We start from the raw sequence: 102,329 nt of genomic DNA on the forward strand, positions 1-102,329 counted from the left end.
CTTTTATCACGGAGTGTTTGGCCAATTTCTTTTAACTCTTCTTCGTTCCAATTGTAATGGCCGCTTTCAAGCATATGCCCATATCCTTGAATCGTTGAAAGAGGTGTGCGCAAATCATGTGATATTCCCGTCATCCATTCTTCGCGAGTAGTTTCTAGCTGCTTTCGTTCTTTTTCAGCTAAGCTAAGCTGCTCCGCCATCTCATAAAAAGCTGTGATTACTTCTGAATACAAACGATATTGTAAGCGTACTTTTCCATTCTTCCGAAAGACGCGCTTCCGCTCTTTTTCTGTTAGCACTTCTGAATAGTTTCCGCTTCCCATGCGCCCGAGCCAGCTGGTGAAGAGAAGTAAGGGGCCACCGTAACGAAAAGCGTTCCAGATGGAGAAAGTGATAGTGGCTATAAGAACAGAAACAGCCACGATAATGGAGATCATCCAGGCTGTTCGAATAATAGATTCATCGGTTATACTGTGGTAATTATTAGGAGTGTAAAAAATCCATGAAATTTTCTTCTTCGAGTCATGGAATACAGTAGCTGTTGAATCATATTTATCTTGTTCAATTTTTCGGGAAATAATTTCTAAAGGATCGTAATGTTTTTTTTCTTTAGGCATTCTAATGGAAGCTAAGATATCACCGTTATCATTTAAAATTTGAAGCGAAGCATTTTTTTCTTTTAACGCCTTTTTGATAAGAGGGATATCGCTTTTTGGAGGCACACCTTCTTTATTATAGTTAGCATACATAGCATATAGCTGGTCTTTTAAATCACTTTTATAGCCCAAAATATAATAAGTAGGTGTAGTCAAAAAGGTATCAAGTTCTGTTACTACACTATAGCCTCTAAATTTCTTGGTTTTATCCATTTCTAATAATTCGGAAAGACCGTATTGGTGGGGCAAGTCTTTTGGTGAGTTAATTTCTCCAATTACTTTTCCTTGTTTGTTCAGCACTTGATACCATAGTCCTTCCTGTTTAAGCTGTTTTGCTAAATCTTCTGAAACGTTCGCTTTCCCGTTTTTAACCGTTGTGTCCGTAGTTAATACGCTAAGTGACCCAGAGGGCAAGTCTCTTTTGATATCTTGCTTTGTAAGGTAATAGCCTAGAAATATTAAAGCGCAAAAAAGAATGCAGCAAACACATACAATAATCGCAATAAACTGAAATGAAAAATGAAAGGTCAACCTTCTTTTAATTGATTTCATAGCGCTTTTCCGTTCACTAATTTATATCCAAGTCCGCGCACCGTAACTAAGTGTTGTGGATTGCTAGGATTACCTTCAATTCGTTCTCGAATTCTTCGAATATGCACGGTTACTGTATTGTCGTCTACAAACTGATTATATCCCCAGACAGCTTCAAGAAGCTGTGATTTAGAAAGAACAATATTCATATTTTTACAAAAGTGAAGAAGCAATAAAAACACTTGTGCGGGGCAAGAAACCGTTTGACCGTCCACAATGAGTTCTCCTGCCGATTCATCTACAGTAAAACGATCAAACTCATAGCGATTTGACGATTGTGGTTCCGTTCTTATAGAAGTTCCTTCAGTCAGCGCTTGCTTTCTGCGCAGTCGTGCTTTAATTCGTGCTGCAATTTCTAAAGGATTAAACGGCTTGGTTACGTAGTCGTCTCCTCCCATGGCGAAACCCGTTAGCACATCCAAGTCGGATACTTTGGCTGTTATGAATAAAATATACGCGTTTGAGAGCTCACGAATTTTAGGACAGATATCAAATCCGCTTTGATCGGGAAGCATTACGTCCAACAAAATAATATCAATTGTTTGATTATGTAAAACATCCAGCGCTTCTTGAGCGGCGTGAGCTTTATAAATTTGGTTGAATCCTTCTTTTTTTAATACTGTCTCCAGCATTTTGACGATGGCAATTTCATCATCAACTAGCAATATAGACGCATCTTCCAACGTAAATCACCTCTGTTTCATTTCATACGTATTCGATTTTAGCATAAGAACATTACGAAAAGATTAACAAAATTGGAAAATGTTAAGGAAAAGATAATCTCCCGGTTATTTTCTTGAAAACTTCATTTCATATACTAAATGCACAGACACATAGTAAAGGAGTTAAAAGGATGAGTAATGATTTTAGGCGGGTTAAAGTAATTGATAGTATGAGAGGGTTCAGCTTGTTTGGTATTTTACTAGCGAATATGCTGATTTTTCAATATGGCATTTACGGAAAGGATATGATTCATCTCTTCTCGCTATCACCAAGTGATTCAGCAGCCTATGTCTTTTTAAAAGTAGCGGTAGAAGAAAGCTTTATGCCTATTTTCACTTTTTTATTTGGCTATTCAATGGTGAAGATGAAAGAAAGCTTAGAAAGAAGAAAGCTAGGCGTGAAAAGGCATTTCTTTCGCCGCTTTCTTCTGCTTCTAGGGTTTGGCCTACTGCATGGTGTGTTTTTATGGGAAGGAGATATTCTTACGTTTTATGGAATGATGGGGGTATTTTTGTTACTTTTCTTTTTAAACCGTAAAGCTAAAACACTTTTGGTGTGGGCATCGATTTTGCTGGTCCTTACAGGAGCAGCCGGATACGGTTCATTAAACGATAATATGTATCTTCTTAGCGATAAACAAACGCTTACGACATATGTAAAAGATACGATTCATGTGTATGGAAGTGGAACTTATGAACAAATTAAAGACCACCGCAACAATGTTGATCCGATGAATATGGCAGGATATAAATTTGCTTTTGCCTTCTTGTTTACGCCATTTATAATGGGCGCTTTGTTTTTATTTGGTATGTACGCAGGGAAGAAAAAGTGGTTTTACGACGTTTCAGCTAATCAAAAACAGTATGGCCACTGGGCGACCGTGTTGGTTCCGCTTAGCTTGCTGTTAAAAGGAACTATGTACCTGTGGCCGGATGCTAATTGGGCTGGCTCTACACATATGTTAGGGGGAAGTCTTCTATCTCTTGGTTATATTGCAGGCTTTGCTTGGCTATATGCGAAATGTGAAAAGTCATTTTTGATGAAGGCTTTTGAAAGCGTAGGAAGAATATCACTTAGCAATTATTTAATGCAAACGGTTATATGCACGACGATTTTTTATGGCTATGGCTTAGGCTATTTCGGAAAGCTCGGCATGATTGCAGGAATTTTCGTCTGCATCGGTATTTACGGAATTCAGCTTATCGGTAGTTATATGTACGTGCAAAAATTTAAAACTGGACCGGTGGAAAAGCTGCTGCGCATATGGACAAATTTTTCTTGGAGTGGAAAGCCAAAAGAGAAAAAAGCTTTACCGACAGAAGTAAATCATCCTTTTGTTGGATGATAGGGGTCAAACTTATGTGAAAAGGAGATTTTAAAAATGTGGGCCATTAGTATAAAAGAGTTTCAAAGCTTATTTAAAAGTATTAAATCAATTATCGTTATTTTAATCGTATGCGGTGCTTCCTATGGAATAGCTTATGTAGTTAGCCAATTTGGAGGCCAATTGACAAGTGCCCAAATTCAAGATGGAGCTAACGGTGGAATTTTGCTAATGCTTCTCGGGTTCGGACCTTTATTTGTCTCAAGTCTTTCTCATAATGTTATTAATCAAGAAATTAAAACAAGAACAGCTAGATTTTTAGTTACCAAAACATCAAGAGAACGTATTGTGCTAGGAAAATTCTTAGGTATTTGTTGTTTCTGGCTTGTTTGTATCTCTATTTCTTTTCTACTGATTGCGTTTATTTCGCATCATTTTTCTTTTTTTACATTTTTAGAGTGCCTACTATTTACTATGTGTATGATTTCATTTGTATTAATGCTTTCAGCTTTGGTGCCAAATCCAACTCATACCATGTTTTTATCGATTATTTTATCGCTTGTTTTACCGGTACTGAGTGAATGGAGCATGTTTTCCTCAAAAGAATATATTGCATGGTTTAAGTATGTAACACCTTACTACTATTTAGAGCTGGAGAAAGGCTATCTAACAGTTCTTTTTATTTTCGCAGCGTTCTGTTTATGTACGGCACTTTGGAGTTTTAAAAGGAGAGAAGTATAATATGTATGCCATTGAAACAAGTAAATTAACTAAAAAATATGGATCTAAAACAGTTGTTAACGGTATTAATTTACAGGTACCACAAGGAGAAATTTACGGGTTTTTAGGAAGAAACGGAGCAGGGAAGTCTACATTTATTAATATGCTTACCGGCGTTTCATTTCCTTCAGCAGGAGAATTTACGCTGCTGGGACAGAGTGATGTTGATTTAGAGCTTCAGAAGAAAATAGGCGTTCTTCCTGACTATGCCAACTTTTACGATGAGATGACAGCGCTCAATCACTTGCGCTATTTTTTAAAGATAAATGGCCATCGCTTTTCCAAAGAACACTGTAGTGATGTACTGAAGAAAGTAGGTTTAGAAGGACATGAGCATCAGAAAGTTGGAAAATTTTCATTTGGGATGAAAAAGAAGTTAGGAATCGCTCAAGCAATTGTAACAGACCCAGATCTTATCTTTTTAGATGAACCAACTTCTGGAGTAGATGTTGAATCTGCTCTTCACATTCATGAACTAATAAGAGAACTCCAAAATCAAGGCAAAACGATTTTTATGACGTCTCATAATTTAAATGAAGTCGAGAAGATTTGTACACGTGTAGCAATTATGAAAAATGGGGTCATTTTAATAGAAGGTACAATGGAAGAGCTGCGCTTTCAATATCAAGCGAAAAAAACGGTGATGATCAAACATGATCCTTATCCAAGCAGTCACAAAGAATATATTCAACAGTTTTTCCGTACGTTGAGTCCCGAAGTTGAATACCATCACATGTACACAAAAGTGATGCTTCAAAAAGAAAGAAATATTCCTCTTATTATTCGCGAATTGATTCAATGCGGCATCGACATTTATCAAGTTCACGTCGAAGAACCTTCTTTAGAGGAAATCTTTTTGCAAAAAAATATTGTGGATCACTCACAGGTGAGTTAATGAGCGAAAGTCCGTTGGTTTACTACTCAGCCTGAATACATTATTTATAAATATCAGTTAGGAAGCTTCTGACAAAAACATGTTTATTTTCTCAAGAAACTGATAAGATAGCTAATGACATTTAAAAATAAGAAAGGATTTCGATTATGTTATCAGCTATTAATTCAGTAGATTATACCATTTTCCACGCGGTGAATCAGTATGCCTCACACGTAAAGCCTCTAGATTCGCTGATGGTATTCTTTGCAGATTATGCCCAGTATGTACTTATCGTTTTACTCGGCTTGTTTTTACTTATTAATAAAAACGGCAGCCGTGTTGTAGCATTTCAAGCTTTATGTGCTTGTGCCACAGGAGTCATTATCAATAAAGTGATTAGTTTATTTGCTTATCGAGATCGTCCGTTTATCTCTCACCACGTGAATCAGCTTATTGATCACGCCGCAAATTCTTCATTTCCAAGCGATCATGCTACATCTGCATTAGTTATCACTTTTACCATTTGGCTGCATTTCAAACGTTCAGGGCGCATGTGGGTTGTCATGGGTGCACTCATTGCATTTTCACGCGTATGGGTTGGCGTTCACTACCCATTCGATGTGTTAACAGGAGCCATTTTAGGCTGCGTGCTGGCGCTGTTTATTCATTATGTTATTTTTAATACGAAACTGATGAGGGCTATTACCAACCTGTCTATTTTTCGAAAATCAGCTTATGACGAACAGTCTCAATATTATTAAGAAAAAGCCGCAAATACGCGGCTTTTTTATTGGGAAATTTTTAATGTATTTAATACTTGTTTCTTAAAATTAAATTGTGTACAATTAAATTACAGGAACGATAAATGAAAAATTTTTAATAAAATTAACGAAAAAGAGGAGAGATTTATACATGAAAGCTTTATATGAAACAACAGTTGTTAACACAGGTGGAAGAACAGGAGAAGTTCACTCTTTAGATAACATCTTTAACTTAGATGTTGCAACACCTCCAGCGCTTGGCGGAGAAGCAACAACAGCAACAAACCCAGAGCAGCTATTTGCAGCTGGATACAGTGCTTGTTTCAACAGCGCGTTAGAATTTATGCTGAAAAAACATAACGTAGAAATCAAAAGCAGTGAAGTAAAAGCTACTGTTCAGCTGCTTCCTGATAAAGCTGATCAAGGAGTGAAAATTGGAGTAGCGCTTGAAGCTCATATCGAAGGCTTAGATTTAGAAACAGCTAAAAAATATGTAGACCTAGCTCATTCATACTGCCCGTATTCAAAAGCAATCAGCGGCAACGTAGACGTAACGGTAGAAGTAGTTTAATTGCTTTAAAAAGCCCTGCTAAGCATGTAAAGCTTAGCAGGGCTTTTTTATTTGAATTTTCTCTATTCATTTGTAAGCAGTACTAGTATAATGAGGAGGAAAATGGAATCATTCGCACAGTTTAGGTGCTCTTACATAGCGTAAGAGGTAACAGGGAATCGAGTGCAAGTCTCGAGCGGTCCAGCCACTGTAAGCAGGGAGTTTTCTATCATATCGTCACTCAAAATGGGGAAGGCGGTAGAAAATGATGATCTCAAGCCAGGAGACCTACCTATTCTGTACACTTGACTCTTCTAGGAAAGAGGCGGTGTATCAAGGTACGCAGTGAGCAATTGCTGTTTATTTTCATATGCCGACACATCCTCAATTTCTATAGAATTGAGGCTTTTTTACATTTTATTTTAAAAAAAGGAGTGTAGGAAATGGAAGGTTTATCAGTTTTTTTACTTGTCTTTTTATTAGGAATCAGGCACGGATTGGATGCAGATCACTTAGCTTTTATTGATGGCCAGACCCGATATAATTGGCGAATGGGGAGCCGTTTTGCCCCGTGGATCGGAACGCTGTTTTCACTAGGTCACGGAGGAATGGTGGCCGTCACGGCTGGGGTGCTGGGCGTGGTGATGAAGAATTTTACGTTTCCATCATATTTCGATAATTTTGCGTCTTGGGTATCCATTATCTCTCTCTTTCTGATTGGGACATTAAACACATATCATTTGCTTCGAACTAAAAATAAAGAAGAAGATTTTCAGCTGAGCGGATTAAAAGGGAAGTTTATCCCGAAAATCGCAAAAGGAACAACTAATCCTTTTTTAATTATTCTTGTAGGGGCGCTGTTTGCTTTAGCAGCTGAAACGGTCAGTCAAACGGCCGTGTGGTCTCTAGCTGTAGGAAACGCAGGAAAGTATACGCCGCTTTTATTAGGACTAGTGTTTATGTTTGGCATGATGCTCACAGATACAATCGATTCAATGATTGTACATAAAATGGTGAATGAATCGAGTAAATTTGGACAATCTGCTTCCCGCTTGATGGGCTGGGTTATTGTTGTCCTCGCGTATGGTGTGTCATTCTATTTAGCATTCACTTTCTTTAACCCATGGGCCGAAGTAAACTTTGAAATGGTTGGCGTTATTCTGTTTATTTTTTTAGTGTCTATGTTTGTTTTTGTGAGTGCGAAGTCAAAAGGGAAAAATATTAAAATAAATGTCAATTAGTCAAACGAAAGCTTTAATCTGTTGAAGATTGAAGCTTTTTTGTATGAATTTGTTGAAGTTTATGGCTATTTTCGGTCGGTTACGAATAAGTTAAAGTATTATCTGTATTTAAAGGATGGAAAATTGTCTGAAAACCATTATAATTAAGGATAATTTAAGGTCATTATGTGAAACGTAGAACATAGTTATACGTACGATAAATAAAAGCATTTAATGCAAGCAGCAGGGGTTGTTTGGAGGAGGAATTGATTTGAGTCAGGTAATGGTAGAACAAAGTGTATTTAGTTATTTAAAAGAACATGAACAAGAGATGCTTGAAGATTTAGTTGGATTTGTGAAAAAAGAATCACCGTCCTACAGTAAAGAGTTAGTAGATCAGTGTGGAATGTATTTAACGCAGCTGTTTCAAAAGCGTTTAGGGGTAGGGTACGAAATCATAGAAGAAAAAGAAGTAGGAAACCACTTGAAATTTACGATTGGAGAAGGAGAAAAGCAGCTTTTAATCATCGGTCACTTTGACACGGTATGGGAAAAGGGAAGGCTGAGTCTAAGAACAGAGGGAAACAAGCTGTACGGTCCGGGAATTTTAGATATGAAAGGCGGCATTGTACAATCTATATGGGCGATTAAAGCGATTCAAGAGCTTGGCTTAGCTTTGGATAAAAAGATTGTATTTTTCTGCAATTCAGATGAAGAGATTGGGTCAATTTCTTCTAAAAAATATATAGAAGAAGAAGCACAAAGAAGTGAAGCAGTGCTAGTGGCAGAACCTGCTGTGGCGGGTTCAGGCGCGTTAAAAACGTCGCGCAAAGGAGCCGGAATTTTCACCATAAAAGTGTGGGGACGAGCAGCACACGCAGGGAATCACCACAAAGAAGGAATCAATGCTATTGAAGAGCTGGCGCGCCAAGTGATTTTCTTGCAGGGCTTAACAGATTATGAAAAAGGTACAACGGTGAACGTTGGGACGTTTACGGGAGGCAGCGGTACAAATGTAGTGCCGGAATATGCAGAAGCGCACGTGGATTTACGTGTTTCTACAGAAGAAGAAGCGAAACGCATGACGGATATTATTTTGAATTTAACACCCATTTTAAAAGGGATTAAGCTAGAAGTAACGGGAGGCATGAACCGACCTCCGATGGTCAAGTCTAAACAAACGGAAGAGCTATTTGAATGCGCTCAGTCAATCGCGGCCAAACTGGGAATGAAACTAGAGGAAGCAGCTGTTGGCGGCGGAAGCGATGGCAATTTTACAGCGGCCATTGGCGTTCCCACGTTGGATGGGTTAGGAGCATGCGGAAAAGGAATACATGCGGAATATGAACATATCCAAATTGATACGTTGTCCGAGCGTTCTTCTTTATTTGCGAATTTGCTGCTGCAAATATAAAAAAAGCCCGCCTCAAACGGCGGGGCGGGGACTAACCTGAAAGCTTATATTGGGAGAGTATAAGCTTTCTTTTTTTATTTACTGCTTTCTTCTTGAAGAGAAAAGGCAGTTTCTTTCTTTTTGAATACCACTCCATCAAGAGCAAGGAACTGGCTTCCTGCAAGGAACAAGTGAGCAGACATGGCAATTAAGGCGATATCAAACTCAAATCCACCTACAAATCCGCTTTTAAGCTTGGCTGTAAAAATAGCCCCAAGCATAACGGCCACAAATAAAGCAGCTACGACTCTTGTTGCTAGACCAAGAATAATAAGAACCCCACCTACAAGTTCAATCGTTGCAACAATATATGCCATAAAACCAGGGATTCCTAAGCTATCAAAGAACCCTACTGTATTTTCAATCCCGCCTTGCCATTTTTGAAAGCCGTGTACTAAAAATGTAAAACCTAATACTAAACGAATAATAAGTGAACCAATTTCGACGTTTTTATTCACTTTACTTCCTCCTTTAAGTGTATTTGAAAAACACTACGTTATGTAGTGTAAAAGCCCGAAAAAAGAAATATAGCAATTAAATCAGAAAGCCTTTCTTGTTTGGATAATTTTACAACATTATGGACATCACACTACACATTGTAGTGTGATGTTTGTCCCCAGTCAAGTAAAAATATGAAATTAGACCATTTGGCATACAAAAGTTTTCTGAAGGACACTTGAAAAATCCTTTAATTATGTACAAGTTAGTCCCTTATTTTCAATCTTATTCTCCAGCATGCTATACTGGTGGCGGAGGTGTTACGATGCGCTTAGAAAATAAAAGAGTTATTGCGCTTGTTAGTGCAGACTTTGAAGATCTAGAACTATGGTATCCAGTGATGCGTCTTCGAGAAGAAGGAGCAGAAGTACATTTAGTTGGAGAAAAAGCAAACGAAACGTACATGGGGAAATACGGTGTTCCAGCCGTATCGGACTATGCGTTTAAAGATGTTGATCCAGCTGAATATGACGCTATTTTAGTACCTGGAGGCTGGGCGCCGGATAAACTGCGCCGCTACCCTGAAGTAATTGAAATGGTTCGTCATATGGATGAACAGCAAAAGCCAATCGGCCAAATCTGCCATGCAGGATGGGTATTAATCTCTGCAAAAATCTTAGATGGCCGAAACGTAACAAGTACGCCAGGAATCAAAGATGATATGGAAAATGCGGGAGCTATTTGGCATGATGAAGCAGTCGTAATCGACGGCCACATCATCTCAAGCCGCCGTCCGCCAGACCTTCCTCCTTATGCAAAAGCATTTGCTGATGTACTAGCAGAGCAATAAGAAAAAAGCCGAAACCACATTGGTTTCGGCTTTTTTCGGAAGGTCCGCTAAAAAAAGAAATGATAAAGCAAATAAAAAATTATCATTAAAAAAGCGAGCAGATGCATCTGCTCGCTTTTGTTCGTGTTTCTTATCAGTAACTTGCTTTTTGCAAGTGTAAAAACAAAATGATTACTTTCTTTATAAAATCCATGATTACGGTTTTTGTATGTTTCGTTGTTGTTAGGGCACAATTAGCATTGATTGTGCTTGCATGGATTTCATCCATTGCCGCGGTTTGTTTTTCCACATGATCGATTAACCTAAACGACGCAAGCCCTACCTCTCTTGCATCCTTACGGCTCCGAAGCCGATCCAGTGTGAATAAGTTTTGTTCAAAGACATGTGTCGAATGCCAGTATTTTTACCTTGCATTGTACGATACATCCTTTCAAGTTACTTTCACTATGTCCAGCTCTTAAAGAAAAGCCAGAAATCTAAATATAACACCTCAGTTGATCTATGTCAAATAGAAAATATGATTTTTTTCACGTGAAACAATTGTAGCTAAAACATGGTTAAGTAAAGGGATATCCTTTTTATATAGAACAGTTTTTTGATACGATAAGCTAGAGGAATCCTAGAGGGGGATTAAATATGAATAAAAATGAACAGTTTCGAAATGACGTATTGAGCAGTGTGGAATCATTATCATATGAACAATTAAATCAACAGCCAGCATCTAATACATGGAGCGTTATGCAAGTATTAAAACATTTATATTTGATGGAGCGCATGATTGTTTCACGTGTAAAAGATCAATTAGAAAACGGTGTAGATCAGCCGACTGAAGATAAGCCGTTTCATTTAGCAGTAGATCGTTCACGAAAAGTAGATGCACCAGCACAGGTCACACCTTCTAATGAAAAGCAGACATTAGAAGAAATGAAGAGTAAGCTGGCAGAATCAAGAGCGGCTTTAGTGGAATTAGAAGAGGCAGCCAGTGAAGATAAGCTAAAGAAAAAATCGTTTCCGCACCCTGTGTTTGGGTTAATGGATTTAAAGCAGTGGATTGATTTTATTGGCTATCATGAAAAGCGTCATCAAGAACAAATAGAAGAACTCAAAACAGCAATTGGTGCATAAAAAAACAGGCAGTCCGCCTGTTTTTTTATTTTTGGACCAAAATAGGATAGTCCGACATCATCCAAATACCAACACTGTATGTTTGGGGATTATGGTTTCCAACAGTAGAACCTGTTTGAATCGTAAACGAGAGTTGCAGAGGGTCTTGATCGTAATAAATCGTTTGCTTGGTGGAAGGGGAATAGATCCGCTTCGGAGGGATTTTAGGAACCGTATCCGTCGTGTTAACAAAACAGCGGCTATTTGAAACAAGATTTGTGTATGTTTGAACGAATTGAGGATTGCCTACTCTAGGAGCTCCGTAGTTGTACATTGTAACTTCCGGAAGAGATGCGTTTGTGGCTACGTCTAAGGCGTGAAGAGTAGCAAGTGCGCCACCTAGGCTATGCCCTGTTATATAAATGGGCTTGGTGGGAAGCGATTTATATGCTTCAAAAATTTCATCGCGGCATGATTCGTAAACGGCTAAAAAACCTTCATGAACGAGCCCGGCTTGTTGATTGTATGGATAAGGGCGCTGTCTAATGCGAGCATCAGTAATCCAGTCTGCCTCGGATTGAGTTCCTCGAAAGGCAATCACAATGGCTTCATCGGATTCTAAAATAAAACCAAACCACTCTTGCACCCCTACGGCAGAAGCTTTAAACGATTTAATAAGCCTGTAGTCTTCAGGTACATCAAATGTGCCTCCCTGTGCATATTGCTTATAAGCTAAGACGCACGCATAAAGAAGGTTTAAAGCTAAGGGTCGATCAAATAAAGGCTCTATTCTCATCATTGTTTTTCACACCTTCTAATAGAAAATAACTCCTATAGCCTATGTATTCCTGAGAAGAAAGGTGCAGATATCTCTTTTTTGAACACGATAATTATGGAATGTAATCGGTTTATCGTTGGATGTTTTTGAAGGTTTTGTAACCGTTTTTGTGTATTTTAACTAAAAAATAAGTTTAACAAAGAGTTTTATTGTTAAATTTTACAAAATAACTTATAATTTAAAATAGTCTGAATGAAAAAACAAGGGGGTTATCGTTTGGAGCAATTTGTATCGAGTTTGAATAATGTACTATGGAGCACACCTGTTATTTATGGGTGTCTTGCGATTGGCCTGTTTTTCTCAATTTTAACGAGGTTTTTGCAGGTGAGGCACTTAAAAGACATGGTCATGCTGATGTTTCAAGGTAAAAGCTCAGAAGCAGGAGTTTCTTCCTTCCAAGCATTGTCTTTAGCACTATCGGGACGAGTTGGAACAGGAAACATCGCTGGAGTTGCGACAGCTATCGCTTTTGGAGGTCCAGGGGCTGTATTTTGGATGTGGGCAGTTGCCTTTATTGGTGCTTCTAGTGCATTCATCGAATCAACACTTGCTCAAATTTATAAAGTTAAGCAAGATGGTCAATATCGAGGTGGTCCAGCGTACTACATTGAAAAAGGAACAGGTATGAAATGGTATGGCATTTTATTTGCTCTTGCAGCACTGGTTGCGATGAGTATTTTAATGCCCGGTGTTCAATCTAACTCCATTGCGCTTGGCATCGACAATGCATTTGGCGTTAGTCCAACGGTTACAGCAGTAGGATTAGTTATTATTCTTGCTTTTATTATTTTTGGAGGCGTTAAGCGTATTGCAGGTGTGGCTCAATTCGTTGTCCCTTTTATGGCACTTGGGTATATTATTTTAGCTCTTATCATTATTGCCATGAATATTTCAGAGTTGCCGGGAGTTATCGCTCTTATTTTTAAAAGTGCTTTTGCATTAGATTCTGCTTTTGGAGGAATTGTTGGTTTAGCTGTTTCTTGGGGAGTTAAGCGCGGTATTTATTCAAACGAAGCAGGACAAGGAACAGGTGCGCACGCAGCAGCTGCAGCAGAAGTTTCACATCCAGTGAAACAAGGCCTTGTACAAGCTTTTTCGGTTTATATCGATACATTGTTCGTTTGTTCAGCGACAGCGTTTATGATTTTATTTACAGGCATGTACAATACGGAAGGACCAGGCGGTTCATTTATTATTTCAAATTTACCGGGTGTAGAAGCAGGACCTGGATTTACACAAGCTGCTATTGAAACAGTGTTGCCAGGGTTCGGAGCTGGCTTCGTGGCAGTTGCGCTCTTCTTCTTCGCATTTACAACGATTATGGCTTATTATTACATAGCCGAAACAAATATTGCTTATCTAACTCGCGGAAAGAACGGAAAGTGGGCTATGTTTGCATTAAAGCTTGTCCTTCTCGGAGCTACGTTCTACGGGTCAGTTAAACAAGCATCACTAGCTTGGGCGCTAGGTGATGTGGGGCTTGGTATAATGGTATGGCTAAATTTAATTGCTATCTTAATTTTAGCTAAGCCTGCATTAGTCGCATTAAAAGACTATGAAGCTCAGAAAAAACAAGGAGTAGATCCTGTATTTGATCCTGTTAAACTGGGAATTAAAAATGCAGACTACTGGGAGAAAGAATATAAGAAAGATGAGTCACAGGTTTCGTAAACAAGAAAATCCTCACATATGTGAGGATTTTCTTATGAAGAAAGCGAGACAGGCGAATTGTTTAAGTTATAGCGCTCCTTCAAATGATGAATACGTTGTAGCTCTTCAAGCAGATGGTGAATTGCAAGCAGTTCGTACAGCATTGTCGTCTCTGTTGAAAAAGGCTGATCCACTTTGTTTTCTTCGTACTTATGTGACCAAAACCTTTGTTTTAAAGCTAAAATAAGCGTTTGATGCTGAAAAGAGCTTTTATATTGTTCACTTTGTAAGGCGTTATGAAAGGAAGTGAATGTATCCCAGATTACTTGATGCTTTGCACTTTGGAGCTGATGAGCAGGCAAATAAATCAAATTACCAATATGGTAGACAAGCTGCCTCATAAGAGAAAGTTTCTTATATTCATAGTGGAATTTTCTCATAGCTGTACGCGTGAAATGATGAAACTTCCATTCTTTTCGCTGATACTCACAAAGCTTCAATTTCAGCGGAAAGCTGCTGAAATTGAAGCTTTGTTTGTTTATGACAAGCATGTACTTGGGAAAGTTCGCTTCCTCTTTGCTGTAAAACGCTGCTCATTTGTTTTGAGAGATTTTGAATTTTCCTCGTAATAATCGGTGTATAATTAGGAGGAAGAACGATGATGTTCACAAGTGAAGAAGTAAGCAGTCCAATACTCGTGGTCGCTAGGCGAATTAAAAACGATATGAAATAATGGTCGTGCACAATCGTCAGCATAGCCACTCCTGTTAGCGTGGCAACGAGTGTTCCTGCATGTAAACGCAGTTTATAACAGGATATAATGGTAGAAACAGCAACAAGCATATAGGTAAGCGGCGTTACGCCTAAAAGAAATGTGTAAAGCATAGCAAAAGCAGCTCCGATTGCTGAAGCAGGAAAGCGGATGAACGCTTTTTTGATAGAATCGGCAGCGGTTGGTTCAATCGTAACAATAGCTGTAATAACAGCGAGCATATACGGCCAGCCAATAGAATGGCAAATGAGTGCAGTCAAAAAAACGGCAATGCCTGTTTTAATAATACGACCGCCTAAAAAATTAAATTTTTTTATGTAAATCATTATGCATACCTTCTTTAAAACAGTTAGTAGTTTAATTATAAGGCATATTAAGGTGATAGGAAAACACGTCTTAAAAACTAGCTTTTAAAAAAACGAATAAATATACTATAATTTGTTTAAATATTTAAAAGGGGAGTACAACTAATGAAACAATTAATAAATGAAACAATTAATAAATTACAGGATACATTTTATGATGTAAGCAAATATATTGGACAAAACCCTGAGCTTGGTCACGAAGAATTCAAAGCGTGCAAAGCATTAACGGATGTTTTAAAAGAACAAGGGTTCACGGTTGAAATTGGTACATGCAACTTGCCAACGGCTTTTACCGCTGTTTACGACAGTCAAAAGCCAGGTCCATCGATTGGATTTATGGCTGAGTACGATGCTCTGCCGGATCTCGGACATGCATGCGGACATAACTTAATTGGCACCATGTCGATCGCAGCTGGTATTGGTCTTAGTAAAGCAGTCGCAGAAACAGGCGGTAAAATATACGTATACGGCACGCCTGCAGAGGAAACACGAGGCGGCAAAGTAACGATGGCTGAACAAGGCATTTTTAATGATTTAGACGTAGCTATGATGGTACATCCTTATTACTGTCACCAAAAAAGCGGGCGTTCTCTTGCGATGGATGCCATTCAGTTTGAGTTCTTCGGAAAATCCGCGCACGCAGCCGCTGCCCCTCATGAAGGAATCAATGCGTTAGACGGCGTATTACAAACTTTCAACAGCATTAATGCGCTTCGTCAGCATGTGAAGCCGGATGTCCGCATTCATGGAGTGATTACAGAGGGAGGCAAGGCGGCCAACGTTGTGCCTGATTATGCAGTAGCACAATTTTATGTCCGCGCTTCAACTCGTGCATATGTAGATGAAGTGACAGATAAGGTGAAGGCATGTGCAAACGGCGCTGCTCTAGCAACTGGAGCAAAATTAAAAATCTCAAACTATGAATTTTCTTATGATGATATGCAAACGAATCAAACATTATCCGACGTCTATACAAAAAATCTAATCTCATTAGGAGTGAGCGAGCAAAGCATTACAGAAGACCAAGGCGATCATGGATCTCTAGATATGGGGAATGTAAGCCAGGTTGTCCCGGCTATTCATCCGTATATTCAAATTTGTGATGATTATTTTGTTTGTCATACGCACGAATTTAGAGAAGCAGCTTTAAGTGAGCAAGGAAGAGAAGCAATGATACTCGGGGCACAAACAATGGCATTAACAGGGTATGACGTATTAACAAATCAAACGTTGCTCCAAAAAATCAAAGAAGAATTTAATGCTACAAAGTAAGAGATAATGATAAAACCATACTAAATAATACGCTTGCAGTCGCAAGCGTATTATTTAGTATGGGGAGTGAGACTGAATGGTTCGAAAAATTTGACCGTGGCGCTGTTCATCGCTCGCAGCTCGAACAATGCGGCTTTGAATCCGAGCATTTGTGATTCTTCTAGCGATTGATTGATAAAATGGAACGGTTTCTACTTCATCTTTAATGGATTCAGAGACCCCTTCTTGAAAAGTATTTGGCAGTTTTATGTTTAATGAAATTTGTGGGTAGCTGCCTGATAAATCATAATAGGCTTTAGAAAACCAGTCAAAGTGTTTAATTTCATCCTGCCGAATACCTAATATAGCTTGTTGAAATTGATTATTAGGAGCCAGCTCTGCTAGGCGTGTATAGTAGTGAATAGCGGAAAACTCATCGTTTACGGCTTTGTTTATATCTCTTAGAACCTGTTCGTCTAGTCTTGTATCATCTTCCCAATATTCTTCATGCCGGGAGTAAAATTCATACATATGGATATACCTCCTCACCGTTTTGTTCTCTTGTCATCACCATCATCGTATGTATAAACAAGAAAAGGCGTACATTAAAAGAAAAAAGTTTAACAAAATAGTAAAAAGGGTATGTGCAGAGAATAGTATCAAAAAAGACAGAGGTTATCTTATGATTAAAATTGTAGCTAAAACCAAAGAAGGAGCTATTAAAGAAATAGAAATGAATGAGATTCGTTCAAGCCATGACTTTCAATGGTATTGGGTTGATTTTTACAATCCCACCGAGGAAGAAAAAAAGCAGCTTGAACAATTCAATTTTCATCCCTTAGCAGTTGAGGACTGTTTAAATCAAGGTCAGCGGGCTAAATTTGAGTTGTATGATGAGCATTATTTTTTAGTCTATTATGCACTTCATAAAGAAGAGCTTGAGCACTTAGAAGTATCTGCGTTTGTAGGGGATAACTTTTTAGTCACTTACCATATGGATAAGCTAACGAGCGTGGCTAGGGTGTGGGAGCTTATCAAAAAAGACCCTGAGGCTACCGAAGATGGAACATGGGATATCATGTATGAACTCTTAGATCATACCGTTGATGAATATTTCCCTGTGCTTTATAAATTTGAAGATCACATAGACGACATTGAAGACAATGCAAAAGACGAACCTATGGATGAATTAATGAGGCAGCTTTATGATATCCGAAGTGATTTGTCACGAATGCGCCGCATTTTAAACCCCATGAGAGATTTAATGTATCGTATTATGTCAACTAATGCGTTAAAAGCAAAAGAGCAGGTTCGCTATTTTAATGATATTTATGACCATTTATTAAATATGATTGAAATTATGCAAGCAAGCAGGGATTTGTCAAATGACATCCGAGAAAGTTTTATGTCCATTAACTCGGATCGTATGAATTCAATTATGTTTACGCTAACGCTTATGTCAGCTATTTTCTTACCGTTGACGTTTATTGCTGGCCTCTATGGCATGAACTTTTCATATATGCCGGAACTGACGGGGAAATATAATTATTTTATTGTACTGGGCATTATGATTGGGCTTGTAGGCGTAATGGTCTTTGCCTTTTATAAAATGGGATGGTTCAAATACCGAAAAGGACCTAAACTATAAAGTAGATTGTTAACCTTCCTGTATAAATGTTAATCAACTCAGTAAAAATGAAATTAAATAAGCGAAGATCTTATCTGGCTCTAGATAAGATCTTTTTCTTGTGCTATAAACAAGAAAAGCAGGGAAGCGAGGGAAGAATGTGAAACACGGAAGAATGGGGCTGCGAAGCATCACGGTGCTGCTTGTATGCATGGTGGTGATTCTATCACTATTGTTAACTGATTTATTAGTTAGCAGTTCAATTGGAAAAAATATTCGAGATCAACAGGCTGAAAAAGCTCGGACTATTGCTACGATTATTTCAGAATCAACGAACGTGAAAGAAGGACTAGAGACAAAAACACCTCAGTCAATTCAAGAATTTACTAAACGAATTCGTGAAAAATCAAGCGTCTTGTTTATCGTTGTTATGGATATGAATGGAATTCGCCAATCTCATCCAGATCCTAAAAAGATAGGAAAGAGGTTTGCCGGAGGCGATGAGCAAAAATCATTGCACGGGAAATCTTATGTATCTGTATCAAAAGGAACGCTTGATAAATCTCTGCGCGCTTTTGCACCTATTTATAATGAAAAAAATCAACAAATTGGCGCAGTAGCTGTGGGGATTTCTTTGAATAATGTAAATGAAGCAATTAGAGATGGGCATCGTCGAATTGTTTTAGGTTCATTAATTGGTTTACTTGTAGGCGTTCTTGGTGCTATTTTATTAGCGAATTACATAAAGAAAATTTTATTTGGCTTGGAACCTTCTGAAATTGCTAAAATTCTAGAAGAGAGAAGCACCATGCTGCAGTCGGTTCGTGAAGGAGTGATAGCTGTTGATAAAGAAGGTAATATTACACTTGCTAATCGCTCTGCACGTCGATTATTTGTTAAAGCAGGATTAGCACCAGAGCCAATCGGTTTGTCTATTCGAGAATATATGCCCACCTCCAGGTTGGACGACGTTTTGTCTACGGGGGAATCTCATTATGATGAAGAGCAAGTCATAAATGGAGTAGCCATTGTGGTTAATAGGGTTCCGCTAGTAGTAAACGAAGAGATTGTAGGGGCACTTTCTACGTTTCGGGATAAAACAGAAGTTAATATCTTAGCAGAACAGCTAACAGGTGTTAAAATGTATGTGGAAGCGCTTCGAGCACAATCGCATGAATTTATGAATAAACTTCATGTGATTTTAGGAATGGTGCAGATGAATTATTATGATGAGCTAAAAACGTATATTCATCAGCTTGTTAATCACCGTGTCGATGAATCTAGTTCAGTGACTAAATCTATTAAAGATCATGCGTTGGCAGGGTTTCTCATGGGTAAAATGAGTTATGCTAGAGAGGAAAGCGTAGAACTGACGTTTTCCGCTGATGAAGTTATTCCAGAACCTTCAGATCCACACGTTACTCATCATCTCATTACCATTATTGGAAATTTAATTGATAATGCAATTGATTCAGTTTGTCATCAAGCCGCTAAAAAAGTGTCTGTTATGCTTGTGTATAAAAACAATAAACTTACGATTCAAGTCACGGATACAGGCTGCGGCATTCCTTCCGATACAATGAATCAGATTTTCAAGAAAGGCTTTTCTACAAAAGGAACGAGCAGAGGGTTTGGGCTGCATTTAGTGAAGCAAACGATTGATGAACTAGGTGGCCAAATCGTCATTGACTCATTTATAAATAGCGGTACCACATTCTATATTGATATTCCGTACGAAACAAGGAGAGATCAAGTTGATTAAAGTATTAATTGTTGAAGATGACCCAATGGTTGCTCAGTTTAATCAAAAGTACATTGAAGAGATAGAGGGGTTTACAGTGGTCGCTGTTGCTCATTCGGGTCATGAAGCCTTGGTGAAGGTAAATGAATATCAAGTTGATTTAGTGCTGCTTGATATCTTTATGCCTGGGCAAAATGGTTTGAGAGTTTTACAAGAGATTCGAACAAAACAAGAGGAAATAGATGTCATTTTTATCACCGCTGCTTCGGATGCCCAAACAATTCAGCAAGCTTTACGCTACGGAGCGATTGATTATTTGATTAAGCCTTTTACATTTGAACGCTTTTATCAAGCACTTTCAGCTTATAAACAAACATTTCGTACGTTAAAACAGCAACCTCAGCTTAATCAACAGGAATTAGACGGGCTGCTGTCTAATAAAAAAATAAAAGAAGCTCCGATAGAGCCGTTGCCTAAGGGTTTAACGACAGGAACATTAGAAGTTATCGTAGAAGCCATTGAGCATCTTAAAGATCACCCTTTTTCGACCGATGATGTCGCTGAAAAAACGGGAATTTCAAGAGTGTCTATTCGAAAATATTTAAAATTTCTAACAGATATAGGTCTTCTTGGGGAAAGAATGACTTACGGCACAATAGGACGTCCTGTGTATGCGTACTTATACAATGAACAAAACCGTCACTTGCTGCATCACTACCTCGTTGACTTTGAAAAATAAAGAGATTGACCTGTCAGAGACGTCCGGTGCTATTTTGTCGGTGTGAGAATATTTTACTGTAGAGTGCCGGTGAGTTAAGTGGTATGGTTGATAATAACAAAGGAAAAAAACAAGTCATTTGACTGAAAAAGAGGTGGTTTCTTGATTGAAAGCATAGAACGCTTGACTGAATTACTGTTATCAGGGAATCAAGATGAAGCTTGGAATATTGTGTGGGAAAAAAGACAGCAGGGTTTCGATACATTTTATATTTTTCAGCAATTCATTTCAGTGTCAATGGCTCAAATCGGTATGATGTGGGAAGAAGATGAAATCTCAGTGGCTGATGAACATTTAGCTACTACTACCTGTGACTATGTTTTGTCACGCTATCAATTGTGTATAAAACAAGAAGTTATTAAAAATGAAAAAAAAGGTCTGTTTTTGTGTATAGAAAATGAACAGCATTTTTTAGGTTTAAAAATGATTTCCATTCTCTTTGAAGAGCACGGATGGCAGACGAAACTTTTAGGAGCAGATTCTCCGCTTTTACATGCAACGCACGCTGTTGAACAATGGAAACCTGATTTAGTAGGAATCTCGTTCAGTTTAACTCATCATATAGAAAAAGCAAACGAATATATAGAAGGATTACAAAAGACAAAACATCAGCCGCTTATTTTAGTTGGAGGCCGAGTAGTTTCAAACTATAAGTTTCCTCTTGTTCAAACAAATCAAGTTCGATTTATTGCACAGTTAGAGGAGTTGAAAGAGTTTCTTCATTATCAATCAATTAGGGGGATTAAGGTTGTCGACTATTAAATATGCTCCGCTTCCTGTTTTTATTATGGATGAGGAAATGAATATTCTAGCGCAATCTGATGAAGCAGCCGCTTTATTCGGAGAGGTTCAACATTTTTTAGAAATTGTTGACGAAGATAGTCAGAACAAAGCTAGAAAACGATTAGGGCAGAAGAAAAAAATAAAAACAGAATTAGTCATGCATTCGCGCAAAGCTAAGATGTCTCTTTATACCGTGAATTGCAAATGGGAGCAAGATAAGGCGCATGTAATATGTGTAGAGGAAGATTCTCAAATTAGAATTCTTTCAGAAAAAATCGAACAACATACAGCGCGTTTATCTGAAACAGACTTAGAACTGCTGCTGCAAAAAGAACGATTAGAAAAAGCAATGAACCGAGTTATAGAACTGTCGGGACCGTTTATTCATTTATCGAACAACATGGTGCTTATACCTCTGTTTGGTGATTTATTTGAGGAAGTCATCATGAAAAATGAACATCGGCTGCTCAGACAAATAGATGAGGAAACGGTTGATCGAGTTATCATTGACTTTAATGGAATAGGTCAAATTGATGAACGAGGTGTTGCAGCCCTAGAACATTTAATATGGGAATTTCAGCTAATGGGTGTACAGATTTATTTAACAGGTGTGACACCCGATCATAGTCAATGGCTTCACCAGTATCATTTTCAAGCAAATGTAAAATCTATTAGTAACTTAGGTCAGGCCATTCATCAATTTTTTACAACGGCATGAAATGGCTACAAAAAGTGAACACTTCATATAAAGACAATAAGACAGGGGATCAATACTGATAAACAGGTGATTAAAATTTGGTGAAACACGCGCGTAAAGTAGCTTTAAGAATTTCAATTATATATATCATTATTGGCGCTGTATGGATCTTGATATCTGATAATATATCTAGAACATTAGCGCAAGGTCGTTTTGAAGTATATATTTTTTTTCAACAATACAAAGGTTGGTTTTTTATTTTAGCTACGGGGATTATTTTGTATGGGTTAGTATATAGGAGAGCTTATAAACTAGTGGAGTCCCAGCAAGAGCTCGTAGTGAAAGAACACGAACTTCAAACGAGCAATCAGCACTATCAATCTTTATTCAAACATAATCCCGATGGCGTTTTTGAAATAAGTAAAACGGGTGAAGTTCTTCTTGCTAATCCAGAAGGTGAAGCAATCGTTGGATACTCCAGTGAAGAATTGCAAAAGATGAAACCTTCAGCTCTTATCGCAGCTGAAGAGTTTGATATGTGTAAAGAGTATTTTAAAGAAGTGCTGAATGGAAAAGGTGCTAAGTTCGAAATGAATGTGATCAATAGAAAGCGAGAAAGACGGGTGCTTAGGTGTTCTTTGCTTCCCATCATCGTTCATAAGCAGGTAGTAGGCGTATTTATGATTGCACGCGATATTACTACATACCGTCAAGATGAAGAGCTTATGATAACCTCGGAAAAAATGTCGGTTATTGGACAAATGGCAGGTGCCGTAGCACATGAAATTAGAAACCCGCTTACTTCTTTAAAAGGTTTTGTACAGGTTATGCAAGCCTCTAAGGAAACAAATGACACATATTTAGATATTATGATGTCTGAAATCGACCGCATCAACTTAATCTCCAGTGAAATGCTCATTCTTGGAAAAAAGCAGCATGTATCTTTTGAAAAGACCAATTTATGCGAGATTTTAAAACAAGTTATTACCCTAATGGAAGCGCAGGCCAATTTAAATAATGTTTCTATTTTATTGAAAGAAACAGCCAAAAGGCCTATTTATGTTTCAGCTGATGCAAATCAGTTGAAACAAGTGTTCATCAATGTGATTAAAAATGGTGTAGAAGCTATTATGGAGAAAGGTCATATTACAATAACAGTTGAAGAAAAAGATACACGAGCATTGATTCACTTTGAAGACAATGGAATCGGAATGAGTCAAGAGAGGATTGAACAAGTAGGAACGCCGTTTTATTCTACAAAAGAAGCTGGCACTGGCTTAGGGCTGGCCGTGTGTTACAAAATCATGGAGCGTCATCAAGGTACCATGCATTTTAAAAGCGGTAAAGGAAAAGGGACAACGGTTACTATTGATATGCCAATTATAGAACGAAACAGCCGCCTCTCGTAGTTCAGAGAGGCGGCTGTTTTCTTGAAAAAGAGGCAGTAAGCAGATGAGCCCTTTGCGTCTGGATCCATATAGGACATAAAACCTCCTTCTTATACAAGTTTTCGTTCATAATAAAGAGGATCATATTGTTTTCTATAGAAGCAATAGTGTATCATAGTTGAAGCTATGTTTATTGATGTAGAAAAGTTAAGGCAACAACCGATTTTTCTACTGAAGGATTGACAGGGTCCCTTGGGATAAGGAAGGTTTATTTATAAATAGAAATTAAGGTCAGTATTAACGCACATCACATGGCGACTGATACATTCGTTTAATTGAAATGAAAAAAATCGTTTATAATATCGAGAAAAGCATGGAAAAGGAGATAGATATGAGTCAGTTTATAGAGACTTTACAGCCTTTTTTACAAGAGGCGTGGAAAAAAGCAGGGTTCAATGAGCCTACTGCTATTCAAACGAAAGCTATTTCAGAGATTTTAGCTAATAAAGATGTAATAGGAGAATCCCCAACGGGAACAGGAAAGACGCTGGCATATTTGTTGCCTGTCTTACATCGCATTCAGCCGGGACCATCTCATATTCAAGCAGTTATTTTAGCATCTTCCCATGAATTAGTTATGCAAATTCACGGTGAAATTCAAACTTGGTCGCAGGGAAGCGGTATTTCAAGTGCTGCGTTTATTGGCGGAGCAAATATGAAACGACAATTAGAAAAACTCAAAAAACGTCCTAATATCATTGTTGGTACCCCAGGACGTTTGAACGAGCTAATTAAAATGAAGAAATTAAAAATGCACGAAGTCAAAACAATTGTGATTGATGAGGCGGATCAATTGTTTGTACCTGAGCATTTTCAAACGGTTCAACAGATTGTAAAAATGGCGTTAAGTGATCGTCAAATCCTAGTCTTCTCAGCTACTGTATCAGAACGTACTAAATCGCTAGCGAAAGATATGATGAACCATCCTCTTGAAATAGAGGTAGGAAGAGACGAACTTCCAGCTTCGAAGGTAGGGCATGTATACATCAAAAGTGAAGCTAGAGATAAAGTGGACGTGCTTAGAAAACTAGTTCGTCAAGAACAAATGAAAGCTTTAGCCTTTTTTAAAGGGATTGATACTCTCATCGAGTTTGAAGAGAAATTAACATTTAAGCGTGTAGAAGCAGGCTCTTTACACAGTGAAACGAAAAAAGAAGATCGTGCTACGACGATTAAAGGGTTTCGAAAAGGAGATTTCCCTGTCTTATTAGCAACGGATGTCGCAGCTAGAGGATTAGATATTAAGGGATTGACGCATGTAATTCACATCGATGTTCCTCAAGATGCAGATCAATACGTACATCGCTCAGGTAGAACAGGCAGATCGGGAGCAGAAGGTACAGTCATTTCTCTTGTGACTGAACGTGAAGAACGAAATTTAAAACAAATCGCACGTGAACTTCAACTTTCATTAGTGAAAAAAGAACTTTATATGGGTGAAATCGTGGATGACGGAACAAAAGAGCAGTCCCGTACAGCTAAAAAACCTTCAAAAAAGCCATTTAACAAGAAAAAGAAACAAAAAGGTCGAATGTAAACTAGGTATTATTCCTTTTTATAACAGCAGTGTCACAACCTAAAAAGCAACGTCTACTGCTTTATTACAGCAGCCTGGCGTTGTTTATTTTCTCTATTTTACCTGTATAAATAAGTAAAAAAAGAGAAATGTAGATATTTTTTCCTAGGTATGAAAATAGTTTGAATGATGGATTTTGTTTTTTGTAACCTTATTTTAACATTACTTTAAGAGACTTCTAATAAAAGAGGAAGAAGGACGTGGGGACATTTTATGGATGCAATTGATGATCTCTTTGACGACATAGAGCGAAGAAGAAAAAGTAAAGAATATAGTCGAGATGCAGATCAATTAGAATCATATTTACATGAAGTTCAACGTATCATGGAATTTCTTGAAGAGGGTATCTATCTGTTTCAAAATTCGCACCAACAATATGCGTCAGATTGGTCAGGGCGTTCTAAGAGCTCATATGAGGATATTTATAATGATATTACGCAATCTACTTTTCATCTGTACGACGTAAGGGATGAATTGTTTCAAACTTTACGCTTAGAAATTTCACGATTAAGAGAGTTAGCATCGGCGTAATAAATAACATTATCGACTCACTCCTTTAGAAAGTGAGTCTTTCCGTATAGGCTTAAAAAATGTTTGGATGATGACTGAAGGCTTACAAGAGATAGGGGGACGGACATACATGGAGATAAAAGTAAATCCAGAGGTGCTGCAGACATTTGCAGAGCGAATTCAGCAGTCTCATTCACAGACGGCTGATGCACTTCAAAAACTAAGCTGGGAAGCTACAAATCTACATTTCTTGTCTGTTGCAGATATTGATAAAGTGCTGGACTTGCAGGAAGAGTTACAGCATATGATTCGCAAACTTGATTCGCTAACGGAAAACGCACATTTATTAGTAAAAGACACTGCAGAACAAATGAGAAAAGCAGATGGAGAGCTAGAAGGCTCTTCAGGCTGGACGGAGTTTTGGTCGAGCGTGTGGAGCGATGGGAGCACCCATTCACAAGATACGTGGAATGACATAAAGAACTTAAAAGAATGGAATACGTATGACAATATGCATAGAACGATTGAAAAACCTTTAGGTACTCTTAATGTTATGTGGAATTCGCTTTCTATGTCTTGGGAAGAAAAAGTAGTGAATGGTTCTACATGCAGTCGAACGGAATTTTTTACTTATGGCGTTATTCAAATGGGGTTGGGCATTTTAAGTCAGGAAATGAATCCTTCAAACATTATGTTTAGTGACAGCACAGAGGAAGTGAAGAGAGAATGAATGAAGTATATGATGGCGCTGGAAGTGAAATGGTACAGTTCCTTACAGGGTTGTCTCGGCAATGAAATATACATTTAACTTATTAGAAAAATCATTAATTGAAGCAATGAAAGATAATAAGAAAATTGCTCAATTTTATAAAACTTTAATGAATAGCAATTTATGGCTAGTTGTTAGTTCAGAGCATGGAGCATCAGATATATTAATTGCAGAGCACTACGTTCAGACGATGAAAAGCGCAGCGTACCGATATTTACCTGTTTTTTCGTCAAAATATCCGATTGAACAGATGCTGAAAGATGAAAAGACCGTATGCGTATCATTTAAGGATATGCTGCCTGTATTAAATGAAGAAATAGCGATATTACTTAACCCTGACACGCCTCTCTCAAAATTATTCATCCCCGAAGAAATAAGGATGTTAAAAGAAGATCAAAATTATTTTAAGCAGTAGCCAAAAAATAAAAAGCGCATGTGCTTTTTCAAAACATGTCTGAATCTTAAATAAATAGAAGATATATAAAGAGGCAGGGCCTTAAATAGGCTGCTGCTTTTTTATTACTAGTAAATAGTTCTATAGATAATGAACAAAAATGTAATTTAATAGTCTTATAGTTTTTATTTTCCTTTAAATAGGTACCTATAGATCAGATGGAAAAGGTTTAAATGAGAACAAAATCTTGGTTATTTAGGTTTTATTTGCATTTTTTAGGGGTATTTGTAGATACATATTCTCATTTTTGGAGGCTTTTGCAAGTAACCTTTGACCTTAACACTAGAGTTTCTTACAATAATAGTAAATATATAAACCGAAGGAGAGATATGTATGTCAGGGATTATTCGCGTAACACCAGCAGAGCTTCGCGACATGGCAGGTCGTTATACTAACGAAAGCGGTCAAGTTCAAGAATTAGTAAGCCGTCTTGATACAATGAAAAATCAACTTCAAGACATGTGGGAAGGTGCTTCAAGCGAAGCGTTTGCTGCTCAATACGAAGAATTAAAGCCTTCTTTCGTTGAAATGTCTAACCTACTTACAAAGATTGCTAAGCAATTAGATGACTCTGCAAATGTTCTTGAAGATACAGATAACCAAATCGCTAGCCAAATCCGCGGTTAACTTCATCTAATAATCTAAGTGAAGTAATAAAAGGAGCGCCCTATTCTCAAAAGATGAAGGCGCTTTTTCTATGTTTTGAGGTGATGAAACCCTATGTATATAGAAGTAACAGTAGACTTAAAGCACTATACAGGTGATCGGTTCGATTTGCGACTATCAAACTATCATTCACTCAAAAAAGTAGTCGAGATCGTTTGGCAAGCTAAAAAGATTACTCAGTCACCAAAGGACGGTGCGTGGATACGTGTTTCAAATAAAAATCTTATTTTCTCGGGAAATGAGACGATGATTAACTGCGGAATTACCACAGGTGATTGTATCGAAATTCTCTAAAGGAGTCTATTAGAATGTCAGAGAAGAAACCGACTTACTTAGAAGAACAGCTCGAAGCTGTAATGACACGTCATAATAATGAATATACATTTATTTTTCAAAAAGAAAAAATTCGACTTAATCGTTCTGTTGAGATTGAAATGTTAAAGGATGTAAACACGGCTTTTCAAAAAGAAATCATGATGAGCGATGATGAACTTAAAATAACAATTAAGCCTACTTCTGAATTTCAACCTTTTACAGCATTAAGAGGAAAAGAAGAACAGCAAAAATGGCTGTTTGCAGATCAGCTTATCAAACAGGTAAAGCAGCATTCTTTTTCAAGGCTGCATTTGTTGATTTGTCCAGAAAATATCATTTTTGATAAAAGTTTAAGTCCGGCTTTTTTACATTATGGAGTCAAAGAAAGTTTACCTCCTTATGAGTCTAACGAGGAACAAAGCTTTCAAGAGTTAAAGGCTACGATAGCAGCGGCCGTTGACTCATCGCATACATTTGAACAGTATTTTAAGTTATATGAGACCTTGCAATTAAAAGAAGACGCTAAAAAAATAATGCATATCAGCAATGAGGAAGAGTTGAGTCAATTTGTTCAGCATAAGCTAACCCAAATTGAAAAGCATCAAAAGACACTCGTTCAACTTCCTCAAAAACGCTGGACTATTTTTAAGTTTTCATCTGTGGGTATACTTGTCTTATTAATTCCAGCTCTTATTTATACTTTTTACTCTTACTTTTTTGCTCAGCCGAAACAAGAAGCATTTGTAGAAAGCAACGAATACTTTCTTGAAAAAAACTACAGCAAAGTAGTCGACACACTTGAAGATTATGACATTGAAAGCATGCCTAAAATTGTGCAATACGAAATAGCAACTTCCTATCTTGTTAATGAAAAGTTAGGGGAGGAGCAAAAAGCAAATGCTTTAAAGACTATTACGCTTCAGTCAGATCCTCAGTATTTTGCCTATTGGTTTTACATTGGCCGAGGAGACAACAAAAAAGCGCTAGAAGTCAGCAGGTTGTTAGAAGAACGTTCATTAATTATCTATGCACTAATGAAATACGAAGGTCAGCTAAAGACAGACAACGATTTAGCGGCTGATAAAAAGCAAGAGGAGCTTGATAAAGTAGCGAACGAACTTGAAGAATTTAAGAAAGAAAATGATCAGCAAGAAGCGGAAGCAGCCAAGCAGCAAGAAGAGAAACAAGCTGAGGAGGCACAGGCGGCCAAGCAGCAGGAAGAAGATCAGAAAGCTGCAGAAGCCGAGAAAAAGAAACAAGAAGAGCAGAAAAAACAGCAGGAAGACCAATCGAAGTAGGGAGGTAGTTGTATGAATATGCTTTGGGTAGTTAGTGGGCAAACGTATCAGCAGCTGCCTGTAGATTTTAAAACCTTTCGCCAAGCAACGGTTGGAAACACTCAGCATCAAACTTTTACGTTTTCCTATCCGTTTGAGAAAGGGCAAATGACGCTGTCATCTGAAAAGAACGGCCGGCTCTTAATTTCCTACGGAGAAGAAAGGATAGCAGAGCTATCTGTTTCTGAGTCGTTTGTATGGCGAGAACAAGGACATGCTTTAACCTTTGTCCTTACAGAGACGGCTGTTAAAGAAGCTGTCTATTATATTGATTACGGATCAGAAGTTTCGTTTTCCACAAGTGATGAAGCAGCTGATGTGTATCAGCAGAAACAAAAGTGTGTAGTAGAGCCAAAAGAAGGATTTTACTTATCAAAGATAAACGGGAAGTGGAAGGTCTTTTATAACCAAGAACCGCTTTATCTTAACGGACACCGACTAGAAGAGAATACGAACCTTCAGCCCGGAGATCTTATTTTATGGTCTTCTATGACGATTCAATTGATCGAAAAAGATTTGCTGAAGATTCAAAGCTACTACGATTATGCATCTAAGCTTCCAGCTACGGCACAGCCTATTTCTGAAATGAAAAAGAAGTACCCGGTTTATAGACGGACACCGCGCATGATATATGATTTGCCTAATGATAAGGTAAGCTTGTCCTTTCCGTCTCAGGACAATGATGAAAATAACCGAAGCTTATGGCTTACTATTTTACCGCCATTAGTCATGCTTTTAGTCATGGGTACGGTCTCGATTATTCAGCCTAGGGGAATTTTTATTATTATATCTGTCATGATGTTTACGACTACGCTGATTGTATCTACCGTTCAATACTTCAAAGATAAAAAACAGCGCAAGAAGCGGCAGGAGCGTCGTCGTCGAATTTATACAAAGTATTTAGAAAACAAGCGCGAGGAATTACAAGAACTAGTATCAGTTCAACGAGATGTATTATCTTATCATTTTCCGACGTTTGAACGAATGAAATATTTAACAGAACAGATTTCTGATCGAATTTGGGAACGAACTGTAGAAAGCAGTGATTTTTTACAGGTGCGCCTTGGAACAGGAACAGTTCCGGGAAGCTACCAAATTTCTTTGAATAGCGGAGATATGGCTAATCGAGAAATTGATGATTTGCTTGAGCAGTCTCAGCACATGGAAAAGGTCTATCGAGAAGTGAAAAATGCCCCTGTTACCGCTCATTTAGGTTTAGGCTCTATCGGTCTGGTAGGAAAGATGAAAACGGTGAAGAATGAACTGCATCAGCTTGTAGGACAGCTGGCATTTTCCCACAGTTATCATGACCTAAGATTCGTATTCATTTTTGATGAAGAAGAATATAAAGAGTGGGAATGGATGAAATGGCTTCCTCATTTTCAGCTTCCGCATTCTTTTGCGAAAGGTTTCATCTATAATGAACAAACGAGAGATCAGCTTTTATCTTCTATTTATGAAATGCTGAGAGAACGCGATTTAGATGAAGCAAAAGGAGAAGGGGTTTTCTTGCCTCACTTTGTTTTTATTATTACGAATCAGCAGTTAATTGCAGATCACGTTATCTTAGAGTATTTAGAAGGATATCACCCTCACCTTGGGTTCTCTGCGATATTTGCGGCAGAGACAAAGGAAAGCTTAACGGAGCATGTTCATACACTCGTCCGTTATATTAACGAATCCGAGGGGGATATATTAATTCAAAAGCAAAAAGCTGTGAATATTCTATTTCAGCTTGATAAACACACGCTTGATTATAATGAAAGATTTGCAAGGATGCTGCGAACATTGGATCACCAAGTCGGCATGACCAACTCAATTCCAAATAGCGTTTCATTCTTAGAATTATTTAAAGCAAGAGAAATTGGTGAGTTGGATATCGTGCAAAGGTGGCAAAGCAATGAATCAGCTAAGTCGCTAGCAGTTCCCATTGGTTTAAAAGGAAAAGAAGATATTGTTGAACTAAATCTTCATGAAAAAGCTCACGGCCCTCATGGATTACTTGCAGGTACGACGGGGTCAGGAAAAAGTGAATTCTTACAAACGTACATTCTTTCTCTAGCGGTGAATTTCCACCCCCATGAAGTTGCGTTTTTATTGATTGACTATAAGGGCGGAGGAATGGCTCAGCCGTTTAAAAACATGCCTCATCTGCTTGGAACCATTACAAACATTGAAGGAAGTAAGAATTTTAGTACAAGAGCCCTAGCTTCTATTAAAAGTGAATTAAAACGGCGCCAGCGCTTGTTTGATAGATATGAAGTCAATCACATTAATGATTATACAGATTTATATAAGCAAGGTATGGCAGAAGAACCTCTGCCTCATTTATTCTTAATCTCGGATGAATTTGCCGAGTTAAAAAGTGAAGAACCAGAGTTCATTCGGGAATTAGTCAGCGCGGCGCGCATTGGACGTAGTCTGGGCGTTCATTTAATTTTAGCGACGCAAAAGCCAGGCGGTGTTATTGACGATCAAATTTGGAGTAACGCGCGCTTTAAAGTAGCTTTAAAAGTCCAAGATGCCGCTGACAGTAAAGAAATTTTAAAAAATGCGGACGCTGCTTCTATTACGGTGACGGGTCGAGGCTATCTGCAGGTTGGAAATAATGAAGTGTATGAACTGTTTCAGTCAGCTTGGAGCGGCGCGCCGTACATGGAAGATACGTATGGGGCTGAAGATGAAGTCGCCATTGTCACAGATCTCGGGTTGATTCCTTTATCTGATGTATCTACTCAGCAGACGTCATCTAAACAAGCGGAAGCAGAAATTGATGTTGTGGTGCAAAAAATTGAAAAAACGCAGCAGGAACTAGCTATCAAAAAATTAAATAGTCCATGGCTGCCGCCTCTTAAAGAAAGATTGCTTCGCAGTGAGTACAAAGAGAAGCGAGACGGCGTATTCCCAATTGGCTTGATTGATGAACCGGAAAAGCAAAGCCAAACGGTATATAACTATCAGCTGATGGACGATGGAAACATTGGTATATTTGGTTCGTCAGGATACGGTAAATCGTTTACAGTCATGATGTTGCTTCTTAGTCTAGCTGAAAGACAGAGCCCGGAGCAGCTTCATTATTACATTTTTGACTTTGGAAACGGCACGCTGCTGCCGCTTCGTCAGCTGCCTCATACGGCGGATTATTTCTTAATGGATCAAATGCGTAAAATTGAAAAATTCATGACGATTATCAAACAAGAAATCGCAAGGCGAAAGCAGTTATTTCAACAGCGGGAAGTTAGCAATATCAAAATGTATAATGCTCTAAGTTCAGAAGAGCTTCCTCTAATTTTTATCACGATTGATAATTTTGATCTTGTCAAAGAAGAAATGCAAGATCTAGAAATGCAGTTCACACAGCTCGTGCGTGACGGTCAGTCTTTAGGAATTTATATGATCTTTACCGCGACGCGCGTGAATTCTATTCGTCAGTCGCTTATGAATAACTTGAAAACAAAAGTTGTTCATTATTTAATGGATCATTCAGAAGCGTATTCTATTTTAGGACGTACGCCGTATGCGCTAGAGTCTATTCCAGGCCGGGCTATTATCAAAACGGATCAACCTTATTTTGCGCAGCTGTTTTTACCTGCGGAAGGAAAAGATGATTTTGAAATCTTTGATGCAGTTAAGCTGCACATTCAACGATTAAAGAATCAATATGCTGATGCTACTGTTCCGGAGCCTGTACCAATGCTGTCATCGAAACTTGTACTTGCCGAGTTTATGACGGACAGAAGGGTTATTCGGGAAAAAGGAGTCATTCCTCTTGGATTAGATGAAGAGTTTGTTCGACCGGTGCATATGAACTTTACGAAAAATAAGCATTGCATCGTCATGGGGCAGACGCAAAAAGGAAAGACAAATGTAGTGAAGGTCATACTGCAAACAGCGCTTGAACAAGGCGTGAAGCAAATCGGACTATTTGATTCGGTTGACCGCGGTTTATCAAGCTATGCAGCTGAAGAGCAAGTTGTTTACATGGAAACAAAAGAACAGATTATCGACTGGCTTGATTTAACTGAAGAACGATTGCAGCGACGTGAAAATAAGTATTTGGAAGCAGTGCAGGAAGGAACGGTACACAGTCTTTCATTTGCCCCGATCATGCTTGTAGTAGACGGATTTGTACGATTCCAGCAAAACTTAGACAGCGTCCTGCAGGATCGTATTACAAAATTGATGAAAAATTATAGTCACCTGGGCTTTAACTTGATTGTTGCAGGGAACAACAATGAGTTTTCAAAAGGATTTGACGCGTTAACAACAGAAGTGAAGCAAATTAGCCAAGCCGTGTTGCTGATGAAGAAAACAGAGCAAAGCTTATTTACACTTCCTTATGACCGAAAAGAAGCCGATGTTAACCCTGGCTTCGGTTATTATATTAAAAGTGGAAAAGAAACAAGAATTCAAATCCCGCTATGTGTAAGTGAAAGGAAGATCTTAACATGACCGAACAGCGTAAGTATACACTTAAAGTCATATTAGCTGTTGTTTTAATTTTGGCTCTTCCTTCTTTCTTTTTCCAGTATATTGGAGACAACCCGCTGCAAGTCACAGAAAACTCAACAAGAACGATTGCGGTTGTTAACGAAGATAATGGAGTAAAAGAAAATAGTGAAAAAGCGATAGAATTTGGAGAAAAAGTGACTCCTCTTTTACAGGAGGGGTCGGATTATCAATGGACCGTGCTTGGACGAAGCGCAGCTACAAGCGGTTTACAGAATGGGAAATATGATGCGGTTATCTATATTCCCTCGACCTTCTCACAAAATATTTTATCGTATCAGGAAAAAAAGCCAGAAAAAGCTACTTTGGAATACAAAGTTCAAAGTCAGCTTAACGCAGTTAATAAGGAAAAAGTAGTAGGGGAATTAGAAGATGCTACTACAAAGGTTAATAATGAAATGTCCTCTTTGTACTGGAGTTATGTATCACAGGAAGTGGATAAGGTACGTGGACAGTTCGATAAAATTCTAAATAAAGAAATCGCCTTTCAAAAAACAATGGTCGCTTTTTATAAACCGAATTCAAAAGATTTAGCGGGTGAATTAAATGATCAAAAGAAAATTCTTCAGCAAATCCAAGATAATGTAAATAAAGCAGAAAAAGGTTCTAGTGACAGACAAGGCGACGTAGAACAGGTTGAAAAGAATTTAAACAGCTTCATTGAATATGTGAATCAATATCAAACATATCAAGAAACACAGAAGCAAATGCTTGAAAAAACGCAGGCTCAAAGCGTCGCTGCGATTCAAGAAGGGTTGTCTTCTCTTGAATCTAATCAGCCAAGATCCAAGCAAAATTTTAATGAGCAGGCCAATCAAGTATTCAGCGGATTGTCTTCCATTCAACAGCAGCTGGATGAAAATCAAAAAGCCGTTGGAGAACTTGGAGATCAACAAGCGGATAACGTCAGTGAACAAGAAAAAGCTCTGCAAGACTTGAATGGCCAAATAGTCAATTCATACAAACAGCAGTCTGAGCAAACAACGCTAAATCAAATTGAAAATAAGCTAAAGCCGCTTCGTGCGCAGCTAGAGACAGCTTCATCAAGTGATGGTGGCGGAGGCTCAACGGATCCAGGAGAAGACGACGGAACTCAGCCAGATCCAAATCAAGGCGGAGAGACGCCAGCGGATCCAGGGGAAGATAACGGAACTCAGCCAGATCCAAATCAAGGCGGAGAAACGCCCACGGATCCTGGAGAAAATGATGGAACTCAGCCAGATTCCGGTCAAGGCGAAGGAACGTCAGAACCAATTAAAGTGGATTTATCTCAGCAAACAGCAAAGCTTGATGATATATCAAAAGGGCTTGAAGACTTAGAACAGCAGCTCCAAGGAATGGTGAACGAAACACCTGAAGCGCCTGAAGCACCTGAGACATCTGAGGGAACGGAAACGCCTGAAACACCGGACACATCGGATGCATCAGGTACATCCAATGCTGTGAAAAGTGCGCTTGAAAAAGTGGCTAATCTGAAAACACAGGTACAAGCAGTCAAAGATGAGCTGCAAAATGTAACCGTTCAGCCGGAAGCTTCAGGAGAAAATACGGATGCGCTGAAGCAGAAAATTGCAAGTTTGGAAGCAGACGTTAAGTCTTTGACAGCACAGAAAAACAAAGCAGAGAAAGACTTAGAAGAAGCAACCAAGTCGTCGAGCAGTCAAATTGCTAAGCTTCAAGAAGAAAATGAACGATTAAAAAAAGAGAATGAAAAGTTGAAAGAAGACGGCAAAAAGCCTTCTAAAGGTAGTGTGAATGTAGACAATCTCATTACGATGATTAAAAACAAAGAAGATAAAATCTTATCTTCTCCAAACCTTTCAGCTTCTCGCAAGGAAAAGCTGAGCAATACATTCTCAGGTAAGATTAAAAGCAGCAGTGCAGAAGATATGCTAAAGTACTACGGTGATTTATCGCAGTATGATTTGACTTTAGCTCAAGTAGGAAATACAGACATACAGAACAGCGTCCTTAACAATGACTCTATTAAAGGAAGTTTGCAGCAGGCGTTAGCTGGCACCGTCTCTTCTCAAGACGCGCGTAAGCAAATCCAACAAAACCTGTCTCTAACAAAAGAAGAGTTAGCACAGTTCCAAAGTTCAGTGCAAGATTTTGCGGATCAATATGGACAAACAGTTGATGCTGAACAAGCATCTATTATGGAAGAGCTATCAGCTATTCAAGAAAAAGCAAATGCAATGAATCAAGAGCTTCAATCTAGCGCAGGTGAAGATCAAGCATTAGAAAAGAAAGAAGCTCCGGACGTAACGGGCTTAATGACGCTACAGCAAAGCATGGGTCAAGAGTTGAAGGGAATGAACGAACTCATTTCATCTTTAGGTGAAAGACAAGCTAATGTTGTCACATACACAGATGAATTGCAGAAGCGTGTAAATGAAGTCCAGGATAAAGCTGACACGCTTAACAGCAAGTGGGCCCAAAACGTGGATTCAACGAAGTTGGTTCGCGGCCAGGTATACCGTTTGTTAAATAATACATTAGTAGATGGACAGAATAATGATTACGTTTATCATTATTTAGCGAATCCTCTTCAAGTAAGCGGTGAAGTGCCGGCTGAAAAAGTAAAAGAGGTTCCACCGGTTGTCATTCTGGTTATTATCTTAATCAGCAGCTTACTAATTGGCTATTTCAGTCAATACTACCGACATGCACCTATGCTTGTAAAAGGTACGCTGTTTGGGTTATTGAATTTGATTGTAGGGTTAATGGTAAGTATCTTTAGCCTTAATATTTATTCGTTATCGGGAGACCGGGCAATGGAATGGTCAATCTTTACGATCGTCTTATTGCTTGCTTCATCTACACTCGTACGTATTGCTTTCTTATTAGGAAGCTTCGCTGGATGGGTGACGACAGTAGGGTTGATTTTATTTTATATTACCCCGCTTCTTAACTTATCTATGCCAAACTTTAATTACGAAGATCCAGTATCTAAAGTATATATGTCAATTCAATATGATATGCAGTCTCTGTTTGGACAGGCGCTTATTGTATTACTGGGAATGACTGCTGTTTTAAGTGTTCTGCCATCTATTATTCGTGCTTTAAAGACGACTAAAGAGGTTGAAAATGATGAAACCTATAGTGCTTAATAAGAAGATTGGAAGTATTGTTCTTATTTTTTCACTTCTTTGTTTCCCTATAGCAGCAGCGGCTGAAGCTGATGACGGAAACGTTGAAGAGATTAAACCAAATGTATATAAGGATGATCCGATTAACTTGGACCCCGAATCTTTGCTAGAAAATAAAAAAGAAGTAGGAAATATTCCGGAGGAAATAAAGGATCTTACATTTGAAAAAGAGGAAGATGCAGAGAAAGAGAGCTTAAAAGAAAGTCTTTTTGCGAACGCATCAGCTGAAGATAATACGATTTCTGCGAAAGCAAAAGAATATAACTTGTTTTCTTCTAAAAACACTTCCTACAAGAAAGATCGAACAGAACAAACTGCTTCTGAAAAGTCATCAGACCTACAATGGTTTTATTTATTATTGATTGGTGTGGGGGTTGTTGTATTATTTGCGGTTTTAATACCGCGCATTAGCCCTCAGTCTTCTGTAAAAAAATGAAAAAACCTCGCTGTTAATCAACAGCGAGGTTTTTTCGTATAGACGCAAGCTTATAGGCGGCGGAAGCCTTCTTCAAACAAATAATCTTCTGCTTCTTCGTAAGATAGAAATGCTGCCTCTAAATTCAAGCCAGAATAAATATTCCACAGGTCATCTTCATGAACAAGTAAAAGCGTTGCATTGTCTGGGCCGTTCCAGCGCTGTTCATTTCCATTCCCTACAATAGCTTCTTCTCTAGCTGTATCAGGAAGGGTAGACAAAGATTCAATAGAAGCTTCAATAATTGAGCGAAGCTCTTCTTCAGTATAATCACGGATATTCACAAGACCTTTGTCATTTGTTTCATATCCTTTTAAAAACCCTGCATATACAAATCCATTTCCGTTAGGATGCAGATGATGCACAACAACCGTTTTATCGTACACGCTTTCTTCATAATGAAAATTCACGCGTCCTAAAGATACATCTTTTCGATGCAGCTCTGGAAACGATGAAATAATAGCTAATTTTTCGTCAAAACTAAGCATAGACAATCCTCATTTCTATTTAAATCATTTCATTTTCTGAAATGGTATAAGCTCTTTTACGATTCGGTTGATTATACCATATATAAAGAAAGACACATAATGCTTTTTCCAATGTAGACTTTTAAAAATATAACCCTTCGCATAAAGTGGCCGTCACTGTAAAGAAGAATACAGCTTTTTCACTATAAAACTTAACAAAAAAGAGGCAGGGAATTCACAGTGAAAAAATAATATAAAGAGGTGGAAGAAAACTAGTTTTCAAACTTATCATAAGGAGGAATAAAAAAGTGAAATTATACGCTCTGTGTAAAAAAACATGGGCAATGTCCCTGCTTGTTTTTGCTCTTTTAGTGAGCTTAACTCCTGTTAGTCAAGCAGCCGCATTTTTATCTGTTGCACAAGCTCTTGAGAATCAAAACAACAGTGTACAAACGGTTAAAGGATATGTAGTAGGTCAACCTACAGGCACATCTACAGTTATTACGAGCAATTACCCAAACGATTATGCATTTGCTCTTGCTGACAGTTCAAATGAAACCAATACAGACAAGATGGTGTACGTTCAAATTCCTTCAAATTTGCGAAGTACATTTGGACTTCAAAGTCACTCGGAGTTAAAAGGGAAAAGTCTTACTGTTACGGGCACACTCACTCCTTATTTTTCACACCCAGGAATAAAATCAGTTACTTCTATCAGTAAAGAAACAGGAGGAACTGATCCGACTCCAGATCCCACAGAGCCAACCGTTCCAGTAGAAGACTATTATCGTACCGCAGCTGGAAAAACAGGAAACAGCTTAAAGGCAGAGCTTCATAACATTATTGATCATCACACAGAAGTGTCGTATTCAGCCGTATGGGAAGCTTTAAAGAAAATGGATGAAGATCCAGCTAACGCAAATAACGTTATTTTGCTCTACACGGGGCGTTCACAGGCTAAGAGTACAAATGGAGGCGGAGTGGACGATTGGAATCGTGAGCACGTTTGGGCAAAGTCTCACGGGGATTTTGGAACAGCTATGGGACCTGGAACAGATCTTCATCACTTACGTCCAACCGATGTGTCTGTAAACAGTACGAGAGGAAACTTAGATTTTGATAACGGAGGGACGGAACATAGCGAAGCACTCGGAAATTATTTTGACAGTGATTCATGGGAACCTCGAGATGAAGTAAAAGGCGACGTGGCTCGTATGTTGTTTTATATGGCCGTGCGCTATGAAGGCGATGTAAGTGATGAGCCTGACTTAGAACTTAATAACACAGTGAATAATGGCACTGCTCCTTATCACGGGAAATTATCTGTGCTTCTTCAATGGAACGCCAAAGACCCAGTAGATGATCGAGAACGACGTAGAAATGACATTATTTATTCAGACTATCAGCATAACCGCAATCCGTTTATTGACCATCCTGAATGGGTGAATGAGATTTGGAACTAATGAAGAAGGCGTCCTTGCAGGGCGTCTTTTTTTTATAAAAGAAAAAGGAAAAAACCAAAATCCGCCGAATACCTATAGGTGATTTTGAAAAAATGGAGGGAAGATATGAAACAGCTATGTAAAAAAGGATTGGCTTTCGTTTTGATGTTCATTTTTGTTAACGTTTTCATTTTGAATCCAATTAACGGAGCGGCTGCCGTAGATGGAAAATCAATGAATTCAGGTTACAAAACCTATTTAATGGCGCCTTTAAAAAAGGTAACAGACTATACAACATGGGAAGCATTTGAGAACGATCTACGCAAAGCGAAACAAAATGGATTTTATGCAGTGACAGTAGACTTCTGGTGGGGAGATATGGAGAAAAACGGCGATCAGCAGTTCGATTTTTCCTATGCGCAGCGCTTTGCTCAAGCTGCTCGTAATGCAGGTATAAAGATCGTTCCTATTATTTCTACTCATCAGTGCGGAGGCAATGTAGGAGATGATTGTAACGTTCCGCTTCCATCTTGGGTATGGAACTTAAAAAGTGATGACAGCCTTTACTTTAAATCTGAAACGGGAACGATAAATAAAGAAACGCTAAGCCCGCTTGCAACAGACGTTATTTCTAAGCAATACGGTGAGCTCTACACGGCATTTGCGCAAGCGTTAGCACCTTATAAAGACGTGGTTGCTAAAATCTATTTATCAGGAGGCCCTGCAGGTGAAATTCGTTATCCGTCCTATACAGCAGCAGACGGAACCGGCTATCCGTCTAGAGGGAAATTTCAAGTGTATACGAACTTCGCCAAAAGCAAGTTTCAATCATATGCTTTGACTAAATACGGTTCACTCGCCGGCGTTAATCAAGCGTGGGGAACCAATTTAACGTCTGCATCGCAAATTTTACCGCCATCAGATGGCTATCAGTTCTTAAAAGATGGTTATTCAACAGCTTATGGAAAAGATTTCTTAGCATGGTATCAAGGAGCTTTGGAAGATCACACAAAACGTATTGGACAGTTAGCTCATCAGGCTTTTGCTTCCACCTTTAACGTACCAATCGGTGCAAAAGTGGCGGGAATCCACTGGCAGTACAATAATCCGACTATTCCTCATGCTGCAGAAAAACCAGCTGGATACAATGATTACAATGCGCTTTTGGATGCATTTAAAACAGCTAAATTAGATATCACCTTTACATGCTTAGAAATGACGGACAGCGGAAATTATCCGGAATATTCTATGCCAAAGATGCTTGTACGCCAAGTAGCAGGTATTGCGAATACAAAAGGAGTTGTTTTAAATGGGGAAAATGCTTTAACTATAGGCAGTGAAGATCAATATAAAAAAGCAGCTGAAATGGCCTTTAACTATAATTTTGCAGGATTTACTTTGCTTCGTTTCTACGATGTTATTAACAATGATACGCTTATGGGGCAATTTAAAAATACGTTGGGCGTTACACCACTTGTGCAAACGGTTGTAGTAAAAAATGCGCCAACTGCATTAGGAGAAACGGTTTATATTGTTGGAGACAGAGCTGAGCTAGGTCAGTGGGATACGTCCATTTATCCAATTAAATTAACATATAATTCATCTACAGCTGATTGGAGAGGCACCGTCTATTTTCCTGCGAGTCAAAATGTTCAATTTAAAGCAATTGTGAAGAGAGCTGATGGATCGTTAAAAGCATGGCAGCCTGCGCAGCAATATTGGAGCGTGCCGTCAACAACAACGACTTATACAGATAATTGGTAAAATAAAGCCGCATAGCAAACGCTATGCGGCTTTATTTTGAACACAAGAATTATTTCCAGTTCGCTTGAATAAATTCATCTCGACCAGACTTAGCGCGGTCTTCTTTATAATGCTTTGGATTTTTCTTGTGAAAATCTTGGTGATACTCTTCGGCTTCATAAAACGTAGAGGCAGGAAGAATGCTTGTCACGATTGGTTTTTTAAAACGTCCACTTTCTGCGACCTCTATCTTCGTCTCTTCAGCTGCTTGTTTTTGGTTGTTGTTATGGTAAAAAATTGCTGTTCGATATTGCGAGCCGCGATCTTGGAATTGACCTCCGTCATCTGTTGGATCAATTTGTGGCCAATAAAGATCTAATAAACGTTTATAGGGAAACACTTCAGGGTCAAATGTGATTTGAACCACTTCGTAGTAACCGCTTGTTCCAGATTTTACTTGCTCATAAGTAGGGTTATCCACAGTTCCCCCCATATATCCTGATACAATGCCGTGAATACCTTCTAGCTCTTCAAAAGGTGTAACCATACACCAGAAACATCCACCTGCAAATGTAGCTTTTTCCATACGTAATCCCTCACTTAATCCGTTGTTATGAAGGGTATTATAACAAATTTATATTGAAACAGCTAGAAAAGGGTTTGTAGTCTGTGTAAAAGCTGTGGATATTTATCTTTATCCACAGCTTTTACACAATAAACTCGACTGTTTTGAAGATTGAAAAATGAAGGAGAGAATAAAGAAAAAATGATAGAATAGATAAGATGTATATATCGATTTAGAAGAAATTGCACAACAGAAGTACAATCTACGGACTGGACTTTGGGGTGCTGATGGTATCTAGATAGATAAAGTTAGTACGTTAGTAACAAGAGTTAAGAAACAGCATATTCGCGCTGTTAAATAAATATACAAAGATAATAGGAGAGTTGAATATGTTACAAGATAATCTCATCCTAGAGCACTATGGATTAAACGAGTTAAATTTTGATACGATCAAAAGCTACCGGGATCGGTTTGCTGAAGTAAAACCAGCTCATCCTTGGAATGCGCTTGAAACAAAGGAGTTTTTATACAAAGTAGGAGCTTGGGGAAAGGTTAGAGATACCCATAAAGAAGGAGTCACACTCGCAGGCCTGCTTTTATTCAGTGAAGAACGGATTATCACAGAAGTTTTACCACAATACTTTTTAGAATACCGGGAAAGTAAAGGAAATGAAGAATGGACAGAGCGCTTTACCTCTCAAGACGGGACGTGGTCAGGAAATATTTTTGATTTTTATTTCCATATCCATGAAATTGTTCGTAATAGCGAACCCCAGCCGTCAATCGCTTCCTCTTTAACAGAAGTTTTGATTAATATGCTTATTCATGCAGATTATAATGGCGAGGGCGGCGTTATTTTAGAAAAGCAACCTTCTCATTACGTTTTTTCTAATCCAGGTCTTTTGTTAGTACCTACAGATTCAGTTTTTAGCAATACCGTTAGTCAGCTTCGAAACCCAAATATCGTTAAGCTATTCAGTTTACTAGGGCTATGTGAACGTTCGGGCTCTGGTTTGAAAAAAGTAAAGCAAAATTGGAGCTTGCATCATTATAAAACGCCGGCTATTGATCAAGATGTTTCTATGCATCGTACAGTGGTCATGTTATCTCTGTCCACTCAAGAAAGACAGGTAAGTTCTTCTGAAAAAGACACTTACAATACGTCCATAACCGGTTTGGGAAATAATTTTAAAGATGTCGAAAAATATCAAAATACACCTGAAAACGATGTCGAAATTGACTCCTATAATAAAAAAAGAAACTCCTATAATAAATATTCAATAGAGGAGTTAAAGTCATACAATAACGATGTTAACTCCTATAATAAGGAAGATAACTACTGTAATAGCGAGATTAACTTATATAATAACGATGTTAACTCCTATAATAATAATTATAACTCCTATAATAAGGAACAAGAAGAGGATTCTTCTAATTCGGTGAATGTGGAGGATATTGATACGAAGCTATGGGATATTGCAGCGCTGGCTCGTGAAAAAAAACGGCTTTCGCCTAATCAGATGGAACATATTATTCTTGAGTTATGCAAAGAAAAACCGCTCATGCTTAAAGAGTTTGCTTATTTACTAGAAAGAACGCCGGATGGAGTACGTAATAATTATTTAACAAAGCTATTACGAAAAGGACAATTACAGTTGAAATATCCAAATCAGCCAAACCATCCAAAACAGGCATATTTATTTAATAAGAAAGATATAGAGAAATAAATCAAGCAACCGATAGAACATATAGAGATTAAGCTGCAAAAAATTGATAAGGAGGAGTTTGCTAAAAGCTACAGATTTAAGGGGGAAATTCACCATAAAGTTGTGCCAAGCTGTCAGACTCTCTTTATATGAGTTCTGGCTCGTATAAAGGAGGAAAAAGAGTGTGAAAAGCAAGTGCGTTCTTATTTTTCTGGTGGTTGTATGGCTGTTTAATATCGGGAAAGGAATAGGATGTGGATCAAAGGTGAATGCAGAGATGAATATACCGCTGTCTACGTGGGTGTGGGATACAAAAAAATGGATGTTGAATCAAGAAGCTATCCTCGAAAAGCTTCAAGAAAAAAAGGTGACAAAGGTTTATTTACAAATTGATACTCACCTTTCATTCTCCGTATATAAGCATTTTATTGAACAAGCGCAAGTCCAGGGGATAAGTGTTTACGCACTTGACGGCGCTCCTTATTGGATAGGCACTTCCGGTGTAGAAAAACAAGACGCATTTTTTAATTGGATAACAGCTTACCAAGCAGAAGCGGAAGAACAACAGCAATTTTCAGGGGTTCATTTGGATGTAGAGCCTTATTTGTATAAAAGTTGGGAAAATAATCGAGCGAAAAGTATTCTGCAGTATCAATATGTCATTTCTCAAGCCGCTGTACAGTCTCATCAGTTACACTTGCCGCTTGCTGTAGATATACCGTTTTGGTTTGACGAAGTTCCATTCAAAAATAGCAACGGTTCTGGTTCGCTGGGGCGGTGGGTTATTCAATACGCTGATGAAGTCACAATTATGGCGTACCGAAACCACGCAGATAAAGAAAACGGCATTGCTGAAATAACAGAAAATGAACGCAAGTGGGGACGTGTGCTATCCACTCCGATTGAAATAGGGGTAGAAACGATGGCCTCAGATGAAGGAGAATACATTTCTTTTTCTGCTAAAGGAGAAGAAAAGATGATGCAAGAGCTGGGTATGTTGCTTACGAAGTGTCAAGCTGAAAATCCTCCAAGCAGTATAGCTGTTCATCATTTTGATAGCTGGCTACAGATGAAGCCATGACAACGAAAAGACCGCTGCATCGCTGTAGCGGCCTTTTTGGGTTTAGGGAGTATAGATACAATATAGCCATTTTATTAAAGGACTATATATAAAAAAAGTAACCATTTAAAAAATGGCTACTCACACAAAGGGGGGGAACTTAATCTTATCATTCCCACTTTTTCTAAAAGATATGCCTCTTTTAACCTGTTTTTTTAAAATAATTTAGTCGTCCAAGATTCGCAGTTCCACACGTCTGTGACAACATCTTGATAAAATTCAGGTTCGTGACAGATAATTAAGATACTTCCTTTGTATTCTTTTAAAGCTCGTTTTAATTCATCTTTCGCATCTACATCTAAGTGGTTTGTAGGCTCATCGAGTACAAGAATGTTGGTTTCATTGTTAATCAGCTTACATAGACGAACTTTTGCTTTTTCTCCACCGCTTAGAACTTCTACTTTACTTTCAATGTGTTTTGTTGTTAAGCCGCATTTAGCTAGAGCTGCACGAATCTCATATTGGGTAAAGTGAGGAAACTCATTCCATACTTCTTCAATACACGTATTGTAATTAGCCGTTTTGATTTCTTGTTCAAAATAGCCAATATGCTGGTAATCTCCTTTTTCTACAGAGCCTGAAATCGGTTTGATTTCTCCTAAAATACTTTTTAAAAGAGTTGTTTTCCCGATTCCATTTGCTCCTACAAGGGCAATCTTTTGACCTCGCTCCATTTTTAAATTCAGTGGCTTAGAAAGTGGCTCTTCGTATCCAATGACTAAATCAGATGTTTCAAAAATTAATTTGCTTGAAGTACGAGCACTCTTAAAGTTAAACTCTGGTTTTGGACGCTCTTGAGCTAGTTCAATTACTTCCATTTTATCGAGCTTTTTTTGACGGGACATGGCCATATTTCGTGTCGACACACGGGCTTTGTTTCTCGCTACGAAATCTTTTAAATCTGCCATTTCTTGCTGTTGTTTTTTATAAGCTGCTTCAAGCTGCTGTTTTTTCATCTCATATACTTTCATAAAATCGTCGTAGTCTCCTACATAGCGATTTAACTCTTGGTTTTCCATATGATAAATTAAATTGATCACGCTATTTAAAAATGGAAGATCGTGAGAAATTAAAATAAAGGCATTTTCATATTCTTGCAAGTAGCGTCGTAGCCACTCAATATGCTGTTCATCCAAGTAGTTTGTAGGCTCATCAAGTAGGAGAATTTCTGGTTTTTCAAGCAGCAGTTTGGCTAATAATACTTTCGTACGCTGTCCGCCGCTTAAATCCTGTACATCGCGATCTAAGCCGATATCTTCTAATCCTAATCCGCGTGCAATTTCTTCGACTTTTGCATCGATAACGTAAAAGTCATTGTTTGTTAAGAGGTCTTGAAGCGTACCGACTTCTTCTAATAGTTTTTCGAGTTCTTCTGGTGATACATCCGCCATTTTCTCATAGAGGCCATTCATTTGAGCTTCTAAATCAAATAGGTATTGAAAAGCACTTTTTAGTACATCACGAATAGAAAGACCGCGCTCTAACGCCGTGTGCTGATCTAAATAGCCGACGCGCACTTTTTTAGACCATTCTACTTTTCCAGCATCCGGTTCTAGCTTGCCTGTAATGATGTTCATAAATGTTGATTTACCTTCGCCGTTTGCTCCAATTAAGCCGACGTGTTCACCTTTTAACAATCGAAATGATACATCGTTAAAAATCGCACGGTCACCAAAACCATGGCTTAGATTTTTTACGTTTAATACACTCATGCTGACACACCTTTTCTTTTAAAATATCTATCGTATATTTCGTTATAAACAAATTGATTCATAACGATTATAGCGAACTTATATACATAAATCCATATGAGTTTTCCAGCCTTGAAAGTCATATAAAATTCACTCGCGTCTTTCTTTCACTTCATTCATACTATATATATCAATGTAGAAAATCCGGCATGACGAAGGAACGGCCATACCGAATTATTCAAATAGAGTATATTGAAAAAGAATAAAAAGACAGGGGGAGAAGAAATGAACATTCATACGATACTAGTGGCAGGAAGAATGCATAAAGAGCTGCAGGAGATAATCAACCAAAAGCAGCTGTCTCAGACGTTTCGATTTATGGAAGAGCAAGACGTTACAATTGAAGATTTAAACTGGGCTGACGCGCTTTTATCCTTCGGTCCAACGAATTGCTTTGAAGATCATAGCTTTAAATGGATTCATTCTCTCGGCGCAGGAGTCGATCGGTTCTTTGAAAGTGGTAATTGGAAAAAGAGTGTGATGTTAACACGTACGGTTTGTTCATTCGGTCAGCGAATCAGTGAATATTGTCTTAGCTATATGCTAGCTGAACTTCAGCACCACGCACAGTTTCAGCATCAGCAAAAACAAAAGCAGTGGAAAGTGGTAGAGCCTAAGCAGCTTTCTACTCAAACGGTCATAATTTATGGAACAGGTGAAATCGGCGGTCGTCTTGCAGCCGTTTTAAAATCTTTTGGTGTACGAGTACTTGGTGTATCTAAAAGTGGAAATGAAAAGCCGTTATTTGATCAAGTGGTCTCGATTTCGAAGGAAAAAGAATTGCTAAAAGAAGCCGATTGGATTATTAGTACAATGCCGCTAACACATGAAACAAAAAGCTACTTTGATCAAAAATGGATGAATTTAGTTGAAAATGCATACTTTATAAATGTTGGACGAGGAGCAACTGTAAATGAAGATGCGTTAGTAGGAGCCATTCAACAAAAGCGTATTCGAAAAGCATACATAGACGTGTTTGAACATGAACCGTTAACGAAAGAATCTTTTTGGTGGAATCATTCACATATCATCATAACACCTCATATTTCAGCGTTGACTACGCCTGAAGAAGCCGTCGAGTGCTTTGTTGAAACGCTGCAAAAAGTTGAGCAAGGCGAATTGCCTTCTAACTTGGTTAATATTGAAAGAGGCTATTAAAGCATTATGATGCGCGTTTCCGCTATGAGAATGGTATACTGAAACTTGCTTTTCTTGAACGAAAAGAATGAAATCTGTTCTTCTAGGGGGGAACAAACGTTGAAGCAAGAAGAATTATTTGAACAAGCACGTGTATTTATAGAAACATGTTACGCTGAACTTGAAAAAAGCGAAGCGGACAAAAACAAGCGGTTAAAAGAAATTCATCAGCAAATTATGTCACTCGGACATTATGATCATACATTTGAAGAGTTAGAGCACGGAGCTCGTATGGCTTGGAGAAACAGCAATAAATGTATCGGACGGCTATTTTGGCACTCGCTCAATGTATTTGATAAGCGAGGGGTAAGCACAGTTGAAGAGGTAAGAGACGCCCTTTTCCACCATATTGAATATGCAACAAATGACGGGAAAATCCGGCCTACTATTACGGTGTTTAAACCGAAAATGAAAGCAAAAGAGCCGGTTAGAATATGGAATCATCAGCTAATCCGCTATGCTGGATATGAGACGGAATATGGTATGGTAGGAGATCCTGATTCTGTTGCGTTCACGGAAGTTTGCCGAAATTTGGGGTGGGAAGGTAAGAAAACGCATTTTGATATCCTTCCTCTTGTCCTGCAAGTTAATGAAGAGTCGCCTCGATATTTTGAGATTCCAAAACATTTAGTGAAAGAAGTAGCTATTACGCATCCAGAACTTCCTGAATTTGAAGACTTACAGTTAAAATGGTACGCTGTCCCGATGATTTCAGATATGAAGCTAGAAATTGGAGGGATTGATTACGTCGCAGCACCGTTTAATGGATGGTACATGGGGACTGAGATTGGGGCGCGAAATTTAGCGGATGCGTATCGCTATAATCAACTTCCAAAAATAGCTTCTATGATGGGATTGAACATGGATTACAACGCGACGCTTTGGAAGGACAAAGCTCTTGTTGAATTAAACGTTGCAGTGCTTTCTTCTTTTAAACGAGAAGGCGTTAGCATCGTAGACCATCACACCGCTGCTCAGCAATTTCACTTGTTTGAAGAAAGAGAGCAAAAAAATGGCCGGGAAGTGACTGGGAACTGGACGTGGTTGATTCCACCGGTTTCGCCAGCGACCACGCATATTTTTCATAAGCCTTATAAAAATAAAGTATTATCACCAAATTATTTTTATCAAGACGCTGCTTATTAAAGAACAAAAAAGAGAGTACGCATTTGTACTCTCTTATTACATGTTATTAATTTTTGTGTTTATCAAGCAAGTTAGCAAGTACATATGTTTTGTACTTTTCCACTTTGCGGCCTTCGTGGTTGCGAACTCCTCGTTTTTTAAGTTCCTCAACATACCAGCCTTTGCTTCCTACGTGCATACTCAAACACCCTTTCGTCATTTTTTTAGGATGAACAGAATGAGGTTCATTGTCTGCTCGAATGGAGACATCTTGTCTTTCCAATACGTGCCTCATTGTAACATCTTTTATTTTATGATGAAAGGGAAAAGGGTGAAAAAACGAAAATGATTTCAGGTGAAATTTAGTTTCTTCATTCCTCGTTTTTTTGAGATAGAAGGAGGAGGTTTAATTCATCTTTATTTTGGATTAAATCTTCCAATGTATATTGATCTAACACCTTAATAAAAGCTTGCATAGCTTCATGCAAAACACTTTTTAACTTACAGACGGGGCTAATAATGCAGAAGTTTCCTTCACGGTCAAAACATTCAACGATATGAAAATCTTCTTCTGTTTGACGTACCACTTTGCCAATATTAATGTCTTTTGGCAGCTGAGCTAAACGAATACCGCCGTTTCGTCCTCGTATCGTTTCGATTAAGCCAAGTTTTCCAAGCTCGTGAATGATTTTCATAAGATGGTTTTTAGAAATATTATACGCTTCAGCAATTTCTTTTATATTGCTTAGTTTATTATTATCGCGAACGCCTAAATATAATAAAACTCGCAGTGAGTAATCTGTATATTGTGTGAGCCTCATCTCTTTACCTCTTCTCTTACCAGCAGCTTATATATCTATAATAGCATGTCTATATCTAAGAAATACAGAAAGAATGCTTTCATTTTTGAAGTAGCGAATTTGTGAACATTTCTTTAAATATGTATATAAAATATATCTTTTTAAGTCGGATATGAGTATTATAAAGATGTATTAAAAATATATCTTTTAAAAATGAATCTTTCGGAGGCGAAAGTTATGAAACAAACAACTATTTCTATTGTAAAAAGTACAGTTCCTGTTTTAGAAAAGCATGGTCAAGCAATCACAACTCGTTTTTATGAAATGCTTTTTGAACAGTATCCTTCTTTAAAAAATGTATTCAACCAAACAAATCAAAAAACAGGACGTCAGCAAATGGCGTTAGCTAATACAGTTTATGCCGCTGCACAGTACATCGATCAGCTTGAAACGCTGCTTCCAGTTGTGAAGCAAATCGCCCATAAACATCGCAGTATCGGCGTGAAAGCAGAGCACTATCCAATTGTCGGCGAGTTCTTATTAAAGGCAATTAAAGATGTTTTAAAAGAAGCTGCGACAGATGAGATTATGGAAGCTTGGAAAGAAGCTTACGGTGCCATTGCGGACGTATTCATAAGTGTTGAGCAAAAATTATATGAAGAAGCCGAAGAAAAAGGATGGAAAGATTATAAAAAACTAATGGTTCATAAAAAAGTAAAAGAAGCAGAAGACGTGTACTCGTTTTATTTAGTATCACCTGATCAAAAAGCGCTGCCTGCTTTTCTGCCAGGTCAGTATGTGAGTGTACGAATTCCTGGTGACGAGTATTTATCCATTCGTCAGTACAGCTTATCTGGCTATCCAAGTCAACCATACTATAAAATTACGGTGAAAAAAGAAAAGCAAATGGAAGACGGGGTCGTGTCAACTTATTTACATGACCAATTGAAAGAAGGAGACTTGCTTGAAGTCAGCGTTCCAGCAGGAGATTTTGTCTTAAAAGAAAATAGTAAATCAGTATTTATCAGCGGAGGTGTAGGAATTACTCCAATGATGTCAATGCTTCATCAAGCATTGGAAAACAATCAAGAAGTAACATTTATTCACAGTGCTAAAAATGAGCAGTTTCATGCAATGAAACGAGAGCTTCAATCGTTGTCAGAGAAATATACGTTTGAACAACACGTTTTCTATAGTCAAGCGCAAACAGATCAGCATGATGAACATATAACGTATGGTCGCTTAACTAAAAAAGAGCTAGCTAAATACGCCGGCGATAAACAGGCATATTATTATGTCTGTGGATCTTCTTCATTTACGCAAATGGTGTTAGAAGGCCTAGCTGAAATGGGTATTTCTCAAGAAAATATCATGTATGAATCGTTTGGCCCGAAAATGAGTATGACTCCTTCCGCATAAATGTATGGAAAAAGGGTAAAAAGCTAACAGTAGACAATACTGTTAGCTTTTTTTATGAAAGGGAGTTTAAAGATGACAAATAAGCAGTATGACATGGTGGGAATAGGAATAGGACCTTTTAATTTAGGCTTAGCGGCCCTTGCTGAGCCTCTTGATGAAATTGATGCTGTCTTCTTTGATAAAGAAGCGAAATTTGAATGGCATCCGGGAATGTTAATTGACGGCACGGACTTGCAGATTCCGTTTCTAGCAGACTTAGTTACATTTGCGGATCCAACAAGCCCCTATTCTTTTCTAAATTATATTCACAAGCAAAAACGCTTGTATCCGTTCTTTTTCTTTAATCGTTTTGACATTCCGCGTCAAGAATACAACGAGTACGCAAAATGGGTAGCGGAGCAGCTATCTTCCTGCCACTTTTCTTCAAAAGTTGTAGACGTGATACCGAAAAATGAAGAAGAGTATTATGAAGTAAAGGTAGAAACACCTGAGGGAATTCAAACAGTAAATGCTAAACACGTTGTAATGGGAACAGGAAGCATTCCACTTGTGCCTCCGGCTTTTGAAGAAAAGCTCAATGAGCATATTTTACACAGCAGCGGCTATTTACATAAAAAAGAAGAGATTCAAAAAGGAAAGCATGTAACGATCGTTGGTTCAGGGCAAAGTGCTGCAGAGATTTTTCTTGATTTACTAGAAGAACAGACTGAACATCATTACCACCTTACATGGTTTACAAGATCCTCTAATTTTTTTCAGCTTGATCAATCCAAGCTTGCTCAAGAGTTATTTTCGCCAAACTATGTAGATTACTTTCATTCGCTGCCTTTTGAGGAACGTACAAGTACGGTGGAAGATTTAAATCCTTTACGTCACGGAATTGAATCTTCTACCTTAACGAAAATCTATGATTTACTTTATCATCGTTCACTTAAAGGAAAAGTACCCGTTACGATTCAAGCTTCGACTGAAGTAAGTGATATTCATAAAAAAGGAAATGGATATGAGCTGGAGTGCAAACAATTAAAGGCTGAACGCTCTTTTCAATACGAAGCGGATCGTTTGATATTGTCCACGGGCTATAAGCCAAAAATTTCGCCGTTCATCGAACGAATAAAAGATGATATTGAATGGGAAGATGACAAGCGTTTCAAAGTTACAAAAGATTACCGGCTTGTCTTTAAACAACCCCGTAACCACCACTTTTTTACTTTAACCAATATCGAACATTCACATGGATCTGGCGCAACAAATCTTGGTTTATCCGTTCAGCGCAATCAGCGTATTCTGAACGTGATTGCAGGGAGAGATGTGTACCCAGTTCCAGAAGAGACGACGTTTCAGACATTTAATTTGTTTTGAATTTCTGCTTTATAAAAATCTTCAATGTGTTTTTTGATTATTGTAGAAAAGTTTTTTACTCATAAAGCATGTTTAAAAGAATAGTGTACGGGTATTTTATTTATAGAACATTAGTACACAAATCAATTAAGGAGTTGCTTAGAATGAGTAAGAAAATTGCAGTATTAGTAACAGATTTATTTGAAGATGTGGAATATACAGATCCAGCCAAAGCCTTTGAAGAAGAAGGCCATACGCTAACAAAAATCGATGTTAAAACAGGTGAAGTAACAGGTAAACAAGGCGAAACAACATTAACAATTGATAAAGCAATTGCGGATGTAAAGCCAGAAGATTTTGACGCATTGTTTTTACCGGGAGGTTTCTCACCAGATATCTTGCGTGCGGACGATCAAGTCGTAGCTTTCACAAAATCATTTATGGATGAAGGCAAACCGGTTATGGCTATTTGTCACGGACCACAGCTGCTAATCAATGCTGAAACATTAAAAGGACGTGACGTAACTGGTTTCAAATCAATTGCTATTGATTTGAAAAATGCAGGCGCAAACTTCCATGATAAAGAAGTGGTGGTATGCGGTAATCAACTAGTTACAAGCCGTACACCAGACGATATGGAAGCATTCGTACGTGAATCAGTAAATGTCTTAAAATAAGTAAATAATATTAGTAAAACTTTCTGTAAAAGGCGATAACAGGGTGGTTTACCACTGTGCTGTCGCCTTTTTTGTATGTAACGATTTTGACGAGGAATTTACAGTTATATTACTGCATTGGATGAAGCGGTTTCTAAAATAATATGAAAACCTTTTACTATCAATAGATAGAAGCCACGTAATACAATAGAAATATTTTTTACATAAATGAAAGTATAATTTTGGTAGCTTAAAAGACGTTGCGAGTTTCATAGTTTTCATGCAACAATGAGGGTGCATCACGAGATTGGCTTGCTACAAGCTTAGATGCGTTGCGGTTTTACAAAAAAACTTTATTAACACATAGGAGGATTTCAAACATGAAGAAAAGGTTTCGTATTGCCACTGTCGCAGGTGCCGTATCATTAGGATTACTAACAGCAGGACAAGCAAATGCAGCAGCTCCTGATTGCAACACTCCAAAACAAATTACCATTAAAGATGCTCAAGCAGCACAAAATATAAATGTAGATGAGCTATTAAAGAAATTTAACGCTCAAGGACAATCTGCTCAAGCAGCAGCTCCGCAGCAAGAAACACAAGCACCAGAGCAAGCTGAAGCAGCTCCACAGGAACAAGCACAAGCACCAAAGCAAAGTGAAGAAGCAAAAGCTCCAGAGCAAACACAGCAAAACACAAAAGCTCAACAATCAGAAAATACTGATAAAGCAGAACAAACAAAAGATGCTAGTCAATTCGAACAAAAGGTCGTAGATTTAGTGAACCAAGAGCGTGAAAAACAAGGTTTAAAACCTCTAACACTTAACAAAAAATTAAGTGACGTTGCACGCACTAAATCAAAAGATATGATGGACAAAGGGTATTTTGACCATAATTCACCAACATATGGTTCACCATTTGATATGATGAAACAATTCGGCATTGAATATACAACTGCAGGTGAAAACATTGCAAAAGGTCAGCAATCACCTGAAGATGTAATGAATGCTTGGATGAATAGTGACGGTCACCGCAAAAACATTCTAAACCCTGATTTCACTGAAATTGGTGTTGGATACGTAAAAGGTGATACTACGTACTGGACTCAACAATTTATCGGTAAGTGATACAAAAAGAGCAGGATATACCTGCTCTTTTTTGCGTTTTTAGCTGTCCAATTTGGGTATAGTAAAGTAAGAACACGTAAAGGAGTGCCTTAAATTGGGACGTATATTTAAAAAAATTCTAGTCGCTGTTTTTCCTATCCTTTTAAAAGAAGGATATCGTCATTATAAAAATCGTAAAACTCGAACTGCGCCGTCTAAAGGGTATAAATAAAAAGGACTCGAAAGAGTCCTTTTTGTTTTATGCTTGAACGGTGATATGCTTGAATTCTTTTACATTAAATAATCCTTTGTCGGTTAATTTTAGACATGGGATAACAGGCAAGCTTAAGAAAGATAATGTCAGCAGCGGGTTGAATTTCTGTGAAATATCAAGCTCATGAAGAGCCCCGTGAAGCTGCTTAAGTAAGCTGTTTACTTCATTGTAAGGGTGAGGTGACATTAATCCTCCGATGGAAAGAGGAAGGGAGCCAATCACTTCATTGCCTTTTACAATAACAATACCTCCGCCGATTTCTTCAATTGCCGCAATTGCTTTTGCTAAATCTTCATCATTTGTTCCTACGGCTACGATATTATGTGAATCGTGAGCAATCGTGGTAGCAATCGCTCCGTCTTTTAACTGAAAACCTTTTACAATCCCAAGACCAATATTCCCTGTTAGATGATGACGCTCAACAACAGCCATTTTCAGCTGATCGTTTTCTACAGAAGACTGAAATTCGTTTTGCTTCACTTGAACTTCTTCTACAATATGATTTGTAAGCAGGCTGTTTGGATTAATTTCAATAATATTAGCGCGATTATGCTGAAGTGGTATCGTAAGTTTTTTAATGGAAAACTCTTTCAGATGAACAGAATTCATTAGTTCTGTTGGAAGATCAATTTGTTCTTCTTGAACAGAAAGCATCTCTCCATTTTCAGCAATAAGCTCTCCGTTTTGATAGACATGTGCTGCAGATATATCGGTTAAGTCGTCTAATAGAATAAAATCAGCTTTGTAACCAGGAGCAACCGCACCTCTATCTTTTAACCCGTAGCATTCAGCGGCATTTAATGAAGCCATTTGAATCGCAATTAACGGATCCAGCCCGAGTTCAATAGCAAAACGAACATTGTAATCAATAGAACCTTCCGTTAATAAATCATCTAGGTGTTTGTCATCGGTACAGAATAAAAATCTGCGCGCGTTACGTTCATTTACAGCAGGTAATAATTGTTTCAAATCTTTAGCGACAGAACCTTGGCGGATCAGAACATACATCCCGCGCTGAATACGTTCAATTGCTTCTTCTGCTGTTACGCATTCATGATCTGTTGAAATGTTAGCGGTACGATAAATATTAACGCCCGTAGCATCTAGCCCTGAGCCGTGCCCATCAATTACGCCGTTTGCATCGTTAGCTGCTTGTAATTTATCGAGCATATCGTCATCTCCATCTCGCACAGCAGGGAAATCCATCACTTCTGCTAATCCAAGCACGCGAGGGTGAGAGAAAAATGGCGCTAAGTCAGCTGCTTTTAAGACGGCTCCAGAGCTTTCAAAAGGAGTTGCTGGCACGCTTGAAGGTAAATTCACAAATACGTCTAAAGGAATGGAATCCGAGTTTTGAAGCATAAACTCAATGCCAGATTTCCCTGAAACATTCGCAATTTCATGAGGGTCCGTTACGACAGTTGTGACGCCTCTAGGTACAAGAAGTTTTGAGAACTCTTTAGGTGTAACCATTGATGATTCAATGTGAACGTGTCCATCAATGAACGTAGGAGAAATGTATTTTCCTTTTGCATCAACGACGTTATTCCCATCGTATTGACCTATTCCAACAATCACTCCATCAGCAATCGCAATATCGGCTTCAATGATGGAAAGCGTAAAGACATCGATAATTTTCCCGTTTTTCACTACAAGATCTGCAGGTATTTTTTTATTGGCAACAGCAAGCTGTTTTCTTAAGGTTGTTTTTGTATTTGACATGAATGTGACTCCTCTCATTGTATAACTGAATAACAATGAAGGACTATGTAAGGGAGAACATAAAGAAGAATAAAAATGCAGTATGAATGATGTTCAACCCTCGTAGTCCAACTATTTACGGTAGTTCGGTAGAAACTCTTGGACCCTATTTCCAAGACTATACGAGCTTTAGGTATTTCGATACATTCTATAGACAAATAATAAAAACGTCAATTCCTAATGAAAAAGAAAGATTTTTGGGAATATTTCATCTATGCGTATGTAAACGATTTAACTCTTATTTGCTCGCTAAAAGGTGCAGCATTCATGTATAGAAAAAAATGTAGAAAAAACCGTCAATGGCTATTAGTCATTGACGGAGTTGTCATTAAGCTTGTTTACGCAGTGTACCTAATTCTTCCGCGATCGCTTGCATTTCACTTGGGCTAAAAGAATCTTTTCTCATTACCATATCGTATAAGTACTTTAAGTCTTCATACATTTCTTCGTCAAAAGCTTCAGCTTTAATTGCTCCGATATTTAGCATGCGCAGTTTTTCACTAATGCTATCGACCATATGTTTAATATTCTCTGGAGATTTTACTGATAAATCCACTTTGTTCATCCTTCCAGTTGCGTTTTTTTTATTGTAACATGTTTTTATCGTGTGAACACTTTTATGTCAGGTTCTTATCCACAGAAGAGTGGAAACGATATAAATAAAAGAAAACTATTTTTTAGTTTAAAAATGATTGTATATAATGTTTGTAATAAGGGAAAGGAGTCGAGACTATGATTAACGTATTATTCGTTTGTTTGGGAAATATTTGTCGTTCACCCATGGCAGAAGCGGTCTTTAAAGATATGGTGAAGAAAAAAGGGCTAGAAGGACAAATTTACGTAGATTCTGCAGGCACAGGAGGCTGGCACAAAGGAAATCCTCCTCATGAAGGGACGCAATCTATTTTAACGAAAAACAACATTGATTTTAAAGGGCAAACAGCAAGACAAGTGATTCAAGAGGATGTAGCTAAATTCCATTATATTATTGGAATGGATGTCGAAAATGTAGGAAATCTGAGAAGGATGGCTGGACATACTAAAACAGGTTATATTGCAAGGCTTTTGGATTTTGTGCCCGATTTACATATTGAAGATGTGCCTGATCCTTATTTCACGGGAAATTTTGACGAAGTATATGACTTAGTTCAAGAAGGATGCAAGGCTCTTTTAGACGAAATTATAGAGAAGCATTTCTCGGAATAAGCAATACTTAAAAAATAAAAAACGGAGGAGAAACGACAAATGGGTAAACGAAATAAGCTAGTAGAAGGTATTGTCATTGGAGCAATTATAGGAGGAGCTGTTTCTTTATTTGATAAAGAAACAAGAAGCTCTGTCATTCAAGGAAGTAAAAAACTGAAAGCCAAAACAACAACTCTTATTCAGCACCCTGAACTTGTAACGGATACTGTCAAAGAGAAATATGAAACCATCCGTACGACCATCGAGCAAGTTTCTGAAGATGTATCATTTGTAGCAGGAAAAGTAGAAAAGTTAAAAGAAACAACGCCTCAGGTGATGGAAATTGTAAACGATACAAAAGAAGCATTTGTGGAGAAGTATGGTGATGAACAAAAATAAATAAGGAGGCACATATGGCTGGAATGTACATAAATAACATCGTAAGGTTTGGCAAAGAACTGATGGGCCGCATTCATCGAGATGAGCTGCCCAGTTTATCAGCTGAATTGGCTTATTATTTGCTGCTCTCGCTATTTCCTTTTTTAATTTTCTTAATTACGCTGATTGGATTTTTGCCATTGGAATCAACAGACCTGCTTGATTTGGTCGAAAATGTAGCGCCACAGCAAACGCTGCACATGATTGAAAGCAACGTTTCCCATATCATTGGTTCTCATAATGAAAAGCTATTGTCCTTTGGTATCATTGCCACGATGTGGTCTGCTTCAAATGGAATTAATGCGATCGTAAGAGCATTTAACCGAGCGTATCACGTACAAGAAAATCGGCCTTTTTTAGTGGCGAGAGGTATGGCAGTTCTCCTTACTTTTGCGATGATATTTGTCATTATTGTAGCGCTTTTACTTCCTGTTTTCGGTCATATGATTGGACTTTATTTATCGTCTACGTTTGGATTTTCAGAAACTTTTCTCGCTTTATGGTCTGCTTCCCGTTGGATTATCAGCGGTCTCATTTTGTTTACTGTTTTTACGGGGTTATATTACTTTGCTCCTAATAAAAAGCTGCTGATTCGAAATGTTGTAAAAGGAGCAGCTTTTGCTACGGTCGGCTGGACAGTGGTATCAATGCTATTTGCGTATTACGTAAATCATTTCAATAACTATACAGCTACATATGGAAGCTTGGGCGGAATTATTATCCTGCTTATTTGGCTGTATCTATCGGGCATGATTATCGTTATTGGAGGAGAAATTAACGCGATTTTCTACGACCGTCGAGTCAAATCTTCATAGTCACAAATTGGGATGAAATCATTCGCAAGATATGAGCATACTAACAAAATGAAAGGGAGGTTTTACATCATGACAAAGCATACAAAAAAAGACGGAAGCAATACAAAGCAAAATAAAAAGAGCCAGCCGAAGCATAAAACAAGCAACAGCCAAAATGGACAAAACGGTTACCATTAAGGCATCGATTTCCATAATAAAAAGCCTAACAAATACGTTAGGCTTTTTTGCGTTAAGATTTTAGCAAGCGAAGGCCGTTTAAGATAACTAAAATGGTGCTGCCTTCGTGACCTATAACACCAAATGGCATATCAAGCACTTGGAAAAAATTCGAACAAATTAATAAAAAGATGACGGCAATAGAAAAAATAACGTTTTGCTTCACAATTGAGTTCATTCGTCTGGAAAGAGCTACTGCATCCGAAATTTTTGATAGATCATTTTTCATTAAAACGATATCCGCTGTTTCAAGTGCCACATCCGTTCCTTCTCCCATGGCTACTCCAACGTTAGCAGTAGCAAGAGCAGGTGCATCGTTAATGCCATCTCCCACCATTGAAACGGTAGGGAATTTTTCTTTTAACGCTTTAATTTTATCTACTTTAGCTTCCGGCAAACATTCTGCAATGTATTCATCGACGGCACATTCTTTTGAAATGGCTTCGGCTGTTTTTTCGCTGTCTCCTGTAATCATGACGGTATGAATACCCTGCTCTTTAAGAGATTTAACAGCGTCTACAGCTTCTGTTCGTACAACGTCTTTTAGCGCAAGCAATCCCACAATACCATGCTGGTCTTTTGCGTACACAATCGTTTTTCCTTCACTGGCAAGCGTAGATGAAATCCCATTTTCAAATTCAGCTGCATCTTCTTTACCTACAAAATCTGCTTTTCCTATCTTCCATGTATCTCCTTGAAGAGACCCAATGACACCATATCCGGGAACGTCTTCAAGTGAATCTGGCTGAACGAGCGTCAATTCCTGCTTGTTTTTCACAAAGTCAACAATGGATTGAGCAAGCGGATGATTGGACTGACGTTCAATTGATGCTATTTTAATAAGAAATTCCTGCTCGTTCATATCAGAACGTACAATGACATTTGTCACTTCTGGCTTCCCTTTTGTTAACGTTCCTGTTTTGTCAAAAGCAATTGCGCTTAAATGGCTTAATCTTTCCAAATGCACGCCGCCTTTGAACAAAATTCCTTTTTTTGCTCCGTTTGAAATAGCAGACAGCGAAGCAGGGGTGATAGATGCAACCAGGGCGCAAGGAGACGCTACAACTAAGAGAATCATTGCACGGTAAAATGTCTCGGTCCAGCTCCATCCAAGCACATAGTGTGGGAGAAATAGCATAACTGCCACAACCGATAGAACAATTTTTACGTATGTGCCTTCAAATCGTTCAATAAACAATTGAGAAGGAGACTTTTCACTTTGAGCCGTTTGAACAAGTTGAATGATCTTTTGAAACAGCGTCTCAGCACTTGGCTTTGTCATTTTAATGGTAATGGCGCCTTTCACATTCACCGTGCCCGCGAATACTTCATCATCGAGCTGTTTTAGTACAGGAACAGATTCCCCCGTAATAGCAGCCTGATCAATCGTTGTTTGACCAGAGACAACAATACCATCGGATGGCACTCGTTCACCCGGCTTAACTAGCAGCAAGTCTCCGATTTGTAAATCCGAAATGGATACAATTTCTTCTTGATCTCCAATCAGACGCGTTGCTTCTTGCGGCTGTAAATTCATCAAGGCGCTAATTTCTCGGTTGCTTTTATTCATGGTGTACGTTTCTAACGCACCGCTTAATGCAAAAATGAAAATAAGCATAGCACCTTCTGTCCAGTAGCCAATTACAGCCGCTCCAATGGCTGCAATAATCATTAACATTTCGACATTCAATTCTTTATTTTCAATCGTTTCTTCAATGCCTTCTTTTGCTTTAGCAAATCCGCCTATCACGTAAGCTAATACAAAGAGCGTAATAGATACAGCAGTATCCTGCTGTTTTGACAGCAGCCAGCCAGCTAAAATCAGCACGCCGCTTAACAGTGCAGCAATGAGTTCACCATGTGTTTTCAATACGTTGACAGCAGAAGATGTTTGAGGCGTTTGTTCTTGTTTTTTAGGTAACGCATTTTCCATACAAATCCTCCTTGAACGATAATTGAGAAGAATAATCACAATCATTACCCCTAAAAAAGCACGAAAGCTGCCATCTCAGCGATAGCAGCACATTTTTTCAGTTCTTCTCTTTTAAATTGGGATATTTAGTATAGTATAGCACGGAACAAGCAAGGAGGTAACGACTAACGCTTAAAAAATAAAAACAGAATGCAGCTGGACGTCTGCATTCTGTAAAAAACGTACTACATATCTAAATGCTCTTCATAATATTTATAAGCGGAAGTGTAAATGTGCTCGATATCGGCATCCGTCATGTACATTAAGGTTTCACGGTCAATCCCCTTCATTGTTTCAATAAATGTAATCATGTTTTTACGTTCTTGTCTGCTCATTTATTATTCTCCTCTCCATCTGTTTTAATACAGTTTATTATATTTAATTGTATTATATAACAGAAAAAGTATTTTGTGTGGATTTTTTTTAAAAATAGGCAAAAAAATTTAGAAAGACGTAAATAATTGACTATATAGAAAAAAGTGTTTTATAATTTATATATGAACATATGCTCATATACTTTCATATAATGAACGGAGAGATGTTATGAAAAAAGATGAACATTCGTTTTTATCGCCTCAAACAGTAGAAGAAGCGTCAAGAATACTAAAAGCTATTTCAGATCCTACGAGAATGAAAATTCTTTATTTACTATTTCAAGAAGAGTGTTCAGTCGGTCATATGGTTGAAGTGCTTGGTGTTTCACAGTCAGCTATTTCACATCAGTTAACTCACTTGCGTCATTTACGTTTAGTAAAATATCGCCGTGAAGGGAATACGTATTTCTATACGTATGATGATGAACACGTAGTTGGAATTTTGCATCAAGTGATTCAGCACGTAGAATGCGCACATAACGAATAAAAGGAGGGGCTTTGCATGAGTCATGATCATCATCACCATGGTCACCACCATCATTTTGATACACAGCGTGAAGGTAACAAAAAAGGCCTGCTCATTGCACTAATTATCACAGCAGGTATTATGGTTCTTGAGTTTGTTGGTGGACTTCTTACAAATAGCTTAGCGTTATTATCTGATAGCGGACATATGCTGTCTGATACAACCTCACTTGCTCTTAGCCTCGTAGCGATATGGTTTGCTAACCGAGCTGCATCGGCTAAAAAAACGTACGGTTATTATCGGTTTGAAATATTAGCGGCTCTTTTTAACGGAGTGGCCCTGTTTATAATAGCAGGATTCATCATATATGAAGCCTATCAGCGCGTATTAGAGCCGCAGTCTGTAGCAAGCGGCAGCATGATGGTGATTGCTGCTGTTGGTTTACTTGCTAATTTAATCAGCGCATGGTCACTTATGAGACAAGGCGATGTAAAAGGAAATGTAAATTTACGCAGCGCTTACTTACATGTATTAGGAGACGCTTTAGGGTCAATTGGAGCTATTGTAGCGGGACTTCTTATGATGCTGTTTGGATGGTATATTGCTGATCCTATTATTTCTGTAGTTGTGTCAGTATTAATTTTAAAAAGTGCTTGGGGCGTGCTTGCTCACAGCGTTCATATTTTAATGGAAGGCTCTCCTGAAGGAGTGGATCACAGTGAAATAAAAAAACTTCTTGAAAACATTGAAGGAGTTAAAGATGTGCATGATTTACACATTTGGACGATCACTTCAGGGCTAGACTCATTGAGTTGTCATATGCGCGTAGAAGATGGAAAAGATTGTCAGTGGATTTTGCAAAAAGCTATCGATTTAGTTCACGATCACTGCGGCATTGAGCATACGACGATTCAAATTGAAAAGTCAGCTCTTCAGCACGGGACGCTAAAAGTTTAAAAAACAAGCGAGAACTTATAAGTTCTCGCTTGTTTTTTGCTGCATAGGAATTTTTTGTCCGAACATAAAAAGAACGATAAAAATAAGGCCAAGCATTCCGCTAATAATATTAAAAAAGCTGACATGGTGAAAGAACTGAATAAAAGTACCGCCAATGTAAGGGCCGGCAAGGCTTCCGATACTAAAAGCAATACCGCATAGTAAATTGCCTGTAGGCAGTAAACGAGTAGGGATTAAATCTGTCATATAGCTAATTCCTAAACTAAACGTAGAACCTACAACCATGCCTGCTATAAATAAACAAGCTACTAATGGAATAGCGGTTTCTTCTAATAAACTTGCTGTAAAAAACGTCACGGCTCCAATTGATAAAATCCATCCTAATACTAACTTCCGTCCGAATTTATCGCTCAGTATCCCAAGAGGAAGCTGAAATACAATAGCTCCAACTGCAAAGGAAGTCAGCAGCAGTGAAATAAACTCTACTTGCAAACCAATTCGTAAACCATATACAGGAAAGCTTCCGTTCAGTGATGATTCTAAAAAACCATATCCAAAAGGCGGCAAAAAAGCAATCCAAGCATATTTAGCCGCTTTAGAAAATCGCTTAGCCGTTTCTTTTAATGAATTAACCTCAATTTCTTGTAGGGGGAATTCATTTTTTATCAAAAATAAAAATACCCACGTTATGAGGCATAGAGCTGAAGAAATCATAAAAGGAAGTGCTTGGCTAATTTCAATTAACGGCGTCATTAAAGGACCAACAGCAAAACCAATACCAAAAAACAGCCCGTACAATGAAATGTTTCGACCTCGTTTATCAGCAGGGGAAGATGATGTAATCCACGTTTGAGTTCCAAAGTGCAGCGCGTGATCTCCTATTCCAATAAATAAACGGAGCACAAACCAAAAAACAACAGATTTCCACAGGGGAAACAAAGCTAAAGATACAATAACTAAAAGTCCGCCTGCTGCGATAATTGGTTTATATCCGTATCTGCGAAGCGGCCCTTCCATAAAAGGAGAAATAAATAAAATGCCTAGGTACAATCCAGTTGCGTTTAATCCATTTATAGTAGAAGAAAGACCGTCTTTCTCAAAAATAATAGCAATTAAAGGCAGCAGCATACCTTGGCTGAATCCAGAAATGGCGACAAGGCTAACTAAAATCCAGAAACGTTGTTGATGAGTAGCACTCATAGCATTCAACCTCTTTTTATCTATATTTTGTCAATCCAACTGTTTAATCGTACAAGGAAAACGCTTTATTGACAAGGATGTAGACGTGCTGTGCTGTTAATTTGACATCTTTTTATAAGGGAAGTAGAATAAAACATGTAAATAGTTACATGTTTTTATTTACAAATAAAAAGTGATCGCTAGGATACAAACAGTGCTTAAGAAAATAGCGACATTCACAATCAATGTCGGTACAACGATTGTCATTGGTCATACAGGAAGTGCAAAATATAAACGCTTACACGACCGCGTTTTTCTAGGCGCTGCTGTGAGACGCCCAGACAGCGTTGTGTTAGACATATACGAAGTGTTATAAATCAAAGGAGCGATATAAAAATGGAAAAATTTATTGGAAATCATATGATTTACACATACGAAAACGGATGGGAATATGAAATTTATATCAAAAACGAAAATACAATCGATTACCGTATTCATAGCGGAATGGTGGCAGGACGATGGGTTCGCGACCAAAAAGTAGATATTGTGAAATTAACAGAAGGTGTATATAAAGTATCGTGGACTGAACCGACTGGAACAGATGTATCTTTGAACTTTATGCCTTATGAAAAACGGATGCACGGCATTATTTTCTTCCCGAAATGGGTACATGAACATCCTGAAATTACCGTGTGCTATCAAAATAATCATATTGATTTAATGCATGAATCCCGTGAAAAATACGAAACATATCCGAAATACGTTGTACCCGAATTTGCTGACATTACATTTATCAAAAATGTCGGAGCGAACAATGAGGAAGTTATCGCTCAAGCGCCTTACGAAGGAATGACAAATGATATTCGCGCCGGAAAATTAATTTAACACAGAGTCATAAAAAAGGCTGAGACAAAAGTATTTTAGTTGAAGGAAGATCCGAACGATGAATCGAGATTCTTGATGGAGAATCAAATTCGTTCGGATTTTTTTATGGTGACGGTGTAACAAGTATCCATATTGAGAGTAGTTGGTTATATAAAAAGCGGTTTATAATGAAGTAAAGGAGTGAAGAAAATGGAATTCAACATGAAAAAAGAGGCGGGGTTTACAACAAATCTTCCTTATGGAGAGCTACATATCGCCGGAGATGAAGAGTATGGCTTTCGTCCGTATCAGCTAATGGTATCGTCAATTGCTGTTTGCAGCGGAGGCGTGTTAAGAAAGATTCTAGAGAAAAAAAGAATCGCTTTTTCCGATTTACGCATCCAAGCTGATGTGACACGAAATGATGAAAAAGCGGGGCGAATCGAAAAAATTCATTTGCACTATATCATCACAGGAGAAGACCTGCCATTAGACAAAATTGAAAAATCAGTTGAGCTAGCACGAAAAAATTGTTCGATGCTACAGTCGGTTGTGGACAGTATTGAAGTGACAGAAACTTTCGAAATTAAATGAGGTTGGGACAAAAGTATTTTAGTTGAAGAAGATCCGAACGATGAATCGAGATTCTTGATAGAGAATCAAATTCGTTCGGATTTTTTTAGGGTGATGATGCACGTAGGTTTTATGTATGTAGGTACTGCTAGCTGGTGATTGGAGGGCAAGACGAAGACTCCTGCGGGAAAAGCGCAACAGGTGAGACCGCAGGAGCGGAAGCGACGAGGAGGCTCACCGCCCGCCCGCGGAAAGCGAAGTCTGGCATGGAAATCACCAGTGTTGTCACAAGCGATCCATACGAGCTCCTTGCTCCCATTTGTTCGTCTTTAGATGGAATGGACTTAGCTACGTCTCAATCTCATATTTCCTTTGGTTTGCTTCCGGCTTTATCAAAATAGCGCATGCGTTCAGGAGTCAGCTGAAGAAGCAAATAATGTGGGTCATCTGGACTTTTAATCCACTCTTTTAACTTTTCATTCCAAAATTTCTTTTTTAACTCTTCATTTGTTTCTACATTTACTTTGGCTTCTACCTCTACATACGGATCACTCCAACCTTGCCCATCATAGCCTAACAAAATATGAACGTAAGGGTTTTTTTCTAGTTCTTCGACTTTATGGGTATCTTTATTGGTGGCGGTGTAGAGCACAAGATCTTCATGAAAAAACATCATAAAGCGTGAATAAGGTTTTCCATCTTGAATTGTAGCTAACGTTCCAATTGTATAGTCATCCAGTACGGATAAAATTTGATTTTTTACATCATTATTGCTCATTTTTTCACTCCTTATTATATCTTTTTACCCTTGGTAGTTTGGCTGATTTTTAAATATCTTAATCAAAAATCAATTAAGGGTTTATCATTTATAAAAATAGGTTAAAAATACTAACATTGACGGTGAGTCTATACAAATTCCATTAATTTGATATGATTGATTTTGTTGTCAAAAAATGAATAAGGTAGGTGTACATATCGATGATCAATCGGATTTTTCTTATAGCGGTTATTCTTGGGGTGCCGCTATCTGTTATTGGGCACATGATGCACTGGTCAGATGTTCTTATGTTTATTATTTACTGTTTAACAATCATTGCCCTCGCAGCTTTTATGGGGAGAGCAACAGAGAGCTTAGCTGTTGTAGCTGGTCCTCGAATAGGCGGTCTATTAAATGCTACGTTTGGTAACGCTGTAGAATTAATTATTTCTATTTTTGCTCTAAAAGAAGGCCTTACAGCTGTGGTGCTTGCATCGTTAACCGGTTCTGTATTAGGAAATCTTCTTCTTGTAGGCGGTCTTTCATTCTTCATCGGGGGATTAAAATTTAAGCGTCAAGAATTTAATGTCTATGATGCAAGACATAATTCTGGATTATTGATCTTTGCCGTTATCGTTGCGTTTGTTATTCCTGAAGTGTTTGCTAGCGAAATGGACGAAGCGAAGACCATGTCCCTGAGTGTTGGAATCTCCATTATTCTCATCATCTTGTACTTGGCGGCGTTATTTTTTAAGCTGGTAACGCATCGAGGCGTATATCAGCATAAAAGTGAAGAAGTGGAAGAACATGAGGAGCCAGAGTGGTCAATGTGGAAAGCGATTGCTGTTCTCTTTTTGTCTACGTTAGCTGTAGCTTACGTATCCGAAAGCTTGGTTAGCACAATCGAAATTGTATCGGAAAGCTTTGGCTGGAGTGAGCTGTTCATCGGGGTCATCATTGTAGCGATTGTTGGGAACGCGGCAGAGCATGCTTCCGCTATTATTATGGCCGTTAAAAATCGCATGGGTGTAGCTGTTGAAATTGCTGTTGGATCAACTTTACAAGTAGCGATGTTTGTAGCACCGATATTAGTGTTAGTTTCTCTATTGTTCGAAAACCAAATGTCTCTTGTCTTTACTTGGCCCGAGTTGATCGCGATGGTAACGGCCGTATTTTTAACTATTGCTATTTCTAATGACGGAGATACAAACTGGTTCGAAGGTGCAACTCTTTTAGGTGCTTATATTATTATGGGAATTGGTTTTTATCTTATTTAAAAAAGAAGAGGCTGGGACAAAAATGTTTTAGTTGAAAGAAGATCCGAACGATTAATCGTTCGGATTCTTTTGGTGTAAGCAAATGTAAGAATTTCCCTTTTGGTATTCAGGATAAAACAGGAGATGTTTGAAAAAACTATGGTTGCATTCATTAACGATGTTGAAAGGAGTTTCTAGATGTTACGTAAATTGCTTTTATTTGTGTTTACCATCATTATTTCATTTTCATGTTCAACGAAGATCGCCATTGCTAAAACAGCTCAGCCTACCATCAACGTGCCTTCTTCAGCTTTAAATATTTCAAAAGAAAATACCTATCCAAATGCTAGTCAAGACACGCCATATTTGCAGCCGAGTGAGTTTACAAAAGAGCTCATTGAAACATCAAATGTAAAAATTGAAAACCCTGATTTAATTCGTATATTAAATGAATCAAACATTTCTAAAACTCCATGGGCAATTGGTTTCAGAGCAACCGTCTTTTTAGGACAGTGGCCATTGAATTACGAATCAACAGAAACAAACGTTAACTGGCAGCACCAGCGAATCAATACAAATCATTATGACAACAGAGCAGGAAAAACTCAGTACAAAATGATGTACAGTCAGGAAAATCAAAGCCATGTAAAAGGCGGATTAACAGCAAAAGTGCCTCAGCCTGATCATGTTAAACAAATGATGCTAATTGAAGCAGCTAAAAAAACAAAGCTCACTTTATCATTTCAAACGTTTGTAGGTGCCGGAACGAAAAAAGACCAGGTCTATAACGTAGCTCCCAAAAAAGTAGGTTATCTGTATGCGTATACGCCTGCTGTAAGTGAAAAGGGAAAAGTAACATATGGAGAAGTGTATGTAACGGTAAAAGGCAGCAAGCGTTCAATTGTGGTGAGAAATGTAACGTCTCAAGGAATTGGAGCATGGATTCCAGTACAAGATTATGTTTCCTTAAGCTTTGGAGCTTATGACCAGCCGAGATAACAAAAAAGAGATTCCCACGATGGAATCTCTTTTTTGTTATTTTGTAATGCTCGCTTGGAGCTTGCTAAAATCAGTATCTTGATAATAGCTGTTTTTCACCAAGATATTAGGTCCTAAACAAGACACTGCTGAACAATGACAGCTAAGTTCTTTAGAAATCGTGCTTTGCTGCCACGTATCAAAAGCGTCTGTAAGCTTTGTATCTTGAATGTTGCCAAGAGGAGGCGTATCACCAAAATCCGTTACAATAATATCTCCGTCAAAAATATTTACATTTAGGCGAGAGCGCCCGTCTGGATCGTTTCGGACGGTTACATTTTTACTGCTATATAAGCGCTGTAAGAGCGTTAAGTCTTCCTCATTATTACTGCATGCATAAAACGGCAACGTGCCGAATAGCATCCACACATTTTCATCTCGAATATCAAGAAGGTGATGAATAGCTTGACGCATTTCAGGAAGAGATAATGTTTCTAGAGTGCTGGCAAAGTCACTTGGATACATAGGGTGTACTTCGTGACGCTGACAAAGCATTTCATCAACAATTTGACGATGAATCTTTTCCATATGAGGAAGCGTACGTTTATTTAACATCGTTTCAGCTGATACGGTTACACCTGCTTTTACAAGCGCGCGGCTGTTTTCAATCATACGGTCGAAATATTTGGCGCGCTGCTCATAAGTAGGCTTTCGCTCCATCATTGCAAAGCCAGCTTCCACAAAATCGTCCATCGTTCCCCAGTTGTGAGAAATATGTAAAACATCTAAATAAGGAATGATTTGTTCGTAACGAGCAAGATCTAATGTTAAATTTGAATTAATCTGTGTACGGACACCTCGTTCATGTGCATACTTTAATAAAGGCACCACATAATTTTTCACAGAAGATAGAGACATCATAGGCTCTCCGCCCGTAATGCTTAACGCCCGAAGAGTTGGAATTTCATCGAGACGTTTTAAGATTAAATCAAGCGGCAGTGCGTTTGGGTCTTTTGGCTGCAGCGTATATCCAACTGCGCAGTGCTCACATCGCATATTACAAAGTGTCGTTGTGGTGAATTCAACGTTTGTAAGCGTCGGTTTGCCATATTGTTTCATATCTAAATACGCTTCCCACGGATCGAACTCCGGGGTAATTCGTTGTAAAGTGGCCATAAAAAAACTCCTTTTATTTTTCCGTAAAGTGAAATGATGATGAAAACATCTCACAGTCCGTCCTGCTAGACTAAATTATACGTCCCATTCAAAACGGACACCAGTGACTATTATGGATTTTATTGCTTTTAGTTGTCAAATATGAAAGTATTCGTTAGGATATAAAGAAATACGAATGAAAAGCTATATCAGGAGGTTTTAAAATGGGAAACGCCGTTCGGGATAAAGATTCACAAGTACGTTATTTAAAAGATCGTTTAAATATGTTTGTACACGTATTAGACTCCATGGAGCCTCAAAACACAGATCTAGAAGACATTGACCGTTTGATTACGATGATTGATGACCTCGAAGCAAAATGTGAGCAGTTTAAAAAAGATAAAGAATGAACGAGAAAAAAAGCGCTAGAAAAACTAGCGCTTTTTTGCTTGAAGTGGAAATCCTCCTATAAAGGTCTTTCGAAACAATTTTTGAAGGAGTATAATAAATTTTGAAAGTTGTACGACAGATAGATAAATACATACATTAGCGGGATATGGGAGGAATTAAGTGATGATTGAAGCTTTAAAACAAAGCATGTACGATTTAATTGTTGAAACATCTACAAAATTGCCAAAAGACGTTCGACGTGCTATCGCAAAGGCAAAAGCGCGTGAAAATGCAGGAACGCGTGCAGCAATGTCTTTAGCGACCATTACCAATAATATTAAGATGGCGGATGATAATTTATCGCCAATTTGTCAAGATACAGGTATGCCAACATTTAAAATTAAAGCCCCTGTAGGAGTGAATCAGCTTCAAATTAAAGAAGCAATTTATTGGGCAATTGAAGAAGCAACAAAGCACGGAAAGCTTCGCCCTAACTCCGTAGATTCGTTAACGGGAGAAAACAGCGGTAATAATTTAGGCGGCGGCACGCCGGTTATTAAGTTTGAACAGTGGGAAAATAACTATATTGATGCGCGTCTTATTCTAAAAGGCGGCGGCTGTGAAAATAAAAACATTCAGTACAGCCTGCCTTGTGAAGTAGAAGGTTTAGGTAGAGCTGGCCGTGATTTAGACGGCATTCGTAAATGTGTGATGCACTCTGTGTATCAAGCACAAGGTCAAGGCTGTAGTGCCGGCGTCATTGGTGTTGGAATCGGTGGCGACCGTACAACAGGCTATGAATTAGCAAAAGAGCAGCTATTCCGAAACTTAGATGACGAAAATCCAAATGCTCAGCTGAAAGAATTAGAAGAGTATGTAATGGAAAATGCCAATAAGTTAGGAATTGGTACAATGGGCTTTGGCGGAGAAACGACATTACTTGGCTGTAAAGTCGGCGTAATCAATCGTATTCCTGCTAGCTTCTATGTGTCAGTTGCGTATAATTGCTGGGCTTACCGCCGTTTGGGCGTTAAAATCAATGCCGATACAGGAAGCGTTCAAGAGTGGCTGTATCAAGAAGGCGAAGAAGTAGATTTTAATAAAAATGCAGGCGCAGAAGAGAAACAAAATGCAGATGAAACAAAAGAAGTTGTATTACAAGCACCTATTACAGAAGAGCAAATTCGTGAACTAAAAGTTGGCGACGTGGTGCGCATCAACGGTATGATGTACACAGGACGCGACGCTATTCATAAGCATTTAACAGATCACGATGCGCCAATTGATTTAAATGGACAAATCATTTATCACTGTGGTCCGGTTATGTTAAAAGACGAAGATGAAAAATGGCACGTAACCGCTGCAGGACCAACAACAAGTATCCGTGAAGAACCTTACCAAGGAGATATTATGAAGAAATTTGGTATCCGCGCGGTTATCGGTAAAGGCGGTATGGGTCCTAAAACGCTTGCTGCTCTTCAAGAGCATGGCGGCGTATACTTAAATGCTATCGGCGGAGCTGCACAGTACTATGCTGATTGTATCAAGAGCGTAGAAGGCGTTGATTTGATGCAGTTCGGTATTCCTGAAGCAATGTGGCATTTAAAAGTAGAAGGCTTTACAGCTGTAGTGACGATGGATTCACACGGAAACAGCTTGCATGCGGATGTAGACAAGTCTTCATTTGAAAAGCTTGAGCAATTTAAAGAACCGGTATTTAAATAAACATACGTCCGGAACGTATGGTAAAAAGTAACGTTCATGAACGAGAAAATTGAGTGGATACTAAGCGTAAAATGACTTCCGAAAGGAGCTTCTTATGCGCCGGTTCACCTTTTTTCTCGTTTTTTTATTCGTGATGTCAACAGGCATAGCATCTGTTGAAGCACAAATGTATCCAAACACTCCGATCAGCTGGGGATTTCAAAAAAGTAAAAATCACAAGCCCGCATCCGCAGGTACAGCTTATGAACAAATTCTTGCTAAGTATGATGCTTTTTACCTCGGAGATACAAATAAAAAAAATATTTATTTAACGTTTGACAACGGTTATGAAAATGGTTATACACCGCAGGTATTAGACGTGCTCAAAAAAAGAAAGGTTCCTGCCACGTTCTTTGTAACAGGACACTATTTAAAAGAAGAGCCTAAGTTAATTAAGCGAATGGTAAAAGAAGGGCATATTGTCGGCAATCATTCATGGCATCACCCTGACTTAACTCAAGTGGATGATGCACGTTTTAAAGAGGAATTGCAAAAAGTAAAAGATGAATACAAGAGTATTACTGGTCATGATGAAATGAAGTATCTTCGCTCACCTAGAGGTGTATTTAGTGAACGAACGCTAGCTCTTTCAAAGCAAGAGGGCTATACGAATGTATTTTGGTCACTTGCATTCGTTGACTGGAAAGTGAATGAACAAAAAGGCTGGCGCTACTCATACGACAATATGATGGCTCAAATACATCCAGGTGCGATCATGCTTTTGCATACCGTTTCAAAGGATAACGCAGATGCGTTAGATCAAGCGATTGTGGATTTAAAAAAGCAGGGCTATACGTTTAAAAGTATTGATGATTTAATGAATGAACGCAAACAAATGAAGAAAAGTCCTTCTAAAACGAAATAAAGATAAAAACCGACGGGAATGTTTCTCCTGTCGGTTTTTTGCTGTTGAAGTGTTATAATATGCGTTGATGTCTTTTTTAAAGCGATACGGTCTAATAGGTTTTAAGCAGCTAAAGACCGTTAATAACTATATAAAGAATTTAAACTAATCGGAGTTGGTCTCATGAATAAACCAAAAACTGAAATGAAAGTTCAAAAAGGACAAACATTTCCGTTGACGATAAAAAGACTCGGTATTAATGGAGAAGGTGTAGGATATTTTAAGCGCCAAGTCGTCTTCGTGCCGGGAGCATTACCAAATGAAGAAGTGGTTGTAGAAGCAACAAATGTTCAGCATAAGTTTGCCGAAGGGAAAATCAAGCGAATTCGCAAAAAATCTCCTCATCGCGTAGATGCACCCTGTCCTATTTACGAACAATGCGGAGGTTGTCAGCTTCAGCACTTATCCTATGAAGGTCAGCTAGAATCTAAGCGCGATATTGTTCTGCAAGCGTTCGAACGTCACAGTTCATTAAAAAAAGTAGAAGCGAAAACACGCCAAACAATTGGCATGGAAGATCCTTGGGGCTATCGTAATAAATCACAGTTCCAAGTAGGTGTGGATAAACAAAAAGTCATCGCTGGTTTGTATGGACTGAATTCTCATCGATTGATTGACATTGAAAACTGTCCTATTCAGCATGGAGCCACGAATCACGTGACAAAAGAAATAAAACGAATTTTACAAGATCTTCAAATTCCTATCTACAATGAACGCAAACGCCGTGGTATTGTACGTACCATCGTATCTCGAGTAGGATTTGAAACGGGTGAAGTACAAATTGTCTTGATCACGGCTAAACAAGAAATTCCGAAAAAAGAGCTGTTGATTAAAGAAATTAAGCGTCGTCTACCGGAAGTGAAATCGCTCGTGCAAAACGTAAATGGTCAAAAAACATCGCTTATTTTTGGAGACGAAACGTTTACACTCGCTGGAAAGTCGGTGATTCAAGAAACGTTAGGAGATATCTCGTTCGAACTTTCAGCGCGTGCATTTTTCCAGCTGAATCCTCTTCAAACAGTGAAGCTATATGATGAAGTAAAAAAAGCAGCTGCGCTAACAGGCAATGAAAAAATTGTAGATGCTTACTGCGGAGTAGGTACAATTGGCTTATGGCTTGCTAAAGATGCCAAAGAAATTCGCGGAATGGATACGATTGAAGAATCGATTGTAGATGCGAGAAAAAATGCCAAAGATCATGGATTTGAACATGCCACATATGTGACGGGGCCAGCTGAAAAGTGGATGCCGAAGTGGGTAAAAGAAGGCTGGAAGCCAGAAGTTATCGTCGTTGACCCGCCGCGAACAGGCTGTGATGATAAGCTTCTAAAAACAATTTTACAAGTGAAGCCAAAGAAAGTGGTTTACGTTTCTTGTAATCCATCCACATTAGCGAAAGATGTGCAGCAGCTGTCGAAGGCTTATAATGTTGATTACATTCAGCCTGTGGATATGTTCCCTCATACAGCACACGTGGAGAATGTGGTGAGTTTGACGTTAAAGAAATGAATAGAAAAAGAGTAAAGGGCAGATTTGATTTTGCTCTTTTTTCTTTGAGCTGTACTCTTATTAGTGGGAAAAATCGTTAAAACTCAACATCTGTTCTTTTAGTATAAAAAATATCTTAGTATAGTGAAATGAAATTCCCATAAAGTTTAGTCTTGGACAGTGTTACATCACCAAAGAGAGATTACATCACAGCTTTAATATATTTAAAATAAACTACACTGATGTTTTTTATACAAATAATAAACGCAAATTCTATCTCAAAATCCACACCCTTAACCCATCAAGAATATTATAGTAATAAAACTACCAAAAAGTATGTACAGAGGGGCAGAGGTCAAATGGACTCAATGTTTTTAAAAGGGCTTACTGGCGAAGTGGTAACGCCGAAAGACTCGATTTATGAGGAAGCTCGTCAGGAATGGAATCGCGCTATTGATAAATTTCCGCTTGTGATTGTATACTGTGAAAAAAAGCAGGATGTTGTGAATGCGATCCACTGAGCGCGCAAGCATCGTGTTGATATTCGTATTCGATCTGGCGGTCATCATTATGAAGGATATTCTACGGGTGACTGTGTATTAGTCATTGATATTAGTCGATTAAATGGGTTGAAATTGGATAAAAAGCGAAACATTTTAAAGATGGAAGCAGGAGCAAAAAATACGGAAGTGTATGATTTCATCGGATCTAACGGATATGTGTTTCCAGGAGGAACGTGTCCGACTGTTGGCGTGTCTGGCTTTACGCTCGGTGGAGGTTGGGGGCTTTCGAGCAGACTTTACGGATTAGGGTGCGACAGCTTGATAGAGCTAGAGTTAGTCAATTATGAAGGAAAGCTCATTAAGGCAAACAAATCTTGTAACGCTGATCTTTTTTGGGCATGCCGAGGTGCCGGTGGGGGGAACTTTGGCGTTGTGGTAAGCATGACGTTTCAGCTTCCAAAGCCAACGAACAGCTCTGTTACGCTTGTTCGTTTTTTTTATGTAGGTACTACAAAGGAAAAACAGGCACAAGTGATGAATATAAGGCAAAACTGGCTGCCTGAACTGGACAAACGTATGACGCTAGTTGCAAGCTTTTATAATGCTGAAGGAGAAGGTTTAGGCATATTTGCGAACGGCTTCTTTTACGGCTCCACAGAAAGAGCTCGAAAGATTTTGCAGCCTTTTGCAGAAGTAGAAGGGTTCCGAATAGAGCTGGAATCATTACCTTTTCTTGAAGCGGTAAAAAAAGTAGAAGCAACCTATCCTCCATTTGAAAAATTTAAGTCAACGGGAAGGTTTGTGCAAAGAAGTTATTCACTTGGTGAGCTTGAAAATCTTGCAGAGCTGATACAGCGTCCGGCAGAAGGTTCTGTTTATGCTGCGATTTCTTTTTATGCACTAGGAGGAGAAATTCGCCTTGTTGGTAAAAGAGAAACGGCCTTTTTCTACAGGAACGCCAGGTATATTATGGGGTTTCAGTCTGTATGGACAGAAGATGCATATGCAAGAGCAAACAGAGATTGGCTTCGCAAGCGATTTGAATATACTAAAAGTATTACGGTAGGTTCCTATGTAAATTTCCCTATCAGCAACCTTAGAAACTATGAGCGAGAGTATTTTGGAGACAACGCAGAGAGATTAGAAAGAGTGAATAAAAAGTACGATCCGTTTAATGTGTTCAGGTTTCCGTGGGGACTTAGGTAGCGTGCGGAAAAGGATACCAAGTTGACGATTGAACCTGTTCGATTACCTTCTTTTGAAGAAGGTAAATAAATGAAAGTAATCTTTCCTGTTGACAAAGCATCCAACTGGTATTAGAATAAACAACTATTCGACAGTCATTCTATTGATTGAAAAATTTAATACGTAGAAAGCTATGATTGCTATGGATCACACTATAGCAGGAGCAGCTTCTGGAGAGATCGCGATAGTTTCGCGACGCCGAAGGGTTCACAATCTCAGGCAAAAGGACAGAAGAGTACCGGATATTTATTTGGCATGTTACTAATTGTCAGCATGTACCATAATATTTGTTATTCTTATGACCATGAGATTGGAGCGCATCCAATCTCTTTTTTTATTGGACTTTATTTGTAGTCCGCACGATCGCATCAAAGGTTTTATTGTTAGAGGAGGAGTTAGAGTTGGAACAACGAGAATTAAAGAGGGATTTATCCAATCGTCATGTTCAGCTAATCGCGATTGGAGGAACCATTGGTACGGGATTATTTTTAGGTTCTGGTAAAGCAATACAGCTTGCAGGTCCCTCTATCATCTTTGCTTATTTAATTGTTGGTATTGCGCTTTTCTTTGTGATGAGAGCGTTAGGAGAACTACTGCTGTCTAAAGCAGGTTATCAATCGTTAACGGATATTGCTGAAGAATATCTTGGACCGTGGGCTTCATTTGTAACGGGATGGACCTACTGGTTTTGCTGGATCATGACAGCTATGGCTGATGTGATTGCAGTTGGTGTATATGTGAAATATTGGTTCAATATTCCTCAGTGGATTCCCGCACTTATTTGTGTAGTCATTTTATTAGGGCTTAACTTATTAACCGTAAAATTATTTGGAGAATTAGAGTTTTGGTTTGCTTTAATAAAGGTTATTACGATTCTTGCATTAATTATTATTGGCGTTATTTTGCTGGTAATGGGATTTAAAACAGACGCGGGATCCGTTACTGTTCAAAATCTTTGGAATCATGGAGGACTGTTTCCAAATGGGGTTTCAGGTTTCTTACTTTCATTCCAAATGGTTATATTTGCATACGTCGGGGTTGAATTGGTAGGGGTATCGGCAGCAGAAACATCAAATCCCCAAAAAAATATTCCATCGGCCATTAATAAAATTCCGCTGCGAATCTTATTTTTCTATGTTGGAGCGCTTATCGTCCTCTTATTTATTAACCCGTGGATGGAATTAAATGCAGCAGAAAGCCCATTTGTTAAAACCTTTAGTTTAGTCGGAATTCCGCTTGCTGCTGGAATTATTAATTTTGTTGTATTAACTTCAGCCGCTTCTGCTTGTAATAGCGGAATGTTTTCAACAAGCCGTATCTTATATAATTTAAGTAAAAATGACCAAGGGCCATCTAAGTTTGCAAAACTGAACAAAAACCACGTACCAAGCAACGGATTGTTTGTATCTACGCTGGTCATTTCAGCGGGAGCTCTTTTAAGCAAACTTATACCAGACCAAGCTTTCGGCATCGTAACGACCATTAGCGCTATTTGTTTTATTTGGGTGTGGAGTATCATTCTTATTTGCCATCTAAGGTATAAAAAGACGCGTCCGCAGCTGCATGCAGCATCAGCATTCAAAGCACCGTTAACACCATTTATAAACTATGTTGTGCTAGCTTTGTTTGCGGTGATTCTTGTTATTATGCTGTTTTCTGACGCGACGCGCCCAGCCTTATTGTTGACGCCCGTTTGGTTTATTCTCTTATTTATTTTTTACTGGACTAGAAGGAAAAAGAAAATAAATCTTTAAAGGCCAGAAAATCAGCAGGGAATAAACATGATTTTTTATAAAAGAATATAGTAAATTTGTGACCTCATCACTCCGTGATGAGGTCTTTTTAGTGGAGGATAAATAATTGATTTCTACTGCATGAATAAAATGCAGGAAGCAAAGTTTATAGAAGAAAACTAAAAATTTGTTCTAACAGAAAACACAGTGAGAAAGCTCATAGTTTTCTGATAGGAATGTAGAACAAATTGCTTTTCTTCTGTGTCTAAAGATGGAATTCCGTCATTTATATGGAAAAGTTTTCATTTTGCAGTACAATGGAGGTAGACTTCATTAGATTAAGGTGAACAAACATGAAATGGTTTAAATCTCATACGTTTTGGAAAATCTTCACGATTAATGTGCTTCTTATTTGTACCGTACTTACGCTAATGTTTATTGTTTCAAGAGTGATGCTGCCTAATATTTCTCAAGATCAATATCGACAGGTAACTGATAAAACCGTCAAGAGAATGAAAGAGCAAATTAACGTCGTCATTAAAGATATTTGGAGCCTGGGTGACGAGGTACAGCAAGATCCTATTTTTTTATCGGATGATGAACAAGAAATAGACAAAGAATTGCAGAAAATAGTTAATATTTCACCGTATATCGATAGCGGAACCATTTTTAATGTAAAAGGGTATGTTGAGCATTATTACCCGAATGATTTAAAGAATATGAAACATGTGAACTTAAGTAAAAGAAAATATTTTCAAGAAGCGCTGCGAACCAAAAAAATATATTTAAGCGATGTCGTTTCAGCAGATACAAAGCACTACATTGTGGTGATGGCGATTCCTATTTTGGATGGGCAGCACAATGTAAAAAAGGTCATAAATTTAGCGCTGCGAATTGAAGAAAATAAAAGTTTTCAATCCATCTTTCAAACGTTCGATATAGGAGAGAACGGCTATACATTTATTGTAGACCGCAATGGTAGAATTATTTCTCACCCAGAGAAACAGAGAATCGGTGAAAATGCTAAGAAAAATGAAATCGTTCAGAAAACGATGAACCATAAATCAGGATATCAGCGCGTTGTGAACACCGAAGGTAAGTATTTCTTTGCGTCTTTCGAATATATTCCTGTTTTGGATTGGGGAATTGTCGCTGAATTACCCGTTGAAGAAATTTACAGGCCTTATGAAATGTTTGAAAAAACGCTTTGGATCGTTTCAGGCGTTACGATTTTACTGCTTTCTTTTTTTACTGCGTTATATGCAAGGCAAATTGTGAATCCTATTCATAAACTATATGAATTGGCGGGACAAGTAGCGCGCGGGAATTTTAATCAAAAAATTCCGGAACGAGAAATTGAGCGGGGCGAAATCGGTATTTTATCTAAACAGTTTAATGAAATGATTAGCTATATACGCCATTCTAAAGCAAATTTACAGCAAAAAGAAAATCAGCTGCAGGAACAAAAAACGTTTTTAAGACAAGTCATTGACATTAATCCAAGCTATATTTATGCTATCAATCAAAAAAGGGAGTTCATTCTCGTTAATGAATCTTTTGCGATGCTCTTAGGTGAAAAATCTGATGACTTAATTGGACAATCAATTGATAAATATCAGTTCAACCTTCAATCAGATCTTTTATATAAAGGGGCGTTTTCAAACTGTACCCAAAAAGGGATGGTATTAGAAGAACAGTTTAAAGATTCGAAAGGAAACCGGCGCTGGGTCGAAACAGCAAAACTTCCTATTATGAATGAAAAACAGGAAGTGATTCAAATGCTGTGCGTATCGACAGATATTACGGAGCGTAAAAAAGCAGAAGAGAAGTTTAGAACTTCTGAGAAGCTTGCCGTGGTAGGAGAACTTGCAGCTGGAGTGGCTCATGAAATCAAAAATCCTTTAACTTCTTTAAAGGGTTTTGTTCACTTATTAAAAGAACAACATCCCAAAGACACTTTGTATATAGATATCATGGAAACTGAATTAGAACGAATGAATGGAATCGTAGAAGAATTTTTGATGTTAGGAAAACCTCAGGTAATGAATGTTGAATCTTTGAATATGCAAGCGCTTGTTCAAGAAGTGTGCTCATTTCTTGAACCTGAAGCAGCAGAAAAAGAAGTAGCTTTCATATTTGAAAGGGACGACCAGTTACCAAAGGTGTATGGAGATAAAAATCAGTTAAAACAAGTATTTATTAATATTATTAAAAATTCTATCGAAGCAATGCCTGAAGGAGGAGCTATTCATATTACGGTTAAAGTAAAAGAAAACCACCTTTGGCTGCAGCTTGCTGATGAAGGGCAGGGTATTCCTCCTGAACGGTTAGCGAAGATAGGTGAGCCTTTTTATAGTACAAAAGAAAAAGGTACAGGTTTAGGACTGATGGTCAGCTATCGGATTATTAAAGCTCACCACGCGCAGATGACGTTTTCTAGTCAATTAGATAAAGGAACAAGTGTGGATATATTGTTTCCAATCATAAAAAAGTAGGGGAACTTCCCCTACTTTTTATTATTATACTTATAATATATCAAAAGCCTTGATAGTACTAAAATAAATGAAAGTGCTAAAGAAGATATCCACAGGTTAACAATAAGTTAACTGCTGAATTATATAGGATATTCACAACTTTATCCACACTATTCACATTTTTTCAGAAAATTTACATAAAAATTACCCACTGTCATTTCAAGTTATGAAAGCGGTAATATGCATATCCAATAAAGTTATACACATTATCCACATAATTGTGGGTAAACTTTGTGGATATAGTAGAGTATTAAAAAAACGTAAATCATACGCTTGAAATCTTCGTGTTATTATTTTTACATAATATAAAACGTCCTTCCGATACAGAGTGTACAGAAAGGACGTTGGTATGATCCAGCGTTGGATAGAGATGTTTTGCCTCACTTATTTTTTCGTGTAGCCGCCTGCACGGTCTGCTTTTTTAAACTCGCGGCCGTAATAGATTTCTTGAGCGCTACTTAACGTATTTTTTGCGTTTTCTTTTCGTTTCTTTTCAGACATAAAAAAACCTCCAATTAACGTTTTTCGATCATGCTACTTATTTTTTCCAGAATCTCTCGTTTTTAATCATAAAAAAAGCTCTCCGTTACACGGAGAGACTCTTACGCTTCTTTAAGCTGGTGATCTTCTTGAACGTCTTGTTCGTGACGCAAGTAGTATAATGTATACAAGTCTTTTGGAATTTCGTATAAATCATATACGTCTTCATGTTGATTAATTTCATCGTATAAAGCTTTGTGTGTTTCATTCGCAAGTACTGCATAAGGCAGTTTTTCTGCAGCCTTAATAGACCTAATATTAATTTTGCGAATTCGCATAAAAATTCGCTCTATATTTAACTCAAAGAACAGTTCATTAAAGAACGCTTCTTTTGCAATTTGATTATATCCTTTTCCATGAAACGGTTTGCCAAGCCAAGTGCCTAAAAAACCAGCTTGGTCTTGTACATCAAATAAATTAATGGTGCCGATAGGGTTACCCCATTCGTCTAAAATCGTGCGAGAAATAATTTCTCCATGATCTTCTGCTTCCATCGTTTGTTTAGTCACAAATAAAAATTCTTCATAGGAATGGGCTTTATGACGAACAAAAGGGAAGACATCAGGATGTACCATGAGTTCGTATAGAGATTGACAGTCATTTAGGTCACGTTTTTTTAACATAACTTTTCCCTCCTGATCGAGGGTATATACAGACTCCAATCAAGTCCCCACCCTCGAAATTTTTTAATAATTAAAAAAATTTCGGGGTGGGAATCGAACCCACTAGAACCAGTTACCTGGTGGCGCACCATTTGCCTTCCCATTACAAGTCAACAAACATAAAAAGTCAACGTGTGATGTTTATGCTTTTGTGAAATTCACATGCTTCTAAACGTATCATACTAAAAAAAATAAAAAAAGAAAATAGGTAAAATGTTAATTTTTTTTAAATAATATTTTACCATCTATCATGGTGAAAAGGGGCTTTGCTAAGTAGTGAAAGGGATGATGGCTCCATAGCACTAAATCAGCGTCTTTTCCTGCTTCGATACTGCCGATTCGTTGATCAATACGGAGATTCCGAGCAGCAGCAATCGTGATGCCTTCTAATGCTTTTTGTTCTTCGAGCCCTTCACGTACGGCAATGGATGCACAAATATTTAAGTACTGAATGGGCGTATAAGGGTGGTCTGTTGTAATGGAAACTTCTACTCCTTCATTGCAGAGAGCTTGATAGGTTTTCCACGTTTTATTCTTCAATTCAACCTTTGAGCGGCGTGTTAAAGTTGGTCCCACGCTTACTTTTAAGTTTCTTCCACTCAGCTCTTTAGCAATTAAATGGCCTTCTGTACAGTGTTCAATACGAACGTCTAAATCAAATTCATCTGCTAAGCGCAGAGCTGATAGAATATCATCGGCTCGGTGAGCATGAATGCGAACGGGAATCTCTCTATTCAGTGCTTGAATGAGCGGTTTAATTCGCAAATCATCTTTATTGTCACTGCTTTTTGCATGATAAAAGGCTTCTCTCAGCATCCCCATAATACCCATTCGTGTAATGGATTCTTTATTGCCATGGCTGTGGATTCGTTTTGGATTTTCTCCTAGCGCAATCTTAAGTCCAGCTGTCTCTTGAATCAACATTTGAGAAATACTTGTTCCGGCTATTTTAATAACGGACGTTGTACCTCCGATCACATTTGCACTTCCAGGCATAATGTGTACAGACGTAATACCCGCTTCAATGGCATCTTTAAACCCAGGATCTAAAGGATGTACGCTGTCAAAAGCTCGGATATGGGGAGTCATAGGCTCGATTGTTTCATTAGCATCATTTCCGGCCCAGCCGGTTCCTTCATCATATAATCCTAGATGTGTATGAACATCGATAAATCCAGGGAATAAATAGCGCTGTTTGCAGTCAATGACTTCTACTTGAAGAGGAGGCTGCAAGTTTGGCCCAATTAAAACAATTTTTCCATCTTGAATGAGCACATCGCTATTATAAATAGGTTTTGACGTAATAGGATAGAGCGTTGCATTTTTCAAGAGAATGGTTTTCATAAAGGATGCTCCTATCTATCGGCAGCTTAGTCACCTGTTTTAGGTAAATAACAGAAAATAACTAGAGTAAATCTCGCAATGCATCTTCTAATACAGTATATGTAAAAATGTAATTCTGTTGAATCAATTTTTCAGGTAAAACGCGCTGTCCTTTCAAAATAATCATACTCATTTCTCCCATCAGCAGCTGAAGGCCAAAGCTAGGTACGGGCATCCAGTGAGGGCGATTTAACACTTTTCCAATCGTCTTTCCAAACTCTTTCATTTGAACGGGGTTTGGGGCAGTTACGTTAACAGGTCCTTCTATTTGTTCGGTATGAATACAATAATCAATAATTTTGACGACGTCTTGAAGGTGCACCCAAGACATCCATTGCTCTCCCGAACCAACTGTCCCTCCTGCAAATAATTTATAAGGAAGGGCAGTAGAAGGGAGTGCCCCGCCATCTTTGCCTAATATAACGCCGAACCTTGTTAAAACAGTACGAATATTGAGTTCCATAGCTTTTAGCGCTTCATTTTCCCATTTTTTTACCGTTTCAGCTAAAAAGTCTGTGCCGATGGATGGAGAAGCTTCTGTGAACGTTTCTGTAGTTGATGTCCCATAATAACCAACCGCGCTTGCATTTACATAAAGGGACGGTTTTTCGGGTAAGGCAGCCATAATACGAAGGATTTCTTGAGTAGAAGAAAGGCGACTTTCCACAATGGCTTTTTTGCGCTCGTCCGTCCAGCGGCCGCTGTTAAGTGAAACGCCAGCTAAATTGATAAAAACGTCTGCTCCTTCTACATGCTCTTCAGGTTGGCTGTTTTCTTGCATCCACTCTACATATTTAAGTTTCGGATCTCTTGCAGCTTTATCTGCATTGCGTGTTAAAATATATACATAATGTTTTTGTGTTAAAAAATGTTTTGTTAAAGCTTTACCTACGAATCCAGTTCCTCCAGCAATAACAATTTTCATACGAACTTCCTCCTTTATTGAGATAAATAAAAATGTGTATGATACGTTTGGCGGTTCTTCAGCCATCAATTTAATAAGAAATACGAGGTGAAGGTTTATGCCTGTTGTCACAAAGATCACAACGCAAAAGAATAGCGGTGAACGTTATAATGTGTATTTAGATTACGGTAAAGGTGAAGAGTTTGGCTTTGGTGTTGACGAAAATGTCCTCATCAAATATGACTTGAAAAAAGGTCGTGAGCTTGATGAATTTGAATTAACGGAAATTCAGTACGCAGATGATGAGAAAAAAGCTTATAATTTAGCGATCACTTACTTATCTTATCGAATGCGCTCTGAAAAAGAGGTACATGATTATTTAAAGAAAAAAGAAATTAACTCTACTATTATTCAACAAGTTATTCAGAAATTAGTCAGCCACCGTTATTTAAATGATGAAGAGTTTGCGAAAGCATTTGTGTTAACTCAGATGAACACGACATCAAAAGGACCAAATGTGATTCAAAGAGAATTAAAAGAAAAGGGGATTTCTGATTCCATTATTACCCTTAGTTTATGTGAATACCCTGAAGAACAGCAAATTCAAACTGCTGTGAAATTAATTGAAAAGTTAAAAGGGAAATATAAAAAATTATCTCAAGTAATGATGAAACAAAAAATGGAACAAGCATTGGCAGTGAAGGGCTATTCATTTTCTATTATTCAAGAAGCATTTCAGCGCACGAATACAGAAAAAGAAAGCGATGAGGCATGGGAAGCTCTGCAATACCAAGGAATGAAAGCTCATCGTCGTTTTTCAAAGTATGAAGGCTGGGAATATCAGCAAAAAATGAAGCAGGCTCTTTATAGAAAAGGATTCTCCATTGACCAAATTCAATCATTTCTAGATTCTATTGAAGAGGAATAAAGGCGGGACAAAAGTATGTTAGTTGAAGGGAAATCCGAACGATGAATCGAGATTCTTGATGTAGAATCCAACTCGTTCGGATTTTTTCATTGTGATGGTAAACGTAAACTTCATGTATTTAGTTGCTTCTAGCGGTTGATTGGAGGGCAAGACGAAGACTCCTGCGGGAAAACGGAACAGGTGAGACCCCGCAGGAGCGTAAGCGACGAGGAGGCTCACCGGCCACCCCCGGAAAGCGAAGTCCTGCACGGAAATCAACCGCTGTGTCATAAGTGATTCCTATAAGATCATTTATACAATTTGCTTATTTTTAGATTAGATTGATGTAGTTATGTTTCACTCTTTTTTAAAACAAAATATCTTCTGAGTCATTCTGCTGTTTATAAATAATCTCAGCAATTTCTGAAGCCGAGCGCAATCGGCTTTTATCTTTAATGTGGTTGTTGTGATCCCAAAAAGGGGTATTCATGCCTCCCATGTAAGCTGCAATCACATGAAGGCTGGTATCTTGGTATTCCACTTTTAAACTTTCTGTAAATCCCCTTACGCCAAATTTGCTTGCCACATAGACGCTTTCATTAGCTTTACCGCGAAGTCCTGCAGTTGAAATGATATTCATAACTTTAGGTTCAGGTCTCGTCAAGAGATGAGGCATAAGCGCTTGTGTTAAAAAAATAGTTCCTTTTACATTTGTATCGATGACTTCATCGACGGCTTGTTTTGTATAATCCGACAAAGGACCAAAATGTCCAATGCCTGCATTGTTGATAAGGATATCTACTGAATGCTGCATCAGCAGTTTTTCTACAGATTTTCCTACTTCTTCATACTTTGTAATATCTACAGACATCGTATATACGTTGTCTCCTAGCTCATGCTGCGCCTCATTTAATTTCTGTTGATTGCGTCCAGCTAGAATAACGTTGTAGTCTTTTGAGTAAAGTTTTGCGAGTTCTTTTCCAAGACCCGTCGCACCGCCCGTGATTAGCACTGTTTTCATTCCCAAAACTCCCTTTTCATAGTCTCCCTTTAGTTATACCTTTTGTTATAATAAAATGAAAGTAAACAAGGGGGAAAACAGCATGTCTGAAAAACGTTACAGCGATATGACGACGTATGAACTTCAACAAGAAATTGGGTCTCTTCAAGAAAAAGCACGAAAAGCTGAACAGCTTGGCATGGTCAATGAGTATGCAGTATTAGAAAGAAAAGTAACAATGGCAAGATCGTATTTATTGGATCCCGAAACGTTTAAAGCAGGGGAAGTATATGAAATTCAAGGAGATCCGGGTTCATATTTTAAAATTGATTATATGAACGGAGTTTTTGCGTGGGGATTTAGGCTTGGCGCGCCTCAAAACGAAGAAGCATTGCCTATTTCCATGTTGAAAAAATAACGGGATGAACAAGCAGCACGAAGTAGTGCTGCTTGTTTGATTTCTATATTCCTTTTATTTTTAAGCAAATAAGCAAAGCAAGCGGTTATTCTTCGCGCTCATTAGAAGCATGCATACGTTCTTGAGGATGCGTGTTAATTGTTCCATTTGCACGTTTTGAAGCGTACTCAGCTTTTGCTCGAGGTTCGCCTTCAAACTTAGTATGATGTTGGTTTGGAAAATCTTTTGCTTTATTGCGCATCGATACCTCTCCTTTTACAACAGAAAGCGTTGCGGTTATGATATAGTACATGAGGGAGTGAATAACTCCGCATTTATAGTGTAAGTTAAAAGTGCAAACATACTCATAAAGAATTTTGGTAATCGAGGTGTTCTTATGAACGATATATTTGAAAGATTAACGAATCAGCTATTAAATAAAAACAGTTCGCTCTCATACGCTCAAGCTCGCACGTGGGTTGAACTTTTCTGGGAAGATTTTGAGTCATCTTACGCAAAAGCAGGATATGATTATAAAGGTAAAGAAGCGACGGAAAAGGTTGTTACGATGTATATCAACAGCTACGGTGACAAACTTCATGAAATCGCGGTTAAAAACCCTAAATATCAGCATTTATTAAATAACGATGACTATTTAAAACATTAAATAAAAACGAACCGTCTTGAGCAGACGGTTCGTTTTTGGGTTTCATATTTGTTCTTGTTATGATTAGTGCGGGAGATAATCAAGCTTTTTACGCAATTTTTTCTCACTGAAAATCCAACCTGTGTACGAACAAATGATATTTAAATCGTAATCAAGCTGGACTACGGCTACAAATGGATAGTAGTCCTTGCTGCGGTAGCGTAAATCAATAAAGCGCACTTCAATGTGGTCGTTATATTCATCCAGTTCCCATCTATAAATAGGTGAAAATGAAAGAAAAGCAGATAAGTTTTCATCTTTTTTCGCTACTTCAATTACTGCTGATTCGGGGATTGGAACTTTATCAAACGTATCATAAATAAAAATTTCTTCTCCGATTGCTCTTCCTACATGAAAATACTTTTCGGTCGTCACAGCTAAGTGCCAGTGAGTGAAACGCATTGTAGGAGAGATATTGAGCTTGATAACATCAGGAAACTGTTTTCGAAGCTTCTTGGCGATTTGGTGGCGCATATAAAAGCGCAATCCATAGTAAAACGCCAATAAAACATACAGCGTAATGAATGTTGGTCCTGGCTCTGCTCCAATAAACCAGGTTAAAATCGCAAGTACGTGAGCTGAGAAAATCACGTAATCAAACGTGTTGATTACGCCAAGCGCAATCCATTTATTTGTGAAAGGCCGTAAAGCTTGCGTACCATAAGCGTTAAAGATATCAACAAAAACGTGAATAATGACGCCTGCAAAGGTCCACATCCATAGATGCAGTAAGTTAGCTCCTGGCAGCAGAAGCGAAAGAATGAGCACGATAAGCAAAGGCCATAAAATAACGGCTGGGATAGAATGTGTAATTCCACGGTGATTGCGGATATACTGTGCATTGTTTCGCAACTTTAAAACAGTGTCTAAATCAGGTGCTAATGACCCGGCCATTACGCCAATCATTACAGCATCCAGTGTGGCTGTATTCGCAGATACAGTGGGGTCTAATGTTGCAAGGCCGCCTAAAGCGATTCCCATTGCAATGTGTGTACCAGTATCCAGAGCGAACTCCTCCTTTGTAAAATGACAATCTTAGATTGTCCTAATTCAGCATGGAAGCTTGATTTAGGACGAAAAATCTCGCTTTATTACTAACGCAGCAAATTAGCTGTTTTTATTCATTATTTGAACAATTCATTTTACTATTCATATTTGTAGTTGTTATAAGGTTATCATAAAGTTACTAAGATTCAAAAAGCAACACATTGTATATGTATAGTTAATACCTCGGAGGCTATGACGTGAAACAAAGTAAAGATATTGTACAAAATTTCGATATTCGAGCATTTCAAGATGACTTAATCTCTTGGTTTGAGCAGGAACAGCGCATTTTACCTTGGCGTCAAGATCAGGACCCTTATAAAGTGTGGGTATCTGAAATTATGCTTCAACAAACGAGAGTAGATACGGTCATTCCTTATTTTAATAATTTTATTAACAAATTTCCCACTATTAAAGATTTAGCTTATGCGAATGAAGATGATGTGTTAAAAGCGTGGGAAGGGTTAGGCTATTATTCCCGTGCCCGTAATTTACAAACCGCCGTTCGAGAAGTTCACGAACAATACGGGGGAGAAGTTCCAAATACGCCAGCAGAAATCTCTAAACTAAAAGGAGTAGGCCCTTATACAACAGGAGCCATTTTAAGTATTGCATACGGAGTGCCGCAGCCTGCTGTAGATGGAAATGTCATGCGTGTGCTATCGCGCATTTTATCCGTTTGGGATGATATTGCAAAACCGAAAACAAGAAAGCTGTTTGAAGATATCGTGCATGAAATTATTTCAAAAGATAATCCTTCCTATTTCAATCAAGGCATGATGGAACTTGGTGCCATTGTCTGTACACCAACTTCTCCTTCCTGTTTGTTATGTCCAGTTCGCGAACACTGCCACGCGTTTGAAGAAGGAGTGCAGAATGAGCTTCCTGTTAAATCAAAGAAAAAAGCGCCGCGTACTCTTCAGCTTGCTGCAGCTGTGATTAAAGACGGGGAAGGAAATTATCTGATTCATAAACGTCCAAGCAAAGGGCTTTTAGCTAACCTATGGGAATTTCCAAATATAGAAGTAGATCTTAGTATAGCGCCAGATCATCAGCAGCTTCAGGCATTTATTCAAAATGAGTACGGAGCCGATATTAAAATCCATGCACCGTTTACGACGATTCAGCACGTGTTTTCTCATATTGTCTGGAACATCACAGTATATGAAGCAGAGCTTGTAAGTGATATCAGTGCATTAAAAAATTTGAAAGTGGTTTCTGAAAAAGATTTAGAACAATATGCATTTCCTGTTTCCCATCAAAAAATCTTAAAAGAATATTTACTTGTTAAATAAAAGAAGCGTGGATAAACTCCGCGCTTCTTTTTATTTAATCATATGATACATGCGTGCCGTGTGTATAATCTGCTTCGTGGCGCTGTAACCCGCCCCGTGCTTCAATTTCTTTAATAATTTGCTGATGAATACTTTGTCCTTCAGCATTTAAATACGGCGTCATTTGCTGTAAAGAGTGATGGAAAAACGCAAGCTCGCTGTCTTTCCAATCGCTTTTAGAAATCATTGAAAGAGCCGTCATGTCTCTACCTATATACATTCTATTCACCTCGTTCATTTCATCAAGTTTTATCTATTTTCCCTATATTACTTGTTTCTTATGCGATAAAATCAGTACAATGTAAAGATAATACGATACATAAGGGAGATGACATCATGTCACAAAAGGTAGCACTAGTTACGGGAAGCAGCAGAGGTATTGGTAAAGAAATTGCCTTACGTCTTGCTAAAGAAGGATACGATATTGTATTAAACTATGCACGAAGCAAAAGTGCAGCGCAGGAAGTAGCGGAAGAAATCAAAGCATTAGGCAGAGAAGCATTAGTTGTTAAAGCAAACGTAGGAAAAGTAGAAAAAATTAAAGAAATGTTTGAGCAAATTGATGAAGCATTCGGTCGCTTAGACGTATTTGTAAGTAATGCGGCTTCAGGGGTTTTACGTCCTATTATGGAATTAGAAGAAACTCACTGGAATTGGACAATGGACATCAATAGTAAAGGGTATTTATTCTGTGCACAAGAAGCTGCTAAGCGTATGGAAAAAGTAGGCGGAGGAAAGATTGTTACCATCAGTTCGCTTGGGTCTATTCGCTATTTAGAAAATTATACAACAGTAGGCGTGTCAAAAGCGGCTGTAGAAGCGTTGACCCGCTATTTAGCAGTGGAGCTGGCTCCAAAGAATATTGTGGTAAATGCTGTATCTGGAGGAGCTGTGGATACAGAAGCATTAAAACATTTCCCAAATCGCGATGAGCTTCTAGATGATGCACGCAAGCATACTCCAGCTGGTCGTATGGTGGAGCCAAAAGACATGGTAGATGCAGTTATGTTCTTAGTGTCCGATCAAGCAAATATGATTTGCGGTCAAACGCTTATTATTGACGGAGGGCGTTCACTTTTAATGTAAGGTAAATGTGTTTTGTGCTTGCGCCTTAAAATACTGAAAAAAGTTTGCATACCCTATTTACCTCCCGGGCATATTAATTTTCGTGGAGGTGATTACAATGGCAAAACAAACAAACAAAACAGCATCTGGTACAAGCACACAACACGTGAAAAACCAAAATGCTCAAGCATCTAAAAACAACTTCGGTACTGAATTTGGTAGCGAAACAAATGTACAAGAAGTGAAACAACAAAATGCACAAGCTGCGGCAAACAAAAGCCAAAATGCTCAAGCATCTAAAAACAACTTCGGTACTGAATTTGCTAGCGAAACAAGTGCTCAAGAAGTGAGACAACAAAACGCACAAGCTGAAGCAAAGAAAAACCAAAACTCTAGTAAATACCAAGGTTAATATCAAAAGCGAACTTAACGTCTTTCATACGGCGATGTTAAGTTCGCTTTTTCTTATATAAAAAGCAACAAAGTATGACAAAACTTCTTGAAACTTTACACAACTCGTCAAAGGAATCTGTATCACCTAAACAGAATGTTAACAGAAGTGCCGCGTGTATGGTTAAAGCAAATAGGGAGGAGCTATCGTATGAAAAAATTTGATCAGCTAGTGACTCAACAATTGGAGACCATGGATCAACTTCTGTTTTTGCAGTCTGAGATTGAGCGCTGTCAGGAAATTGAAGGTGAACTAATAAAACTTCATGAAGAAGCAAAACTTCATTCTGTGCAAGATGAAATTAGTGAAATGAAGCTAAAATTAAAAGAGATTCAATTGACGTTTGAAGCACAAACCGAAGACATTATTCGTACATATAAAAGTGAAGGGGCTTGCTCTACACTTGCTTAATGAACATTGATGTGTCACTTCCTCTCTTTTTTAAGGCTGCCAAGCAAAGGAAAAGCAGGGGGAGTGACTTTTTTGAACTCAAGAAGGTTAGCACATTTGTGTTAAAATGAGAGAGAAACCGTTATAATAAACATAAGACAAATGGAGACGTTATATGAATTTTTTTAAGTGCTAAAATGAAAGTAGGTATTGGAGATGGGAATTCCGGTGGAAGGAGAAACAATTCAAATACACAGCTACAAGCATAATGGACATATTCATCGCGTGTGGGATCGGACAACCGTATTAAAAGCAACCAATAACTTAGTGATTGGAGGAAATGATCGTACGGTCGTTACAGAATCAGATGGACGAACATGGGTCACAAGAGAGCCTGCAATTTGTTATTTTCATGCTCAGCAGTGGTTTAACGTCATTGGGATGATCCGTGAAGATGGAATTTATTATTACTGCAATATCAGTTCGCCATTCATTTATGATGACAATGAAGCGCTCAAATATATTGATTATGATTTAGATATCAAAGTCTATCCAGATATGACATACACCCTTCTTGATGAAGATGAATATGAGAAGCATCGAAAAGAAATGAATTATCCAGAAGTGATTGACCGTATTTTACATAATCACGTAGAGGAGTTAAAAGGTTGGATTCGACAGCGAAAAGGCCCGTTTGCTCCAGATTTCATTGACATTTGGTATGAGCGTTTTTTAACATATCGGCATTCTTGATGAATGATCTAGAGAACATTATGTTAGGCCGTCTAAAGCTGACTGTTTGATATAATGTTCTTTTTGGCGTTATGCTCACCATCTTTTAGAAGAGATAAAAGCACTAAAAAATCGACGCGTGTACATATACTAAGAAAGCTTGCCCTCATAGATAGAAAGGGGAGATTTTATGGGAAGTATAAGACGCTACATGAAGTTTGTACAGCCATACAAATGGCAAATTGTCGGCACTGTATTAATTGGTATTATTAAATTTGCTATTCCTTTATTAATTCCGCTGCTTTTGAAATATGTTTTGGACGATATCGTAAATGGACATGGCATGTCTTCCTCTGAAAAAGTTCATAAAATGGTGACGATTATGGGGGTTTCGTTTGTTATATTTTTAGTGTTAAGACCTCCCATTGAATATTACAGACAGTATTATGCTCAGTGGGTATCGAGCAAAGTATTATATGATATTCGGGATCAGTTATTTAGCCATATTCAAAAGCTTAGCTTACGTTATTATGCAAATACTCGAGCGGGTGAAGTGATTTCACGAGTCATTAATGATGTAGAGCAAACAAAAAACTTTGTTATCACAGGTTTAATGAATGTATGGCTTGATATGATGACGATTGTAATAGCCATTGTGATTATGTTTACGATGAATGTACCTTTAACACTGGTATCGATTATTTTGCTGCCGGTTTATGCGTTCTCTGTAAAATATTTTTACAGTCGTCTTCGCCATTTAACAAGAGTCCGTTCGCAGGCTTTAGCGGAAGTGCAGGGGCACTTACATGAAAGGGTTCAAGGGATCTCTGTTATTCGCAGCTTTGCTATTGAGCCTCATGAACAGAAACAATTTGATAAGCAAAATTCAAATTTTCTACAAAAAGCAATCAATCATACGAATTGGAATGCAAAAACATTTGCAGTAGTGAATACCATTACCGATTTGGCGCCTTTAATCGTGATTACATTTGCTGGATATCAAGTCATCACAGAAAGTCTTAGCGTAGGAACGATGGTAGCATTTGTTGCGTACATTGACCGCTTGTATAATCCGCTTCGCCGCTTGGTCAATTCATCGACTACGCTCACGCAGTCTGTTGCATCTATGGACCGGGTGTTTGAGTTCATTGATGAAGAATACGATATTACAGACAAAAAAGATGCAAAAGAATGTACTGAGCTTCATGGAAAGGTTCAGTTTGACCACGTTTCATTTGCTTATGAAGAAGAAGAAAAACCTGTGATTCATGATATTAATTTAGATGTAGAAAAAGGAAAATCCGTTGCGTTTGTTGGAATGAGCGGAGGAGGTAAATCCACGCTTATCAGCTTAATTCCGCGCTTTTACGATGTGACAGAGGGGAAAATTCTCATTGATAACATTGATATCAAAACCTATAAAGTACGCAGCCTGCGAGATAAGATTGGAATCGTCTTGCAGGATACAGTGTTGTTTAGTGACACGGTTAAAAACAATATACTGCTTGGAAAGCCAGGAGCGACAGATGAAGAAGTAATTGCTGCGGCAAAAGCCGCAAATGCCCACGATTTTATTATGAATTTGCCCGAAGGATATGATACAAAAGTGGGAGAGCGGGGAATGAAGCTATCAGGGGGACAGAAGCAGCGTATTTCCATTTCGCGCGTATTTTTAAAAAATCCAGCTATTCTTATTTTTGATGAAGCCACTTCAGCTCTAGATTTGGAAAGTGAGCACTATATTCAAGAAGCATTAGCTGAACTAGCAAAAGACCGTACGACCTTCATTGTAGCCCATCGTTTATCTACAATTACTCATGTTGATGAAATTGTACTTTTAGAAAATGGAAGAGTAGTCGAACGAGGTTCTCATGAGGAGTTAATCAAGAAAAAAGGTCATTACTATCAGCTCTTTAACGTTCAGCAGCTTGATACAATTTAAAAACACCACCTATTGGCTAACAATAGGTGGTGTTTTTAATCTTCTTGTCGCTGATGATTAATATCAAATGAGTTATCATCTTTGTGATAGTTTTGGAACGTATCAATCAGCTTATCAAGATGCTCTAACTCTTCACTATACTCAATGATGACAGAAATTAAAGGGAAGATATGATAAATAACCTTATTCTCTTCATCATTATCGTATATTTTGTACTGCATAAATTTATCGATTAAAGCTCGTTTTCCAACGCAGGCTTCGTTTGGTACAGTAGTGGTTGGCTGTACGCGTAATTTCCCAATGAATTTTAATAATACTTGCTCATGATACATTAACAGGCACTCAACTTCAGATTTGATTAAATCTTGAAATTGCTGCGGCATGACTTGAAGATCATTTTCTACTCGGTGAAGTAGTTTCAAGGTTGTAAGAGCCCGTGTTGTTACGGTAATCATTTGACGAAATAAAACGAGCTTGCGTGACTTAACAAAACGTTTTTTGGTTGAATAAGTGCGTTCTTCTTTGTAAAAATCAAAGATTTGATTCATTTTAGCCACATTGTCTTTCATTTTTTCAATGTCTTCTTTTAACAATGTGTGCTCAGATGCGTGATAAAGATTCATGCGAATCCATTTAATAATTTCTTCCGTTGTGCTTACAATTTTATAATACAATCTTGTTTCATACTTTGGCGGAATAAAAATAAGATTGACAATAAATGCTGAGAATACCCCAAGTAACACTGTACCAAAGCGTATAAGCGCATATTCAACGAAATTATCTCCTGGATTTTCCATGATTGCAATTACTGTCACAAGCGCAAGCCCAATTGTATTATTAATACGTAATTTTAAGTTGACTGCGATGACAACAACAGCGGTAAAACCAATAATGATGGGGTGGGTACCAAAAATAAGTCCAAAACAAACTGCAGAAGCAGCTCCAATCACATTCGCCTGTATTTGCTCCAATATTGTTAAATAAGATCTGTAAATAGACGGTTGAATTGCAAAAACTGCCGCAATTGCCGCAAATATTGGAGATGGTAAACTTAGAAATTCACCTAATAACAATGAAAGTGTAATGGCAATTCCCGTTTTTAAGATGCGGGCACCAAGTTTCATGTGCGTTCGTAGTTCCTTTCTGTAAAAAAGTTTTTTCGTTATGAAGAATGTTCCCCAAAACAAATGATAAATTGCAAAAATCAATCCTTCTTTATTACATAACCTGTTGGAAATAATATAAACAATAACATACTATACAAGGTTTAAGAATGGATATCAAGAGAAAACAAGCAGAAAAATAAGGGTATTTCTCGGGATTTTTCGACAGGCTGACAAAAAGGAGATAGCGTGTAAGAAATGGTTATGAGGGGGCGGAATGTTCTATAAGAAAACCCAAAGGCAAAACAAAAAAGCACTCATTTTCAAATGAGTGCTTTAGAGTAAAAATTAGCGTTCTTCACTTAACTGTTTAAATGCTTTTTCCACTGCTTCTAATGTGTCGGTAATATCTTGTTCTGTATGAGCTGTAGTAAGGAACCATGCCTCATACTTCGAAGGAGCTAAGTTGACTCCTTGGTGAAGCATTAGTTTAAAGAAGCGTGCGAATAATTCGCCGTCTGTGTTTTCTGCTTGTTCATAGTTTTTAACCGTTTCTGTTGTAAAGTAGAGAGTAAGAGCGCCTTTCAATCGATTGATGGTAATAGGCATGTTATATGTACGAGCATGTTTTAAAATACCTTCTTCGAGCATCGCCCCTAGCTTATCCAACTGTTCATAAACACCTTTTTGCTTTAGTACTTCAAGACAAGCAATCCCAGAAAGAATAGAAGCTGGGTTTCCTGCCATTGTACCTGCTTGATAAGCCGGTCCAAGCGGCGCCACTTTTTCCATGATTTCTTTCTTACCGCCGTAGGCTCCGATTGGAAGACCGCCGCCGATGATTTTTCCAAAGGCAGTCAGATCAGGTTTTACGCCCAGTAAATCTTGAGCTCCACCGTACATAAAGCGAAACGCTGTAATAACTTCATCATAAATAACAAGTGCTCCAGCTTCGTGAGTTAATTCGTTTACTTGTTCTAAAAAGCCAGGTTCCGGTTCAACAATTCCAAAGTTTCCAACGATTGGTTCTACTAAAACAGCCGCTATCTGATCGCCCCATTTTTCTAATGCTTCCTTGTAAGGCTGGATATCGTTAAAAGGAACTGTGATAACTTCATTAGCGATACTTTTTGGTACGCCTGCAGAGTCAGGAGTTCCAAGTGTAGAAGGACCAGATCCAGCTGCTACTAACACGAGGTCAGAATGGCCGTGATAGCAACCTGCAAATTTAATGATTTTATCGCGTCCAGTATAAGCACGTGCTACGCGAATCGTTGTCATAACTGCTTCTGTTCCAGAATTGACGAAACGCACTTTATCTAGTGCCGGCATCGCTTCTTTGAGCATTTTAGCAAATGTGACTTCATGAGCAGTTGGAGTACCGTAAAGAACACCCGTTTCAGCTGCTTTTGTAATAGCTTTCGTGATATGAGGATGAGCGTGTCCCGTAATAATAGGACCGTAAGCTGCTAAATAGTCAATATATTTATTTCCATCAACGTCCCAGAAATAAGCTCCGCTTGCCTTCTCCATTGCAACAGGTGCTCCGCCTCCTACGGCTTTATATGAACGTGAAGGGCTGTTAACGCCGCCTACAATATGTTCGAGCGCTTCAGCGTGTAATTGTTCTGATTTTGTAAATTGCATAGTATGCCTCCTAATGAAAAGTTCAACTTCTTTATTCTATCAAACTTATTTGTTTCTTGAAAAACATTCGAGAACGTGTATGATAGAAATTTGTGAGCTAACTGCTAGAAAATAGTTCCTCGTCTCTTGGAGGAGTTGCTAGCAAGGGAGCCGGAAACAATAAAAGAAACCACTAATACGTCGACGTAACGGAGGGAATACAATGAAAAATGCTATTGAGGTGAATCAACTTCGGAAAGAATTTAAAGCCTATTCTAGCCGCTCTGGCCTTAAAGGGGCATTCCGGGATTTATTTACCCGTAATTATAGAGTCATGAAAGCTGTGAACGATATTTCGTTTACCGTAAAACAAGGGGAAATGGTAGGGTATATAGGAGAAAACGGAGCGGGGAAATCGACCACAATCAAAATGCTGACAGGAATCTTAACTCCTACTTCAGGCGACATTACCGTAAATGGAATGAACCCTCATAAAGAAAGGGAGAAGTTTGCCCAAACGATTGGAGTTGTTTTTGGTCAACGCTCTCAGCTGTGGTGGGATATTGCCGTACAAGAATCTTTTCGCCTGTTAAAAAAAGTATACAAAGTGTCAGATGAAGATTATAACGCTCATATGGAGCACGTTATTCAAACTTTAGATATTGGACCGCTACTAGATAAGCCGGTGCGAAAGCTTTCTCTAGGTCAAAGAATGCGCTGTGAGCTGGCTGCTGCTCTTATTCATAATCCGCCGCTTCTATTTCTAGATGAACCAACGATCGGTTTAGATGTACTAGTTAAATTAAAAATCCGCCAATTTTTAAAAGAAATTAATGAAAAATATAATACGACGATTTTGCTTACGACACATGATTTAGCAGATATTGAAGCTTTATGTGAACGCGTTGTAATGCTGGATGAAGGCAGTATTATTTATGACGGATCGCTGCAAAAGCTGCGTTCGAATTGGGGAGACCTTAAACAAGTTACGTTTGAATTTGGAACCGCGCCAAATAAAGAACAGTTGAAGCTATTGACGCAAGGGATGCCTGTTAACTGGATTGAAGGTGATCAAAAATATTTGTGGACAGCGCAGCTTCAAAATAAAGGGGACTTAATGTCACAGCTGATTGCTAAAGTGGTGGCAAAGCATGAAATCAGTGATATTAACATTGAAGAAATTTCGACGGAAGAAATCATCCGCAACATTTATGAAGAAGGTGTTGTGAATGGATAAATATATAGAGATGATACGCATTCGCTTTTTAATGATGCTTGCGTATCGGACGAATTATTACAGCGGAATATTGATTTATGCGATTAATATTGGTGCTTACTACTTTTTATGGTCCGCTATTTATGGAGGAAAAGAGAATATTCAAGGGTTATCCATTACCCAAATGACAACGTATGTAGCAGTTTCATGGATGGCAAGAGCCTTTTATTTTAATAACATTGACCGTGAAATGGCAATGGAAATTAAAGATGGCAAAGTGGCAGTAGAGTTAATTAAGCCTTATAGCTACCTTGGTATGAAAACAATGCAAGGACTGGGAGAAGGAATTTTCCGGCTGCTGTTTTTCTCAGTGCCCGGCATGATTATTGTCGCGTTTTTATTTCCAGTACAGTTCTCAGCAAATGCAGCAACATGGCTTTATTTTGGACTGTCTTTAATTTTTAGTTTCATTATTAATACACAAATTAATTTATTAACGGGTATTACGACTTTCTTTCTCTTTAACAATGATGGACTCATTCGAGCGAAGCGCGTTGTTATTGATTTGTTTTCAGGACTTCTTCTGCCCATCAGTTTCTATCCTTTCTGGGCGCAACATATTATGAGCTATTTCCCTTTTCAAGCCATTAGTTATATTCCGAGCATGATTTTCACAAATGGATTTAAAGGGCAGGAAGTAATAAATGCTCTTATTACACAAGCAGTTTGGTCAGGACTTCTATTTATCCCTATTGCATGTTTGTGGAATATAGCGAAGAAAAAAATGGTTATTCAAGGAGGGTAGTCTATGAAAATGTTTTATTTTTCGATTTTCTTTCAGTACATTAGTCAATATATGAAAACAAGGCTTCAGTACCGCACCGACATGGTAGTTGAAATTATTTCAGACTTATTGTTTCAAACAGTTAATTTGATTTTTATCTTAGTTGTATTTGGACATACTCAGTCGCTGCACGGATGGTCACGAGAGGAAATTATCTTTATTTATGGTTTCTTTTTGGTCCCTTTTGCTATTTTTTCGTCTTTCTTTAACATTTGGGATTTCAACGAGCGGTACATTGTTAAAGGAGAAATGGACCGAATTTTAACGCGGCCGATTCACAGTTTGTTTCAAGTTATTTTAGAGCGGATGGAACTAGAATCATTGTTTGGTGGTATCACAGGGATTACAGTAATGGCTTACGCTGCGTCTTCTTTACATCTCCATTTCCAGTGGTATGATGTTTTTATTTTTCTATTATTTATTTTAGGAGGAGCGCTTGTATACGCAGGAATTTTCATCGCCTTAGCAAGCATAGGCTTCTGGTCGGATGCGAGAACCTCTATTATGCCTACTATTTATAATATTGGAAACTACGGAAGATATCCTGTAGATATTTATAATAATGTCATTCGATATGTTTTAACGTGGATTCTTCCTTTTGCATTTGTAGGTGTATATCCAGCTGCTTATTTCTTAGGAAGGTCAGAATGGTACGGATATGCATTTTTAACCCCAGTTATGGGAATCGTCTTTTTTGTAATCTCTATTTTCTTATGGAATACAGGTGTCAAAAAATACAGAGGAGCAGGCAATTAAATGCCTGCTCTTTTTCGTGGCTTCGGAGTAGTAATGAATGGACAAGAACGCGCGTATAGTGGTAGTAGAGTATAAATTAAAGGAGTAGAATGATGGTTATTTTTCTAATCCTCGTTATCATTGTTTTTGTAATTGGTAGTATGAAGTTTCTCTTTGAAAAAGAACTTGGAGAATTTCATTTTTTCTCAATTGGTCATTTCTTTGTTTTGTTTTATTCATATATCACAGTTTTATTGGGATTTAGCCTTATTTATACAGTGTGTGAGATGGGGAGTATTCCAGTGTTAAGCGGAGGGTTTGAACATGAAGGTCATTATTTTTATACGCTGTTTAACAGCATGTATTTCAGCGCAGCGACGTTATTTTCAGTAGGATACGGAGATATGTATCCGGTTGGAGTTGGGAAATTATTTGCAACTTTTGAAGCGTTTATCGGCTATATTATGCCTGCAATCTTTGTGATGCGAACTGTTACCCGCACTTAAACTTGTCATCTTATCTAATATTGGGTACGCTATTCAAAGAAAATGAAAAGCGTAAAGGAGAAGATAAATATGACAGCTGTAGTTGGAGAAAAAGCACCCGATTTTGTATTGATGTCTACAAATGGAGAGCAAGTATCACTAGCGTCGATGAAAGGAAAAAACGTTGTGCTGTATTTTTATCCGAAAGATATGACGCCAGGTTGTACAACAGAAGCCTGTGATTTCAGAGACCAGCATGAAAATTTTGAAGAGCTAGATGCGGTGATTCTAGGAGTGAGCCCGGATCCAATCGACAAACACCATAAGTTTATTGATAAGCACGGCCTTCCATTCTTACTTTTAGCTGACGAAGATCACAGCGTAGCTGAAGAGTATGGAGTATGGAAACTGAAAAAAAACTTTGGAAAAGAATATATGGGCATTGAACGCTCCACTTTTATCATTAATAAAGAAGGAATGCTCGTAAAAGAGTATCGCAAGGTTCGAGTAAAAGGGCATGTGGAAGAAGCTTTATCATTTATTAAAGAAAAAATGGCATAAAAACAGGCAGATAACTAGAGCAGTTTTAGTCTTTGAACATACAATATCAGTGTAGGGCATACCTCCTCAGATGTTAATATATTTAAAAGTGTGGATTGATTTCCACACTTCTTTTTTTGCATAAAATATATGAATAATTTTTACTTATTACATAAAATAGGAATAGGCATCAAGTTGACAAAACGTGGGTAAAACATGTAGACTAATTATAAGAATTATAAAGTAATAATACTTACAGAAGAGGGGTGCATGACGTGTCAAATCATTTACAAGAAGCCCTTGAAACGTTAAAAGGTACTGGCGTTCGTATTACACCACAACGTCATGCTATTTTAGAGTATTTAATCAATTCCATGACACATCCAACAGCAGATGATATTTATAAAGCGCTGGAAGGTAAGTTTCCAAATATGAGTGTAGCAACCGTTTACAATAATTTAAGAGTATTTCGCGAAGTAGGTATTGTAAAGGAACTAACGTACGGTGATGCATCAAGCCGATTTGATTATGTTACAACAGAGCATTACCATGTGATTTGCGAAAGCTGCGGAAAAATTGTGGATTTTCATTATCCTGGTTTAGACGAAGTAGAAAAGCTGGCTGCTCATATTACTGACTTTGATATTAGTCACCACCGAATGGAAATTTACGGAACGTGTCCTGATTGTACGGCTAAAAAAGCGCATTAATAAGCTGATAGTAGTGATACTATCAGCTTTCTTTTTGTTTTTTTCTATTATACTTTTCATCGAATTGTTTTCCTTCAAGAGACCGGTCAAGCGTAAGCGGCTCGTTGCAATACATACACATATCTACGCGCCCTAGCATTTTGGTTTGTTTTTGACATGTAGGGCAGGTTACTTGAACCGCTTTTGTAGAAAGCATGCCAATCCAGAAATAAACGCCGGTACTGGCTACGATGCACAGCAACCCCAGAAGCATAAAAATAGTCATTAGCCAGACTGAAGACCGAAAGAAAATTCCCCCATACATAACAATGAAACCAACAAAGATCAGGCTGAGTGCAAACGTGCGAATCTTGTTAATTTTATTTGAATACTTTATCCCCATCAGTATCCCCCCTGTTACCAATATATCATAGAGTGAGACAGTGAATGGTGATAAAAATTGAATCTTCGGAAAATTATCGTTGGTTTTTGAGCTTTCTGAATGATTTCCATAATTCTGAGTGGGATATCCGTTATACATCGTATATAATAAAAAAAGAAATCTTAGTCCATAGCCTTTAAAATTTTGAAAAATATTTGTCTATTACAGTTAGGAGAGCTCAAAATGGAAGATGTTTTACGGCCAATATATCAAGAAAGAGCTAGCAATAAAGACACACTAGGTATTTTACTGATTGAAAAAAAGAAATCAGAATCTCCAGTGACGGATAATTTGGATGCTATCTTATTTATTGTGACCAAAACTACAGAAACTTCTCTTTTTATTAAACAATACGAATATGAAAATGAGCGTGCGGCACTTTATATGGCTTCTGAACAGCAAATGAGTGAATGGATTATGAATGGGACGAACCGCCGAATTATTGATTGGATCTTAAATGGTAAAGTGCTATTTGATCGAAACGAATATATGGAAAACTTAAAGAAACGCTTAATTGATTTCCCTAGAGAAGATCGGACAAAGAGAATAGGTGTCGAGTTTGCTAAGTTGATTCGCCGATTTAAAGAAGGAAAAGACTTTTATGCGTCTAATCATTATTTAGATGCATTCAATCATGTCATTCATGCTCTTCATCATTTAGCACGACTGTCTGTGTTGGAAAATGGATTTCACCCAGAAGTGACAGTATGGAACCAAGTGAAAAAAATAGAACCTGAAATTCATCGTCTTTACGAAGAACTAATTATTAGCCAAGAAGAGGTTAGCAAGCGTTTAGAGCTGCTTTTCTTAGCGAGTGAATTTCTAGTAAACAAAAAAACTGAATTGGGTGCGAAGCATCTTGTTCATATTATGAAAAGTGAAAAGCAGGAATGGACGTTTAATGAACTTGTTCATCATCCCGAAATACGCCCTTATGCTATTGATTTAGGAATACTTCTTGAGTTTTTAATTGAAAAAGATATCATTACGGTAAAAAAAGTAGAAACCAAAGGAAAGAGTTTGTACCATAGACACTATGTGGCGAAATGATAGAGAGATAAAGGGTATCTGATACGGTGCGGTTATGACGTATAGATACCCTGACATATGACTTTATAGCCTGGATAAAAGGTTTTTCTAAAAAAACACGATTTATTTTAAAAAATCTATTGACGCTTTAAAATATCCGTGGTAAATTTATATACGTCGCCGATGAGCGATACTAAATTTATCAAAAACTTGAAAAAACTTCTTAAAAAAGTTGTTGACAAGAAAGATATAAACTGGTAAGATTAAAAAGTCGCTTAAGAGCGGCGGTTGAACTTTGAAAACTGAACAAAGCGACAAACGTCAACGTTAATTTTTATTTTTTTAAAATTGAGCAAGTCAAACATTTCTTCGGAGAGTTTGATCCTGGCTCAGGATGAACGCTGGCGGCGTGCCTAATACATGCAAGTCGAGCGAACTGATTAGAAGCTTGCTTCTATGACGTTAGCGGCGGACGGGTGAGTAACACGTGGGCAACCTGCCTGTAAGACTGGGATAACTTCGGGAAACCGAAGCTAATACCGGATAGGATCTTCTCCTTCATGGGAGATGATTGAAAGATGGTTTCGGCTATCACTTACAGATGGGCCCGCGGTGCATTAGCTAGTTGGTGAGGTAACGGCTCACCAAGGCAACGATGCATAGCCGACCTGAGAGGGTGATCGGCCACACTGGGACTGAGACACGGCCCAGACTCCTACGGGAGGCAGCAGTAGGGAATCTTCCGCAATGGACGAAAGTCTGACGGAGCAACGCCGCGTGAGTGATGAAGGCTTTCGGGTCGTAAAACTCTGTTGTTAGGGAAGAATAAGTACGAGAGTAACTGCTCGTACCTTGACGGTACCTAACCAGAAAGCCACGGCTAACTACGTGCCAGCAGCCGCGGTAA

The 102,329-nt window shown here is 38.2% G+C and carries 101 protein-coding genes, 1 rRNA gene, 1 pseudogene and 3 riboswitches (2 of these 106 cut by a window edge); of the genes and pseudogenes, 72 read left to right on the forward strand and 31 right to left on the reverse strand.

All coding sequences use genetic code 11. The annotated features are described in order from the left end of the window. Together LIS78_RS01655 and LIS78_RS01660 are read right to left on the reverse strand one after the other, a co-directional pair. Positions 1-1,208, reverse strand: the 5' portion of a protein-coding gene (locus tag LIS78_RS01655; protein ID WP_252284566.1) for a sensor histidine kinase. Its footprint begins 547 nt before the window's first position; only the first 1,208 of its 1,755 coding nucleotides appear in the window; it begins with the start codon at positions 1,206-1,208; the stop codon falls past the left edge of the window. Then, positions 1,205-1,930, reverse strand: a complete 726-nt coding sequence (locus LIS78_RS01660) for a response regulator (RefSeq protein WP_252284567.1) — start codon at positions 1,928-1,930, stop codon at positions 1,205-1,207. Before LIS78_RS01660 ends, LIS78_RS01655 begins: the two co-directional genes overlap by 4 nt. Before the next feature lie 170 nt (positions 1,931-2,100). Here LIS78_RS01660 and LIS78_RS01665 point away from each other — a divergent pair, with 170 nt between their 5' ends. From LIS78_RS01665 to LIS78_RS01695, 7 genes are all read left to right on the forward strand, one after another. After that, positions 2,101-3,315, forward strand: coding sequence for a DUF418 domain-containing protein (locus LIS78_RS01665; protein ID WP_252284568.1), 1,215 nt, complete (start codon positions 2,101-2,103; stop codon positions 3,313-3,315). 36 nt (positions 3,316-3,351) lie between these two features. Next, the gene (locus LIS78_RS01670; RefSeq protein ID WP_195781387.1) at positions 3,352-4,035 is read left to right on the forward strand and encodes an ABC transporter permease; all 684 of its coding nucleotides are present in this window, start codon (positions 3,352-3,354) and stop codon (positions 4,033-4,035) included. A gap of 1 nt (position 4,036) precedes the next feature. Next, positions 4,037-4,969, forward strand: coding sequence for an ABC transporter ATP-binding protein (locus LIS78_RS01675; RefSeq protein ID WP_195781386.1), 933 nt, complete (start codon positions 4,037-4,039; stop codon positions 4,967-4,969). A 146-nt stretch (positions 4,970-5,115) separates the two neighbouring features. Beyond that, on the forward strand, positions 5,116-5,709 hold the full coding sequence (locus LIS78_RS01680; protein WP_252284569.1) for an undecaprenyl-diphosphatase: 594 nt from the start codon (positions 5,116-5,118) through the stop codon (positions 5,707-5,709). Positions 5,710-5,860: 151 nt separating this feature from the next. Beyond that, positions 5,861-6,280, forward strand: a complete 420-nt coding sequence (locus LIS78_RS01685) for an organic hydroperoxide resistance protein (protein WP_013055083.1) — start codon at positions 5,861-5,863, stop codon at positions 6,278-6,280. 106 nt (positions 6,281-6,386) lie between these two features. Beyond that, a riboswitch (cobalamin riboswitch) is annotated at positions 6,387-6,569 on the forward strand. Between the two features lie 133 nt (positions 6,570-6,702). Then, positions 6,703-7,500 carry a HoxN/HupN/NixA family nickel/cobalt transporter gene (locus LIS78_RS01690; protein ID WP_252284570.1) on the forward strand — a complete coding sequence of 266 codons (798 nt, stop codon included), beginning with the start codon at positions 6,703-6,705 and terminating at the stop codon, positions 7,498-7,500. Positions 7,501-7,729: 229 nt separating this feature from the next. Then, complete coding sequence (locus LIS78_RS01695; protein WP_195781383.1) at positions 7,730-8,893, forward strand: M20 family metallopeptidase; 1,164 nt, start codon at positions 7,730-7,732, stop codon at positions 8,891-8,893. Between the two features lie 74 nt (positions 8,894-8,967). Here the strand turns inward: LIS78_RS01695 and LIS78_RS01700 are convergent, their stop codons facing one another. Further along, complete coding sequence (locus tag LIS78_RS01700) at positions 8,968-9,390, reverse strand: DoxX family protein (RefSeq protein WP_045292014.1); 423 nt, start codon at positions 9,388-9,390, stop codon at positions 8,968-8,970. A 305-nt stretch (positions 9,391-9,695) separates the two neighbouring features. On the opposite strand from LIS78_RS01700, the gene LIS78_RS01705 reads away from it, so the two are divergent. Then, positions 9,696-10,220, forward strand: a complete 525-nt coding sequence (locus LIS78_RS01705) for a type 1 glutamine amidotransferase domain-containing protein (protein ID WP_013055087.1) — start codon at positions 9,696-9,698, stop codon at positions 10,218-10,220. A 133-nt stretch (positions 10,221-10,353) separates the two neighbouring features. Here LIS78_RS01705 and LIS78_RS01710 read toward each other — a convergent pair whose 3' ends face one another. Continuing rightward, positions 10,354-10,509, reverse strand: a complete 156-nt coding sequence (locus tag LIS78_RS01710) for a hypothetical protein (protein WP_014461889.1) — start codon at positions 10,507-10,509, stop codon at positions 10,354-10,356. Positions 10,510-10,856: 347 nt separating this feature from the next. Between LIS78_RS01710 and LIS78_RS01715 the strand changes: the two genes are divergently transcribed. Then, positions 10,857-11,345 (forward strand): DinB family protein, encoded by a 489-nt coding sequence (locus LIS78_RS01715; RefSeq protein WP_195781382.1) that lies wholly within the window; start codon positions 10,857-10,859, stop codon positions 11,343-11,345. Positions 11,346-11,370: 25 nt separating this feature from the next. On the opposite strand, the gene LIS78_RS01720 is transcribed toward LIS78_RS01715, so the two are convergent. Further along, a complete protein-coding gene (locus LIS78_RS01720; protein WP_195781381.1) occupies positions 11,371-12,123 on the reverse strand; it encodes a lipase family protein in 753 nt (250 codons plus the stop codon). A 255-nt stretch (positions 12,124-12,378) separates the two neighbouring features. Here LIS78_RS01720 and LIS78_RS01725 point away from each other — a divergent pair, with 255 nt between their 5' ends. Beyond that, positions 12,379-13,833, forward strand: coding sequence for an alanine/glycine:cation symporter family protein (locus tag LIS78_RS01725; protein WP_195781380.1), 1,455 nt, complete (start codon positions 12,379-12,381; stop codon positions 13,831-13,833). Positions 13,834-13,865: 32 nt separating this feature from the next. On the opposite strand, the gene LIS78_RS01730 is transcribed toward LIS78_RS01725, so the two are convergent. Together LIS78_RS01730 and LIS78_RS01735 are read right to left on the reverse strand one after the other, a co-directional pair. After that, complete coding sequence (locus tag LIS78_RS01730; protein WP_252284571.1) at positions 13,866-14,312, reverse strand: hypothetical protein; 447 nt, start codon at positions 14,310-14,312, stop codon at positions 13,866-13,868. Next, positions 14,299-14,910: an aromatic acid exporter family protein gene (locus LIS78_RS01735; RefSeq protein WP_252284572.1), complete on the reverse strand. Its 612-nt coding sequence runs from the start codon at positions 14,908-14,910 to the stop codon at positions 14,299-14,301. The genes LIS78_RS01730 and LIS78_RS01735 overlap by 14 nt, the downstream gene beginning before the upstream one ends. A gap of 144 nt (positions 14,911-15,054) precedes the next feature. On the opposite strand from LIS78_RS01735, the gene LIS78_RS01740 reads away from it, so the two are divergent. After that, positions 15,055-16,221 carry a M20 family metallopeptidase gene (locus LIS78_RS01740; protein ID WP_252284573.1) on the forward strand — a complete coding sequence of 389 codons (1,167 nt, stop codon included), beginning with the start codon at positions 15,055-15,057 and terminating at the stop codon, positions 16,219-16,221. 54 nt (positions 16,222-16,275) lie between these two features. Here the strand turns inward: LIS78_RS01740 and LIS78_RS01745 are convergent, their stop codons facing one another. Next, on the reverse strand, positions 16,276-16,731 hold the full coding sequence (locus LIS78_RS01745) for a ferritin-like domain-containing protein (RefSeq protein ID WP_252284574.1): 456 nt from the start codon (positions 16,729-16,731) through the stop codon (positions 16,276-16,278). Positions 16,732-16,882: 151 nt separating this feature from the next. Between LIS78_RS01745 and corA the strand changes: the two genes are divergently transcribed. From corA to essA, 16 genes are all read left to right on the forward strand, one after another. Next, on the forward strand, positions 16,883-17,848 hold the full coding sequence (gene corA, locus LIS78_RS01750) for a magnesium/cobalt transporter CorA (protein WP_013055095.1): 966 nt from the start codon (positions 16,883-16,885) through the stop codon (positions 17,846-17,848). A 154-nt stretch (positions 17,849-18,002) separates the two neighbouring features. Then, positions 18,003-19,589 (forward strand): DcuS/MalK family sensor histidine kinase, encoded by a 1,587-nt coding sequence (gene dcuS / locus LIS78_RS01755; RefSeq protein WP_195783334.1) that lies wholly within the window; start codon positions 18,003-18,005, stop codon positions 19,587-19,589. Continuing rightward, on the forward strand, positions 19,582-20,307 hold the full coding sequence (locus tag LIS78_RS01760) for a response regulator (RefSeq protein WP_209150838.1): 726 nt from the start codon (positions 19,582-19,584) through the stop codon (positions 20,305-20,307). The genes dcuS and LIS78_RS01760 overlap by 8 nt, the downstream gene beginning before the upstream one ends. Positions 20,308-20,448: 141 nt before the next feature. Beyond that, positions 20,449-21,108 carry a cobalamin B12-binding domain-containing protein gene (locus tag LIS78_RS01765; protein ID WP_209150839.1) on the forward strand — a complete coding sequence of 220 codons (660 nt, stop codon included), beginning with the start codon at positions 20,449-20,451 and terminating at the stop codon, positions 21,106-21,108. Next, positions 21,095-21,847: an STAS domain-containing protein gene (locus LIS78_RS01770; protein WP_116516602.1), complete on the forward strand. Its 753-nt coding sequence runs from the start codon at positions 21,095-21,097 to the stop codon at positions 21,845-21,847. Before LIS78_RS01765 ends, LIS78_RS01770 begins: the two co-directional genes overlap by 14 nt. 80 nt (positions 21,848-21,927) lie before the next feature. Continuing rightward, complete coding sequence (locus LIS78_RS01775; RefSeq protein ID WP_252285316.1) at positions 21,928-23,235, forward strand: ATP-binding protein; 1,308 nt, start codon at positions 21,928-21,930, stop codon at positions 23,233-23,235. Positions 23,236-23,605: 370 nt separating this feature from the next. Continuing rightward, positions 23,606-24,811 carry a DEAD/DEAH box helicase gene (locus LIS78_RS01780; protein ID WP_252284575.1) on the forward strand — a complete coding sequence of 402 codons (1,206 nt, stop codon included), beginning with the start codon at positions 23,606-23,608 and terminating at the stop codon, positions 24,809-24,811. Positions 24,812-25,063: 252 nt separating this feature from the next. Beyond that, on the forward strand, positions 25,064-25,381 hold the full coding sequence (locus tag LIS78_RS01785) for a hypothetical protein (protein WP_013055102.1): 318 nt from the start codon (positions 25,064-25,066) through the stop codon (positions 25,379-25,381). Between the two features lie 109 nt (positions 25,382-25,490). Next, positions 25,491-26,090, forward strand: coding sequence for a WXG100 family type VII secretion target (locus LIS78_RS01790; protein WP_013055103.1), 600 nt, complete (start codon positions 25,491-25,493; stop codon positions 26,088-26,090). Between the two features lie 61 nt (positions 26,091-26,151). After that, positions 26,152-26,544 carry an SseB family protein gene (locus tag LIS78_RS01795; protein WP_013055104.1) on the forward strand — a complete coding sequence of 131 codons (393 nt, stop codon included), beginning with the start codon at positions 26,152-26,154 and terminating at the stop codon, positions 26,542-26,544. 372 nt (positions 26,545-26,916) lie between these two features. Beyond that, positions 26,917-27,210, forward strand: a complete 294-nt coding sequence (locus LIS78_RS01800) for a WXG100 family type VII secretion target (protein WP_013055105.1) — start codon at positions 26,917-26,919, stop codon at positions 27,208-27,210. A 93-nt stretch (positions 27,211-27,303) separates the two neighbouring features. Continuing rightward, a complete protein-coding gene (gene yukD, locus LIS78_RS01805) occupies positions 27,304-27,543 on the forward strand; it encodes an ESX secretion system protein YukD (protein ID WP_013055106.1) in 240 nt (79 codons plus the stop codon). 14 nt (positions 27,544-27,557) lie between these two features. Continuing rightward, a complete protein-coding gene (essB, locus tag LIS78_RS01810; RefSeq protein ID WP_013055107.1) occupies positions 27,558-28,862 on the forward strand; it encodes a type VII secretion protein EssB in 1,305 nt (434 codons plus the stop codon). Positions 28,863-28,874: 12 nt separating this feature from the next. Continuing rightward, the gene (gene essC / locus LIS78_RS01815; protein ID WP_252284576.1) at positions 28,875-33,353 is read left to right on the forward strand and encodes a type VII secretion protein EssC; all 4,479 of its coding nucleotides are present in this window, start codon (positions 28,875-28,877) and stop codon (positions 33,351-33,353) included. Then, positions 33,350-36,523 carry a type VII secretion protein EsaA gene (esaA, locus tag LIS78_RS01820; protein ID WP_252284577.1) on the forward strand — a complete coding sequence of 1,058 codons (3,174 nt, stop codon included), beginning with the start codon at positions 33,350-33,352 and terminating at the stop codon, positions 36,521-36,523. Before essC ends, esaA begins: the two co-directional genes overlap by 4 nt. Then, on the forward strand, positions 36,501-36,998 hold the full coding sequence (gene essA, locus LIS78_RS01825) for a type VII secretion protein EssA (RefSeq protein WP_195781371.1): 498 nt from the start codon (positions 36,501-36,503) through the stop codon (positions 36,996-36,998). Before esaA ends, essA begins: the two co-directional genes overlap by 23 nt. 50 nt (positions 36,999-37,048) lie before the next feature. Here the strand turns inward: essA and LIS78_RS01830 are convergent, their stop codons facing one another. Beyond that, a complete protein-coding gene (locus LIS78_RS01830; protein ID WP_097824761.1) occupies positions 37,049-37,525 on the reverse strand; it encodes a hypothetical protein in 477 nt (158 codons plus the stop codon). Between the two features lie 287 nt (positions 37,526-37,812). On the opposite strand from LIS78_RS01830, the gene LIS78_RS01835 reads away from it, so the two are divergent. Further along, positions 37,813-38,967 (forward strand): endonuclease, encoded by a 1,155-nt coding sequence (locus tag LIS78_RS01835; protein WP_252284578.1) that lies wholly within the window; start codon positions 37,813-37,815, stop codon positions 38,965-38,967. 105 nt (positions 38,968-39,072) lie between these two features. Next, positions 39,073-40,710: a family 14 glycosylhydrolase gene (locus LIS78_RS01840; protein ID WP_286676939.1), complete on the forward strand. Its 1,638-nt coding sequence runs from the start codon at positions 39,073-39,075 to the stop codon at positions 40,708-40,710. Between the two features lie 49 nt (positions 40,711-40,759). Here LIS78_RS01840 and msrA read toward each other — a convergent pair whose 3' ends face one another. Further along, on the reverse strand, positions 40,760-41,275 hold the full coding sequence (gene msrA, locus LIS78_RS01845; protein WP_252284579.1) for a peptide-methionine (S)-S-oxide reductase MsrA: 516 nt from the start codon (positions 41,273-41,275) through the stop codon (positions 40,760-40,762). A gap of 368 nt (positions 41,276-41,643) precedes the next feature. On the opposite strand from msrA, the gene LIS78_RS01850 reads away from it, so the two are divergent. Continuing rightward, positions 41,644-42,981: a DUF8451 domain-containing protein gene (locus LIS78_RS01850; protein WP_252284580.1), complete on the forward strand. Its 1,338-nt coding sequence runs from the start codon at positions 41,644-41,646 to the stop codon at positions 42,979-42,981. Positions 42,982-43,144: 163 nt separating this feature from the next. Beyond that, on the forward strand, positions 43,145-44,041 hold the full coding sequence (locus tag LIS78_RS01855) for an amidase (RefSeq protein ID WP_252284581.1): 897 nt from the start codon (positions 43,145-43,147) through the stop codon (positions 44,039-44,041). A 194-nt stretch (positions 44,042-44,235) separates the two neighbouring features. On the opposite strand, the gene LIS78_RS01860 is transcribed toward LIS78_RS01855, so the two are convergent. Then, positions 44,236-45,792, reverse strand: coding sequence for an ABC-F family ATP-binding cassette domain-containing protein (locus LIS78_RS01860; protein ID WP_014461863.1), 1,557 nt, complete (start codon positions 45,790-45,792; stop codon positions 44,236-44,238). Positions 45,793-46,056: 264 nt separating this feature from the next. Here LIS78_RS01860 and LIS78_RS01865 point away from each other — a divergent pair, with 264 nt between their 5' ends. Both LIS78_RS01865 and LIS78_RS01870 read left to right on the forward strand, forming a co-directional pair. Then, positions 46,057-46,989, forward strand: coding sequence for a D-2-hydroxyacid dehydrogenase (locus tag LIS78_RS01865; RefSeq protein ID WP_209150844.1), 933 nt, complete (start codon positions 46,057-46,059; stop codon positions 46,987-46,989). Between the two features lie 99 nt (positions 46,990-47,088). After that, positions 47,089-48,174 (forward strand): nitric oxide synthase oxygenase, encoded by a 1,086-nt coding sequence (locus tag LIS78_RS01870; protein ID WP_252284582.1) that lies wholly within the window; start codon positions 47,089-47,091, stop codon positions 48,172-48,174. Positions 48,175-48,220: 46 nt separating this feature from the next. On the opposite strand, the gene LIS78_RS01875 is transcribed toward LIS78_RS01870, so the two are convergent. Continuing rightward, positions 48,221-48,352, reverse strand: coding sequence for a YflJ family protein (locus LIS78_RS01875; RefSeq protein ID WP_016762840.1), 132 nt, complete (start codon positions 48,350-48,352; stop codon positions 48,221-48,223). Between the two features lie 172 nt (positions 48,353-48,524). Beyond that, positions 48,525-48,974 (reverse strand): Rrf2 family transcriptional regulator, encoded by a 450-nt coding sequence (locus LIS78_RS01880; protein WP_028410145.1) that lies wholly within the window; start codon positions 48,972-48,974, stop codon positions 48,525-48,527. Between the two features lie 216 nt (positions 48,975-49,190). On the opposite strand from LIS78_RS01880, the gene hmpA reads away from it, so the two are divergent. From hmpA to LIS78_RS01900, 4 genes are all read left to right on the forward strand, one after another. Continuing rightward, a complete protein-coding gene (hmpA, locus tag LIS78_RS01885; RefSeq protein ID WP_252284583.1) occupies positions 49,191-50,372 on the forward strand; it encodes an NO-inducible flavohemoprotein in 1,182 nt (393 codons plus the stop codon). Positions 50,373-50,444: 72 nt separating this feature from the next. Further along, positions 50,445-51,734: a lysine N(6)-hydroxylase/L-ornithine N(5)-oxygenase family protein gene (locus tag LIS78_RS01890; protein ID WP_195781361.1), complete on the forward strand. Its 1,290-nt coding sequence runs from the start codon at positions 50,445-50,447 to the stop codon at positions 51,732-51,734. 143 nt (positions 51,735-51,877) lie between these two features. Further along, entirely contained in the window at positions 51,878-52,390 is a 513-nt protein-coding gene (locus tag LIS78_RS01895; RefSeq protein WP_013081517.1) for a type 1 glutamine amidotransferase domain-containing protein, read from the forward strand. A 359-nt stretch (positions 52,391-52,749) separates the two neighbouring features. Then, a complete protein-coding gene (locus LIS78_RS01900; protein ID WP_252284584.1) occupies positions 52,750-53,496 on the forward strand; it encodes a CAP domain-containing protein in 747 nt (248 codons plus the stop codon). 238 nt (positions 53,497-53,734) lie between these two features. Here LIS78_RS01900 and ade read toward each other — a convergent pair whose 3' ends face one another. Then, the gene (gene ade / locus LIS78_RS01905; protein ID WP_252284585.1) at positions 53,735-55,471 is read right to left on the reverse strand and encodes an adenine deaminase; all 1,737 of its coding nucleotides are present in this window, start codon (positions 55,469-55,471) and stop codon (positions 53,735-53,737) included. Between the two features lie 83 nt (positions 55,472-55,554). After that, positions 55,555-55,656, reverse strand: a riboswitch (purine riboswitch). 182 nt (positions 55,657-55,838) lie between these two features. Then, the gene (locus tag LIS78_RS01910) at positions 55,839-56,066 is read right to left on the reverse strand and encodes a DUF1128 domain-containing protein (RefSeq protein WP_013055127.1); all 228 of its coding nucleotides are present in this window, start codon (positions 56,064-56,066) and stop codon (positions 55,839-55,841) included. A 176-nt stretch (positions 56,067-56,242) separates the two neighbouring features. Between LIS78_RS01910 and LIS78_RS01915 the strand changes: the two genes are divergently transcribed. From LIS78_RS01915 to LIS78_RS01925, 3 genes are read left to right on the forward strand one after another with little or no spacing between them, the layout of a single operon-like run. After that, complete coding sequence (locus LIS78_RS01915; protein ID WP_252284586.1) at positions 56,243-56,716, forward strand: low molecular weight protein-tyrosine-phosphatase; 474 nt, start codon at positions 56,243-56,245, stop codon at positions 56,714-56,716. Positions 56,717-56,755: 39 nt separating this feature from the next. Further along, positions 56,756-57,094 (forward strand): hypothetical protein, encoded by a 339-nt coding sequence (locus LIS78_RS01920; RefSeq protein WP_098793638.1) that lies wholly within the window; start codon positions 56,756-56,758, stop codon positions 57,092-57,094. 14 nt (positions 57,095-57,108) lie between these two features. Next, positions 57,109-57,948, forward strand: a complete 840-nt coding sequence (locus LIS78_RS01925; RefSeq protein ID WP_013081521.1) for a YihY/virulence factor BrkB family protein — start codon at positions 57,109-57,111, stop codon at positions 57,946-57,948. A 229-nt stretch (positions 57,949-58,177) separates the two neighbouring features. Here the strand turns inward: LIS78_RS01925 and LIS78_RS01930 are convergent, their stop codons facing one another. Continuing rightward, positions 58,178-60,097, reverse strand: a complete 1,920-nt coding sequence (locus LIS78_RS01930; RefSeq protein ID WP_033580743.1) for a heavy metal translocating P-type ATPase — start codon at positions 60,095-60,097, stop codon at positions 58,178-58,180. A gap of 224 nt (positions 60,098-60,321) precedes the next feature. Further along, the gene (locus tag LIS78_RS01935; RefSeq protein ID WP_013055132.1) at positions 60,322-60,471 is read right to left on the reverse strand and encodes a BH0509 family protein; all 150 of its coding nucleotides are present in this window, start codon (positions 60,469-60,471) and stop codon (positions 60,322-60,324) included. Positions 60,472-60,679: 208 nt separating this feature from the next. On the opposite strand from LIS78_RS01935, the gene LIS78_RS01940 reads away from it, so the two are divergent. Further along, on the forward strand, positions 60,680-60,997 hold the full coding sequence (locus LIS78_RS01940) for an ArsR/SmtB family transcription factor (protein WP_013081523.1): 318 nt from the start codon (positions 60,680-60,682) through the stop codon (positions 60,995-60,997). A gap of 15 nt (positions 60,998-61,012) precedes the next feature. After that, entirely contained in the window at positions 61,013-61,933 is a 921-nt protein-coding gene (locus LIS78_RS01945) for a cation diffusion facilitator family transporter (protein ID WP_252284587.1), read from the forward strand. Positions 61,934-61,948: 15 nt separating this feature from the next. Here LIS78_RS01945 and LIS78_RS01950 read toward each other — a convergent pair whose 3' ends face one another. After that, complete coding sequence (locus LIS78_RS01950; RefSeq protein ID WP_252284588.1) at positions 61,949-63,133, reverse strand: MFS transporter; 1,185 nt, start codon at positions 63,131-63,133, stop codon at positions 61,949-61,951. Between the two features lie 193 nt (positions 63,134-63,326). On the opposite strand from LIS78_RS01950, the gene LIS78_RS01955 reads away from it, so the two are divergent. From LIS78_RS01955 to LIS78_RS01970, 4 genes are all read left to right on the forward strand, one after another. Beyond that, positions 63,327-63,488, forward strand: coding sequence for a DUF3237 family protein (locus tag LIS78_RS01955; protein WP_229754502.1), 162 nt, complete (start codon positions 63,327-63,329; stop codon positions 63,486-63,488). Positions 63,489-63,508: 20 nt separating this feature from the next. Continuing rightward, positions 63,509-63,997 carry a phenolic acid decarboxylase gene (padC, locus tag LIS78_RS01960; RefSeq protein WP_195781355.1) on the forward strand — a complete coding sequence of 163 codons (489 nt, stop codon included), beginning with the start codon at positions 63,509-63,511 and terminating at the stop codon, positions 63,995-63,997. Between the two features lie 189 nt (positions 63,998-64,186). Further along, a complete protein-coding gene (locus LIS78_RS01965) occupies positions 64,187-64,570 on the forward strand; it encodes an OsmC family protein (protein WP_195781354.1) in 384 nt (127 codons plus the stop codon). A gap of 134 nt (positions 64,571-64,704) precedes the next feature. Next, positions 64,705-64,950 carry a hypothetical protein gene (locus tag LIS78_RS01970; protein ID WP_245210644.1) on the forward strand — a complete coding sequence of 82 codons (246 nt, stop codon included), beginning with the start codon at positions 64,705-64,707 and terminating at the stop codon, positions 64,948-64,950. On the opposite strand, the gene LIS78_RS01975 is transcribed toward LIS78_RS01970, so the two are convergent. Beyond that, positions 64,911-65,327, reverse strand: a complete 417-nt coding sequence (locus LIS78_RS01975) for a pyridoxamine 5'-phosphate oxidase family protein (RefSeq protein ID WP_195781353.1) — start codon at positions 65,325-65,327, stop codon at positions 64,911-64,913. The genes LIS78_RS01970 and LIS78_RS01975 overlap by 40 nt on opposite strands. Positions 65,328-65,527: 200 nt before the next feature. Here LIS78_RS01975 and cax point away from each other — a divergent pair, with 200 nt between their 5' ends. Continuing rightward, positions 65,528-66,583, forward strand: coding sequence for a calcium/proton exchanger (cax, locus tag LIS78_RS01980; protein WP_195781352.1), 1,056 nt, complete (start codon positions 65,528-65,530; stop codon positions 66,581-66,583). Positions 66,584-66,760: 177 nt separating this feature from the next. Beyond that, positions 66,761-67,561 (forward strand): YfkD famly protein, encoded by an 801-nt coding sequence (locus LIS78_RS01985; RefSeq protein WP_013081530.1) that lies wholly within the window; start codon positions 66,761-66,763, stop codon positions 67,559-67,561. A 36-nt stretch (positions 67,562-67,597) separates the two neighbouring features. Here LIS78_RS01985 and yfkAB read toward each other — a convergent pair whose 3' ends face one another. Beyond that, positions 67,598-68,716, reverse strand: a complete 1,119-nt coding sequence (gene yfkAB, locus LIS78_RS01990) for a radical SAM/CxCxxxxC motif protein YfkAB (RefSeq protein ID WP_013055141.1) — start codon at positions 68,714-68,716, stop codon at positions 67,598-67,600. A gap of 203 nt (positions 68,717-68,919) precedes the next feature. On the opposite strand from yfkAB, the gene LIS78_RS01995 reads away from it, so the two are divergent. From LIS78_RS01995 to LIS78_RS02025, 7 genes and pseudogenes are all read left to right on the forward strand, one after another. Then, a complete protein-coding gene (locus LIS78_RS01995) occupies positions 68,920-69,105 on the forward strand; it encodes an SE1561 family protein (RefSeq protein ID WP_252284589.1) in 186 nt (61 codons plus the stop codon). A gap of 163 nt (positions 69,106-69,268) precedes the next feature. Beyond that, on the forward strand, positions 69,269-70,810 hold the full coding sequence (locus LIS78_RS02000) for a fumarate hydratase (RefSeq protein WP_280640299.1): 1,542 nt from the start codon (positions 69,269-69,271) through the stop codon (positions 70,808-70,810). Positions 70,811-70,904: 94 nt separating this feature from the next. Next, a complete protein-coding gene (gene pdaA, locus LIS78_RS02005) occupies positions 70,905-71,714 on the forward strand; it encodes a delta-lactam-biosynthetic de-N-acetylase (RefSeq protein ID WP_195781351.1) in 810 nt (269 codons plus the stop codon). A 162-nt stretch (positions 71,715-71,876) separates the two neighbouring features. Continuing rightward, positions 71,877-73,262, forward strand: coding sequence for a 23S rRNA (uracil(1939)-C(5))-methyltransferase RlmD (gene rlmD, locus LIS78_RS02010; protein WP_209150847.1), 1,386 nt, complete (start codon positions 71,877-71,879; stop codon positions 73,260-73,262). 338 nt (positions 73,263-73,600) lie between these two features. Then, positions 73,601-74,950, forward strand: a pseudogene (locus LIS78_RS02015) (FAD-binding oxidoreductase). Positions 74,951-75,149: 199 nt separating this feature from the next. Further along, positions 75,150-75,230, forward strand: a riboswitch (glycine riboswitch). Positions 75,231-75,390: 160 nt separating this feature from the next. Continuing rightward, positions 75,391-76,743 carry an amino acid permease gene (locus LIS78_RS02020; protein ID WP_209150848.1) on the forward strand — a complete coding sequence of 451 codons (1,353 nt, stop codon included), beginning with the start codon at positions 75,391-75,393 and terminating at the stop codon, positions 76,741-76,743. A 332-nt stretch (positions 76,744-77,075) separates the two neighbouring features. Further along, positions 77,076-79,217 carry a PAS domain-containing sensor histidine kinase gene (locus LIS78_RS02025; protein WP_195781348.1) on the forward strand — a complete coding sequence of 714 codons (2,142 nt, stop codon included), beginning with the start codon at positions 77,076-77,078 and terminating at the stop codon, positions 79,215-79,217. Positions 79,218-79,640: 423 nt separating this feature from the next. Here LIS78_RS02025 and LIS78_RS02030 read toward each other — a convergent pair whose 3' ends face one another. The 4 genes from LIS78_RS02030 to LIS78_RS02045 form a co-directional block, all read right to left on the reverse strand. Continuing rightward, complete coding sequence (locus LIS78_RS02030; protein WP_013055148.1) at positions 79,641-79,757, reverse strand: YfhE family protein; 117 nt, start codon at positions 79,755-79,757, stop codon at positions 79,641-79,643. 101 nt (positions 79,758-79,858) lie between these two features. Further along, positions 79,859-80,419, reverse strand: coding sequence for a GNAT family N-acetyltransferase (locus LIS78_RS02035; RefSeq protein WP_013055149.1), 561 nt, complete (start codon positions 80,417-80,419; stop codon positions 79,859-79,861). 255 nt (positions 80,420-80,674) lie between these two features. Continuing rightward, entirely contained in the window at positions 80,675-81,802 is a 1,128-nt protein-coding gene (locus LIS78_RS02040; RefSeq protein WP_195781347.1) for an amidohydrolase, read from the reverse strand. 61 nt (positions 81,803-81,863) lie between these two features. Next, positions 81,864-82,766, reverse strand: coding sequence for a TIGR01777 family oxidoreductase (locus tag LIS78_RS02045; RefSeq protein WP_050688500.1), 903 nt, complete (start codon positions 82,764-82,766; stop codon positions 81,864-81,866). Positions 82,767-82,863: 97 nt separating this feature from the next. On the opposite strand from LIS78_RS02045, the gene recX reads away from it, so the two are divergent. Next, on the forward strand, positions 82,864-83,673 hold the full coding sequence (gene recX / locus LIS78_RS02050; RefSeq protein WP_028410123.1) for a recombination regulator RecX: 810 nt from the start codon (positions 82,864-82,866) through the stop codon (positions 83,671-83,673). A 346-nt stretch (positions 83,674-84,019) separates the two neighbouring features. Here recX and LIS78_RS02055 read toward each other — a convergent pair whose 3' ends face one another. After that, entirely contained in the window at positions 84,020-84,673 is a 654-nt protein-coding gene (locus tag LIS78_RS02055) for an SDR family NAD(P)-dependent oxidoreductase (RefSeq protein ID WP_209150850.1), read from the reverse strand. Positions 84,674-84,755: 82 nt separating this feature from the next. Here LIS78_RS02055 and LIS78_RS02060 point away from each other — a divergent pair, with 82 nt between their 5' ends. Then, positions 84,756-85,070, forward strand: a complete 315-nt coding sequence (locus tag LIS78_RS02060; protein ID WP_195781345.1) for a YfhH family protein — start codon at positions 84,756-84,758, stop codon at positions 85,068-85,070. 85 nt (positions 85,071-85,155) lie between these two features. On the opposite strand, the gene LIS78_RS02065 is transcribed toward LIS78_RS02060, so the two are convergent. Continuing rightward, positions 85,156-85,311, reverse strand: a complete 156-nt coding sequence (locus LIS78_RS02065; protein ID WP_013055155.1) for a small, acid-soluble spore protein K — start codon at positions 85,309-85,311, stop codon at positions 85,156-85,158. Positions 85,312-85,446: 135 nt separating this feature from the next. Here LIS78_RS02065 and LIS78_RS02070 point away from each other — a divergent pair, with 135 nt between their 5' ends. After that, the gene (locus tag LIS78_RS02070) at positions 85,447-85,716 is read left to right on the forward strand and encodes a YfhJ family protein (protein ID WP_013055156.1); all 270 of its coding nucleotides are present in this window, start codon (positions 85,447-85,449) and stop codon (positions 85,714-85,716) included. Between the two features lie 63 nt (positions 85,717-85,779). Here LIS78_RS02070 and LIS78_RS02075 read toward each other — a convergent pair whose 3' ends face one another. After that, positions 85,780-86,760 carry a metal-dependent hydrolase gene (locus LIS78_RS02075; RefSeq protein WP_195783331.1) on the reverse strand — a complete coding sequence of 327 codons (981 nt, stop codon included), beginning with the start codon at positions 86,758-86,760 and terminating at the stop codon, positions 85,780-85,782. Positions 86,761-86,999: 239 nt separating this feature from the next. On the opposite strand from LIS78_RS02075, the gene mutY reads away from it, so the two are divergent. Then, the gene (gene mutY / locus LIS78_RS02080; RefSeq protein WP_252284590.1) at positions 87,000-88,094 is read left to right on the forward strand and encodes an A/G-specific adenine glycosylase; all 1,095 of its coding nucleotides are present in this window, start codon (positions 87,000-87,002) and stop codon (positions 88,092-88,094) included. Positions 88,095-88,128: 34 nt separating this feature from the next. Here mutY and yfhS read toward each other — a convergent pair whose 3' ends face one another. Then, on the reverse strand, positions 88,129-88,353 hold the full coding sequence (gene yfhS, locus LIS78_RS02085; protein ID WP_195781343.1) for a mother cell protein YfhS: 225 nt from the start codon (positions 88,351-88,353) through the stop codon (positions 88,129-88,131). 116 nt (positions 88,354-88,469) lie between these two features. Here yfhS and fabL point away from each other — a divergent pair, with 116 nt between their 5' ends. The 5 genes from fabL (at position 88,470) to LIS78_RS02110 (ending at position 92,713) form a co-directional block, all read left to right on the forward strand. Beyond that, positions 88,470-89,219 (forward strand): enoyl-[acyl-carrier-protein] reductase FabL, encoded by a 750-nt coding sequence (fabL, locus tag LIS78_RS02090; protein WP_016762867.1) that lies wholly within the window; start codon positions 88,470-88,472, stop codon positions 89,217-89,219. Between the two features lie 97 nt (positions 89,220-89,316). Then, the gene (locus LIS78_RS02095) at positions 89,317-89,610 is read left to right on the forward strand and encodes a gamma-type small acid-soluble spore protein (protein ID WP_116741765.1); all 294 of its coding nucleotides are present in this window, start codon (positions 89,317-89,319) and stop codon (positions 89,608-89,610) included. A 189-nt stretch (positions 89,611-89,799) separates the two neighbouring features. Next, positions 89,800-90,060: a YgaB family protein gene (locus LIS78_RS02100; RefSeq protein WP_013081548.1), complete on the forward strand. Its 261-nt coding sequence runs from the start codon at positions 89,800-89,802 to the stop codon at positions 90,058-90,060. Positions 90,061-90,255: 195 nt separating this feature from the next. Beyond that, positions 90,256-90,792, forward strand: a complete 537-nt coding sequence (ntdP, locus tag LIS78_RS02105) for a nucleoside tri-diphosphate phosphatase (protein ID WP_013055163.1) — start codon at positions 90,256-90,258, stop codon at positions 90,790-90,792. A gap of 169 nt (positions 90,793-90,961) precedes the next feature. Beyond that, positions 90,962-92,713, forward strand: coding sequence for an ABC transporter ATP-binding protein (locus LIS78_RS02110; protein WP_195781341.1), 1,752 nt, complete (start codon positions 90,962-90,964; stop codon positions 92,711-92,713). A 35-nt stretch (positions 92,714-92,748) separates the two neighbouring features. Here the strand turns inward: LIS78_RS02110 and LIS78_RS02115 are convergent, their stop codons facing one another. Together LIS78_RS02115 and LIS78_RS02120 are read right to left on the reverse strand one after the other, a co-directional pair. Next, on the reverse strand, positions 92,749-93,837 hold the full coding sequence (locus LIS78_RS02115) for an FUSC family protein (protein ID WP_057240319.1): 1,089 nt from the start codon (positions 93,835-93,837) through the stop codon (positions 92,749-92,751). Positions 93,838-94,164: 327 nt separating this feature from the next. Next, positions 94,165-95,463 (reverse strand): glutamate-1-semialdehyde 2,1-aminomutase, encoded by a 1,299-nt coding sequence (locus LIS78_RS02120; RefSeq protein ID WP_195781340.1) that lies wholly within the window; start codon positions 95,461-95,463, stop codon positions 94,165-94,167. Between the two features lie 202 nt (positions 95,464-95,665). Between LIS78_RS02120 and LIS78_RS02125 the strand changes: the two genes are divergently transcribed. The 6 genes from LIS78_RS02125 to perR all read left to right on the forward strand — a co-directional run bounded on the left by LIS78_RS02125 (position 95,666) and on the right by perR (position 99,972). Further along, positions 95,666-96,679: an ABC transporter ATP-binding protein gene (locus LIS78_RS02125; protein ID WP_013055167.1), complete on the forward strand. Its 1,014-nt coding sequence runs from the start codon at positions 95,666-95,668 to the stop codon at positions 96,677-96,679. Beyond that, complete coding sequence (locus LIS78_RS02130) at positions 96,672-97,463, forward strand: ABC transporter permease (RefSeq protein ID WP_043977886.1); 792 nt, start codon at positions 96,672-96,674, stop codon at positions 97,461-97,463. The genes LIS78_RS02125 and LIS78_RS02130 overlap by 8 nt, the downstream gene beginning before the upstream one ends. A gap of 9 nt (positions 97,464-97,472) precedes the next feature. Then, positions 97,473-98,258, forward strand: a complete 786-nt coding sequence (locus tag LIS78_RS02135; protein WP_209151703.1) for an ABC transporter permease — start codon at positions 97,473-97,475, stop codon at positions 98,256-98,258. 92 nt (positions 98,259-98,350) lie between these two features. Beyond that, a complete protein-coding gene (locus LIS78_RS02140) occupies positions 98,351-98,743 on the forward strand; it encodes an ion channel (protein ID WP_045291958.1) in 393 nt (130 codons plus the stop codon). 69 nt (positions 98,744-98,812) lie between these two features. After that, complete coding sequence (gene bcp / locus LIS78_RS02145) at positions 98,813-99,283, forward strand: thioredoxin-dependent thiol peroxidase (protein ID WP_195781339.1); 471 nt, start codon at positions 98,813-98,815, stop codon at positions 99,281-99,283. A gap of 254 nt (positions 99,284-99,537) precedes the next feature. Further along, the gene (perR, locus tag LIS78_RS02150; RefSeq protein WP_013055172.1) at positions 99,538-99,972 is read left to right on the forward strand and encodes a peroxide-responsive transcriptional repressor PerR; all 435 of its coding nucleotides are present in this window, start codon (positions 99,538-99,540) and stop codon (positions 99,970-99,972) included. 22 nt (positions 99,973-99,994) lie between these two features. Here the strand turns inward: perR and LIS78_RS02155 are convergent, their stop codons facing one another. After that, a complete protein-coding gene (locus tag LIS78_RS02155) occupies positions 99,995-100,354 on the reverse strand; it encodes a YgzB family protein (protein ID WP_014461817.1) in 360 nt (119 codons plus the stop codon). A gap of 222 nt (positions 100,355-100,576) precedes the next feature. Here LIS78_RS02155 and LIS78_RS02160 point away from each other — a divergent pair, with 222 nt between their 5' ends. Then, positions 100,577-101,443 carry a nucleotidyltransferase-like protein gene (locus LIS78_RS02160; RefSeq protein WP_195781338.1) on the forward strand — a complete coding sequence of 289 codons (867 nt, stop codon included), beginning with the start codon at positions 100,577-100,579 and terminating at the stop codon, positions 101,441-101,443. Between the two features lie 345 nt (positions 101,444-101,788). Further along, positions 101,789-102,329: ribosomal RNA gene (locus tag LIS78_RS02165) — 16S ribosomal RNA — on the forward strand; it runs 1,010 nt beyond the window's last position.

The organism is Priestia megaterium (genome assembly GCF_023824195.1).
GTDB classification, from domain to species: Bacteria; Bacillota; Bacilli; order Bacillales; family Bacillaceae_H; genus Priestia; species Priestia megaterium_D.

Bases quoted from the DNA above. Each gene is read 5' to 3' on its own strand.
- LIS78_RS01665 (WP_252284568.1), top strand. From the start codon at position 2,101: ATGAGTAATGATTTTAGGCGGGTTAAAGTAATTGATAGTATGAGAGGG.
- LIS78_RS01670 (WP_195781387.1), top strand. From the start codon at position 3,352: ATGTGGGCCATTAGTATAAAAGAGTTTCAAAGCTTATTTAAAAGTATT.
- LIS78_RS01675 (WP_195781386.1), top strand. From the start codon at position 4,037: ATGTATGCCATTGAAACAAGTAAATTAACTAAAAAATATGGATCTAAA.
- LIS78_RS01680 (WP_252284569.1), top strand. From the start codon at position 5,116: ATGTTATCAGCTATTAATTCAGTAGATTATACCATTTTCCACGCGGTG.
- LIS78_RS01685 (WP_013055083.1), top strand. From the start codon at position 5,861: ATGAAAGCTTTATATGAAACAACAGTTGTTAACACAGGTGGAAGAACA.
- LIS78_RS01690 (WP_252284570.1), top strand. From the start codon at position 6,703: ATGGAAGGTTTATCAGTTTTTTTACTTGTCTTTTTATTAGGAATCAGG.
- LIS78_RS01705 (WP_013055087.1), top strand. From the start codon at position 9,696: ATGCGCTTAGAAAATAAAAGAGTTATTGCGCTTGTTAGTGCAGACTTT.
- LIS78_RS01715 (WP_195781382.1), top strand. From the start codon at position 10,857: ATGAATAAAAATGAACAGTTTCGAAATGACGTATTGAGCAGTGTGGAA.
- LIS78_RS01720 (WP_195781381.1), bottom strand. From the start codon at position 12,123: ATGATGAGAATAGAGCCTTTATTTGATCGACCCTTAGCTTTAAACCTT.
- LIS78_RS01735 (WP_252284572.1), bottom strand. From the start codon at position 14,910: ATGATTTACATAAAAAAATTTAATTTTTTAGGCGGTCGTATTATTAAA.
- LIS78_RS01740 (WP_252284573.1), top strand. From the start codon at position 15,055: ATGAAACAATTAATAAATGAAACAATTAATAAATTACAGGATACATTT.
- LIS78_RS01745 (WP_252284574.1), bottom strand. From the start codon at position 16,731: ATGTATGAATTTTACTCCCGGCATGAAGAATATTGGGAAGATGATACA.
- corA (WP_013055095.1), top strand. From the start codon at position 16,883: ATGATTAAAATTGTAGCTAAAACCAAAGAAGGAGCTATTAAAGAAATA.
- dcuS (WP_195783334.1), top strand. From the start codon at position 18,003: ATGGGGCTGCGAAGCATCACGGTGCTGCTTGTATGCATGGTGGTGATT.
- LIS78_RS01780 (WP_252284575.1), top strand. From the start codon at position 23,606: ATGAGTCAGTTTATAGAGACTTTACAGCCTTTTTTACAAGAGGCGTGG.
- LIS78_RS01785 (WP_013055102.1), top strand. From the start codon at position 25,064: ATGGATGCAATTGATGATCTCTTTGACGACATAGAGCGAAGAAGAAAA.
- LIS78_RS01790 (WP_013055103.1), top strand. From the start codon at position 25,491: ATGGAGATAAAAGTAAATCCAGAGGTGCTGCAGACATTTGCAGAGCGA.
- LIS78_RS01795 (WP_013055104.1), top strand. From the start codon at position 26,152: ATGAAATATACATTTAACTTATTAGAAAAATCATTAATTGAAGCAATG.
- LIS78_RS01800 (WP_013055105.1), top strand. From the start codon at position 26,917: ATGTCAGGGATTATTCGCGTAACACCAGCAGAGCTTCGCGACATGGCA.
- yukD (WP_013055106.1), top strand. From the start codon at position 27,304: ATGTATATAGAAGTAACAGTAGACTTAAAGCACTATACAGGTGATCGG.
- essB (WP_013055107.1), top strand. From the start codon at position 27,558: ATGTCAGAGAAGAAACCGACTTACTTAGAAGAACAGCTCGAAGCTGTA.
- essC (WP_252284576.1), top strand. From the start codon at position 28,875: ATGAATATGCTTTGGGTAGTTAGTGGGCAAACGTATCAGCAGCTGCCT.
- esaA (WP_252284577.1), top strand. From the start codon at position 33,350: ATGACCGAACAGCGTAAGTATACACTTAAAGTCATATTAGCTGTTGTT.
- essA (WP_195781371.1), top strand. From the start codon at position 36,501: ATGATGAAACCTATAGTGCTTAATAAGAAGATTGGAAGTATTGTTCTT.
- LIS78_RS01830 (WP_097824761.1), bottom strand. From the start codon at position 37,525: ATGCTTAGTTTTGACGAAAAATTAGCTATTATTTCATCGTTTCCAGAG.
- LIS78_RS01840 (WP_286676939.1), top strand. From the start codon at position 39,073: ATGAAACAGCTATGTAAAAAAGGATTGGCTTTCGTTTTGATGTTCATT.
- msrA (WP_252284579.1), bottom strand. From the start codon at position 41,275: ATGGAAAAAGCTACATTTGCAGGTGGATGTTTCTGGTGTATGGTTACA.
- LIS78_RS01850 (WP_252284580.1), top strand. From the start codon at position 41,644: ATGTTACAAGATAATCTCATCCTAGAGCACTATGGATTAAACGAGTTA.
- LIS78_RS01860 (WP_014461863.1), bottom strand. From the start codon at position 45,792: ATGAGTGTATTAAACGTAAAAAATCTAAGCCATGGTTTTGGTGACCGT.
- LIS78_RS01865 (WP_209150844.1), top strand. From the start codon at position 46,057: ATGAACATTCATACGATACTAGTGGCAGGAAGAATGCATAAAGAGCTG.
- LIS78_RS01875 (WP_016762840.1), bottom strand. From the start codon at position 48,352: ATGCACGTAGGAAGCAAAGGCTGGTATGTTGAGGAACTTAAAAAACGA.
- LIS78_RS01880 (WP_028410145.1), bottom strand. From the start codon at position 48,974: ATGAGGCTCACACAATATACAGATTACTCACTGCGAGTTTTATTATAT.
- hmpA (WP_252284583.1), top strand. From the start codon at position 49,191: ATGAAACAAACAACTATTTCTATTGTAAAAAGTACAGTTCCTGTTTTA.
- LIS78_RS01890 (WP_195781361.1), top strand. From the start codon at position 50,445: ATGACAAATAAGCAGTATGACATGGTGGGAATAGGAATAGGACCTTTT.
- LIS78_RS01895 (WP_013081517.1), top strand. From the start codon at position 51,878: ATGAGTAAGAAAATTGCAGTATTAGTAACAGATTTATTTGAAGATGTG.
- LIS78_RS01900 (WP_252284584.1), top strand. From the start codon at position 52,750: ATGAAGAAAAGGTTTCGTATTGCCACTGTCGCAGGTGCCGTATCATTA.
- ade (WP_252284585.1), bottom strand. From the start codon at position 55,471: ATGTCAAATACAAAAACAACCTTAAGAAAACAGCTTGCTGTTGCCAAT.
- LIS78_RS01915 (WP_252284586.1), top strand. From the start codon at position 56,243: ATGATTAACGTATTATTCGTTTGTTTGGGAAATATTTGTCGTTCACCC.
- LIS78_RS01920 (WP_098793638.1), top strand. From the start codon at position 56,756: ATGGGTAAACGAAATAAGCTAGTAGAAGGTATTGTCATTGGAGCAATT.
- LIS78_RS01925 (WP_013081521.1), top strand. From the start codon at position 57,109: ATGGCTGGAATGTACATAAATAACATCGTAAGGTTTGGCAAAGAACTG.
- LIS78_RS01930 (WP_033580743.1), bottom strand. From the start codon at position 60,097: ATGGAAAATGCGTTACCTAAAAAACAAGAACAAACGCCTCAAACATCT.
- LIS78_RS01935 (WP_013055132.1), bottom strand. From the start codon at position 60,471: ATGAGCAGACAAGAACGTAAAAACATGATTACATTTATTGAAACAATG.
- LIS78_RS01940 (WP_013081523.1), top strand. From the start codon at position 60,680: ATGAAAAAAGATGAACATTCGTTTTTATCGCCTCAAACAGTAGAAGAA.
- LIS78_RS01945 (WP_252284587.1), top strand. From the start codon at position 61,013: ATGAGTCATGATCATCATCACCATGGTCACCACCATCATTTTGATACA.
- LIS78_RS01950 (WP_252284588.1), bottom strand. From the start codon at position 63,133: ATGAGTGCTACTCATCAACAACGTTTCTGGATTTTAGTTAGCCTTGTC.
- padC (WP_195781355.1), top strand. From the start codon at position 63,509: ATGGAAAAATTTATTGGAAATCATATGATTTACACATACGAAAACGGA.
- LIS78_RS01965 (WP_195781354.1), top strand. From the start codon at position 64,187: ATGGAATTCAACATGAAAAAAGAGGCGGGGTTTACAACAAATCTTCCT.
- LIS78_RS01975 (WP_195781353.1), bottom strand. From the start codon at position 65,327: ATGAGCAATAATGATGTAAAAAATCAAATTTTATCCGTACTGGATGAC.
- cax (WP_195781352.1), top strand. From the start codon at position 65,528: ATGATCAATCGGATTTTTCTTATAGCGGTTATTCTTGGGGTGCCGCTA.
- LIS78_RS01985 (WP_013081530.1), top strand. From the start codon at position 66,761: ATGTTACGTAAATTGCTTTTATTTGTGTTTACCATCATTATTTCATTT.
- yfkAB (WP_013055141.1), bottom strand. From the start codon at position 68,716: ATGGCCACTTTACAACGAATTACCCCGGAGTTCGATCCGTGGGAAGCG.
- LIS78_RS01995 (WP_252284589.1), top strand. From the start codon at position 68,920: ATGGGAAACGCCGTTCGGGATAAAGATTCACAAGTACGTTATTTAAAA.
- LIS78_RS02000 (WP_280640299.1), top strand. From the start codon at position 69,269: ATGATTGAAGCTTTAAAACAAAGCATGTACGATTTAATTGTTGAAACA.
- pdaA (WP_195781351.1), top strand. From the start codon at position 70,905: ATGCGCCGGTTCACCTTTTTTCTCGTTTTTTTATTCGTGATGTCAACA.
- rlmD (WP_209150847.1), top strand. From the start codon at position 71,877: ATGAATAAACCAAAAACTGAAATGAAAGTTCAAAAAGGACAAACATTT.
- LIS78_RS02025 (WP_195781348.1), top strand. From the start codon at position 77,076: ATGAAATGGTTTAAATCTCATACGTTTTGGAAAATCTTCACGATTAAT.
- LIS78_RS02030 (WP_013055148.1), bottom strand. From the start codon at position 79,757: ATGTCTGAAAAGAAACGAAAAGAAAACGCAAAAAATACGTTAAGTAGC.
- LIS78_RS02035 (WP_013055149.1), bottom strand. From the start codon at position 80,419: ATGTTAAAAAAACGTGACCTAAATGACTGTCAATCTCTATACGAACTC.
- LIS78_RS02040 (WP_195781347.1), bottom strand. From the start codon at position 81,802: ATGAAAACCATTCTCTTGAAAAATGCAACGCTCTATCCTATTACGTCA.
- LIS78_RS02045 (WP_050688500.1), bottom strand. From the start codon at position 82,766: ATGAAAATTGTTATTGCTGGAGGAACTGGATTCGTAGGTAAAGCTTTA.
- recX (WP_028410123.1), top strand. From the start codon at position 82,864: ATGCCTGTTGTCACAAAGATCACAACGCAAAAGAATAGCGGTGAACGT.
- LIS78_RS02055 (WP_209150850.1), bottom strand. From the start codon at position 84,673: ATGAAAACAGTGCTAATCACGGGCGGTGCGACGGGTCTTGGAAAAGAA.
- LIS78_RS02060 (WP_195781345.1), top strand. From the start codon at position 84,756: ATGTCTGAAAAACGTTACAGCGATATGACGACGTATGAACTTCAACAA.
- LIS78_RS02065 (WP_013055155.1), bottom strand. From the start codon at position 85,311: ATGCGCAATAAAGCAAAAGATTTTCCAAACCAACATCATACTAAGTTT.
- LIS78_RS02070 (WP_013055156.1), top strand. From the start codon at position 85,447: ATGAACGATATATTTGAAAGATTAACGAATCAGCTATTAAATAAAAAC.
- yfhS (WP_195781343.1), bottom strand. From the start codon at position 88,353: ATGTATATAGGTAGAGACATGACGGCTCTTTCAATGATTTCTAAAAGC.
- fabL (WP_016762867.1), top strand. From the start codon at position 88,470: ATGTCACAAAAGGTAGCACTAGTTACGGGAAGCAGCAGAGGTATTGGT.
- LIS78_RS02095 (WP_116741765.1), top strand. From the start codon at position 89,317: ATGGCAAAACAAACAAACAAAACAGCATCTGGTACAAGCACACAACAC.
- LIS78_RS02100 (WP_013081548.1), top strand. From the start codon at position 89,800: ATGAAAAAATTTGATCAGCTAGTGACTCAACAATTGGAGACCATGGAT.
- ntdP (WP_013055163.1), top strand. From the start codon at position 90,256: ATGGGAATTCCGGTGGAAGGAGAAACAATTCAAATACACAGCTACAAG.
- LIS78_RS02110 (WP_195781341.1), top strand. From the start codon at position 90,962: ATGGGAAGTATAAGACGCTACATGAAGTTTGTACAGCCATACAAATGG.
- LIS78_RS02115 (WP_057240319.1), bottom strand. From the start codon at position 93,837: ATGAAACTTGGTGCCCGCATCTTAAAAACGGGAATTGCCATTACACTT.
- LIS78_RS02120 (WP_195781340.1), bottom strand. From the start codon at position 95,463: ATGCAATTTACAAAATCAGAACAATTACACGCTGAAGCGCTCGAACAT.
- LIS78_RS02125 (WP_013055167.1), top strand. From the start codon at position 95,666: ATGAAAAATGCTATTGAGGTGAATCAACTTCGGAAAGAATTTAAAGCC.
- LIS78_RS02130 (WP_043977886.1), top strand. From the start codon at position 96,672: ATGGATAAATATATAGAGATGATACGCATTCGCTTTTTAATGATGCTT.
- LIS78_RS02135 (WP_209151703.1), top strand. From the start codon at position 97,473: ATGTTTTATTTTTCGATTTTCTTTCAGTACATTAGTCAATATATGAAA.
- LIS78_RS02140 (WP_045291958.1), top strand. From the start codon at position 98,351: ATGGTTATTTTTCTAATCCTCGTTATCATTGTTTTTGTAATTGGTAGT.
- bcp (WP_195781339.1), top strand. From the start codon at position 98,813: ATGACAGCTGTAGTTGGAGAAAAAGCACCCGATTTTGTATTGATGTCT.
- LIS78_RS02155 (WP_014461817.1), bottom strand. From the start codon at position 100,354: ATGGGGATAAAGTATTCAAATAAAATTAACAAGATTCGCACGTTTGCA.
- LIS78_RS02160 (WP_195781338.1), top strand. From the start codon at position 100,577: ATGGAAGATGTTTTACGGCCAATATATCAAGAAAGAGCTAGCAATAAA.